General features: G+C 56.4%; 105 protein-coding genes, 9 tRNA genes, 1 riboswitch and 1 other annotated feature (1 of these 116 cut by a window edge). Of the genes, 16 read left to right on the plus strand and 98 right to left on the minus strand.

Annotated elements, in window-relative coordinates:
• Positions 1-235 precede the first annotated feature (235 nt).
• From ACZOF8_RS05105 to ACZOF8_RS05130, 6 genes are all read right to left on the minus strand, one after another.
• Positions 236-751: a hypothetical protein gene (locus tag ACZOF8_RS05105; protein ID WP_154487751.1), complete on the minus strand. Its 516-nt coding sequence runs from the start codon at positions 749-751 to the stop codon at positions 236-238.
• 68 nt (positions 752-819) lie between these two features.
• The gene (locus ACZOF8_RS05110) at positions 820-1,110 is read right to left on the minus strand and encodes a hypothetical protein (protein ID WP_154487750.1); all 291 of its coding nucleotides are present in this window, start codon (positions 1,108-1,110) and stop codon (positions 820-822) included.
• A gap of 105 nt (positions 1,111-1,215) precedes the next feature.
• Positions 1,216-1,434: a hypothetical protein gene (locus ACZOF8_RS05115; protein ID WP_022487014.1), complete on the minus strand. Its 219-nt coding sequence runs from the start codon at positions 1,432-1,434 to the stop codon at positions 1,216-1,218.
• A 163-nt stretch (positions 1,435-1,597) separates the two neighbouring features.
• Positions 1,598-1,870 carry a hypothetical protein gene (locus tag ACZOF8_RS05120; protein WP_022487015.1) on the minus strand — a complete coding sequence of 91 codons (273 nt, stop codon included), beginning with the start codon at positions 1,868-1,870 and terminating at the stop codon, positions 1,598-1,600.
• Positions 1,871-1,875: 5 nt separating this feature from the next.
• Positions 1,876-2,076 (minus strand): helix-turn-helix domain-containing protein, encoded by a 201-nt coding sequence (locus ACZOF8_RS05125; RefSeq protein ID WP_022487016.1) that lies wholly within the window; start codon positions 2,074-2,076, stop codon positions 1,876-1,878.
• 70 nt (positions 2,077-2,146) lie between these two features.
• The gene (locus tag ACZOF8_RS05130) at positions 2,147-2,347 is read right to left on the minus strand and encodes a helix-turn-helix domain-containing protein (protein ID WP_022487017.1); all 201 of its coding nucleotides are present in this window, start codon (positions 2,345-2,347) and stop codon (positions 2,147-2,149) included.
• Between the two features lie 186 nt (positions 2,348-2,533).
• Here ACZOF8_RS05130 and ACZOF8_RS05135 point away from each other — a divergent pair, with 186 nt between their 5' ends.
• The 3 genes from ACZOF8_RS05135 to thiC all read left to right on the plus strand — a co-directional run bounded on the left by ACZOF8_RS05135 (position 2,534) and on the right by thiC (position 6,153).
• Entirely contained in the window at positions 2,534-3,214 is a 681-nt protein-coding gene (locus ACZOF8_RS05135; RefSeq protein WP_022487018.1) for a helix-turn-helix transcriptional regulator, read from the plus strand.
• An 84-nt stretch (positions 3,215-3,298) separates the two neighbouring features.
• A complete protein-coding gene (locus tag ACZOF8_RS05140) occupies positions 3,299-4,459 on the plus strand; it encodes a tyrosine-type recombinase/integrase (RefSeq protein ID WP_022487019.1) in 1,161 nt (386 codons plus the stop codon).
• Between the two features lie 223 nt (positions 4,460-4,682).
• Positions 4,683-4,779, plus strand: a riboswitch (TPP riboswitch).
• Between the two features lie 66 nt (positions 4,780-4,845).
• The gene (gene thiC, locus ACZOF8_RS05145; protein WP_154487748.1) at positions 4,846-6,153 is read left to right on the plus strand and encodes a phosphomethylpyrimidine synthase ThiC; all 1,308 of its coding nucleotides are present in this window, start codon (positions 4,846-4,848) and stop codon (positions 6,151-6,153) included.
• A gap of 158 nt (positions 6,154-6,311) precedes the next feature.
• Here thiC and rpsI read toward each other — a convergent pair whose 3' ends face one another.
• From rpsI to recG, 31 genes are all read right to left on the minus strand, one after another.
• Positions 6,312-6,704: a 30S ribosomal protein S9 gene (gene rpsI / locus ACZOF8_RS05150; protein ID WP_012937880.1), complete on the minus strand. Its 393-nt coding sequence runs from the start codon at positions 6,702-6,704 to the stop codon at positions 6,312-6,314.
• Positions 6,705-6,724: 20 nt separating this feature from the next.
• Positions 6,725-7,162, minus strand: a complete 438-nt coding sequence (gene rplM, locus ACZOF8_RS05155; RefSeq protein ID WP_022487021.1) for a 50S ribosomal protein L13 — start codon at positions 7,160-7,162, stop codon at positions 6,725-6,727.
• Between the two features lie 127 nt (positions 7,163-7,289).
• The gene (locus tag ACZOF8_RS05160) at positions 7,290-8,189 is read right to left on the minus strand and encodes an ROK family protein (protein ID WP_487426645.1); all 900 of its coding nucleotides are present in this window, start codon (positions 8,187-8,189) and stop codon (positions 7,290-7,292) included.
• Between the two features lie 4 nt (positions 8,190-8,193).
• Entirely contained in the window at positions 8,194-9,660 is a 1,467-nt protein-coding gene (gene gltX, locus ACZOF8_RS05165) for a glutamate--tRNA ligase (protein WP_154487746.1), read from the minus strand.
• Positions 9,661-9,689: 29 nt separating this feature from the next.
• Entirely contained in the window at positions 9,690-10,943 is a 1,254-nt protein-coding gene (locus ACZOF8_RS05170; RefSeq protein WP_022487024.1) for a DEAD/DEAH box helicase, read from the minus strand.
• Between the two features lie 434 nt (positions 10,944-11,377).
• Positions 11,378-12,568, minus strand: a complete 1,191-nt coding sequence (locus ACZOF8_RS05175) for a pyridoxal phosphate-dependent aminotransferase (RefSeq protein ID WP_441373790.1) — start codon at positions 12,566-12,568, stop codon at positions 11,378-11,380.
• Between the two features lie 15 nt (positions 12,569-12,583).
• Positions 12,584-14,242, minus strand: coding sequence for a nucleoside kinase (locus ACZOF8_RS05180; protein WP_022487026.1), 1,659 nt, complete (start codon positions 14,240-14,242; stop codon positions 12,584-12,586).
• A gap of 79 nt (positions 14,243-14,321) precedes the next feature.
• Positions 14,322-15,578 carry a pyridoxal phosphate-dependent aminotransferase gene (locus ACZOF8_RS05185; protein WP_279126932.1) on the minus strand — a complete coding sequence of 419 codons (1,257 nt, stop codon included), beginning with the start codon at positions 15,576-15,578 and terminating at the stop codon, positions 14,322-14,324.
• Positions 15,579-15,669: 91 nt separating this feature from the next.
• The gene (locus ACZOF8_RS05190; RefSeq protein ID WP_487426646.1) at positions 15,670-16,233 is read right to left on the minus strand and encodes a hypothetical protein; all 564 of its coding nucleotides are present in this window, start codon (positions 16,231-16,233) and stop codon (positions 15,670-15,672) included.
• The gene (locus ACZOF8_RS05195) at positions 16,226-18,544 is read right to left on the minus strand and encodes a prepilin peptidase (RefSeq protein WP_487426647.1); all 2,319 of its coding nucleotides are present in this window, start codon (positions 18,542-18,544) and stop codon (positions 16,226-16,228) included. Before ACZOF8_RS05195 ends, ACZOF8_RS05190 begins: the two co-directional genes overlap by 8 nt.
• Before the next feature lie 12 nt (positions 18,545-18,556).
• A complete protein-coding gene (locus tag ACZOF8_RS05200; RefSeq protein ID WP_441373792.1) occupies positions 18,557-20,080 on the minus strand; it encodes a YifB family Mg chelatase-like AAA ATPase in 1,524 nt (507 codons plus the stop codon).
• Between the two features lie 137 nt (positions 20,081-20,217).
• Entirely contained in the window at positions 20,218-20,574 is a 357-nt protein-coding gene (locus ACZOF8_RS05205) for a YraN family protein (RefSeq protein WP_288311100.1), read from the minus strand.
• A gap of 98 nt (positions 20,575-20,672) precedes the next feature.
• Positions 20,673-21,485 carry a ribonuclease HII gene (rnhB, locus tag ACZOF8_RS05210; RefSeq protein WP_487426648.1) on the minus strand — a complete coding sequence of 271 codons (813 nt, stop codon included), beginning with the start codon at positions 21,483-21,485 and terminating at the stop codon, positions 20,673-20,675.
• Position 21,486: 1 nt separating this feature from the next.
• The gene (gene ylqF, locus ACZOF8_RS05215; protein WP_279126925.1) at positions 21,487-22,374 is read right to left on the minus strand and encodes a ribosome biogenesis GTPase YlqF; all 888 of its coding nucleotides are present in this window, start codon (positions 22,372-22,374) and stop codon (positions 21,487-21,489) included.
• Between the two features lie 173 nt (positions 22,375-22,547).
• Positions 22,548-23,087, minus strand: a complete 540-nt coding sequence (lepB, locus tag ACZOF8_RS05220) for a signal peptidase I (protein ID WP_487426649.1) — start codon at positions 23,085-23,087, stop codon at positions 22,548-22,550.
• Between the two features lie 57 nt (positions 23,088-23,144).
• On the minus strand, positions 23,145-23,486 hold the full coding sequence (rplS, locus tag ACZOF8_RS05225) for a 50S ribosomal protein L19 (protein ID WP_012937865.1): 342 nt from the start codon (positions 23,484-23,486) through the stop codon (positions 23,145-23,147).
• A gap of 120 nt (positions 23,487-23,606) precedes the next feature.
• Positions 23,607-24,377 (minus strand): tRNA (guanosine(37)-N1)-methyltransferase TrmD, encoded by a 771-nt coding sequence (gene trmD / locus ACZOF8_RS05230; RefSeq protein WP_279126921.1) that lies wholly within the window; start codon positions 24,375-24,377, stop codon positions 23,607-23,609.
• A 1-nt stretch (position 24,378) separates the two neighbouring features.
• The gene (rimM, locus tag ACZOF8_RS05235; RefSeq protein WP_022487036.1) at positions 24,379-24,873 is read right to left on the minus strand and encodes a ribosome maturation factor RimM; all 495 of its coding nucleotides are present in this window, start codon (positions 24,871-24,873) and stop codon (positions 24,379-24,381) included.
• Between the two features lie 4 nt (positions 24,874-24,877).
• On the minus strand, positions 24,878-25,285 hold the full coding sequence (locus tag ACZOF8_RS05240) for a YlqD family protein (protein WP_487426650.1): 408 nt from the start codon (positions 25,283-25,285) through the stop codon (positions 24,878-24,880).
• A gap of 11 nt (positions 25,286-25,296) precedes the next feature.
• Positions 25,297-25,524 (minus strand): KH domain-containing protein, encoded by a 228-nt coding sequence (locus tag ACZOF8_RS05245; protein WP_012937861.1) that lies wholly within the window; start codon positions 25,522-25,524, stop codon positions 25,297-25,299.
• Between the two features lie 11 nt (positions 25,525-25,535).
• Positions 25,536-25,808 (minus strand): 30S ribosomal protein S16, encoded by a 273-nt coding sequence (rpsP, locus tag ACZOF8_RS05250; protein WP_012937860.1) that lies wholly within the window; start codon positions 25,806-25,808, stop codon positions 25,536-25,538.
• A gap of 27 nt (positions 25,809-25,835) precedes the next feature.
• The gene (ffh, locus tag ACZOF8_RS05255; protein ID WP_022487038.1) at positions 25,836-27,182 is read right to left on the minus strand and encodes a signal recognition particle protein; all 1,347 of its coding nucleotides are present in this window, start codon (positions 27,180-27,182) and stop codon (positions 25,836-25,838) included.
• A gap of 2 nt (positions 27,183-27,184) precedes the next feature.
• A complete protein-coding gene (gene ylxM, locus ACZOF8_RS05260) occupies positions 27,185-27,550 on the minus strand; it encodes a YlxM family DNA-binding protein (RefSeq protein ID WP_022487039.1) in 366 nt (121 codons plus the stop codon).
• A gap of 77 nt (positions 27,551-27,627) precedes the next feature.
• Positions 27,628-28,032 carry a hypothetical protein gene (locus ACZOF8_RS05265; RefSeq protein ID WP_022487040.1) on the minus strand — a complete coding sequence of 135 codons (405 nt, stop codon included), beginning with the start codon at positions 28,030-28,032 and terminating at the stop codon, positions 27,628-27,630.
• Between the two features lie 12 nt (positions 28,033-28,044).
• Positions 28,045-28,677: a thiamine phosphate synthase gene (thiE, locus tag ACZOF8_RS05270; protein WP_370833781.1), complete on the minus strand. Its 633-nt coding sequence runs from the start codon at positions 28,675-28,677 to the stop codon at positions 28,045-28,047.
• 6 nt (positions 28,678-28,683) lie between these two features.
• Complete coding sequence (gene thiD, locus ACZOF8_RS05275) at positions 28,684-29,499, minus strand: bifunctional hydroxymethylpyrimidine kinase/phosphomethylpyrimidine kinase (RefSeq protein ID WP_154487743.1); 816 nt, start codon at positions 29,497-29,499, stop codon at positions 28,684-28,686.
• Positions 29,500-29,556: 57 nt separating this feature from the next.
• A complete protein-coding gene (tkt, locus tag ACZOF8_RS05280; protein ID WP_441368965.1) occupies positions 29,557-31,545 on the minus strand; it encodes a transketolase in 1,989 nt (662 codons plus the stop codon).
• 145 nt (positions 31,546-31,690) lie between these two features.
• Positions 31,691-32,542, minus strand: coding sequence for a DMT family transporter (locus ACZOF8_RS05285; protein WP_487426651.1), 852 nt, complete (start codon positions 32,540-32,542; stop codon positions 31,691-31,693).
• A 90-nt stretch (positions 32,543-32,632) separates the two neighbouring features.
• Positions 32,633-34,711: an elongation factor G gene (fusA, locus tag ACZOF8_RS05290; protein WP_308664570.1), complete on the minus strand. Its 2,079-nt coding sequence runs from the start codon at positions 34,709-34,711 to the stop codon at positions 32,633-32,635.
• 190 nt (positions 34,712-34,901) lie between these two features.
• Positions 34,902-35,630, minus strand: coding sequence for a TVP38/TMEM64 family protein (locus ACZOF8_RS05295; RefSeq protein ID WP_022488101.1), 729 nt, complete (start codon positions 35,628-35,630; stop codon positions 34,902-34,904).
• A 157-nt stretch (positions 35,631-35,787) separates the two neighbouring features.
• Entirely contained in the window at positions 35,788-37,851 is a 2,064-nt protein-coding gene (recG, locus tag ACZOF8_RS05300) for an ATP-dependent DNA helicase RecG (RefSeq protein ID WP_487426652.1), read from the minus strand.
• A 119-nt stretch (positions 37,852-37,970) separates the two neighbouring features.
• Here recG and rpmB point away from each other — a divergent pair, with 119 nt between their 5' ends.
• Positions 37,971-38,162, plus strand: coding sequence for a 50S ribosomal protein L28 (gene rpmB / locus ACZOF8_RS05305; RefSeq protein WP_012937850.1), 192 nt, complete (start codon positions 37,971-37,973; stop codon positions 38,160-38,162).
• Between the two features lie 59 nt (positions 38,163-38,221).
• Here the strand turns inward: rpmB and ACZOF8_RS05310 are convergent, their stop codons facing one another.
• The 9 genes from ACZOF8_RS05310 to ACZOF8_RS05350 all read right to left on the minus strand — a co-directional run bounded on the left by ACZOF8_RS05310 (position 38,222) and on the right by ACZOF8_RS05350 (position 48,389).
• Positions 38,222-38,653, minus strand: coding sequence for a zinc-ribbon domain-containing protein (locus tag ACZOF8_RS05310; RefSeq protein WP_487426653.1), 432 nt, complete (start codon positions 38,651-38,653; stop codon positions 38,222-38,224).
• 13 nt (positions 38,654-38,666) lie between these two features.
• Positions 38,667-39,149 (minus strand): PTS sugar transporter subunit IIA, encoded by a 483-nt coding sequence (locus ACZOF8_RS05315; protein ID WP_022488098.1) that lies wholly within the window; start codon positions 39,147-39,149, stop codon positions 38,667-38,669.
• Positions 39,150-39,230: 81 nt separating this feature from the next.
• Positions 39,231-41,303 (minus strand): polyribonucleotide nucleotidyltransferase, encoded by a 2,073-nt coding sequence (locus tag ACZOF8_RS05320; RefSeq protein WP_022488097.1) that lies wholly within the window; start codon positions 41,301-41,303, stop codon positions 39,231-39,233.
• 302 nt (positions 41,304-41,605) lie between these two features.
• A complete protein-coding gene (sufU, locus tag ACZOF8_RS05325) occupies positions 41,606-42,046 on the minus strand; it encodes a Fe-S cluster assembly sulfur transfer protein SufU (protein WP_022488096.1) in 441 nt (146 codons plus the stop codon).
• Between the two features lie 19 nt (positions 42,047-42,065).
• A complete protein-coding gene (locus tag ACZOF8_RS05330) occupies positions 42,066-43,286 on the minus strand; it encodes an aminotransferase class V-fold PLP-dependent enzyme (protein ID WP_022488095.1) in 1,221 nt (406 codons plus the stop codon).
• Positions 43,249-44,373 carry a SufD family Fe-S cluster assembly protein gene (locus tag ACZOF8_RS05335; RefSeq protein ID WP_487426654.1) on the minus strand — a complete coding sequence of 375 codons (1,125 nt, stop codon included), beginning with the start codon at positions 44,371-44,373 and terminating at the stop codon, positions 43,249-43,251. The genes ACZOF8_RS05330 and ACZOF8_RS05335 overlap by 38 nt, the downstream gene beginning before the upstream one ends.
• 16 nt (positions 44,374-44,389) lie before the next feature.
• Positions 44,390-45,751 carry a Fe-S cluster assembly protein SufB gene (sufB, locus tag ACZOF8_RS05340; protein ID WP_195839602.1) on the minus strand — a complete coding sequence of 454 codons (1,362 nt, stop codon included), beginning with the start codon at positions 45,749-45,751 and terminating at the stop codon, positions 44,390-44,392.
• A 121-nt stretch (positions 45,752-45,872) separates the two neighbouring features.
• Positions 45,873-46,610, minus strand: a complete 738-nt coding sequence (gene sufC / locus ACZOF8_RS05345; RefSeq protein WP_329777995.1) for a Fe-S cluster assembly ATPase SufC — start codon at positions 46,608-46,610, stop codon at positions 45,873-45,875.
• Positions 46,611-46,988: 378 nt separating this feature from the next.
• Positions 46,989-48,389, minus strand: coding sequence for a GntP family permease (locus ACZOF8_RS05350; protein ID WP_302575542.1), 1,401 nt, complete (start codon positions 48,387-48,389; stop codon positions 46,989-46,991).
• Between the two features lie 179 nt (positions 48,390-48,568).
• Here ACZOF8_RS05350 and ACZOF8_RS05355 point away from each other — a divergent pair, with 179 nt between their 5' ends.
• The gene (locus ACZOF8_RS05355) at positions 48,569-49,561 is read left to right on the plus strand and encodes a helix-turn-helix transcriptional regulator (protein WP_487426655.1); all 993 of its coding nucleotides are present in this window, start codon (positions 48,569-48,571) and stop codon (positions 49,559-49,561) included.
• Positions 49,562-49,722: 161 nt separating this feature from the next.
• Here the strand turns inward: ACZOF8_RS05355 and ACZOF8_RS05360 are convergent.
• The 7 genes from ACZOF8_RS05360 to polA form a co-directional block, all read right to left on the minus strand.
• A tRNA-Leu gene (locus ACZOF8_RS05360) sits at positions 49,723-49,809 on the minus strand.
• 51 nt (positions 49,810-49,860) lie between these two features.
• Positions 49,861-49,946, minus strand: a tRNA-Leu gene (locus tag ACZOF8_RS05365).
• A gap of 30 nt (positions 49,947-49,976) precedes the next feature.
• Positions 49,977-50,063 (minus strand) — tRNA-Leu (locus tag ACZOF8_RS05370).
• A gap of 54 nt (positions 50,064-50,117) precedes the next feature.
• The gene (locus ACZOF8_RS05375; protein ID WP_022486911.1) at positions 50,118-50,717 is read right to left on the minus strand and encodes a lytic transglycosylase domain-containing protein; all 600 of its coding nucleotides are present in this window, start codon (positions 50,715-50,717) and stop codon (positions 50,118-50,120) included.
• 143 nt (positions 50,718-50,860) lie between these two features.
• Positions 50,861-51,448: a dephospho-CoA kinase gene (coaE, locus tag ACZOF8_RS05380; protein ID WP_329777991.1), complete on the minus strand. Its 588-nt coding sequence runs from the start codon at positions 51,446-51,448 to the stop codon at positions 50,861-50,863.
• Between the two features lie 9 nt (positions 51,449-51,457).
• On the minus strand, positions 51,458-52,279 hold the full coding sequence (mutM, locus tag ACZOF8_RS05385) for a bifunctional DNA-formamidopyrimidine glycosylase/DNA-(apurinic or apyrimidinic site) lyase (protein WP_317423557.1): 822 nt from the start codon (positions 52,277-52,279) through the stop codon (positions 51,458-51,460).
• Between the two features lie 9 nt (positions 52,280-52,288).
• Positions 52,289-54,907, minus strand: coding sequence for a DNA polymerase I (gene polA / locus ACZOF8_RS05390; protein ID WP_487426656.1), 2,619 nt, complete (start codon positions 54,905-54,907; stop codon positions 52,289-52,291).
• 320 nt (positions 54,908-55,227) lie between these two features.
• Here polA and ACZOF8_RS05395 point away from each other — a divergent pair, with 320 nt between their 5' ends.
• Positions 55,228-56,421, plus strand: a complete 1,194-nt coding sequence (locus ACZOF8_RS05395; protein ID WP_487426657.1) for an aminotransferase-like domain-containing protein — start codon at positions 55,228-55,230, stop codon at positions 56,419-56,421.
• Between the two features lie 67 nt (positions 56,422-56,488).
• On the opposite strand, the gene ACZOF8_RS05400 is transcribed toward ACZOF8_RS05395, so the two are convergent.
• Positions 56,489-58,015: an alanine/glycine:cation symporter family protein gene (locus tag ACZOF8_RS05400; protein ID WP_487426658.1), complete on the minus strand. Its 1,527-nt coding sequence runs from the start codon at positions 58,013-58,015 to the stop codon at positions 56,489-56,491.
• 160 nt (positions 58,016-58,175) lie between these two features.
• Between ACZOF8_RS05400 and ACZOF8_RS05405 the strand changes: the two genes are divergently transcribed.
• Positions 58,176-59,723: a Na+/H+ antiporter NhaC family protein gene (locus ACZOF8_RS05405; protein WP_487426659.1), complete on the plus strand. Its 1,548-nt coding sequence runs from the start codon at positions 58,176-58,178 to the stop codon at positions 59,721-59,723.
• Between the two features lie 92 nt (positions 59,724-59,815).
• Here ACZOF8_RS05405 and ACZOF8_RS05410 read toward each other — a convergent pair whose 3' ends face one another.
• From ACZOF8_RS05410 to ACZOF8_RS05450, 9 genes are all read right to left on the minus strand, one after another.
• Positions 59,816-60,250, minus strand: a complete 435-nt coding sequence (locus ACZOF8_RS05410; protein ID WP_154487735.1) for a universal stress protein — start codon at positions 60,248-60,250, stop codon at positions 59,816-59,818.
• A 33-nt stretch (positions 60,251-60,283) separates the two neighbouring features.
• Positions 60,284-60,721, minus strand: a complete 438-nt coding sequence (locus ACZOF8_RS05415; RefSeq protein ID WP_022486918.1) for a universal stress protein — start codon at positions 60,719-60,721, stop codon at positions 60,284-60,286.
• A gap of 127 nt (positions 60,722-60,848) precedes the next feature.
• The gene (locus ACZOF8_RS05420; RefSeq protein WP_022486919.1) at positions 60,849-61,286 is read right to left on the minus strand and encodes a universal stress protein; all 438 of its coding nucleotides are present in this window, start codon (positions 61,284-61,286) and stop codon (positions 60,849-60,851) included.
• A 13-nt stretch (positions 61,287-61,299) separates the two neighbouring features.
• Positions 61,300-61,743, minus strand: coding sequence for a universal stress protein (locus ACZOF8_RS05425; protein WP_154487734.1), 444 nt, complete (start codon positions 61,741-61,743; stop codon positions 61,300-61,302).
• A gap of 62 nt (positions 61,744-61,805) precedes the next feature.
• Positions 61,806-62,156, minus strand: a complete 351-nt coding sequence (locus ACZOF8_RS05430; protein ID WP_022486921.1) for a hypothetical protein — start codon at positions 62,154-62,156, stop codon at positions 61,806-61,808.
• A 35-nt stretch (positions 62,157-62,191) separates the two neighbouring features.
• Positions 62,192-63,004, minus strand: a complete 813-nt coding sequence (locus ACZOF8_RS05435) for a zinc ribbon domain-containing protein (RefSeq protein ID WP_487426660.1) — start codon at positions 63,002-63,004, stop codon at positions 62,192-62,194.
• A 161-nt stretch (positions 63,005-63,165) separates the two neighbouring features.
• The gene (locus ACZOF8_RS05440; protein WP_302574617.1) at positions 63,166-64,623 is read right to left on the minus strand and encodes an SLC13 family permease; all 1,458 of its coding nucleotides are present in this window, start codon (positions 64,621-64,623) and stop codon (positions 63,166-63,168) included.
• Between the two features lie 9 nt (positions 64,624-64,632).
• Positions 64,633-65,199: a chorismate mutase gene (locus tag ACZOF8_RS05445; protein ID WP_302574619.1), complete on the minus strand. Its 567-nt coding sequence runs from the start codon at positions 65,197-65,199 to the stop codon at positions 64,633-64,635.
• 80 nt (positions 65,200-65,279) lie between these two features.
• Positions 65,280-66,260 (minus strand): 4Fe-4S cluster-binding domain-containing protein, encoded by a 981-nt coding sequence (locus ACZOF8_RS05450; RefSeq protein ID WP_022486925.1) that lies wholly within the window; start codon positions 66,258-66,260, stop codon positions 65,280-65,282.
• 160 nt (positions 66,261-66,420) lie between these two features.
• Here ACZOF8_RS05450 and fliB point away from each other — a divergent pair, with 160 nt between their 5' ends.
• Complete coding sequence (gene fliB / locus ACZOF8_RS05455) at positions 66,421-67,290, plus strand: flagellin lysine-N-methylase (protein ID WP_487426661.1); 870 nt, start codon at positions 66,421-66,423, stop codon at positions 67,288-67,290.
• Between the two features lie 43 nt (positions 67,291-67,333).
• On the opposite strand, the gene ACZOF8_RS05460 is transcribed toward fliB, so the two are convergent.
• From ACZOF8_RS05460 to ACZOF8_RS05510, 11 genes are all read right to left on the minus strand, one after another.
• Positions 67,334-67,786, minus strand: a complete 453-nt coding sequence (locus ACZOF8_RS05460) for a deoxycytidylate deaminase (protein WP_154487731.1) — start codon at positions 67,784-67,786, stop codon at positions 67,334-67,336.
• 3 nt (positions 67,787-67,789) lie between these two features.
• Positions 67,790-68,416, minus strand: a complete 627-nt coding sequence (gene upp, locus ACZOF8_RS05465; protein WP_022486928.1) for a uracil phosphoribosyltransferase — start codon at positions 68,414-68,416, stop codon at positions 67,790-67,792.
• Positions 68,417-68,437: 21 nt separating this feature from the next.
• Positions 68,438-69,685, minus strand: a complete 1,248-nt coding sequence (gene glyA / locus ACZOF8_RS05470; RefSeq protein WP_022486929.1) for a serine hydroxymethyltransferase — start codon at positions 69,683-69,685, stop codon at positions 68,438-68,440.
• 54 nt (positions 69,686-69,739) lie between these two features.
• Complete coding sequence (locus tag ACZOF8_RS05475; RefSeq protein ID WP_022486930.1) at positions 69,740-70,282, minus strand: TIGR01440 family protein; 543 nt, start codon at positions 70,280-70,282, stop codon at positions 69,740-69,742.
• A 9-nt stretch (positions 70,283-70,291) separates the two neighbouring features.
• A complete protein-coding gene (gene rpiB, locus ACZOF8_RS05480; RefSeq protein WP_022486931.1) occupies positions 70,292-70,729 on the minus strand; it encodes a ribose 5-phosphate isomerase B in 438 nt (145 codons plus the stop codon).
• A gap of 67 nt (positions 70,730-70,796) precedes the next feature.
• Positions 70,797-71,903, minus strand: a complete 1,107-nt coding sequence (locus tag ACZOF8_RS05485; protein WP_308664307.1) for an L-threonylcarbamoyladenylate synthase — start codon at positions 71,901-71,903, stop codon at positions 70,797-70,799.
• Positions 71,869-72,777 carry a peptide chain release factor N(5)-glutamine methyltransferase gene (prmC, locus tag ACZOF8_RS05490; RefSeq protein WP_308664308.1) on the minus strand — a complete coding sequence of 303 codons (909 nt, stop codon included), beginning with the start codon at positions 72,775-72,777 and terminating at the stop codon, positions 71,869-71,871. The genes ACZOF8_RS05485 and prmC overlap by 35 nt, the downstream gene beginning before the upstream one ends.
• 1 nt (position 72,778) lies before the next feature.
• Entirely contained in the window at positions 72,779-73,855 is a 1,077-nt protein-coding gene (prfA, locus tag ACZOF8_RS05495) for a peptide chain release factor 1 (RefSeq protein ID WP_022486934.1), read from the minus strand.
• 12 nt (positions 73,856-73,867) lie between these two features.
• Entirely contained in the window at positions 73,868-74,752 is an 885-nt protein-coding gene (locus tag ACZOF8_RS05500; RefSeq protein WP_308664309.1) for a DUF1385 domain-containing protein, read from the minus strand.
• Between the two features lie 72 nt (positions 74,753-74,824).
• Positions 74,825-75,031 carry a 50S ribosomal protein L31 gene (rpmE, locus tag ACZOF8_RS05505; protein ID WP_012937812.1) on the minus strand — a complete coding sequence of 69 codons (207 nt, stop codon included), beginning with the start codon at positions 75,029-75,031 and terminating at the stop codon, positions 74,825-74,827.
• A 57-nt stretch (positions 75,032-75,088) separates the two neighbouring features.
• The gene (locus ACZOF8_RS05510; protein ID WP_288310870.1) at positions 75,089-76,048 is read right to left on the minus strand and encodes a LysR family transcriptional regulator; all 960 of its coding nucleotides are present in this window, start codon (positions 76,046-76,048) and stop codon (positions 75,089-75,091) included.
• A gap of 166 nt (positions 76,049-76,214) precedes the next feature.
• Here ACZOF8_RS05510 and ACZOF8_RS05515 point away from each other — a divergent pair, with 166 nt between their 5' ends.
• From ACZOF8_RS05515 to sdaAA, 3 genes are all read left to right on the plus strand, one after another.
• Positions 76,215-77,405, plus strand: a complete 1,191-nt coding sequence (locus tag ACZOF8_RS05515) for a dicarboxylate/amino acid:cation symporter (protein ID WP_487426662.1) — start codon at positions 76,215-76,217, stop codon at positions 77,403-77,405.
• A gap of 208 nt (positions 77,406-77,613) precedes the next feature.
• Positions 77,614-78,279 carry an L-serine ammonia-lyase, iron-sulfur-dependent subunit beta gene (gene sdaAB, locus ACZOF8_RS05520; protein ID WP_022486938.1) on the plus strand — a complete coding sequence of 222 codons (666 nt, stop codon included), beginning with the start codon at positions 77,614-77,616 and terminating at the stop codon, positions 78,277-78,279.
• Between the two features lie 10 nt (positions 78,280-78,289).
• Positions 78,290-79,174: an L-serine ammonia-lyase, iron-sulfur-dependent, subunit alpha gene (gene sdaAA / locus ACZOF8_RS05525; RefSeq protein ID WP_022486939.1), complete on the plus strand. Its 885-nt coding sequence runs from the start codon at positions 78,290-78,292 to the stop codon at positions 79,172-79,174.
• Between the two features lie 34 nt (positions 79,175-79,208).
• On the opposite strand, the gene ACZOF8_RS05530 is transcribed toward sdaAA, so the two are convergent.
• The 4 genes from ACZOF8_RS05530 to ACZOF8_RS05545 all read right to left on the minus strand — a co-directional run bounded on the left by ACZOF8_RS05530 (position 79,209) and on the right by ACZOF8_RS05545 (position 83,666).
• A complete protein-coding gene (locus ACZOF8_RS05530; RefSeq protein WP_022486940.1) occupies positions 79,209-79,430 on the minus strand; it encodes a hypothetical protein in 222 nt (73 codons plus the stop codon).
• A gap of 30 nt (positions 79,431-79,460) precedes the next feature.
• Complete coding sequence (locus ACZOF8_RS05535) at positions 79,461-80,939, minus strand: putative sulfate exporter family transporter (protein ID WP_308664310.1); 1,479 nt, start codon at positions 80,937-80,939, stop codon at positions 79,461-79,463.
• 422 nt (positions 80,940-81,361) lie between these two features.
• A complete protein-coding gene (gene citG, locus ACZOF8_RS05540) occupies positions 81,362-82,747 on the minus strand; it encodes a triphosphoribosyl-dephospho-CoA synthase CitG (protein ID WP_022486942.1) in 1,386 nt (461 codons plus the stop codon).
• 4 nt (positions 82,748-82,751) lie between these two features.
• On the minus strand, positions 82,752-83,666 hold the full coding sequence (locus tag ACZOF8_RS05545) for a LysR family transcriptional regulator (protein ID WP_022486943.1): 915 nt from the start codon (positions 83,664-83,666) through the stop codon (positions 82,752-82,754).
• 244 nt (positions 83,667-83,910) lie between these two features.
• Here ACZOF8_RS05545 and citD point away from each other — a divergent pair, with 244 nt between their 5' ends.
• From citD to ACZOF8_RS05570, 5 genes are all read left to right on the plus strand, one after another.
• Complete coding sequence (gene citD / locus ACZOF8_RS05550; RefSeq protein ID WP_022486944.1) at positions 83,911-84,210, plus strand: citrate lyase acyl carrier protein; 300 nt, start codon at positions 83,911-83,913, stop codon at positions 84,208-84,210.
• A gap of 1 nt (position 84,211) precedes the next feature.
• Entirely contained in the window at positions 84,212-85,123 is a 912-nt protein-coding gene (locus tag ACZOF8_RS05555; RefSeq protein ID WP_022486945.1) for an aldolase/citrate lyase family protein, read from the plus strand.
• Between the two features lies 1 nt (position 85,124).
• Positions 85,125-86,687, plus strand: a complete 1,563-nt coding sequence (gene citF, locus ACZOF8_RS05560) for a citrate lyase subunit alpha (protein ID WP_022486946.1) — start codon at positions 85,125-85,127, stop codon at positions 86,685-86,687.
• 318 nt (positions 86,688-87,005) lie between these two features.
• A complete protein-coding gene (locus tag ACZOF8_RS05565) occupies positions 87,006-88,340 on the plus strand; it encodes a CitMHS family transporter (RefSeq protein ID WP_308664311.1) in 1,335 nt (444 codons plus the stop codon).
• A 303-nt stretch (positions 88,341-88,643) separates the two neighbouring features.
• Positions 88,644-89,978, plus strand: a complete 1,335-nt coding sequence (locus ACZOF8_RS05570) for a CitMHS family transporter (protein ID WP_279126841.1) — start codon at positions 88,644-88,646, stop codon at positions 89,976-89,978.
• 72 nt (positions 89,979-90,050) lie between these two features.
• On the opposite strand, the gene malQ is transcribed toward ACZOF8_RS05570, so the two are convergent.
• The 20 genes from malQ to ACZOF8_RS05670 form a co-directional block, all read right to left on the minus strand.
• Positions 90,051-93,344: a 4-alpha-glucanotransferase gene (gene malQ / locus ACZOF8_RS05575; RefSeq protein WP_487426663.1), complete on the minus strand. Its 3,294-nt coding sequence runs from the start codon at positions 93,342-93,344 to the stop codon at positions 90,051-90,053.
• A gap of 120 nt (positions 93,345-93,464) precedes the next feature.
• Complete coding sequence (gene glgA / locus ACZOF8_RS05580) at positions 93,465-95,102, minus strand: glycogen synthase GlgA (RefSeq protein ID WP_487426664.1); 1,638 nt, start codon at positions 95,100-95,102, stop codon at positions 93,465-93,467.
• 5 nt (positions 95,103-95,107) lie between these two features.
• Positions 95,108-97,075 (minus strand): 1,4-alpha-glucan branching protein GlgB, encoded by a 1,968-nt coding sequence (gene glgB / locus ACZOF8_RS05585; protein ID WP_022486964.1) that lies wholly within the window; start codon positions 97,073-97,075, stop codon positions 95,108-95,110.
• A gap of 19 nt (positions 97,076-97,094) precedes the next feature.
• Positions 97,095-99,548 (minus strand): glycogen/starch/alpha-glucan phosphorylase, encoded by a 2,454-nt coding sequence (locus ACZOF8_RS05590; protein WP_308664315.1) that lies wholly within the window; start codon positions 99,546-99,548, stop codon positions 97,095-97,097.
• The gene (gene glgD / locus ACZOF8_RS05595) at positions 99,545-100,657 is read right to left on the minus strand and encodes a glucose-1-phosphate adenylyltransferase subunit GlgD (RefSeq protein ID WP_022486966.1); all 1,113 of its coding nucleotides are present in this window, start codon (positions 100,655-100,657) and stop codon (positions 99,545-99,547) included. The genes ACZOF8_RS05590 and glgD overlap by 4 nt, the downstream gene beginning before the upstream one ends.
• Entirely contained in the window at positions 100,650-101,867 is a 1,218-nt protein-coding gene (locus ACZOF8_RS05600; protein ID WP_022486967.1) for a glucose-1-phosphate adenylyltransferase, read from the minus strand. The genes glgD and ACZOF8_RS05600 overlap by 8 nt, the downstream gene beginning before the upstream one ends.
• A 634-nt stretch (positions 101,868-102,501) precedes the next feature.
• The gene (locus ACZOF8_RS05605) at positions 102,502-103,800 is read right to left on the minus strand and encodes an O-antigen ligase family protein (RefSeq protein WP_154487722.1); all 1,299 of its coding nucleotides are present in this window, start codon (positions 103,798-103,800) and stop codon (positions 102,502-102,504) included.
• 4 nt (positions 103,801-103,804) lie between these two features.
• Positions 103,805-105,085 (minus strand): bifunctional folylpolyglutamate synthase/dihydrofolate synthase, encoded by a 1,281-nt coding sequence (locus tag ACZOF8_RS05610; RefSeq protein ID WP_022487200.1) that lies wholly within the window; start codon positions 105,083-105,085, stop codon positions 103,805-103,807.
• 18 nt (positions 105,086-105,103) lie between these two features.
• Positions 105,104-107,758, minus strand: a complete 2,655-nt coding sequence (locus ACZOF8_RS05615; RefSeq protein ID WP_487426665.1) for a valine--tRNA ligase — start codon at positions 107,756-107,758, stop codon at positions 105,104-105,106.
• Positions 107,759-107,794: 36 nt separating this feature from the next.
• Positions 107,795-107,995, minus strand: a binding site (T-box leader).
• 143 nt (positions 107,996-108,138) lie between these two features.
• Complete coding sequence (locus ACZOF8_RS05620) at positions 108,139-109,863, minus strand: VWA domain-containing protein (RefSeq protein WP_022487198.1); 1,725 nt, start codon at positions 109,861-109,863, stop codon at positions 108,139-108,141.
• Positions 109,864-109,869: 6 nt separating this feature from the next.
• Positions 109,870-110,787 carry an AAA family ATPase gene (locus ACZOF8_RS05625; RefSeq protein ID WP_022487197.1) on the minus strand — a complete coding sequence of 306 codons (918 nt, stop codon included), beginning with the start codon at positions 110,785-110,787 and terminating at the stop codon, positions 109,870-109,872.
• Positions 110,788-110,922: 135 nt separating this feature from the next.
• On the minus strand, positions 110,923-111,393 hold the full coding sequence (locus tag ACZOF8_RS05630) for a DUF805 domain-containing protein (protein WP_022487196.1): 471 nt from the start codon (positions 111,391-111,393) through the stop codon (positions 110,923-110,925).
• 142 nt (positions 111,394-111,535) lie between these two features.
• The gene (locus ACZOF8_RS05635) at positions 111,536-112,069 is read right to left on the minus strand and encodes a transcription repressor NadR (protein WP_022487195.1); all 534 of its coding nucleotides are present in this window, start codon (positions 112,067-112,069) and stop codon (positions 111,536-111,538) included.
• A gap of 369 nt (positions 112,070-112,438) precedes the next feature.
• Positions 112,439-112,515 (minus strand) — tRNA-Arg (locus ACZOF8_RS05640).
• A gap of 8 nt (positions 112,516-112,523) precedes the next feature.
• Positions 112,524-112,597: transfer RNA gene (locus ACZOF8_RS05645), tRNA-Gly, on the minus strand.
• Positions 112,598-112,608: 11 nt separating this feature from the next.
• Positions 112,609-112,685 (minus strand) — tRNA-Pro (locus tag ACZOF8_RS05650).
• A 50-nt stretch (positions 112,686-112,735) separates the two neighbouring features.
• Positions 112,736-112,811 (minus strand) — tRNA-Val (locus ACZOF8_RS05655).
• Between the two features lie 8 nt (positions 112,812-112,819).
• Positions 112,820-112,894 (minus strand) — tRNA-Glu (locus ACZOF8_RS05660).
• 3 nt (positions 112,895-112,897) lie between these two features.
• A tRNA-Asn gene (locus ACZOF8_RS05665) sits at positions 112,898-112,972 on the minus strand.
• Positions 112,973-113,254: 282 nt separating this feature from the next.
• A protein-coding gene (locus ACZOF8_RS05670; RefSeq protein WP_022487194.1) for a TonB-dependent receptor plug domain-containing protein crosses the window boundary here: on the minus strand, positions 113,255-114,232 show its 3' portion. It continues 1,005 nt past the right edge of the window; only the last 978 of its 1,983 coding nucleotides appear in the window; the start codon falls outside the window, past its right edge — the gene reads right to left on this strand; it ends in the stop codon at positions 113,255-113,257.

Below are 114,232 nucleotides of genomic sequence, written 5' to 3' on the forward strand. Positions count from 1 at the left end.
CCCACAATGCTTATCTTTTGGTCTTTGGTTCGGAATAGTGTAGTGCTGGCGGTCTATCTCTTGTTTTCGGTTGCTTGCTTCCTTACCGTACATGAGCATTTCAACAGGGTGACAAACATACAACCACTAAATAAGCCCCTAGCCATGGTTATATTATTATAATATCTGTCTGAATTCGGTACACCCCTTGTCTAAAATTGGTACGGCACAAGAAACAGCCTACAATCCCAAAAAGCTAGGTTTCATGCGGGGTTTCATCATTTCCGGAAATTGTAATATCCATTTTAGGAAGGGGCTGACACTCAACATCGGGTGCGCCAACGTTGTTAGCCGTACCATTTTTAGACAGCAGCCGCCCCCATTTCAGACAGCCGTTTAAAGGATTCCACTCTTTCCACCAATTCACCATCTTGTATTTTGATTCAACTCGTTGATTTTTTCCGCAAAACGTGCAGACTATAAAGCCGTGGCTTATTAGTTGTTCTTTCGCTTTTTGGAACGTGCTTCTGGTTATTCCATATTTACTAAACACAGACTGAGGGAAAACGAATTCTGATAGACCATTATTTTTAGCATAGTTCGCCGCACGGCACATCTGTTCATATGTAAACTTTGCTGAGTATGATAAATCTTTAAAAGCGGGATGAGTTGCAAGGCTTACACCAACTTGTATGAAGGAATCTTTCTGCTCTGGTCGGTTTGCTGTCAACCACGGGTTCAGATTATTTTTCTTATTTCGCTTCTTGCCCAAATTTATCACTTCCTTGTAGAGTTGATTAGAATGGAAGAGGGGCCGCACAACGGCAGCCCCCACGGGTTTCAGTTCCCCCAACGCTTCAAGAACTTTCTGGACATCCTCATGGTAATAGCCGTTTGGGCAATCCTGTATTCACGGATTTTGTTGTACTTCGCCACATCCGCCCTTGTACGGGGTCGGTAGTAGCCGCCGCCGTCTTTCGTAATACTATTGATGAAGTGATGTTCACGCTCTTTCTTGACCTGTTCAACAACCTGTCGTTTGCTGAGTCCAGTCGCTTCAATCAGTTCATCTGTAGTGACAGCCGTTTCGGGGCTGTCAGCATGACGGGATTTTAAAATTTGATATATCATCAAATTCTCCTTTCACTTGTAAAATGTAACAAATCGTGTTACAATAGAAAAAACAGATACTTCTTTCCCGTTGTACTGTTCCAATCCGCTTCGTGTTTTTGTCCTTCACAGAGCGGATTTTTTTATTACGTCATTGCCTTGACTGGCAAATCTCTTTGCCGCCGTTGCGGGGCGCACCCCGAACCGAAACGCATACAGGGGACAGCGTTCCAGAGCGCACAATTTCACTTCTACGTTGCTCCCCCCGCTACACTCTAGGCAATATTCACGAATGGCCCGTATCGGCGTTTTTTTCGATTCAGTAACAATGATTTTCTTCTTCATGAAAAATCGTCCTTTCCATCAGCCGTGGTATTTCCGTGTCATCTATTTGGTGCATGGAATCTATCACGGCTGATTTTTTATTTTGAAAATCTGGCCCCTTGCTCGCTGTTTTTGGGCCTTTTCCGTCCATGTTCTTCCGTGATACCCTTGCCGCCGTCTGTCTTCACCCCCTCATGTAGTTTCGGTTACGGTCTTGCAGGTATGCGAGGAAATCCCGCCCCTTGATGAGCGTGGCACGGGGGCTGACATGAAGAATGCTGTTCTTGTACCGTGGTTCGGTTTCCATGATTCCCACGAACTTCCAAATCGTGCTACGTGTCAGAGAGAACATCTTTGCAAGTTGGGTCGTCCGTAACCATTGGTTCCCATCAAAATCGATGGGGGCGAACTGACGGAACAGCTTGCCGCCGATTTTGACCATCTCGTTCTCCTTCATGGAAATCATCTCCTTTCCATTAGACAGATTTTGTCGGGTTCAACCCCATAGAGTTTGCAGAGTTTCCAAAACCCTTCAAGGGTCGGGGTTGATTCACCCCGTTCCCAACGCCGCAAGGTGGTGGAAGTCACCCCGATGATAAATGCGGCCATGTCTTGTGGAAGGCCCAACTGTTCCCGTGCCTTCTTCAATGTGTACTTTTCCATACAAATATCTCCTTCCCGATTCGTTGAACTGTCCAGGCTGACGGCTTACAGGGGCAGCGTAGTCAGCATTTTATTTTTGGATGAGTTCGAGGGGCGGAACATCGAGTGCGGCGGCAAGTTTGCCAATCGTGTCGATACGCACACCCCTCTTCTGTCCTTTCAGCACGTTGTTTATGGCTTGCCTTGTCACGCCCGATTTTTTGGCGAGGGCGGTTTGGTTGACTTCCTTCTTTGCCATTGCGTCCAACACGGCGTAAACGTTGATTCTCATGAGGAACACTTCCTTTCTCTAGTGTCTGAACATTTGGAACAGCATTTATTTTTACTATTCCATTTGATTACATTTATACAGTAGCACACTTTTTCTAAAATTACAAGGGGCGACCATAATAGAAATTACGATTCAGTTGTTGACTAGAGTTAAACGCAACTGTATAATTGAGATGAGGTGATAAGAATGGTCGCAACCGCTAAAGATGATTCATTTGCAGGTAAATTGGGAAAGGCAATCCAGTTCTACAGAGAACGTGCCGAACTGACACAAGAAGAACTTGCACACGGGGCCAATATTTCTAGGCAAGCCCTCATAAATTACGAGGGTGGAAGAAGAACACCGTCCATTGAAATCTGTTGGAAAATCGCAAGGGTGTTGGGATTATCGCTTGACAGGCTCATAGATTACGAACCAGAAAGCGAGAAAGAAAAACTTGTAAACTTTTTGGAATCCTATGGGTATCGTTTGCAATTTCTCGAAAGAGATGGTTCCACGACCGTTGAACTTCTTTCTACTGAAAGCGTTGAGGGGTTTCCGTTCAGAATGTCGGATTCTAAAGACCGTTCTACCAAACTGTATGCGCCGCCCGTGCAATCCTACTATTTACCATATGAAAGAGTTGTTGAAATCGTCAGTCTTTTACAGTCAAAGGGCAACCATGTTGAACGGCGGCAACTGGATAACGCCTTCCGTCTTCTACAGGAAGAATCACTCTACCCCGCTATGATGGAGTTAGATAAAGACCCAAAATACAAGGAACTGAGAGCGAAATTCACTTCACTGAACCCGAACTTTTTCGATGTTTGCGAATATCTGGAAGAGCGGTATCACCCGTTCGACCTGTCCACAGTTCCCAAAAAATAACCCCCGTCCATGCGGGGGCTGATACCTTTATCCCATGTCTGGCGGCTTACAGGGGCAGCGTGGAACGGGAAAGAGGTATTGTATATGTGGATAACTGAAACGAAAAATTCGAAAGGTACACGGTATGTCTACCGTGAACGGTTCACCGATGAGAATGGGAAGACCTATTCCATTGCCGTCACCCTTGCCAAACACACGAAACAGGCTGAGGGCCAGGCACGGCGGATGTTGTTGAAGAAGTACAACGTCAAGAGGATGGCCAAACCGAAAAGGGCTGAAACGATAGCCAAAACGTTGACCATGCGGCAACTGTTGGGCGAATGGCTCGACTCTGTGAAAAGCGAGGTAAAGCCGCAGACACAACAAAATCACATCAATCAAGTTCGCAAGATTCTCTCCTTGCTTCCCGATGGGATTTTGTTCCGTGACGTTACCCCCGCCCTTGTGGAAAGGGCCATAAAATCCATGAACGCAAATTCACGAGGGTACTGTAATGCAGTGTTGGGAATCATCAAGAATTCCATGCGCTATGCGAAAAAGGCCCACTATATCGACAATATCAACGAATTTCTGGAAATCCGACTTCCCCGCCGTCCCATGACGATGGAAGAAGAAGGCAAGACCGCCAACAAGTTTTTGGAACGGGATGAATTGAAGGATTGTCTTCACCAACTTGTAGCGATAAACGAGAGAATCGGATACGCTATGGAGTTCATCAGCTTGACGGGGCTGAGGATTGGGGAACTTCTGGCCTTGCGGCGGGAAGATATCGACCTTAAAAAGAAGGAAATCCATGTCAATGGGACAATAACTCGTGTAGAATACGAGGAATTGCCCACCCGCCGTAGCACTCCTAAAAATGCGACTTCCTGTCGCACCGTGGCAATCAACTCCCGTGCCGTCAGTATCCTTGAATGGTTCATCACGGATGATAAAAGGAAATCTCTGTGGACGGACGGTTACAAGGACAAAGGTTACATTTTTACGGGTCGCTCTGGTTCTCCCTATGACTATAATACCATTGAATCGACTCTCAAAAAGGTTCGGGTCAATGGCAAGCACATCACTTCTCATATTTTTCGTCACACCCATATCAGTATGTTGGTAGAAGAAAACTTCCCCCTCAAAACCATTATGGCAAGGGTCGGACATTCCAACCCGCAAACCACGATGAAGATTTACACCCATGTCACCAGTAAAATGAAGGAAAAAGAACGGGAAGCCCTTGAAAAACTGACCATCTAAAAATGTGCAGAAATTGTGCAGAGCATTGTTATTTTTACGGATTTCATCGAACATAAAGAAGGTGACGAAAAAGCCGAAAACCCGCATGGGTTCTACGTTTACGGTCTGTTGCGAACATAAACGCAATTAGGCCGCCTAGATTTATTGTGAATTGTCTAACTACTCAGAAGTTAGCAATTTGAATTTTTCCTGTTGCATTCTTTTCTATTTTTTGTTAAAGTTGAAGCATCACTAGGGGCGCTATCGCTGAGAGACCTGACGGTCGACCCTTTGAACCTGATGCGGTTAATACCGCCGAAGGAAAGTGGTGAGGCTGTTTTGTCGGGCCGCTTTCCTTTATGTCAGGAAAGCGGCCCTTTTTGTATCCATGAAGGAGGATTTGTTTTATGCTGACCCAAAGACAAGCTGCACTGCAGGGTAAAATCACTGACCAGATGGCGGAAGTGGCCCGCCAGGAAGGAGTCACCCCGGAATTCATCCGGGACGGAGTGGCCAAAGGCACCATCTGCATCCCCGCCAACATCAACCACAAGAACCTGGTCCCCCGGGGTGTGGGCGAAGGCCTTTCCACCAAGGTGAACGCCAACATCGGGACTTCTTCCGCTTTTCCGGATCCCGCTCCGGAACTGGACAAACTGAAAGCAGCCATCGACGCCGGAGCTGATGCGGTGATGGATCTGTCCACCGGCAACAACATCGACGCCTCCCGGAAGGCCATCATTGAACATTCCACCGCCATGGTGGGCACCGTACCCATTTATCAGGCCACGGTCCAGGCCATCAAGGCCCATGGCAAAGTGACGGAAATGGACAAGAACGACATTTTCACCGTAGTGGAACAGCAGGCCAAGGACGGGGCTGACTTCATGACCATGCACTGTGGCCTCACCCGCCAGTGCCTCCACAACCTGATCAACGAAGGCCGGGAAATGGACATTGTCAGCCGGGGCGGTTCTTTCCTGTCCGGCTGGATGCTCCACAACGGGAAGGAAAATCCCTTCTACGAATTCTACGACGAAATCCTGGACATCTGTGCCAAATATGATGTAACCATCAGCCTGGGCGACGGCTGCCGGCCCGGCTGCCTGGCAGACGCCACCGACCGGACCCAGATCCAGGAACTGCTGAACCTGGGCGAACTGACCCAGCGTGCCTGGGCCAAAGGGGTACAGGTGATGGTGGAAGGCCCGGGACATGTTCCCTACAACCAGATTGCCACCAACATGCAGCTCCAGAAACGGATCTGCCACGGTGCTCCCTTCTATGTGCTGGGGCCCCTGGTCACCGATATCGCTCCCGGCTACGACCACATCACTTCCGCCATCGGCGGTACCCTGGCCGCCTTTACCGGCGCCAACTTCCTGTGCTATGTGACTCCGGCCGAACACCTGGGCCTGCCGGACATCAATGACGTCCGGGAAGGGGTGGTAGCCGCCCGGATCGCCGGCCATGCCGCCGACGTGGCCAAAGGCCTGCCCTCTGCGGTAGCCCAGGATCTGGCCATGGCCAAAGCCCGGAAAGTCCTGGATTGGGACAAACAGCTGAGCCTGGCCATCGATCCGGAAAAAGCCAGAGCCATCCGGTCTGCCAAGAACAAGAGCAGCGAAGAATACTGCTCCATGTGCGGAGACTACTGCGCCGTGAAGATCATGAACGAATACATGGACGAAGTCAAGGCGAAGAAGAGCAAATAAAAAACAGGGGCCATCCAGGCCCCTGTTTTTTATGTCAATGGTCAATTGTCAATGGTCAATGGCTGAAGAAAAGGATTCGTTGGATATGCAAAAAACGAGGGTATTGCACAGAATGTGCAATACCCTCGTTTGAGGTTTCCATGAACCGGAACGGAAAATTACCGTTTGGAGAACTGGGAAGCCTTTCTTGCTTTTTTCAGACCGTACTTGCGGCGTTCCTTTTCCCGAGGATCGCGGGTCAGGAGACCGGCTTTCTTCAGCAGAGGACGGAAATCAGCGTCAACTTTCAGCAGGGCGCGGGCAATACCATGACGGATTGCGCCAGCCTGGCCGGAGATGCCGCCGCCAACAACGTTGGCCAGTACATCATATTTGCCCAGGGTTTCGGTGGTGTCCAGCGGCTGCCGAACAACCAGTTCCAGGGTCTTCAGGCCGAAGTATTCACTCAGTTCACGGCCGTTTACAACGATTTTGCCTTCGCCCGGAACAAGGCGAACACGGGCAACGGAGCTTTTGCGGCTGCCAGTTGCATCATACGTAACTTTTGCCATTTTCTAGTTCTCCTCTCCTCTTAGCGAATATCGATGGTCAGAACTTCAGGCTTTTGTGCAGCATGAGGATGTTCAGAACCAGCGTATACATGCAGTTTCTTGATGATCTGATTGCCCAGACGGTTGTGGGGAACCATACCCCGAACAGCCAGTTCCACCATTCTTACAGGGTTGTTCTTCAGCATATCCCCTGCTTTGGTGTATTTGTCGCCGCCCAGATACCCGGAATGACGGAAGTAAACCTTCTGCACCAGTTTTTTGCCGGTCAGTTTCACCTGAGCAGCGTTGATGATGATCACGTGATCACCGGTATCCATATGCGGGGTAAAAGTCGGTTTATTTTTACCGCGGAGCACTTTGGCAACTTCTGCAGCCAGACGGCCCAGAGTCTTGTCAGCGGCATCCACTACATACCATTTGCGTTCAATGGTAGCCGGGGTGGCCATGTATGTTTTCATCCTTATTCCTCCTAATAAAAACTCAATCTTGAACTGTATCCAGTGATGAGTCTTTGGGTACGGGCCGGGGCTAACGGCGCATGCTCAAAGTGATACCGTAATATTGTACAGTATATTACAGCTAATGTCAACTTCTTTTCTTTTCTCTGGCCAGGAAGTTGTACAGGGCGCCGATCAGCCCTGCATCATTGCCCAGGCCCGCAAAGGCCACGGTGGTCTTGTCCAGTACCACCGGCAGCAGTTCCTTTTTCAGGCTGTCCTGGAGCATGGGTTCCAGCAGGTCCTGCTGGGCCATGATGCCGCCCCCCAGGATCACCCGCTGGGGATTCATCATGTAGCAGATGGCCGCAATTCCTGTGGCCCACTGGTGGACGGTTTCCCGGAGCAGCCGGTGGAGAGGTTTGTCCCCGTGGCGGACCATTTCACAGAGGATCTTCCCGTTGAGGGTTTCCGGATCCACTCCTTTCAGCCGGGCGGCTTTCTGGACCAGAGCAGTGACGGAAGCGGCGTCCTCCCAGTGGTTCCGGCCACCCAGTTTGGCCTGTCCCACTTCCCCGGCAGTGAAGGAATTCCCGAGCCAGAGTTTGCCGTCCAGTACAAAGGCGCCCCCGATGCCGGTGCCGATGGTGATGCAGAACAGGCTTTTGGCTCCCCGGCCGTTCCCCAGCCAGTATTCCCCCAGGGCTGCAGAGTTCACGTCATTTTCCACCCGGCAGGGCAGCTGGAGCTTCCGGGATACCAGCTGGACCAGATTGGTGCCGGTGAGCCCGGGAAAATGCGGAGCCGCATGGAGCACTTCCCCGGTCTGGGGATTGATCATGCCAGCCATGGAAATGGCGGCCCCCTGGATCTTGAAGTATTTCTGGTAGGAGCCGATCAGCCCCAGCACCTGGTCCAGGAAGGCGTCCACTCCGTCTTTGGCAATAACATTGGGGAGACTGTCCTTGTTGAACAGTCTCCCTCTGCTGTCTGCCAGGCCGTATTTGATGGCGGTGCCCCCAATATCCAGGCAGATGTATTTATCCATGGGTTCAGCCCTGTGTCTTGATGAAGGCAATGGCTTTTTCCAGCCGTTCCAGGGTCTTTTCCCGGCCCAGGAGCACCATCACGTCGAACATGCCCGGGCTGAAGGTCCGGCCGGTCAGGGCCAGCCGGGTGGGATGGATCACTTTGCCCAGGGACAGGCCCAGTTCTTCCGCCAGCTTGTTGTAGCATTCCTCCGTAGTCTTCAGATCGAACACCGGCAGGGCTGCCAGGGCATCATGGGCTTTCTGGAGCAGGTCAGCGGCTTCCGGCTTGAAGGACTTGGCCACGCCTTTGGGATCGTAGCTGTCAAAATCCTTGAAGAAATAGCTGGCACCATCCGCCAGTTCTTCCAGGGTCTTTACCCGCACCCGGACCACATCCACCAGGTGGTCGAAGTATTCCTGATGAGCCGGCAGATAGCTGTCATCGATGAGTCCGGCTTTCTTGAAGAAAGGCACGGCGGCATCGGCGATTTTCCGCAGAGGCAGGTCGGACAGATACTGTCCGTTGAGCCAGGTGAGCTTTTTCACATCGTATACGGCAGCCTTTTTGGACATTTTGCTGAAGTCAAAAGCTTTCACCGTGTCTTCCAAGGTGAAGATTTCCTGGTCATTGCCGGGTGCCCAGCCCAGCAGGGTCAAGTAGTTGATAATGGCTTCCGGCAGGTACCCTTTGTCCCGGAATTCTTCCACAGAGGTGGCTCCATGCCGTTTGCTCAGTTTGCTCCGGTCCGGTGCCAGGATCATGGGCATATGGCCGAATTCCGGTGCTTTCCAGCCCAGGGCATCGTAGATCACCAGCTGTTTCGGGGTATTGGTCAGGTGTTCTTCCGCCCGGAGCACATGGGTCATGCCCATGAGATGGTCGTCCACCACTACGGCAAAGTTGTAGGTGGGGATCCCGTTGGTCTTCATAATGACGAAATCATCGAACTGGTTCCAGTTGAAGGTCACGTCCCCGTGGATCATGTCATGGACGGTGATGGTGCCTTCTTTGGGCAGTTTGATCCGGATGGAATGGGCTTCTCCCGCTTCCACCCGTTTCTTGGCTTCCGCCGGATCCAGGTCCCGGCAGGTGCCTGCATAATGGAAAGGCTGCTTTTTCTTCCGCTGTTCTTCCCGCTGGGCTTCCAGATCGGCGGCGGAGCAGAAGCAGTAGTAGGCCTTGCCCTCATCCACCAGCTGCTGGCAGTATTTCCGGTACAGGTCCAGCCGTTCAGACTGGTAGTAGGGGCCATGGTCCCCGCCCACTTCCGGTCCTTCATCCCAGTCCAGGCCCAGCCATTTCAGGCTGGTAATGATCTGGGAGACGGAATCTTCCTTCAGCCGGTCCCGGTCGGTATCTTCGATCCGCAGGACCATCTTCCCCCCCTGGCTCCGGGCAAACAGCCAGTTGAACAGAGCCGTCCGGGCCCCGCCGATGTGCAGATACCCAGTGGGACTGGGAGCAAAACGTACACGTACTTCACTCATGGTTAGCACCTCTCCATTTCAATGATTGATTATTTTTCTTTGGGTTTCTGTTTCCGGGACGCTTCCGCATATTTGGTTCCCCGTTTGTTGGGACCTACAGCGCTTTTGCCCCGTTTGGGCACCCGTTTCTTCTTGGGACGCACCGGCTTCACCGTCCGGCGGACCTTCTCCCCGGCCAGATTCTGCCGTTCCAGGGTGATGTTCAGTTTCTTCTCCAGGTTCTGGAGCCAGCGGGTCTCATCCGCCGTATAGAAGGTGATGGCCGTGCCTTCGCTGCCGGCCCGGCCCGTCCGTCCGATCCGGTGGACATACCAGTCCGGATCGTGGGGAATGTCGTAGTTCACCACCTGGGTGATACCTTCCACATCCAGGCCCCGGGCGGCAATGTCGCTGGCCACCAGGATCTGGAGCTTGGCCTTCCGGAAGTTTTCCATCACCTGGCGCCGCTTGGTCTGGGACATGTCCCCGTGGAGCACATCCACATTGAAACCTTCCCCATAGAGCCAGTCGCTGAGTTCGATGGCCCGTTCCTTGCTGCAGCAGAACACCAGCATCAGGAAGGGGTTGTACCGGCGGATCAGGGAAGCCAGGGCCTCTGCCTTGTGGTCTTCGCTGACCTTGATGCAGATCTGATGGATAGTGGAAGCAGTGGCTTCCCTGGGGGCAATGTCGATGACCAGGGGATTGGTGGTCAGCTGCCGGCCCAGTTTCCGGACTTCCTCATCCAATGTGGCAGAACACATCATGGTCTGGTGGGGCTGGGGCATCAGGCTCAGGAGGGTTTCGATATCCTCCCCGAAGCCCTGGCGGAGCATTTCATCCACTTCGTCCAGCACCAGGTATTTCACCCCGCCCAGGCTGGTATTCCCCTTCCGCAGGTGATCCAGCAGCCGGCCGGGAGTTCCCACCAGCACCTGGGCCCTGTGGCCGATTTTCCGTTTTTCCTCTTCAAAATCCCGTCCGCCGCTGACTGTCAGGGTATGGATTCCCGTATCCCCGTCCAGTTTCCGGATTTCCCCGGCCGTCTGCTGGGCCAGCTCCCGGGTGGGGGAAAGGATCAGGGCCTGGACAAATTCCTTCTTCGGGTCCACTTTATCAAACAGGGGGATCACAAAGGACAGTGTCTTCCCTACCCCGGTCTGGGCACGGGCGATTACGTCCCGGCCGTTCAGAAGGGCCGGGATGGCACGCTCCTGTACAGGGGTGGGGATGTCCTTCCCCGTCCGATGGAGCTTCTCCACCATCGCCTCGTCCACTTTCAGCTGGGCAAAACCTGCCGCCATGGAATCATCTCCTCTCATTTTTCAATCGTACCCTTTATTATAGCGTAAAAACCGGAGGAAGGGAAGGAAAAAGGGGGATGGGGCGGCGAGTAAGAAGAAATCAGACCGTATCTTGTGGGTCTATCAGAAGTCAGCTATCAGCTTGGCCCGCAATAAGCAAATCTGGCCTGCTGCTGTATCGAACAACGCTGACATCTCAAAGCCCGGCAGGTTTCCTACTATGCCTGGCGGGATCTGGTGTATGTATCCCATCCCAAAAATGCAGACTATGAAAAGATGAACATTTTCATTCCTTCCGCCTATCTGGAGGGAAAATCCGTCAACCGCCTGGGGCAAAGGCCATGCGGGAGACTACGATCTGGAAGAATTGTTTGCCTGGATCGATTCCATTTGCAAATAAAAAAAAGAACCGCTGCCTGAGCAGCGGTCTTTTTTTATTTCCTCCCCGGATACTGCTTCAATCCTTCTGCCAGGATGTGCATGGCTTTTTCCAGGTCTTTTACGTTCAGTACGTAGGCCAGACGGGCTTCGTCCTGTCCTCTGGTTACATCAGAAGCATAGAACCCGTTGCCGGGGGTGATCATCACAGTTTCCCCGTCGATGTCAAAGTCTTCCAACAGCCACTTGGCAAATTTTTCCGTATCGTCGATGGGCATTTTCACCATGACATAGAAGGCCCCTTTGGGATCAGAGGCAATCACCCCGGGCATCTGGGCCAGGAATCCTTTGATGGTATCCCTGCGTTTGGTATATTCTTTCTTCACATCTTCCCAGTAAGATTTGGGGGTGGTGTACAGAGCCGCAGCTCCCAGCTGCACAATCTCCGGACAGGAAAGCCGGGCCTGGCAGCATTTCAGCAGTTCCTGCTGGAGAGCCTTGTTCCGGGTGATCACGCAGCCGCTCCGGGCGCCGCAGGCGCTGTACCGTTTGGAGACGGAATCGATGAGCACCAGGTTGTCATCCAGTTCCCGGAGCCGTCCGAAGCTGGTGTATTGTCCATCATAGACGAATTCCCGGTACACTTCATCGGCAATGAGGGCCAGATCATATTTCCGGACGATCCGGGACAGCATGTCCATTTCTTCCCGGGTGTAGATTACCCCGGTGGGATTCCCCGGGTTGGAAATCAGGATGGCCCGGGTCTTGTCATTGATGTATTTTTCCACAGTTTCCTGATCCGGCAGATGGTAGCCGGTGTCCGGAGAGGTGGGAACCCCGTTGATTTCCACATTGTAGGCCCCGGTAAAGCTCTTGTAGTTGGCGTAGAAGGGCTCGAACATGAGCACATTGTCCCCCGGGTCACAGGTGGTCATAATGGCAAAGGAAATGGCTTCACTGCCCCCGTTGGTGACAAAAATATCGTCCAGGGCATAGTCCATATCCCAGGATTCATAATATCCCTGGATGGCTTTCAGCAGTTTGGCATCCCCCTGGGATTTTCCATAGGCCACCACTTTGGGATGGTAGGAGGCCACCCCTTCAAAGAAACTTTCCGGGGTGGGGATATCCGGCTGTCCGATATTCAGATGATAGATCTTTTTGGTCTTTTCCACCCGGTTGGCAATAGGCGCCAGTTTCCGGATGGGGGATGTGGGAATGTGCAGCGTCCGTTGGGAAATGTGCATGGTTCTTGTTCCTCCTTACAGTAAATCTCCAAAAATCGAATGGCCAATGAATTCCCGGATAATGGAGTTGTTGGGAATGGCCTTGTCGTCTATGGATTCTACGATCTGCAGCATATCCAGGAAATTGCGGGCAACCGGATATTCTGCTGCATCCCGGGGAATCTGTTCCAGCAGGGGGCAGGCATATTTTTTGAATACGGCCAGCTCATAAATGAGGGTGGTATTGAACATAATGTCCGCTTCTTCGCTGAAGGGAAAAATGTTCCGTTCTTCTCCCTGACGCACCTTGTGCCAGTTCTGGATGGTCTGGCGGGCATCATGGGAGCGGAACTGGGAATCCCGGACCATCCGGCGGAGCAGCCGCATATCGGTGGTGGGAATCCGGTTGTAATCATCAAAAGAAAGAGGCGTCAGGGCGCTGATGTAGATCTTCAGCTTGTTCCTGCGCCGGACCCGGGCGGAAAGCTTCTCGTTCATCCCATGGATGCCTTCCACTACCAGGACTCCGTCATCCCCCAGATACACCTTCTGGCCCCGATATTCCCGGTGGCCGGTCTTGAAATTGAAGTAAGGGATTTCCACGGTTTCGTCCCGGAGCAGCCGTTCCATATGCTCATTGAACAATTCTGTATCCAGGGCTTCAATGGATTCAAAATCGTAGCTGCCATCCGGCAGACGAGGGGTCTGCTCCCGCTCCTTGAAATAATTGTCCAGGGAAATGGGAATGGGCCGCAGGCCGTTCACCCGCATCTGCACTGCCAGCCGCTGGGAAAAGGTGGTCTTCCCGGAGGAAGAGGGGCCGGCGATCAGCACCAGCCGTACATTCCGTCCATCCGCGTCGATTTCATCAGCGATCCGGGCAATGGATTTTTCATGGTAGGCTTCGCACATCTGGATGATGCCCCGGCTGTTCCCTTCCCGGATGTACTGGTTCAGGGCTGCCACCGTAGGACAGTGCATCACCTGGCCCATTTTTTCCGACTGGGCATAGACTGCCGCCAGCTTTTTCCGTTCCACATAGGGTTCCAGACGGTCCAGCTGGTCCTGGCGGCCGTACCGGAGCAGGATCCCGGACCCCATCCACACCAGTTCAAAGGCCTTCAGGCAGCCCAGATTGGGCAGCAGGGGCATCACCGAATAGGCAAACCGGTCCCCCACCCCGTAAAGGTTGATCCGGTAATCCTCCGGCAGGGCATCCAGCAAAGGAGCCTCATCCTGGAAGAACTGGGGCTTCACATAGGACCGGGCTTCATCCCGGCTCAGCTGCCGGATCTGGACCGGTTCCTGATCCCGGATCATCTCTTCCATGCAGTGGGTCACATCTTCCAGATCATATTTGCTCAGGAAGATCTTGTTCTTGACCGAACAGAAAAGGCCATGACCAAAGGTGTTTTCCACTTCCAGCTGGATTTCCGGCCGTCTCCGGTTCATGGCGGCAATCAGGGCAAACTGGAAGGTGGCAATGTAGGACCGGTATCCCTGCTCACTGTCCAGGGGATAGAAGGTCACATGATCCCCGTCCTGGGGACACAGCTGCAGCGGCTGGGGCTGGCCGTTCACCACCCCCAGCGCCACGGGACTGCTGTAGAGCTGTTTGTAGGATTGGGCGATGACTCCGAGAGGCGTCCCGTCCTGAAATGCTTTTGGTTTTCCGTCTGGTCCTGTAATCTGCATCTGTTCCGCTCCCCTTTTCTGTTTTCTGGCTCTGTCAGCCCGCAGGCTGCCTGTGCTGCTTTCCGGCTCCTTTTGTTTTTTAGTCTTCTCCCACTTCGTCCATGGCTGCTTTGATTTTGGCTGCCATGCCGTAGACTTTATGCTTGGGCACTCCGCATACGGCTACCCGGACCCCGGCTGCCAGAGGCACGCAGAAAATATTGTCTTCATGGAGCCGGTTGCAGACCGCTTCCGGATCCTTGGCGGGAATGGACAGGAAGAAACCGGAAATGTAGGGCAGCATCTTCAGGCCGCACTTTTTGGCTTCCTCCGTAAAGATGTCTCCCCGTTCCTGGATCATGCTGTAGTAATGGGCCCGTTCCTTCTGGATGGTTTCCAGCAGTTCCGGATCACTGTAGATGGTGTCCAGGGTATCCATGGCGCCCCGGTTGCAGTTGGACCAACAGGCCCGGCTGGTGTATTTGTTGGCGTTGATGAATTCCAGGATCTGTTTTTCATCACTGGTGACCCCGATAAGAGCTCCGCAGCGCTGGCCGTACATGGTGAAACTCTTGGACAGGCTGTAGGCGATCAGGCCAAAGATGTTTTTGGGCAGGTTGGACAGCTTCCGGAAGATTTTCCGGACTTCTTCCCGTTCCCCGGCATAGTCGATGTAAGCCACATCCAGGCACAGAGCGGCGGTTTTGTCGGTACCGGCAATGGCATCTTCCAGCATCTTCACCACGTTTTCAATGTCTTCCGGAGTCAGGCTGAACCCGGTGGGATTGTGGGCCGGAGTATTGATGATCAGCAGGATCCGGTCCTGTTGGGCCAGGATTTCCCGGACTTTGGCTTCACAGCCGGCCAGGTTGAACTTGTGTTCCGGGGTGGTCATGGGATAAGTGGCCAGGTGACGGTCCATATCCTCGCAGATCTGGTTGTAGGCTCCCCAGTACCAGGCAGAGGTCAGAACGGTATCTCCGGCTTCCGCATAATTCCAGACAGCATGATGGATGGCCCCGGTGCCTCCGGCGGTGGCAATGGCTGCCGTAAACCCTTCCGGACGGGACTGGCTGAAGCAGGCGTTCTGAACCAGTTCCAGATATTCCGGCAGGCCCATGATGGGGGCATATTTAAAATATTCCGCGTCTTTCAGGCTCCGGTATACTTTGCTGACTGTGGGCAGCACCACAAAGTTTTCATCATTGTCCAGGATGCAGCCGATGGTGGCATTGATCACTGCATCTGCACCGATTTCGCTGATCCGTTTCTGGGCCGCTTCGCTGGCTCCAAAAATACGGTCCTTGGACGGCTTGGTCTTCTTCTGGGCATGTGGTGCAACACAGCTGTTCATCATAATAATAGGTCCTCCCCTCAGTAAAAAGCGAACGTTTTTAAAACGAGAATAATCGTTGTACATTCTATTATCTCATTATTAACGAAATCGGTCAATAAGAAGTGTGTATTTCTCCCGATTTGGAACTTTTCACAGGGCCTGTTATGAATTTTCCGTGAAACAGCACTTTTTCCCCTTTTTCCCGGGCCTCCAGCCTCCCCTCCCGGGTCCACACCCCGGGATACCGGGCTTCCCACCAGCGGAAAAAAGTCACCAGCCGGGGATAGGAGCCTTCCAGTTCCGCTTCCAGGCCAGCCGGATCCTTTTTTCCTTCCGGAGTCAGGGGAGCCAGTCGGATCACCTGGAGCCCGTTCCGGGCAGCGGCAGCTTCCAGGGCCCCCAGCCAGGCTTCCGGAGGCAGGGAGGGATTCTCCCGTTTCCCCTGTTCCAGCAGACTTTTTTCCCGGGCCTCCTGTTCCGGATCCCACCGGGCTGCAAACAGGGCCAGCTGCTCCAGTTTCTGCTTCCGGACCTCATTCTGCCTTTTCACAGTCAGCAGTTCCCGGCCCAGAGGGAACACCAGCCAGGTCCACAGGCACAGTACGCCCAAGCCCAGCAGGATTCCCTGGAACGGATCCTCCCGGAGCCGGGAAACCAGCGGTTTCTTTTCATCCATGAGTTTCCTCCTCTTTCAGACGGATCTGGAGGGTAAAACCGGTCAGATCTGATTCCCTTTCTTCCTGTTCCAGCCGGTCCAGTTTCACCTGGATCACTTCCGGCCGCTGCTGGAGGCGTTTTACCAGCTGGAGAGCCCCATTCCTTTTCAGGCTCCGGCCTTCCAGATGCAGGACCTTTCCTTTCTTCTGCTGTTCCACCCGGGTAAGCCAGCAGTCTGACGGCACCTGGTTCCCCAGGAGAGTCAGGAAATCCCCCCAGTTCACCTGCTGCCGGATCCGCTGCTTTTTTTCTTTCTGCTGCCGGGCCAGCTGTTTCCGCCGCTGCTGCTGTGCCTGCCAGAGGGTTTCCCAGCCGGAGGCCTGCTGCAGCTGCAAGATGCACCGTTCCTGTTCCTTCCGGGCCAGGAAAAGGCATCCGGCCAGCCATAGGCAAAGGATCAGGGAACCCGCCGCCATTTTCTTTCCCAGGGCCGACCAGGAGATCCGGGACAGCCTTCCCGTTCCCTGCCGGAACAGGGAAAAGCAGAAACCACTCTCCCGTCCTGCCCCCAGGATCCCTCCCAAAACACCCCACAGGCCAGCTGTAAGAACCGCCTGTTTTTTCTCTTCATAATAGGGAGCCCATTGGAAGCGGGGTTCCAGTTCCAGGACCTGAGCAGGGCATTCCCACTGCTGCCGGAAGAATTCCAGCCAGGCAGCCTGTTCCTGTTCCGTACCGCCGGCCAGATACAGACCGGACGGCCCGTCCTGGAACCGTTCCCGGACCCCGGGAGACAGATGTTCCCACAGGGTTTCCACCGCCTCGTCCCGCTGGTCCCGGAAAGGTTCTCCCCGACCGGATCCCGGCAGGTTCCGACAGGCCAGGAGACGGCCCCGGGCATACCAGGCCCCCTGGAGGCCTTCTTCTCTCAGGATCAGGAGAAATCCCGCCTCCTCTTTTTCCAGCCACCATCCCCAGGCCGCCGGAGCCCCTTCCACCTGCAGGATTTCCCAATCCAGCTGCCGGCTGATGACCCCTACGGTATCCAGCAGGGCCAGGGGCACGGCTCCCGCCAGGATTTCTTCCTTCCGGTCCGGACAGGGTTCCGTCCCCAGGGCAAAAGAACCCGGGGGATAGGGGATCTGCTGTAGGATCTCCCAGGATGCCGCCTGGATCTGTTCCTTCCGGGACAGACCGGGCAGGGACAGATTCCGGAATTCCAACAGATCCGGCCCCAGGAGCCACAGGATAGATTGGGCTGTAACCCCCCGTTTGGCACAGACTTCCTGGAGCCACAGGGCCGGTTCCTCCCCCTGCTGCCGGTACAGGGCCAGCCGGATCCGTTCCGGCCAGGCCAGTTCCTGGTACCGTTCCACTTCCCAGGCTTTCTTCTTTTTCCGGACCTGAACCAGAGTCACCCGGTCTCCGCTGATCTGAACACCCAGCAGCTGCCGGGGCCAGGGAGACAGCCGGCGCCGGAGCCACCCTGCAGCCTGGCCCAGCCGGGCTTTTCCTTCTTCCAGCCCCGGTCCTGCAAGCCCAAGGACACACAGCAGCATCCTGTCCGGTTCCATCAGCCCAAAGACAGAACGGAACCGGAGCAGCAGTCCGGCCAGGACGAAATAGGGAGCCAGGGGCACCTGTACTGGTGCCTTGTCCCATCCGTTGTTTTCCGGATTAAAGGCAAACAGACAGACGGAAACAAAAGCCAGGCCGGCAGCCAGGAAAAGGCCCTGGAGCCCTGTCCAGGGTCCCAGCCACAGACCCATCACCGCTGCCAGTTTGGGATCCCCGGCTCCCATGCCCTGGGGATACCGCCAGTGGATCAGCTGGAGCAGTCCCCCCAGCAGTCCGGCCCCTGTCAGAGGAGACAAAAAATCTCCGTCCGTCAGTCCGTGGAGAAGCAGGAACAACAGTCCCAGGGGAAGGAAAAAAACTTCGTACAGCTGCATTTCGTCCCTGTCCGTCCAGGCCATAAGGAGCAGCAGGCTCACACAAGCCAGCCTCAGAGCCAGTACCGCCGGAGGCCCGGGCATCCGGGAAAGGAGCAGGAACAGGGCTCCGGCTTCCGCTTCCCGCCAGAACAGGGATACGGTCAGTTCTTTGCCGCAGTGCCGGCATTTTCCCTTCTGGCGCAGATAGCTGACCAGAGGGATCAGTTCTCCCGGCCCCAGGATATGGCCGCAGCTGTCACAATGGGACCGGCCCCAGATAATGGATTCTTCCCGCCGGAGCCGGTTGGCACACAGATTCAGGAAGCTGCCCAGACAGGAGCCCAGGGCGAACCAGAAAAAGGAAATGAGCAAAGACAGCCATGGAAGAGAAATCATGGTTCCGCCCTCCTATCCCTGGATGCTGGTCCGCAGCTGGATGGCTTCGCCCAGATGGAGCGCCGTGATGTCCTCACTGCCGGCCAGATCCGCAATGGTCCGGGCCACTTTGATGATCCGGTCATGGCTCCGGGCACTGAGGCCCAGGCTGACGAAATATTTTTCCAGCAGGGCTTCCGCCTGAGGTGTCAGAGGACAGAAGGCCTTGACCTCCCGCCGGCCCATACTGGCGTTGCAGAACAGGTGGGTCCCTTTCAGCCGTTCCCGCTGGACCTGACGGGCTGCCACCACCCGTTCCCGGATGGCCGCGGAGCTTTCCCCCTTCTTTCTGCTTTTCATTTCCTGGTACTGGAGCCGGGGCACGTGGATCTGGATGTCGATCCGGTCCAGGAGGGGCCCGGAAATCTTCTTCTGATACCGGGCGATGTCCCCGGGCCGGCAGGTGCACTGGTGAAGGTTGTCCTCTTCTCCCCAGAACCCGCAGGGACAGGGATTCTGGGCCGCCACCAGGATGAACCGGGCGGGATAGGTGAGAGAGGCCTGGACTCGGCTGATGGTGACCATCCCGTCTTCCAGGGGCTGCCGGAGCACTTCCAGGGCGCTCCGGGAAAATTCCGGCAGCTCGTCCAGAAACAGGACTCCGTGATGGCTGAGGGTCACCTCTCCGGGATGGGGGATGCTGCCCCCTCCGATGAGTGCCGACTGGGAAACCGTGTGGTGGGGGCTCCGGAAAGGCCGTTCCACCATAATGCCGTGGTGGCCTTTCAAAAGGCCGGAGATGCTGTAGATCTTGGTCACTTCCAGGGCTTCTTCCTCGGTCATGGGCGGCAGGATGGAAGGCAGCCGCCGGGCCAGCATGGTCTTCCCGGCTCCGGGAGCCCCCACCATCAGCACATTGTGGCCTCCCGCCGCAGCGATCTCCAGGGCCCGCTTGGCCACTTTCTGGCCCTGGACATCTGCAAAGTCCACGGTATCCTCCAGGGGTTTCTCCAGTTCCAACACCTTTTTGGCCAGAGGCTCCAGAGGCTGCTTTCCCTGGAAATGGTCCACGATCTGCCCCAGGTTGTCCGCGGTATACACCTGGATCCCGTCCACCAGTTCCCCTTCGGTAGCGTTGCCGGAAGGGATGAAAATGGCCGGCAGCCCTTCGTCCCGGGCCCGTAGGATCATGGGCAGGATCCCGTTCACCGGGCGCAGGGATCCGTCCAAGGCCAGCTCTCCGGCGAACACAGGCATGGGGTCCGGCAGTTTCACATACTTCTTGGCAGCCAGCACCCCCAGGGCAATGGGCAGATCCAGTCCGGCCCCATCCTTTTTCAAGTCCGCCGGAGCCAGGTTCACAGTTATGTGGGTGTCCGGGAACCGGAAGCCGGAATTCTTCACCGCAGCCTTCACCCGCTCCCGTGCCTCCTTCACTGCCGTATCCGGCAGCCCCACCATTTCAAAGGCAGGCATGCCGTTGGTCACATCCACCTCCACTGTAACCATTTCTCCGTTGATCCCGCGGGTGGTCTCCCCCCAGGTCCGTGCGTACATGGAATCAGCTCCTTTGTCGTGTATCGTGAGTCGTTCATCGTGTGTCGTTTGCCGTGATTGGAGAAACCACCGATTTCTTCATCCAAAGCCAGCCACGCTGGCATCCATCGGCAGTTGACCATTGACAGATTTTATATTTAAAAGCAATTCTTCAAATGATTCAGAGAAATTTTCCCATACAGATCCAGGATCTCGATAATATCGAACCGGCTCCGGTACCGGAGCACCGGATTCTCCCGCAGGTAGCACCAGGCGGTTTTCCGGAGGCGGATCTGTTTGTCCCGGGTCACGGCGGCGGCAGGCCGGCCGAATTTCAGGCTGTGCCGGGTCTTTACTTCCACAAAGGCCAGCACTCCCCAGTGCCGGGCGATGATGTCGATTTCTCCCCAACTGCTCCGGTAGTTCCGGTCCAGGATCTCATATCCCTGTTTTTCCAGATAGCGGACGGCCGCCTCCTCCCCCCAGTTCCCGAACCGGCGGCGTTGGTGGACCATACTGATTCCCTCCTTTTTTGTTCCATGTCAGCTTTGCTGACTTCCTTAGGCCGTTGACTGTTGACATCTGACCGGGCTGTTGCCCTGGCAACAGCCCCCTACTTCAGTTTCAGCAGTTTGTTTTCACTGACGGCGGGTTCTTTCAGATCCATGGACTTCAGGGGTTCGAAGCTTCTCCGGTGCCAGGGGCTTGGGCCGCAGTCCAGGATGGCCTGGATGTGCCGGGCGGTACCGTATCCCTTGTGTTTGGCAAATCCGTACTGGGGATAGTCCCGGTCCAGATCTTCCATGATATGGTCCCTTGTTACCTTGGCGATGATGGAAGCGGCCGCCACCGCTGCACTTTTGCTGTCCCCCCGGACCATATCCTCCACAAAGATCCCTGGGATCTCCAAAGGCATGGCATCGGTAATGGCCCCCTGAGGGTGCACCTTCAGATGGGTCAGGCACAGGGTCATGGCGGTTTTAGCCGCCTGGTAGATGTTCAGCCGGTCGATTTCCCTGGGTCCCAGGATGCTGACGGTAACGCTAACCGCCTGTTCCAGGATCTCTCCATACAGGGTTTCCCGCCGGGCAGGAGTGACCTTTTTGGAATCGGTAAGGCCGGGCAGCCAGATTCCGTGAGGCAGGATCACTGCCGCCGTCACCAAAGGTCCGGCCAGTGGTCCCCGGCCCGCTTCGTCGCAGCCGGCCACCTGATCCATACCCCATTCCCAGAATTCCCGTTCCAGATCCTGGAGCCGTTCCAGCCGTTCCCGTTCCAGTTTCCGGGCTGCCTGTTTCCGGTCATAGGCTTCCAGCAGTTTCCGGACACCGGTCCGCCCATCCTTCCGCCAGCGTTCCAGTTCTGCTTCTTCCGGCCCCAGTTTCAGCTGTTCCCGGATTACCTGGATGCTCTCTTTTTTTTCCATGTCAGGCCTCGTCCCGGGGAGCGGCTTCCAGGGAGAAGGATCCCAGTTTCCCGGTCTTGAAGTCACGGAGAATCATCTGGATGGTTTTGTTCATATCCAGGACCCCGCCGGCCTTCAGACAGCCCCGGGCCCGGGCGATTTTTTCCTCTGCCGTTTCTACCGTGTCCTCCGGTGTCAGTTCGATCCGGTAACTGGCGGACAATTCCTGGGGATACAGCTTCATCAGCCGCTGGACCAGGATGTGTACGGCGGTTTCCTGATCAAAGACCTCTTCCCGGATGGCACCGGTCACTGCCAGACAGAATCCGGTTTCCGGATTGTCGAATTTGGGCCACAGGACACCGGGGGTATCCAGCAGTTCCAGCCCCTTCCCCAGGATCACCCACTGAGGTCCCCGGGTCACCCCCGGCTTGTTCTGGGCTGCGGCTTTGTTCTTCCCCAGCAGCCGGTTGATCAGGGTGGATTTCCCCACATTGGGGATCCCTACGATCATCACCCGGATGGACCGGTTCCGTACGCCCTTTTTCCGCCATTTTTCCAGGGTGGGTTCCCCGGCTTTCTGGATGGCATTCACCAGGGCCTTGACTCCCTTGCCTTTCTGACAGTCCACCTCCAGGGCCGTAAAGCTGTGCTTCTTGAAATAGGCCAGCCAGTCCCGGGTCCGGTCCGGATCTGCCATGTCCGTCTTGTTCAGCACCACGATTTTCTGCTTGCTGCCGATCAGCTGCTGGAGCATGGGGTTGGCACTGGACCGGGGAATCCTGGCGTCCAGCAGTTCCACCACCACATCCACCAGTTTCAGGTTGGCTTCCATCATCCGTTTGGCCTTGGTCATATGGCCGGGGAACCACTGGATATGGAATTTCTTTCCGCCGATTGTATTTTCCATGGGTACATCCTTTCTTATCCAAACAGGCAACGCCTGTCAATATGCATAGGCCCCATTATACCATGCTTCCCATTCAGAAGCGAATTGTGGAAAAAGCGGGGCATTAACGGGAATTTGGTGCAGTAAAGGGGCTGTGAAAAAATGATCTTTCATTTTTTCACAGCCCCTTTTTTTCACGGCAGCGCCCGTATCTGTCCCAGGGGCCAGAAGATCAGGCTGGCTTTGCCTTTCACCAGGCTCAGATCCACGAAGCCCACATCCCGGAACCGGCTGTCTTCGGAGTTGTTCCGGTTGTCCCCCATAACAAAGATATGGCCGGCAGGGACGGTGGTCTTGGGCAGGTTGGTGTGGAAGGGTTCCCGGATATATCTTTCATCCAGGGCTTCCCCGTTCACATAGGTCTTCCCGTCCCGGATCTCGATGGTGTCCCCGCCCACGGCGATGACCCGTTTGATGAAGTCCCGCCGGGTGTCACTGGGATACTTGAACACGATGATTTCTCCCCGTTTGGGCTGGCGGGTGTAATAAACCAGCTTGTTCACCAGCAGCCGTTCCTGGTCCTGGAGGGTGTTCATCATGGAAGGTCCGGATACCATATAGGGTTCCACCAGGAAGGTACGGATCCCAAAAGCCAGCACCACGGCCACAATGATGGAAATCAGCCAGTCACTGACCGTATCCTGCCAGGAGCCGGATTTCTTTTCTTCGCTCATGCCTTCTCCTTTGCAATAAAAAAGGCAGTTGCCGGAGCAACTGCCTCATTGATCCGATTACCGACGTTCTCTGATACGAGCGGCTTTACCGGTCAGTTTACGCAGATAGTACAGTTTTGCTCTGCGTACCACACCTCTGTGGGATACAACGATTTTTTCCAGACGCGGGGAATGGACAGGGAACATTCTTTCCACACCAACGCCGGAAGCAACGCGGCGAACAGTGAACATTTCCCGGGCACCGGAACCGCTCCGGGCAATGCATACGCCTTCAAACAGCTGAACCCGTTCACGGGTGCCTTCCACAACCTTCACATATACCTTCAGGGTATCGCCAGGACGGAATTCGGGAATGTCGGAACGCAGCTGTTCCTTTTCAATTGCTTCAATAACGTTCATTATTAATTTCCTCCTCAGAATCCAAGACGTTCATGTCTAGCCACGTGCTAACAGCGGACCGCCCGTTAATGCATACGCTGTATTATACCATACAGCCGGCTCCCGGTGCAACCGAAAAAGTCAGGATTCCCTGCTTTTCCCGGCCGTCCGGGACTTCTCTTTTTCTTCTTCTTCCATGGCCAGGAACAGTCTCCCGTCCCCCTTCTGCCACTGCATGGTCCGCAGCAGTTCCGGGCGGTGGAGGAAGGTGGCCCGCAGGCTCTCCTTCCTCCGCCACTGGCCGATTTTACCGTGGTCGCCGGAAAGCAGGACTTCCGGCACGGCTTTGCCCCTGTACTCCACCGGACGGGTGTACTGGGGGTATTCCAGCAGGCTGTCATGGAAGGAATCTTCCTCGGCGCTTACCTGCTTGCCCAGCACCCCGGGAATGAACCGGGCCACTGCATCCATGATGCACAGGGCCGGCAGTTCTCCTCCGGTCAGCACAAAATCCCCGATGGAAAGCCGGAGATCAGCTTCCTCCAGGATCCGTTCGTCAAAGCCTTCATAATGGCCGCAGAGCAGGATCAGATCCTGCCCGCTCCGGGCCAGTTCACACACCCGTTCCTGCCGGAGGGATTCTCCCACCGGGGTCAGGGCCGCCACCAGGGCTCCCGGTGCCAGCTCCCGGGCCCGTTCCAGGGCCGCCAGATAAGTCTGGGGCTTCAGCACCATCCCTGCTCCGCCGCCGCAGGTGGTATCGTCCACGCTCCGGTGCCGGTCGGTGGCATAGTCCCGGGGATCCACACAGTCCACGGACAGGAGCCCTTCCTGAGCCGCCCGGCCCAGGATGCTCCAGCTGCAGGCGCTCCGGATCATCTCCGGGAAAAGAGTGACAAATACGAATTTCATCTCAGATCCACTCCGGCAGCACCACAGTGATCTGCTTCTTTTCCCAGTCGATGTTCCGGATATTGTCCGCAATGGCCGCCACCAGGATATCTTCCCCCTGGGGCGGAGCAATGACGAACACATCGGTGGAACCGGGGCTGATCACATCCTTCAGCATCCCCACTGTTTCCCCTTCCGGAGTCACGGCGGCAAAGCCGATGATGTCCCGGACATAGAACTGGCCTTCCGGCAGAGGAGGCAGTTCTTCCGGCCGCAGGACGATGGTACGGCCCCGGAGGGTCTCCGCATCGTTCATGGTCTCAATGCCCTCCACCTTCATCAGGTACACATTCTTGTGCTGACGGAGGCTTTGGACCGTGTAGTCCCGGCCGTTGTCCAGGGTGATCTTCTTCATTTTGGCGTACCGCTCCGGATGATCCGTCTGCGGCATAATGCGAAATTCGCCCCGCACGCCATGCGGGGCGACAATTTTGCCAATCACGATATGCTGTTCCATAGGCTTATTCTCTGAAGCCGACGACTTTGCCGTCTTCCACGACGATTTCCGCCCCCATAAGGGCTTCCAGGTCGCTGCCTACAGTGATTTCTACAGAACGTTCCAGTGTACCATGACCGACTTCACTGCCGATTTCCAGGTTTTCAGCCCGTTCCAGCTTGTCTTTCAGTTCCTGGAGAGCATGGCCCCGCTGGGCCTTTTCATACTGGATCTGCTCCTGGAGCCCCCGGACAGCCTCCGGACCGGCAGCGGACTGTTCATTCAGCGCCCGCTTGGCATTGAACTGGAACTGTTCGAAATCCAGTTCTACCGCCTGGACCTGACGCTTCATATCTGCAATGATCTTGGCTTTCAGGTCTTCAGTGACCTTGGCCTTGATGACTACAGGCACCCGAACGATCATTTTATCCATGGTAACCACCTTTAGTCGATATCAACGATGACTTTCACGTTTTCGCGGGTAGCAGCTGCTTTCATCACCAGACGGATGGCCTTGGCAATGCGGCCTTGTTTGCCGATCACTTTACCCATATCTTCAGGCGCCACGTGGAGTTTCAGGATCACGGAAGATCCGGTCCTTTCTTCCTCCACCTGGACCTCGGAGGGATTATTCACGATAGCCTTAGCAATCACTTCAACTATCTCTTTCATAGTCATCCTCCTTATTTGGCTGCCTTTTCGCCAGCCAGTTTCGCCATCAGACCCTGTTTGCTGAACATGGAACGAACCGTATCAGTCGGCTGTGCGCCCTTTTTCATCCAGGACAGAGCTTTTTCTTCGTCGATGGTAACCACGGCGGGATCAACAGTGGAATCGTAGGTACCTACGGTTTCGATGAAACGGCCGTCACGGGGAGCCCGTTCGTCAGCAACGACGATACGATAGAAGGGGCTCTTTTTGGCACCCATACGTTTCAGACGGATTTTAACTGCCACAACATTCACCTCCTTACCAGATTGGTTTTATTGCATGAAAGGCAGTTTGAATCTGCCTTTCCGTGCATACTTGTTCATACCCTGCATGGTCTTCATGAGCTTTTTGCTCTCTTCGAACTGCTTCAGCAGCCGGTTCACATCCTGGACCCGCTGGCCGCAGCCGGCTGCAATGCGCTTGCGCCGGGACCCGTTGATGATCCGGGGATTCTGCCGCTCCTGGGGCGTCATGGAATAGATAATGGCTTCCAGCCGGCGGACTTCCTTGCCGTCCAGATCCACCCCTTCCAGCTGCTTGGCAAATTTACCCATGCCGGGGATCATGCTGAGAATGGATTCCAGGGACCCCAGTTTCTTGACCTGTTTCATCTGGTCCAGGAACATGTCCAGGGTGAATTCATTCTTCTTCAGGGATTCCGCCATTTTTTTGGCCGAATCCACATCGATGGCTTCCTGAGCCTTTTCGATCAGGGAGAGCACGTCCCCCATGCCCAGGATCCGGGAAGCCATACGGTCAGGATAGAAGGGCTGGAGGGCATCCAGTTTTTCTCCCATCCCTACAAACTTCACCGGGCAGTTGGTCACTGCCTTGACGCTGAGTACGGCGCCCCCACGGGCGTCACCGTCCAGCTTGGTCACAATCAGCCCCGTAATGCCCAGGGCTTTGTTGAAGGAATCGGCCACCGTAACGGCGTCCTGGCCGGTCATGGCATCCACCACCAGCAGGATTTCGTCCGGATGGACCGCGGCTTTCATGTCTTTCAGCTCATTCATCAGGGTCTCGTCCACATGGAGACGGCCGGCGGTATCGATGAGCACGGTATCGCACAGGAGGGCATTGGCCCGCTTCAGGGATTCTTTGGCGATTTCCACCGGAGAAACCTGGTCTCCCAGAGAGAACACCGGCATATCCAGCTGTTTGCCGATGACTTCCAGCTGGGTAATGGCGGCAGGACGGTACACGTCCCCGGCCACCATCAGCGGCTTCTTCCCGTTTTTCCGCAGGTAGTTGGCCAGCTTGCCCAGAGTGGTGGTCTTGCCGGCGCCCTGGAGCCCCACCAGCATGATTACCGTAGGCGGATTGGCCGCCTGGTTCAGCTTGCTCTGGGTGCCCCCCAGGAGCTCGATGAGCTCCTCATGGACGATTTTCACAATATATTGGCCTGGAGTGAGATTGGGGTCAACCTGCTGCCCCATGGCCCGCTCCTTGATCTTGGCGGTAAATTCTTTGACGACCTTGAAGTTCACATCCGCTTCCAGCAGGGCCAGCCGGACTTCCCGGAGGGTCTCTTTCAGATCCTGTTCGGAAACCGTCTTCTGTCCCCGGAGCTTCTGGATGGCTGCCGTCAGTTTGTCGGTTAGGATTTCAAAAGCCATAGTTACCTGCTTTCGTCAATGATGCTTTTCAGGATATCTTCCACCTTCCCCAAACGGGGATCGGTGCTGTCACTGATCCGGCAGGCTTCCAGGAGTTTTACCGCTCCCCGGAGCTTGAACTGCCGTTCCTGATCCTGGTGCAGCAGGTGAAGTCTGTTTTCGTACTTTTCCAGGGTCTGTTCCACACGCCGCAGCAGATCATAGACCGCCTGACGGCTGGTCTGGGTATTTTCCGCGATTTCTCCCAATGACAGGTCATCGTAGAAATACTCTTCCATGATTTTCTGCTGTTTCTCCGTGAGCAGCCCGCCATAGATGGCATAGAGCTGACCGAACCGGATCCTTTTTTCAAAGCCTTCATCCTGCATGAATATCACCGGGTGCTATTGTACTATAAAGAGAAAAACCTGTCAAGGATTTTTCCTTGACAGGCAAAGTTTTTTTCTCAGAAGAGACTTTCCTGGTCCGGTCCCTTCTTTTTGGGGGCTTTCCGTTCCTCACCGGATTTGGCCGGCTGGGGCGTAAACAGGTCCCGGTCCCCGTAAAGGACTTTTTTCTGGACTTCCAGGTCCTCCTTTTCCCACCGGACTGCATGGCGGGTGTATTTTTTCAAAAGAGGGGACTGGGGATGGGTTTCCTTGTTCAGATTCACCAGATCATAGGCTTCGGTGATCATCCGGCCCAGGACGGAATTCACACCATTGGGACTGCTGTCCCGGACCAGGGCCTGGTATTCCTCATAAAGCTCCGGGTCCTGCTGGAGGAACAGGAACACCTGGTCCGTCAGCTGCCGGGTGAACCGGGACAGGAGCTTCTTCCCCAGTTTTTCCGTTTTCAGGTCGCTTGCCATGGCTGCCTCCCGTCACTGCTGCCGGGCCTGGATTAGGGCCTTCATCCGGCTGACAGCAGCGGTGATGTCAGGAGCTCCCAGGATGGCGCTGATCATGGCACAGCCGGCGGCACCCTGGTCCAGTACTTCCTCCATCCGGTCTTCCTGGATGCCTCCGATGCCTGCAACCGGGATCCGGACCGCCTGGACGATTTTTTCCAGCATTCCGGCAGGCAGCAGAGAGGCATCTTTTTTGCTCCCGGTGGGATACAGGGCCCCCACTCCCAGGTAATCGGCCCCCTGGGCCTGGGCTTCCAGGGCTTCCTCCAGATTGTGGGCGGAAATGCCGATGATGGCGTCCGGCCCCAGAGCCGCCCGGGCCTTCTGGATGGCCTCGTCTTCCTGGCCCAGATGGACACCGTCTGCTTCCAGGATTTTGGCCGCTTCCACATTGTCGTCCACCAGGAAGGGCACCTGGTACTTCCGGCACAGGGCCTTTACCTTTTTCCCTTCCGTCACCAGGTCTTCCAGGCCCAAATGCTTTTCCCGGAGCTGGAGCAGGGTCACCCCGGCCCGGAGGGCTTCCTCCACCGCTTCATAAAAATCCCTGCCCTGGAGACAGTTCCGGTCAGTGACCAGGTACAGGCTCAGATCAAATTTTTTCATGATGCATCACTCCCAGCCGGCATGCCGGTACAGATCCACGAAATGGTGGATGGGCCCGTGGCCCTTGCCCACCGCCAGACCGTTCTGGATGCCCAGGGCCACATAGGCCTTGGCCTTTTCCACGGCTTCCGGAAGTGGCTGACCGGCGGCCAGTTCCGCGGCCAGGGCAGAAGACAGGCTGCAGCCGGTGCCATGGGTATTGGGGTTGTCGAACCGCTGGCCCGGGAACCATTTTCCCTTCAGCCAGTCCCCTTCCCCGGGATACAGAAGGTAGTCATCGGCCGTATCCGCCAGATGGCCGCCTTTCAGCAGCACGGCCCTGGCCCCTTTCTGGCAGATCACCGCCGCAGCCTTTTCCATGTCATCCTGGCTGCGGATGGAAAGGCCGGACAATACTTCTCCTTCCTGCATGTTGGGAGTGATCAGGGTGGCCAGAGGCAGCAGTTTTTCCTGAAGGTCCTTCCGGGCCTCTTTTTCCAAGAGATAGCTGCCGGAAGTGGCCACCATCACCGGATCCACCACCAGCACTTTGGGAGCGTACTCCTCCATTTTCCGGGCAATGGCCCGGATCAAAGCGGAATTGGACACCATCCCTACCTTGACCCCGTCCACCCGGATATCCTGGAATACGGCATCGATCTGGGCTTCCACCACTTCCGGGTCGATGTTCTGGATGGCGGTGACCCCGGTGGTGTTCTGGGCAGTCACGGCAGTGATCACGCTCATGCCGTAGCAGCCATGAGCGGCAAAAGTCTTCAGGTCAGCCTGGATGCCGGCTCCGCCGGAAGAATCCGACCCGGCAATGGTCAACAGATGGAACATGTTTTCTCCTTCTTTCTGAAAAAGGCTGCCGCCTGAGCGACAGCCTTTTTCATCCAATCACTTCAGTTTCTTCACCATTTCCACCACATGGTCCACGGTGAAGCCGAATTCTTTGTAGACGGTCTTGCCGGGGGCGGAAGCGCCGAACCGGTCGATGCCCAGGACTCTGTCCTCGCTGCCGGTGTACCGGGCCCAGCCGGTGCGTACTCCGGCTTCCAGTGCGATGGCAGGCACATCCTTGGGCAGGACTTTCTTCTTGTAGGCACTGCTCTGCTGTTCGAACACATCCCAGCTGGGCATGGACACCACATTGACCCCGATGCCTTTTTCTTCCAGGGCTTTCTGGGCATCCAGAGCCAGATGGACTTCACTGCCGGTGGCAATGATCACAGCCTTCACCTTGTCTTTGGCGGAGGGGCTCAGCACATAGGCCCCTTTGGCCGCACCCTTGGCAATGGTCTTTTCATACCCATGGAGCACCGGCAGACCCTGACGGGTGAGCAGCAGGCAGGTGGGCTGCTTCCGGTTTTCGCAGGCGGCTTTCCAGGCCACAGCCGTTTCCAGGGCGTCCGCCGGGCGGAACACGGATACGTTGGGGATCAGCCGCAGGCTCATGGTCTGTTCGATGGGTTCATGGGTGGGCCCGTCTTCCCCTACGAACACGCTGTCATGGGTGTAGACGAACACGCTGCCGATGCCCATGAGAGCCGCCATCCGCACAGCCGGCCGCATGAAGTCGGCGAACACCAGGAAGGTGGCCCCGAAAGGCAGGATACCGCCATGGAGGCACAGACCGTTGACGATGCAGCCCATGGCATGTTCCCGGATGCCGAAGTGGATGTTCCGACCGGTCCGGTCTTCGGCGGAGAAGAAGCCTTTGCCCTTCATTTCCGTTTTGTTGGAGGGCCCCAGGTCAGCGCTGCCCCCGGTAAGAGCAGGAATCTTGTCAGCCAGCAGCTGGAGTACGGAACCGGAGGCGGCCCGGGTGGCCACACTGTCCGTATCCTTGAAGGCAGCCATCAGGTCTTTCACATCCAGATCCATTTTCCCGTCCAGCCGGTCAGCCAGTTCCTGTGCCAGTTCCGGATAAGCCCGGCCGTAGTCTTCCAGCAGTTTGTTCCAGTCTTCTTCGTTTTTCCGGCACTGGGGCAGTTTGTCCGCAAAATGTTTCTTCACGACTTCCGGCACCACAAAGGACTGGCTGCCGTCCCAGCCGGCGGCTTCCTTGGTCTTGGCCACGTTTTCCGCCCCCAGGGGTTCCCCGTGGGCACTGGCCATATCCTGCCGGGGGCTGCCGAAGCCGATATGGGTCTTCACGATGATCAGGGACGGTTTCCGGGTTTCCTTCTTGGCGGCTTCAATGGCTTTGGCCAAAGCTTCCACATCTTCAGAAGAAGCCACCCGCAGCACCTGCCAGCCATAGGCTTTGAACCGGGCTCCCACATCTTCCCGGAAGGCAATGTCCGTGCTGCCTTCGATGGTGATCTTGTTGTCATCATAGAGGAAGATCAGTTTTCCCAGACCCAGGGTACCGGCCAGAGAAGCGGCCTCAGAAGCCACCCCTTCCATCTGGTCTCCGTCGGAGGTGATGCCGTAGGTGTAATGGTCCACCACCTTGTAGCCTTCCTTGTTGTACCGGGCGGCCATCATTTCTTCCGCCATGGCCAGTCCCACTGCCATGGCAAAGCCGTGGCCCAGAGGACCGGTGGACACATCCACCCCGGGGGTCACACCGTATTCCGGATGGCCCGGAGTCTTGCTGCCCCACTGACGGAAGTTCTTCAGATCTTCCAGGGACAGATCATAGCCGGCCACATGGAGCATGGCATAGAGCAGGGCGCTGCCGTGGCCCGGGGACAGGACGAAACGGTCCCGGTCGAACCAGTTGGGGTTTTCAGGATTGTATTTCATGAACCGGTCCCAAATGGTGTACATCAGGGGCGCGGTTCCCAGAGGAAGGCCCGGGTGACCGGAATTGGCCGCCTGCACCTCATCGATGGACAAAAAACGCAGGGTGTTGATGCTTTCAGTATCAATATTTTGCATGAAAAAAATCCCTCCATAGCGGATGTAAAAAAGTGGTATACACAGTCATTCATTCTGATTATAGGCCATTTGAGGGGGTAACGCAAGGGGTGCTGCTGCAAGGACAGCAGCACTGTCAACGGTCATCTGTCAACAGCCCTTCTTCTCACTGTCTCAGCAGCAGCACGCTCCCCAGCACAATCAGGCTGCCGCCCACCCAGGAATACCCGGTCAGGACTTCGCCCCAGAGCAGAGCTCCCGCCAGAATATGGAACAGGATGCCGGTATACATGAGAAAGTTCACCATAGTAGGATGGATGTGGGTGCACCCCCAGGTCAGGCACACCTGGCCCAGCAGGGCGGACAGGGCCATTTCCAGGATCCATCCCCATTCGGCCCCTGTCGGCAGGGTCCACCGGTCCATACCCATGAGCACCAGTCCTCCCAGAGTGCTGTACAGTTGGAAATACAGCACCAGTTCCGTCTGGGTGTGGCCTCCCCGCTCCGTCATCTTCCCGATGCACACGTAAGCGCTGGCTGCAAAGAAGGCGGACAGGATCCCAAACAGGGCATAAAGGTTGAACGAGTGGAAATTCCACACCTGAAGGACGATGGCCGCTCCCAGGGCGATCACCCCCAGCCAGGGCACCGACCGCTTCTGGAGACTGCCCCGGAGGAAAATCGGGGACAGGAGACACATGAAAAAGGCAGAGAGCTGAGTGAGGATTTCCGCGTCCCCCAGTTTCAATCCATTGAGGCAGTAAAAAAAGAACAGCAGGCAGGCACATCCGAACAGGCCCCGGAGATGGAGCAGCCCCCGGTCCTTCCCGGAAAACACCGGCAGGGTTTCCATCCGGGCCATAAAGGGCAGGAACAGCATCCCCACCAGTCCCCGGAAGAAGGTGATTTCCCCGGTGCCCAGGTGGAGCAGTTTCTTGGCTCCCACATCCATGGTGGTAAAGAACACCGCCGCCAGGATGGAAGCCAGGATGCCCTTTTTTTCAGTAGTCAGTGTCACATCCATTCCTCCTTGTACAATCGATCCCTTTCAGTTTACACAAAAACCGGACCTCCGGCAATGGCCGGCAGGTCCGGTAAACGCATATTTTTACTTTTTGGCGGCTTCTGCCTTGGCTCTGGCTTCAGCAATGATCTTGTCCGCCATCTTGGGAGGCACGTCTTCGTAATGGTCAAACTTCATTTCGAAGGTCCCGGTCCCCTGGGTCAGGGCCCGGAGATCCACAGCGTAATCCAGGATTTCCGCATAGGGCACCTGGGCCTTTACCACAGCCCGGCCGTCTTCTGCAGACTGCATCCCCAGGATCCGTCCCCGTTTGCTGTTCAGGTCGGAAATAATGTCCCCGGTCATCCGTTCGTCACAATACACATCCAGGTTGTAATAGGGTTCCATCAGCACAGGCTTGGACTGTTCCGCCGCTTTCTGGAAGGCCATGTGGGAAGCCACTTTGAAGGCCATTTCCGAAGAGTCCACCGTATGATAGGACCCATCCAGCAGGGTGATCTTCAGATCCACCACCGGATATCCGGCCAGGATCCCGTGTTCCATGGATTCCTTCATGCCCTTTTCCACCGCCGGGATGTACTGCCGGGGCACGGCACCTCCGAAAATCTTGTCCACGAACTCAAAACCGCTTCCCGGAGGCAGAGGTTCCATTTTGATGACCACATGGCCGTACTGGCCGTGGCCCCCGGTCTGTTTCTTGTATTTGCCTTCCACTTCTGCAGAACCCCGGATGGTTTCCCTGTATTCCACCATGGGCGGTTTCAAAACGGCTTCCACCCCGAATTTCCGTTTCATCCGTTCCATCAGGATGTCCAGATGCTGGTCTCCCATGCCGCTGATCAGAGTTTCCTTGGTCACCGGGTTCCGGCTGACGATAAAGGTGGGATCTTCGTCCATGAGCTTGTTCAGAGCCGCCGCAATTTTGTCCTCGTCCCCCTTCTTTTTGGGAGCGATGGCCCGGCTGTACATGGGCAGAGGGTATTCAATGGGTGCAAACTGCACCGGTGCCTCCTTGGCACTCAGGGTATCCCCGGTCATGGTGAACTGGAGACGGGAAATCACCCCGATATCCCCGGCGGTAATGGCCTTCATGGGGATCTGGTTCTTGCCCCGGAGGGTGCAGATGGCCCCCACCTTTTCCATTTCATCCCGGCTGGCGTTGTACACAGTGCTGTCGGCGTTGATAACCCCGGAGAACACCCGGATGAAGCTCATCCGTCCCACAAAGGGATCGGAGGTGGTCTTGAACACCAGAGCGGCCAGCGGTGCATTGGAATCCCGCCGTTCCACCTCTCCGGTTTTCAGGTTGGTTACATGGTATTCGTTCAGGATGGCCGGGAAGGTATAGTCCACAATGGCGGACAGGGTCCGGCCCAGGCCGATGTTCTTGAAGGCGGATCCGCAGAGCACCGGGAAGATGATTCCCTGCCGGATGCCCTTCACCAGACAGCTCATCACTTCTTCATCGGAAATGGTTTCCCCTTCCAGATACCGTTCCATGATTTCGTCATCGGCTTCGACCGCCGCTTCCACCATTTTGTCATGGGCATCCTGGACCCATTCCTTCAGATCAGCAGGGACCTCGATTTCGTCGGCCCCGTTGCCGTTGCCCCGGTAGGCCTTCTGGTTGAACACGTCGATGACCCCGCAGAAATCCGCTTCCTTGCCCAAAGGCAGTTCCAGAGGCAGGATCCGTTTCCCGATCTTGGCCCGGAGATTGTCCAGGATATTGTCGTAATCAGCGTTTTCCCGATCCATTTTGTTCACGAAGATCAGCCGGGGCAGACCTGCTTCTTCCGCCAGCTTCCAGCACTGTTCCGTCCCGATCTGGACCCCGCTGGTGGCGCTGACCACGATCAGCACGCTGTCCACCGCCCGGAAGGCCCCTTTCACTTCCGCCACGAAATCCGCAAACCCCGGGGTATCGATGAAGTTGATCTTCACATCCCGCCATTCCACCGGTGCCAGGGTGGCGCTGACAGAAACCCCTCTTTTGATTTCTTCCGGTTCAAAGTCCGTAGTGGTCTGGCCGTCTTCCACCTTGCACATCCGGCTGATGGCCCCGCTGCGGTAGAGCAGAGCTTCCGTCAGGGAAGTGGTGCCTGCGCCTCCATGACCTACGATTGCCACGTTTCTGATTTTATCACCTGTATACTCTTTCACTGTACAGCCCCCTTTGTTCCGTATGGTGCAGGAGGTACCGCTGCCGAAACAGGGTCCTCAACAAGTTTGATGGTACTCTTTTTCGGGGAAAGACAGCCTTTTTCCTGCTTTTTACAGAAAACTTTTGAAATTCTCCCAAAAGAAAAAGGAATGTGTAACGATAGATACACATTCCTTCTGCAGCTCTTTCTCAGGCCCGACGTTTCCGGTACCGGCTGTACAGCAGCGTTCCGTAGACCAGGAGCACCAGAGTCACCAGGATGGCCAGCCGGTCCATATGCTGGCGGAAATGGACGATGTCGTGGCCCACCACCACTTCCAGGGCCGTGGAGGGCAGTTTCCCGATAAAGGTGGCAATCACATAGTCCCGGAACTTCATCCGGCTGATGGCTCCCAGGCAGGTGAGGATCCCGGAAGGGAAATAGGGCAGGGTCCGTGCCAGGGCCATGGCCACCAGGCCGTTTTCACTGCTCATCTCGTCCAGTTTCTGGAGATTGTTGCTTTTGGCAATGACGGTTTCCGCTGTGGACCGGAGGAAATACCGCATAATGAGGAAACTGAGAATCACCCCCACGCTTTCCGCGGACCAGGATACCAGGATCCCCACCGGCAGCCCGAACACCACCCCATTGGCCGTAGACAGGAAAATGGAGGGAAGACAGCCGGCGGCGTTGATGAACACATCCAGCAGGAAACTGATGACTACGGCCCAGGGGCCGAAGGAGCGGAGAAAGTCCACGGTTTCCTGGATGTTCCCACCCCGGGCCAGGTGGACGATCTGGTGATAGAATCCGGGGTCCAGAAAATGGATCAGGACCAGGACCCCCAACAGCCCGGCAAAAGCCAGAAGTTTGAAAGTCCGTTCCGAACAGCGGTCTTGGGCAGGATATTGCGGTTGTGATTGTACAGGTGCTTCCATGATACGGCTCCTTATGACAAAATCAATGAAAGATCAATAGTGGATTTTCTTTATTATAGCCGGAACTTGTTACAGAAATGAAAACTGCATGTAAAGAAAGGTGAAAGAAGGGGGCCGCTGACAGCGAGGGGAGCTGCACGCAGCGTGCAGCCCCACCTTATGCATTGAATATCCTCTCGAACCGTCCGTCGAACTGGGTGGTGGCAGCGGCGCGGATCACTTCCTGGGCCGTGTCCGGGTCTCCCATGGTCCACTGGGCCGCTTTCCGGGCTTCCACCAGGGTATCCGTATCCCGGAGGATGTCCGCTATGTACAGGTCGCTGAGGCCGTGCTGGCGCAGGCCGAAGAACTGGCCGGCCCCCCGGAGTTCCAGATCCTTTTCCGCCAGCAGGAACCCGTCGCTGCAGCTGCGCATGATCTGGAGCCGTTCCAGGGTCACCGGATTGGTGGAAGCGGTAAGCAGCACGCAGTAAGACTGGGCGCTGCCCCGGCCTACCCGGCCCCGGAGCTGGTGCATCTGGGCCAGACCGAACCGGTCCGCCCCCTCGATGACCATCAGCGTGGCATTGGGCACGTTCACCCCCACTTCCACCACCGTGGTGGTGATCAGCACCTTGGTTTCGTTCCGGGCGAAACTTTCCATCACTGCATCCTTTTCTTCCGGCTTCAGACGGCCGTGGAGGAGCCCGCAGGGAATCCCCTTCAGATAGGTGGAGGTCAGTTCCTCGTAGAGTTCTTCCGCCGCCTTGGCGTCCACCCCTTCGCTTTCCTCGATCAGGGGGCACACCACATAGGCCTGGTGGCCTTCCTGGATCTGATGGACCATCCCCTGGTACACTGCCGGCCGTTTGTCCTCGGTGTAGCACAGGGTCCGGACCGGTTTCCGTCCCGGGGGCATTCCTTTCATCAGGGACACGTCCAGGTCCCCGTACACGGTGAGAGCCAGGGTCCGGGGAATGGGGGTGGCGGTCATCACCAGCACATGGGGCGCATACTGGCTCTTGGCCTGGAGTTTGGCCCGCTGGGCCACCCCGAACCGGTGCTGTTCGTCCGTAATGGCCAGGGCCAGGGAATGGAACACCACCTTGTCCTGGATCAGGGCGTAGGTCCCCACCACTGCCTGGATGGAGCCGTCTGCCAGGCCTTCCAGCACCTGACGGCGTTTTTTGGCAGTCAGGCCTCCGGTCAAAAGGGCCGTCCGGATTCCGGCCGGTTCCAGCACCTTCTGCATTTCCTGGTAATGCTGTTCCGCCAGGATCTCTGTAGGAGCCATGAGACAGCCCTGGTAGCCGTTTTCCACTGCTTTGGCCAGGGCCAGAAGGGCCAGGGCCGTCTTCCCGGAGCCTACATCCCCCTGGACCAGCCGGTTCATGGGTTCCGGGCTCTGCATGTCGTCGTCGATTTCCTGCCAGGCTTTTTTCTGGCTGTCGGTAAGCGCAAAGCCCAGACCTTCCCGTACCTTCTGCACCAGCTCTCCGGACCGGGCCATCTTGATGCCCCGGCTGTCCTTCTTGATTTCCACCCGGTGATGGAGCAGCCCGCACTGGAGAAAGAACAGCTCTTCAAAAATCAGCCGCTGCCGGGCCTTTTCCAGCAGTTCCGGACTTTTGGGAAAGTGGATGTTCTCCAGGGCTTCCAGCCGGGGCAGGAAATGCTTGGCCTGGAGGATCTTTTCCGGCAGGCACTCCGGCAGTTCCTTCCGGGCCAGGGCCAGAGCCTGGCGCACCGCCCCCCGGACCTGGTTCTGGGTCAGGCTGCCGGTCAGGGCATAAGTGGGCAGGATGCCGGGGGCCTCCGCCTTTTCATCCTTTACATGGGACAGACTGGCGCTGGTGACACTTTTGGCGGTGCGGCCCAGGTTCACCTTGCCGATGACCAGCACCTCATCTCCAGTATGGTACACCCGGGTCATGTAGGTCTGTGCCCCGAACAGGACGATTTCCGCAAAGCCCGTGCCGTCCCCCAGGGTAATGGTGGCGTATTTCATGTTCCGGGCACTCCGCCGGTTGTTCAGCCGGACGATGGTCCCCCGGAACAGCTGCATTTCCCCACCGGTGGTCAGTTCTCCGATGGTCCGGATGTGGGAATAATCCAGATAGCAGCCCTGCCGGGGAAAATGATTCAGCAGGTCGCCGATGGTCTCTACGTTGATATTTGCGAATTCCAGGGCCTTTTTGGGCCCGATGCCTTTGAGTTTGCTTACAGGTTCCTGCCACCACATGGTCATTTTCTCCTTTTCTCATGGTTTTCTACTTGCAATTATAATCCAATTTGTGTTAAAATAGCTACATTGAGTTTTAAAAATAAAGCATTGCCTTATAACTTGAAGGAGGTGGGACCATGGCATGCATCTGTGAAATCTGCAACAAAGGTGAGCTGTCCGGCAACAACGTCAGCCATTCCAATAGACATGTAAAACGTTCTTGGAAACCTAACGTTCAAAAGGTTAAAGCGGTGGTAGACGGTGAAGTGAAGAGCATCAACGTGTGCACTCGCTGCTTACGTTCCGGCAAGGTAACCCGCGCCATCTAAGCTATAGGTTACAACATAAAAAAGCTGACTGCTTCGGCAGCCAGCTTTTTTGTTTCTCTCTACAGCTTCGCCCCGCAGAAGGGGCAAAAGGCCACGTTTTTGGGCAGCGCTGCATGACACTGGGGACAAATCCGCTGATCCAGGTAAGCCTGGGCCTTTTCCTCGAACAGGGCCACAAATTTATCCGTTTCCCGGTTCTGGGGCTTCAGGCTGTACACTTCCATGCGTTTTTTGTAGATGTCCACGATTACATTGCAGCCCTGTTCCAAAGGCTGTACGGCAAAAACGATTTCCTTCCGTTTGGGTTTCCCGAACAGGAAGGATTTTTCTTCCGACACCAGGGAGCCGTTCAGCAGCATCCCGGCATCATCCTGTTTTTCGATTTCCACTTCCATTTCCCGGCATACCTGAAGCCCCAGTTCCCAGGCCACTGCCGGTGCCAGGTTGTAGACCTGTTCCACAAAACTTCCGCCGCTGCCGTTTACTTTCATGGTTCCTTCCCCCTCAGTTCAGGGTAATGGTCAGGACAATGTCCTTACCGGCCGCCACCGGTCCTGACTGTGCCTTTTCCATCTTCCCCACCTTATCCCCATTGGTGATCACCATGGGGGTAGTCAGATTGCAGCCGCAGCTTCCCAGTTTCTCCCGGTCGAATTCGATCAGAGGCTGGCCGGCCTTTACCTTGTCCCCGGTTTTAACCAGGGCCTTGAAGCCCGCCCCATTCTGGGCCACCGTATTGAGTCCCACATGGAGCAGGATTTCCAGTCCGTGGCCTTCCGTGAGGGCAATGGCATGGGCCGTATCCGGCACATAGGAAATGGTTCCGTCACAGGGGGCTGCCAGCCGTCCTTCTTCCGGCCGTACCGCCACCCCGTCTCCCAGCATTTTCTGGGCAAAAGCCTTGTCCGGCACCTGATCCAGGGACACCAGTTCCCCGGTCAAAGGAGCCAGCAAGGTCACTTTCGTCTTTCTGAAAAACAATCCCATAGTATGATCTCCTTGTTTCCTGTGTGTACCATATTATTGTAACATGAAAAAAGGGGTGCTGCACAGCAGCACCCTTTTTTCTTATTTCAAGCAGGCTTTCCGGGACAGGTTCAGCCGTCCTTTGGAGTCGATTTCCACCAGCTTCACGACGATTTCGTCGCCTACGCTGACTACATCTTCCACTTTTTCCACCCGTTCCTTGGCCAGCTGGGAAATGTGCACCAGCCCTTCCCGGCCGGGCATGAATTCCACAAAGGCCCCGAAGTTCATGATCCGGGTGACTTTGCCGGTGTACACCTTGCCCACTTCCGGTTCTGCCGTGATGTCCTGGATGGTCTTGATGGCCGCATCGGCGGATGCGCTGTCGGCGGCGGCAATGTACACGGTACCGTCATCGTTGATGTCGATCTGGGCACCGGTATCTTCCACGATCTTCTTGATCACCTTGCCCCCAGGTCCGATGATGTCTTTGATCTTCTCCGGGTTCACCTTAATGGTGGTGATCTTGGGTGCGTATTTCTTCAGCTGCTTCCGGGGTTCGGAGATGCATTCCAGCATCTTGCCCAGGATGAAGGCACGGCCTTTCTTGGCCTGGGCCAGGGCCGCCTGGAGGATGTCTTTGGTCAGGCCGTCCACCTTGATGTCCATCTGGATGGCGGTGATACCCTTGGAGGTACCAGCTACCTTGAAGTCCATATCCCCGTTGGCGTCTTCCAGGCCCTGGATATCGGTAAGGATGGTGAAGTTTTCTCCTTCCTTCACCAGGCCCATGGCCACCCCGGATACCGGAGCTTTAATGGGCACGCCGGCATCCATCAGGGACAGGGTGCTGGCACAGGTGCTGGCCATGGAGGAAGAACCGTTGGATTCCAGCACTTCAGAAACCAGCCGGATGGTATAGGGGAATTCCTCTTCCGAAGGAATCACCGGCAGGAGAGCCCGTTCCGCCAGCGCCCCGTGACCGATTTCCCGACGGCCCGGGCTGCGCAGAGGTTTGGTTTCGCCCACACTGTAAGGCGGGAAGTTGTAATGGTGGATGTACCGTTTCTGGATGTCCCCGGCCAGGGTTTCCAGGTTCTGGGCTTCCCGGAGCGGAGCCAGGGCCAGGCAGTTGAGCACCTGGGTCTGTCCCCGGGTGAACAGGCTGCAGCCGTGAGGACGGGCCAGGAGCCCCACTTCACAGCTGATGGGACGGACTTCATCCAGGGCACGGCCGTCCGGACGGATCTTGTCCACGGTGATGATGTGCCGGAACACCCGTTTCACCAGTTTGGCCACCACATGGGCAATATCGATTTCATTGTCCGGATACAGTTCCGTAAAGTGGGCCAGGATTTCCTCCTTGGCTTCGCTGACCATTTTGTCCCGGTGCAGCTTGTCCGGATCCATCAGGGCATCGTGGATCTTGGGTTCCCCATAGGCTTCGATTTCCTGGGCCAGTTCTGCGGGGGGAGTGTAGACTTCGAAGTCCATTTTGGGCTTGCCCACTTCGGCCTGGATCTTTTCCTGGAATTCCACCAGTTTCTTGATTTCGCCGTGCGCAAACCAGATGGCATCCAGCATCACTTCTTCAGAAACTTCCTTGGCGCCGGCTTCCACCATCAGGATGGCGTCTTTGGTACCGGCCACTGCCAGGTTCAGTTCGCTGACCTTGGCCTGTTCCACAGTGGGTTCCACAATGAACTGGCCATCGATGAGGCCTACCCGGACCCCGGCGATGGGGCCTTCAAAGGGGATATCAGAAATGGACAGGGCACAGGAAGCACCGATCATGGCCGGAATGTCCGGGGCATTGTCCGGATCCACGGAAACTGCCGTGCACACGATCTGTACATCGTTGTGGTAGCCGTCCGGGAACATAGGCCGAATGGGCCGGTCGATGAGCCGGGACGTGAGGATGGCCGTTTCTGCCGGCCGCCCTTCTCTCCGCAGGAACCCGCCGGGGATCTTGCCCACTGCGTACATCTTTTCTTCGAAATCCACTGTCAGCGGGAAGAAATCCACCCCTTCCCTGGGGGTATCGGTACCCGTCACAGCCACCACTACAGCCGTTTCGCCGTAGCGGACCAGAACAGCGCCATTGGCCTGTTTGGCAATCTTCCCCGTTTCAATGGTAAGGGTCCGACCTCCAAAATCCGTGCTAAAACTATGCATCCTCTGCATCCTCCTTATGTTTCACTCTTGACATTATGGGTAGATTATACTACACCAGCGGGGAAAAAGCTATAAAAAAGAGGGCTTTGCCCTCTTTTGTCAATTGTCAACAGTCAATGGCTAAATGATAAAATTTGCCAAAGCAAATTTTTGAATATGGTATACCAACCTTTTCAAAGAATACTTGTTTCCTCATCAAATATCCTATGGATTGCCAAATAAAAAAGAACCCGTCCAACAAGGCGGGTTCTTTTCTCTGGCAATTGACCATTGACAGGGCCATTGTGCTGCGAAACAGCACCTTATTTATTCTCTTCCTTCTCCAAAGCATCCTTCAGGGTATGCCAGGCCAGGACGGCGCATTTTACCCGGGCGGGCATGTTGGAGATATTTTTCAGGGCGATGGCGTCGTCCAGTTCTTCCAGTTTCCCGTCATCGGTTTCTTCCCGCTTGATCATGGCCAGGAACAGATCCACCAGACGGAGGGCTTCCTTGACGGATTTCCCCCGGATCAGGTCGATCATGATATCCGTGGAGGCCTGGCTGATGGCGCAGCCGTGGCCGGTGTAGGCGGCATCTTTGATGATCCCGTCCTGGATATCCGCCTGGAGAGTAATGTCATCCCCGCAGCTGGGGTTGTGGCCGTGTTCCTGGAGATTGTGGGGATCCAGCTCATGTTTGTTGGCCTGGTCCTGGTTGTGCTCCAGAATAATGTCAGAGTACAGTTGGTTCATGTCTTCCATTATCATTCACCTGTTTCCATCAATCTTTGAAGCCCATGACTTTCCGGACTTCCGGCAGTTTGGACAGGAAGTAATCCACTTCTTCCAGGGTATTGTAGATATAGAAGCTGACCCGGTTGGAAGCTTCCACATGAAGATGAGCTCCCAGAGGCTGGGCACAGTGGTGGCCGCTGCGGATGGCAATGCCGAAGCTGTCCAGGATGGTAGCCGCATCGTGGGGATGGACCCCGTCGATGGTAAAGGAGATCACCCCTGTCTTTTCCTTGGGATCGGTGCTGCCGATAATGTGGATGTGGGGCATTTTCAGCATCCCTGCCAGGCACCGGTCGGTCAGCTCCCGTTCGTGTTCTTCCACCTTATCCATACCGATGTCATCCAGGTAGTCGATGGCCGCATGGAGGGCCACGGCTCCTTCCACGTTCTGGGACCCGGCTTCGAACTTGTAGGGCAGTTCATTGAAGCTGGTGGTCTGTTCCTGGACGTATTCGATCATGTCCCCACCCAGCAGGAAAGGTTCCATTTCTTCCAGCAGAGCCTTTTTCCCGTACACCACACCGGTGCCGGTGGAGCCCAGCATCTTGTGGCCGGAGAATACATAAAAGTCGCAGTCCAGATCCTGGACATCGGTCTTCATGTGAGGAGTGGACTGAGCCCCGTCCACAATGGCAATGGCCCCCACTTTGTGGGCCCGTTCCACCACTTCCTTCACCGGCCGCACCATGCCCAGCACGTTGCTCACCGCAGCAAAGGAAACAATCTTGGTCCGTTCATCGATCTTGGCCAGATCCTCTTCCGTAAAGTGCCCGGTTTCATCCAGGTACATGTAAACCAGTTCCGCTCCGGTCTTCCGGCAGGCTCTCTGCCAGGGCACCAGGTTGGAATGGTGTTCGGAAATGGGGATCACCACTTTATCCCCCGGTTTCAGATGGGTTTCCCCGTAGCTCCGGGCAATCAGGTTCAGCCCTTCGGTGGAGTTCCGCACAAAGATCACTTCTTCGAAGTGCTTGGCGTTGATGAACTTCCGGACTGCTTCCCGGGCCTGATCATACAGTTCTCCGGCTTCGATGGACAGCACATGGGCCCCCCGGTGAGGGTTCCCGTTGTGATGTTCCAGCAGATCCACCATGGCGTGGATCACCTGATAGGGCTTCTGGGTGGTGGCTGCATTGTCCAGGTACACCAGAGGATGTCCATTGTGGACTTTAGTCAAGATGGGGAAATCTCTGCGTACATTTATCATGGCAATTTCCTTTCTGGTGGCAGAACTGCATCTTCGTCCGTACAGCCTGGAGCGCCTTGTTTTCCAGAGTTTCATCTCCCAGCTGGTCGATGACAGGACGGATGTTGCTTTCCACGATGATCAGCTGAGCCCCGGCTTCATTGAAGCCCCGGCTCATAAGATAGAACAGCATGTCCTGGTCGATCTGGCCGGAACTGGAAGCATGGTTTCCCACCACATCGTCTTCCTTGCACAACAGCAGAGGCACGGAAATGGAGTGGACGCCTTTGTTCAGCAGCAGGCACACGTCGGATTCATTGCCCACTGCCTTCTTGCCGCCCCGGAGGAAGTCGATGGTCCCCCGGAAGTATTTCCTGCTGGTGCCCATAAGGGCCCCGGTGGTCAGGATATCCGTATCGGTCTTGCAGCCCTTGTTGGGCACCCAGTAGGAGTAGTCGAACAGCTGAGCATCGCTGCCCAGATACATGGAAGCGCTCTTAAACTGGGCCTTGTCATGATCCAGGTCCGTGCGGACATACACCAGGTTCTGATGGCCCCCCACTTCGGCGCTGACGAACTTCACCTGGGATTCTTTCCCTTCCCGGGTCAGCCGCTGGTCGATGTGCCGGACCTTCTCCCCATGGATCTGGACCTTGCTGATGGTAACTTGGGCGCCGTCTCCGGCTTCCACAAACTGGAGCAGGTTCACCAGCCCGTTTTCTCCGTCACCGTCAAACAGTTCATACACATGGAGACGGCTGTTCTTCCCGGCCTGGATCTTCAGCTGGCCCACCAGGCGGGGTACATCCTCGGTGACTGTGTAGGTGACCCATACAGAGGCTTCTTCCCCATCGGCCACCGTAACGCTGCAGTTCACATTGCCGCCTTTTTGGGCTTCTGCCAGGGCTTCCCGGCTGGCTCCCTGGAAATCTCCCAGATCCGGCAGCCGGTTCCCCTCATAGGTTTCCACCTGGACGTTCCCTTCCTGGCGCACCGCCAGTTCCACCGGTTTCAGGTCCTGGGCCGCCAGGGGATCCAGTTCCAGATGGTTCACTTTCATCCACCGGAAGGTGGGACGCGGAAGTTCATTGAATTGTTCTTTGGTCATAATCTCCGCCTCCCTTTTACATGGAACCTTTCAGTTCCAGATTGATCAGATTGTTCATTTCTACAGCATATTCCAGAGGCAGGGCCTTGGAAACAGGGTCCACAAAGCCCCGTACCAGCATGGCCCGGGCTTCGTCCTCACTGAGGCCCCGGCTCATCAGGTAGAAGATGGCTTCGTCAGAGATCCGGCCGATCTTGGCTTCATGGCCCAGGTCCACATTGTCGTTCTTGATCACAATGGCCGGAATGGTATCGGACTGGGACTGTTCATCCAGCATCAGGGATTCGCAGCTTACGTTGGATTTGGACCCTTCGGCACATTCGTTGATCACCACGCTGCCCCGGTAGATGCACACCCCGCCGTCCTTGGAAATGGACTTGGAGTTAATGTTGCTGGTGGTGTGGGGAGCATTGTGGACCACCTTGGACCCGGTGTCCAGGTACTGACCCTTGCCGGCAAAGGTGACCCCGGTGAATTCACAGTGGGCCCCTTCCCCGTTGAGGATGCTCATGGGGTACAGGCAGGAGGTGTGGGACCCGAAGGACCCGGTGACCCAGTTGATGGTACCGTTTTTCCCTACAATGGCCCGTTTGGTGTTCATGTTGTACATGTTCTTGGACCAGTTTTCAATGGTGGAATAGGTCAGGGTGGCGTCATCCCCGATGAACAGTTCCACCGCCCCGGCGTGGAGGTTGGCCACGTTGTACTTGGGGGCGGAGCAGCCTTCGATGAAATGGACTTTGGCGCCCTTTTCCACAATGATCATGGTATGTTCGAACTGACCGGCTCCCGGTGCGTTCAGCCGGAAATAGCTCTGGAGGGGAATGGACACGTCCACCCCTTCCGGCACGTACACAAAGGATCCGCCGGACCATACTGCCCCGTGGAGGGCGGCGAACTTGTGGTCCGTGGGAGGGATCAGCTTCATAAAATGCTTCCGGACAATGTCTTCATATTTTTTCACAGCCGTATCGAAGTCGGTGTAGATGACACCCTGCTTTACCAGTTCGTCCTGGATGCTGTGGTACACCACTTCGGAGTCATACTGGGCTCCCACCCCGGCCAGAGAGGTCTTTTCCGCTTCCGGGATTCCCAGACGGTCAAAGGTGTCCTTGATGTCTTCCGGCAGATCGTTCCAGTTGGCGCTCATCCGGGCATTGGGGCGCACGTAAGTGACGATGTTGGCCATATCCAGGCCGCTGATATCCGGACCCCATTCCGGGTAGGGGATCTGATAGTACAGATCCAGGGATTTCAAACGGGCATCCAGCATCCACTTGGGTTCATTCTTCTTGGAAGAAATCTCCCGGACCACATCAGGAGTCAGGCCGGCTTCCGTCTTGTATTCGTGGTTGGAGTCCTTCTTGAAATCATACATATTGCTGAAATCCGTCAGGGCGTCAATGGTCTTCCGTTCCTTCTGTAGTTTCTGTTCGTCAGCCGCGGTTTCCCGGGCCAGCGTATCTTTTTTCTCTTCCGTCATTCTGCTCACCCGCCCGTTATTTCTTGTAAGCGTCGTAGCCGTTGGCTTCGATTTCCCCGATCAGGGAAGCATCACCGGTCTTGACGATCCGGCCGTTGATCAGCACATGGACCACATCCGGATGGAGCTTCTGGAGGATTTCGCTGTGGTGGGTGATGATCAACAGGGAGTTGTTTTCGTCATGATACTTGTTTACAGCCTGGGAAACGATTCGTACCGCATCCACGTCCAGACCGGAGTCGATTTCATCCAGCAGAGTCAGTTTCGGTTCCAGCATGCACATCTGGAGAATTTCATTTTTCTTCCGTTCCCCGCCGGAAAAGCCGTCATTCACATACCGGTCCGCATAGCTCCGGTCCATGGACAGAGCGTCCATTTCCTGATGGAGTTTTTTCCGGAAGGGCATGATCCGCTGTTTTTCCCCGGAAATGGTACCCTTGGCATTGCGGATGAAGTTTTCCACAGTGATCCCCTGGACGGAGATGGGAGCCTGGAAGGCCATGAAGATCCCGGCCTTGGCTCTTTCATTCACCGGTTCGTGGGTGATTTCCTTGCCTTCAAAATAAATGTGGCCTTCGGTCACAACGTATTTGGGGTTGCCCATAATGGTGTTGAACAGGGTGGATTTGCCGGCACCGTTGGAGCCCATGATCACATGAGTTTCGCCTTTGTTGATGACCAGATCCAGGCCTTTCAGGATTTCCTTACCTTCAACGGCAACTTTCAATCCTTCCACGCGTAATAATTCACTCATACTAACCTCTCCTACCCACAGGCCCTTCAACGCCTGTGTACTGAATTTGTATCTTGCTGTATCTTACCGCTCCGGATCCCTGCCCTGCGCATGGGAACGGGTCCGGGGGAAATAAGAATAGGGATCGGATTTCCGGTTCTACTGTAATCAAAAAATATTCACCTGAAATCCTTTCCCTATTATAAATGATTTTCTCCAGTTCCACAATATATCATAGTGCAAACAGGGGAATTTTTTTGTGATTTTTGAAAAGGTTTTTGTTACGGGTGAAACAGAAAAAAAGACTGTCGCATGCGCAACAGCCTTTTAGTCGGAAGTCAGGAGTCTGAAGTCGGAAGCCTCAGGATAGGATCCGTCTGGCTGGACGGATCCTTTTGCTTACCCCAGAATCAGATACAGAATATACACATTGATCATGGCGGCAATGCCGGTTACCAGGGTTCCCATGGTCTGGGCCCGGTAGCCGTCCTGGACTTCCATGTCCCCGAAGTTGGTGACCACCCAGAAATAGGAGTCATTGGCATGGGACACGGTCATGGCACCGGCGCCGATGGCGATAACCGTAATGGCAGCCAGCATGGGAGTCCCCAGTCCCAGGGTCCCCATCAAGGGCGCCATGATCCCGGCCGTGGTGGTAATGGCCACAGTGGAGGATCCCTGAGCCGTCTTCAGGATGGCGGACAGCAGGAAGGGGAAGAAAATCCCCAGGTTGGCCAGGGTGCTGGAATTGGCTTTGATGAAGGCCACCATGCTGGTGGAGGCAATGACCTTGCCCAGGACCCCGCCGGCGGCGGTGATGAACAGGATGGGCCCTACCACTTTCAGGGTATCGTCGGTGATTTCATAGAAGGCTTTCATCTTGTCCGGTAGGGCACTCTGCATCAGCACCAGGATCCCCAGGATCACCCCTACGCTGATGGCGATAATGGGAGTCCCCAGGAAGGTGATGATGTCCGTCTTGGTGCCAGCCATGGCCATGGCACTGGACAGCCCCATGAGGATGATAGGAACGATGATGGGAGCAAAGCTCATGAACGCACTGGGCAGCTTGCCGTAGCTTTTGATCAGTTCTTCGTAGGTTTGCTGGGTCTCAGCCGGGTCGGCACTTTCCGCCCGTTCTTCCTTGGATTTCACTTTGGTGCCGATGTAGTTGGCATAGAAGTACGCGGCGATCATGGGCAGGATGGAGGACGCGGTGCCCAGCCCGATAATCAGGATCAGGTTGGGTTCCAGGCCCATCCCTTCATAAATGGTGTTGGCGGCTGCAATGGGCCCCGGTGTGGGCGGAATGAAGCAGTGGGAAATATACAGCCCCATGGACATGGCCACGGCGGTGGCTACGGCAGAGCAGTGGGTCCGGCGGACCAGCGCCTTCCGGATGGGGTTCAGGATGACGAACCCGCTGTCACAGAACACGGGAATGGACACGATCCATCCCATGATCAGCACCGCCAGGCTGGTGTTGTTCTTCCCTACCAGACGGACCACGCAGTCGGCCATTTTCAGGGCCGCCCCGGTCTTTTCCAGCAGGGTGCCGATCAGAGCCCCCATAATGATTACGATGCCGATGCTGGTAAAGGTACCGGCAAACCCGGCACTGACCACATCAGCAATCCCCAGCACTTTCCCATGCTTCACCAGAGGAATCCCGCCGATCAGGCCGAAGATCACGGAAACTCCCAGGATAGCCAGGAAAGGATGGATGCGGAACTTGGAAATGGCTACAATCATAACGATGATGGCAATCACAAAAGCAAAAATTAACGGTAAGCCTGTCAATTTCCTCACATCCCCTCAAAGTATTTTGAATATTTCGGCCTCTCGCCTTATAGTATACGCTGTTCGCTAAAAATGTAAACGGTATTTTTTCTAATGGCCACTCTCTTTTCTTCTTTTATCTGTTCCCTTTTCTGCCCAGAAAGGGTATGATAAAAGAAAAAGCCCAGGGAGGATGTGCCATGACCAAAGGGATCAACCAGAAACTGAAAATGCTCTATCTGGAGGAAATCTTCGAAAAGGAAACTGACGACGACCACAGTCTCACCCTCCAGGAAATCACGGAAAAGCTCCATGAAAAAGGCGTCAACGCAGACCGGAAAACCCTGTATACGGATTTTGAAGAACTGCGGAATTTCGGGATGGACATCATCTGTTCCAACGACGGACGGAACTGCGCCTATCATCTGGGGAACCGGCGGTTCCAGATCCCCGAGCTGAAGCTGCTGGTGGATTCCGTCCAGGCGGCCCGGTTCCTGTCCGACGAAAAGTCCCACAAGCTCATCGGCAAGCTGGAAGGGCTGGCCAGCCGGGAACAGGGGAAAAGTCTCCAGTGCCAAGTGGTGATCGCCGGACGGGTCAAGACCCCCAACGAGACTGTTTACCTGACCGTGGACCGGCTCAACCAGGCCATCAATGCCAATGTCCAGGTCCGGTTCCACTACAACCGGTGGAATGCCAAAAAGCAGCTGGTGCCCCGGAACAACGGGAACTGGTTCCAGGTCAGCCCCTGGCTGCTGATTCTGTCGGAAGAAAACTACTACCTGGCCGCCTACTATGCGGAAACCGGGGAAATCCGCCACTACCGGGTGGACAAGATCACGGACCTGGAACTGCTGGAAGGCCAGCCCCGGGAAGGACAGGAAGCCTATGACCAGCTGGATATCCCCAAATACACCGATGTGCATTTCGGCATGTTCAACGGAGAACAGACGGAAGTGGAGCTGAAGATCCACAATGAGAAAGTGGGGATCTTCATCGACCGGTTCGGTCAGAACATCATGCTGGTCCCGGATGGACCGGATCAGGTACGGCTCACGGTAAAAGTGGACGTAAGTGCCCAGTTCCTGGGGTGGATCATGGCCCTGGGCCCGGGGGTGGAAATCACTCGGCCAGAATGGGTCAGGGAAAAGATGGCCCAGGAAGCGGAGCGAATTTTGGGAGTGTATAAGTAGAGGAGGGGCGCCAGGCGCCCCTCTTTGTCAATGGTCAGCGGCCGAAGGAAGGCAAATACGCTCCATTTGCCTTTGAACAGAAAGAGCGGGCCGGGGCACGCCCGTCCCGGTATGCAACAACAAAAAAGCACACTGTTTCCACAGTGTGCTCATTCTTTGAATGGTGCGGGCAAGAGGAATTGAACCTCCACGGGGTTGCCCCCACTAGCTCCTGAAGCTAGCGCGTCTGCCAGTTCCGCCATGCCCGCATATGAAATTTGTTGTCGAGCCCTCTCGCTTTTCCCCCGGTATTGGAAAGTTGGTGCGGTTGGCGGGACTTGAACCCGCATGAGGTTTCCCTCACCAGCCCCTCAAGCTGACGCGTCTGCCTTTCCGCCACAACCGCAAAGTTGTGTGATTGCTGAGGTGAAAAGTTTGGTGCGGGCAAGAGGAATTGAACCTCCACGGGGTTGCCCCCACTAGCTCCTGAAGCTAGCGCGTCTGCCAGTTCCGCCATGCCCGCTTGTTTATTTCTCAATCGGCAACAAAGAAATAATACCACAATCAGGAATCTTCGTCAATAGTTTTTTAATGTTTTTTTATATAAATTTTGGTAGTTGTCCCTGTCGTTCAAAACCTTCTGCACATAGGCCCTGGTATCACTGAAGGGGATCTGGGCAGGATTGTTGAAATCATAATCCCATCCATAATCCTTCATCCATTCCTTCACCGTGCCCCGGCCGGCGTTGTAGGCGGCCAGCATCAGCACCTCATTGCCGTGGAATTCGCTTTCCAGTTCCGCCAGGTACCAGCAGCCGAATTTGATGTTCAGCTCCGGCTTCAGCAGCATGGAATCCCGGAAATTGGGAAAATCCGTGCATTTGGCGATCCAGGCCCCGGTTTCCGGGGTGATCTGCATAAGTCCCATGGCTCCGGCTTTGGACTGGGCCTCCGGTTTGAAGTTGCTTTCGTTTTTGATCACAGCCACCGCCAGGAAGGGATCCACCCGGTACTGGGCGCTGTACAGATGGATTTCCCGGGCATAAGGCCAGTTGTAGACGAACTTCCGCTGGGCAGTATCCGTCTTCCAGCCAAAATACCCGGCCACCATCAGCAGCAGGAACACCAGCACCACCGGCAGACACCCGGGCCGCTTTGTCTTTCTCTTCCGTTCCAAAACAATCCCTCACAATAAATCTATCTTCCGCGCTCTTCCAGAAAAGTCCCTGTTCTTCCGGAAGGCGTCCATTTCTTTTTTCCTACTATCATATCAAATCTGCCGGCGGTGTTTCAACTGTTCTTTGCAACATTACGGCAAACTCAGAGAGAGAGCCGGTCCAGTTCCCGGTCCACCTGCCGGTACAAATCTTCCAGGGTACCCTGGTTGTCCAGCACCACCTGGGCCTGTTTCCGTTTTTCTTCCAGGGACAGCTGCTTCCGGATCCGGTCTTTTACCTCTTCCCGGGTCATGCCGGACCGAGCCATGGCCCGGCGGATCTGCTCCTCTTCCGGAATATACACCAGCCATACGGTATCCGTCACCTTTTCCCAGCCGCATTCCAGGAGGAGAGGGGCATCCAAAATCACCACAGGGTCCTGCCGGTGGGCAGCCAGAAAAGCATCCCGTTTTTCCTCCACGGCCCGATGGACAATGGCATTCAGCTGCCGGAGCACCGCCGGGTCATGGAAGGCCAGCCGGGCCATTTCCTTCCGGTCCAGTTCCCCCTTCTCCGTCAGGATGGCCGGCCCGAAAACCTCCACCAGTTGCCGGAGACAGGGGGATCCGGCCTTTTCCACTTCCCAAGCGGCCGCATCCGCGTCGAACACCGGGATTCCCTTTTCTTTCAGATAGGCACTGACCGTGCTCTTCCCGGAGGCAATGCCTCCGGTGAGTCCGATTACCTTCATGGTTCCTCCTTATTTCTGGCACCGGGGACAGTAAACACTGCCCCGGCCGGCCACTTTGATCTGCTTCAGCAGGGTGCCGCAGTGTTTGCAGGGCAGGCCCTTCCGATGGTACACCTGGAGATACAGGCTGTTGTCCCCCATATGCCCGTCCGCATCCTGGTAGTTCCGGAAGGTGGTGCCATGGTGTTCCAGCCCCTGGCGGATCACCCCTTTGATGGCCAGAGCCAGAGCTTCCCAGTCCTTCCGGGTCATCCGGTTCACCCGGCGGGTAGGGCGGATCCCGGCAGCAAACAGGGCCTCATCGGCATAGATGTTTCCCAGGCCGGCAATAATGGTCTGGTCCAGGATGAAGGCTTTCACTACGGCGGTCTTTCCCCGTGCCTTTTCCCGGAGATACTCCGGAGTCAGAACCGGATCCAGAGGCTCCGGTCCCAGGCTTTCGTACCCTTTGTCCTTCCATTCATCTTCCCCCACCAGGGCTGCCACTCCGAAGGTACGGATGTCACTGAAGTACAGGTTTTCGTCTCCGGACAGATAAAAAACCATCCGGGTATGGGGCGGTTCCGGAGCGGTTTTGGGCAGGGCCAGCAAAGCTCCGGTCATCCGGAGATGGATCAGCAGCCAGTCCCCTTTTTCCAGGTCCAGCCGCAGGTATTTTCCCCGGCGCTCCACTCCGGTGAACCGGGCTCCCTGGAGCTTTTGGACAAAAGTTCCCGGATCCGGATGGAGGATCATTTTGGGCAGATCCACCCGGACCTTTTCGATGGTTTTTCCTGTTATATGAGGAAGCAGGCTGATCCGTACCTGTTCCACTTCCGGCAGTTCCGGCATGATTCCTCCTTACTTGGCCTGAGCCCAGTTTTTCCCGGTGTCCACATCCGCCACCAGGGGTACCGCCAGTTCCACCGCGTGTTCCATGGTGTCCTTGACGATTTGGGCCACCTGGTCCTTTTCTTCTTCCGTGACTTCCAACACCAGTTCGTCGTGGACCTGGAGCAGCACCCGGCTTTTCACCTGGGCTTTCTTCAGGTTTTCCGCTACTTTCAGCATGGCCACCTTGATGATGTCCGCCGCCGTTCCCTGGATGGGAGTGTTGATGGCAGTCCGTTCCGCAAAGCTCCGGCGGTTGAAATTCTTGGCGTTGATGTCCGGCAGGTACCGGCGGCGTCCGAACAGGGTCTCCACATAGCCCATTTCCCGAGCCTTCTGTTTTTCCCGTTCCATATAATCCTTCACCCCGGTGTACCGGGCAAAATAGCTTTCAATATACTGGGCCGCCTCTCCCCGGGGCACCCCCAGCTGCCGGGCCAGGCCGAAATCGCTGATCCCGTAGATGATCCCGAAATTCACAGTCTTGGCCTTGCTCCGCATGTAGGGTGTCACCTGGTCCAGAGGCACCCCGAAGATTTCCGAAGCGGTCCGGGCATGGACATCCTGGCCGTGACGGAAGGAATCCAGCAGCAGTTCATCCTGGGCAATGCTGGCCATCACCCGGAGTTCCACCTGGGAATAATCGCAGCTCATGAGCAGATCGTACCCTTTTCCAGGCACGAACATTTCCCGCATCCGTTTCCCCACTTCTGTCCGGGTAGGGATGTTCTGAAGGTTGGGTTCCGTGCTGGACAGCCGGCCGGTCACTGTGGCCATCTGGTTGAAATGGGTGTGGATCCGGCCGGTGGCCGGGTTGATCAGGGGATGGAGACCCAGGAGATAAGTAGACAGGAGTTTGGACAGCTGCCGATATCTGATCAGAGTCTCGATGATGGGATGTTCCCCCTGGAGGGCTTCCAGTACCGACACATCGGTAGAATAGCCGGTCTTGGTCTTTTTGATAACGGGCAGCCCCAGTTTTTCAAAGAGCAGGGCCCCCAGCTGTTTGGGAGAATTCAGGTTGAACTGTTCCCCTGCCTGGTCAAAAGCCTGCTGTTCCAGAGCCTGGACCTTTTTGGTCATTTCTTCGGTGACTTCGTCCAGCATGGCCTGGTCGATGGTGATCCCGTTCCATTCCATTTCCGCCAGGTTTTCCGTAAGGGGCAGTTCGATGGTTTCATAGAGCCGGGTAAGTCCCCGTTCCTGGAGCCTGTCCCGGAGCACCGGCACCAGGGCCGCTGTATCCTGGGCGGCTTCTCCGCTGGCCGCCGGAAGGAATTCTTCTCCCAAACCCTGGATCCCGTAGCTGCTGGCTCCCGGTTCATAAAGATAGCCGGCCAGGGAGGGATCGTCGGTGACTCCCTGAAGGGCTTTCCCTTGTCCCATCATATATTTGTACAGCTCCTTGGGATCTGCTACCGCCTTGGGCAGATCCGGGTTCTCAAGAAGTGCCAGCACCGCCTGTTTCCCCGCCTGTTCCGGGTGGAAGACATAATGCTTTCCGGCAAAGACCAGGTCCAGCTGTTCCAGCCGCTGGCTGGGCAGATTGCCCTGGAGAACATAGGCCAGGGCCACCTGGTCCCCTTTGGCCCGGATTTCTTCCACCAGCCTGTCTCCCTGGGCATCGTCACTGATTTCCATCCTTTCCAGGGTATCTGCAGCCACCGGCTGGCCGAACAGGGACAGAGGATCATCGCTGGCCCCTTCCGTGCCTGCTGCGCAGCCCAGTACTGGTACGAACCGGTCCCACAGGTTCTTGAACTGGAGTTCCTGCATCAGTTTCCGGCTTTCTTCCGTCAGACCTGTGAGAGGATAGGCCGCCGGATCCTTTTCAATGGGTACCTGGAGACAGATGGTGGCCAGGTCTTTGGACAAAAGGGCCTGATCCCGGTTGTTCCGGAGCTTCTCCTGAAGGGCTTTTCCCTTCACTTCTTCCGCATGGTCCAGGGTGTTTTCCACGGTGCCGTACTGGGTAATCAGCTTCAGGGCCGTTTTGGGGCCCACTCCCGGTACCCCGGGGATGTTGTCGCTGGTATCCCCCATGAGCCCTTTCAGGTCGATGATCTGCCGGGGTTCCAGTCCCTGGTATTCTTCCCCGAAGGCCTTTTCGTCATAGACGGCAATATTGGAAATCCCTTTTTTAGTGAACAGCACCTGGACATTGTTTTTAATCAGCTGGAATTCATCCCGATCCCCGGTGACGATCCGGACCTGGACACTGTCCGGAGCCCCGCTGGACAGGGTGCCGATAATATCATCCGCTTCGTAGTTGTCCACTTCCAGGGTGGGGATCCCCATGGCCTGGAGCAGCCGGATGGACAGAGGGAACTGTTCCTTCAGTTCCGGGGGCGTAGCCTTCCGCTGGCCCTTATAGTCCGGGAATTTTTCCGTTCGGAAGGTTTTCCGGGATTTGTCGAAAGCCACCAGCATGTAGCTGGGTTTGATCTCCTGGAGCAGCTTCAGGATCATATTGCACAGGCCGTACACCGCCCCGGTGTTGACCCCTTTTTTATTGGTCAACGGCGGCAGAGCAAAGAAAGCCCGGTGGATCAGACTGCTGCCGTCGATAAGAAGGAATTTTTCGTCCATTGCGCACCATCCTCAGTGTTATTCTAATCGTATCATTATACCATATTTGAAAGGGACAGGGGGAGCTGTTGCGGGGGCAGCAGTTCCCGTCAACGGTCAGCGGCCGTTGACGGCTGATAAATCCATACTATATTACTGTATTTTTTCTATTCTTCTGTTTTTGTATAGAACTGTACAGAAATAACTCTTTAAGACTTTTGTATACAATATATTAAATGCATTTTCTTGACGGTAAAAATCAATAGTGATAGCATTTTCTAGGATACAATGAAATTGGTACTGTCCTGAAAAGACAGCTGATTTTAGGGGAGGTTTTTATTATGGAATACAAATTTGCCAAACGGATGGCCGGGATGCAGGCTTCTGCGGTCCGGGAAATCCTGAAAGTGACCCAGCGTCCGGAAGTGATTTCTTTTGCCGGGGGACTGCCGGCACCGGAACTGTTCCCGGTGGAGGAAATCGGCAAGGTGTGTCAGGAAGTCTGCGCCGCTGAAGGCCGCAAGGTACTCCAGTACGCCACCACAGAAGGCCGTCCCACCCTCCGGGCCAAGATTGCCGACCGGATGAACCGGAAATACAAATCCCATCTGAAAGCGGAAAACATCCTGATCACCACCGGCTCCCAGCAGAACCTGGACATGGCCGGGAAGATTTTCTTTGACGAAGGGGATGTGGTGCTGATGGAAAGCCCCACCTACCTAGCTGCCATCAATGCCTTCAAGGCCTACCAGCCGGTGTTCAAGGAAGTCCCCACTGACGAAAAGGGCATGATCCCGGAAGAACTGGACAAGATCCTGGCGGAAACGCCCCGGGCCAAACTGATCTATGTGATCCCGGATTTCCAGAACCCCACCGGCATCTGCTGGAGCCTGGAACGGCGGCAGAAATTCATGGAAATCGTCAACAAATACAATATCCCGGTGCTGGAAGACAATCCCTACGGGGAACTGCGGTATGAAGGAGAAACCCTCCCCTCCCTCCAGAGCATGGACACCAAAGACCTGGTGATGGCCATGGGGACCTTCTCCAAGACCTTCTGCCCGGGGCTGCGGATTGGCTGGCTGGCCGCTCCCACCACCCTGATGAAGGAATTCGTCAAGGTAAAACAGAGTGCCGACCTGCACACCTCAGCCTTCGACCAGGCCATCATCGACCGGTACATGGATGAATACAGCCTGGATGACCATGTGGCGGAAATCAACAAGCTGTACAAGCACCGCCGTGACCTGCTGCTGAAGACCATGGAAGAAACCTTCACCGACGGCACCACCTGGACCCATCCGGAAGGGGGCCTGTTCCTGTGGCTGACCTTCCCGGAAGGGGTCAGTGCCCGGAAGGTGTTCGACAAGTGCATCGAAAAGAACGTGGCCGGTGTACTGGGCGAATTCTTCTACCCCAACAACAAGAACGACCGGCACATGCGGATCAACTACTCCAACATGCCTGATGACCGGATTGTGGAAGGGGTAAAACGGATGGCTGAAGCATTGAAGGAGATCAAAGAAGGGAAGTAAAAAATGGGGCTGTTGCATAAGCAACAGCCCCATTTTTGGGTCGCAGGTCGCGAACCTTTCACCCCCCTTATTTTCTCAGCCAGCAGGGGGTATCGATGCCCAGGATCTTTTTCCCGTCGAAGGGTTCAGGGCTTTCGCTGACAAAGTGGCGCTGGGCTTTCAGCACGTACTGGAATCCTTTGTACAAAAGGGGCACGTTGCAGTAGACCATGATGATGTTGGCCAGGTCGGAGAAGGCCCACAGGTTGCTCAGGTCATAGCCGGCAATGTTCACCAGGATGCCGAAGGCGGCCACCAGCAGGCACAGGCACCGGACAGTGACGATCACCTGGGGATTTTTGCTCAGACGGGCAGCGGCGATTTCCGAAAAGGACACCATTCCGATGAGACAGGTGTAGGCAAACAGGCAGAAGCACAGGGTTAGGGCCAGGTTCACCGCCGTGTTGATCCCGGCAGTGGGCGTCAGCTGGGTCACGGAAAGGAGATATTTGGGCAGCTTCCCGGCAGCTTTCCAGGCGGCAGGATCCTGGGTCCAGGCATGGGCCATGATCACAATGAACCCGGTCATGGTGCAGATGATGTGAGTGTCCAGGAACACCCCGGCAGCGGACAGAAGCCCCTGTTCGCAGGGATGTTCGTCATCGGCGGATGCGGCGGACATGGTAATGGTCCCCTGGCCCGCTTCGTTGCTCATCAGCCCCCGTTTCACTCCCTGGACCAGGACGGTACCGAACACTCCGCCGAAAAAGGCTTCCGGCCGGAAGGCTCCCGCAAACACCGCTTCAAAAAAGTAAGGAACGGACCGTACATTGCCCACAATCAGCAGCACCGTAGTGGCCACGTATACCACCGCCATCACCGGAACCATGGCATTGGTGGCCTTTGTCACCTTTTTGATGCCCCCGAAGGCCAGCAGGGCAGTAAAGACCAGCACCACAGCTGCTGTGCCGTAATAGAAGAGGGAGTTGGTGGGAATCTCCGTGCCGCTGACCATGGACCCGATGGCCCCTACAGAAGAAACCACATTGTATCCCTGGGCCGGCAGACATCCCAGGGCATAGAAGATGTACAGGAGAGAAAGGAAGATGCCCACACCCTGGCTGCCTCCGAAAAGAGCCCGTCCGTAAAAGGGCAGTCCCCCTACAAACTGTCCCTGACGTTTTTCCTTGAACAGCTGGGCCATAGTCCCTTCCACAAAGGCTGTAGCCATGCCGAAGAACGCAGATACCCACATCCAGAACAGGGCTCCCGGTCCCCCTACGGAAATGGCCCCGGTGACCCCCAGGATGTTCCCGGGGCCCACCCGCATGGCGGAACTGAGCATAAAGGCCGCCAGCGGCGAGATCCCGGTGGCGGCACTGCGCCGGTGGACCAGCAGCCGGATGGCCGTTCCCATATGGGTCAGCTGGATACAGTGGAGCCGGCAGGTGAAATAGATGCCGGACCCTACCAGCACAATAATGGCGAACGAAAAGCTTCCCAACAGGGGCAGGTTTTTGTACCAGGCAAACTGGGTAGGAATGTCCCAGAAGAAGTCGGACAGGGGGCCGACGAACTTCAGGACAGAGTTGATCCATGCAAACAAATTCTCCATAAGCATCTCCCTCATTCATATTTTTATTCTTTTACTATAACATAGTCTGAAAGTTTTTCAACAAATTTCGTCGTCTTTGTGAAATGACGGTAGAAATATGATAAAATAAAACATATTTTTTCCAAAATCAATCTATACCCTGTAAGAAAAGGAGTCAATTATGGAACCTGTAGATGTGGGGATCCTGTCCCTGCTGCCCCCGATTATTGCCATTTCTCTTGCGCTCATCACCAAAGAAGTGATTTCCTCCCTGATGCTGGGGATCCTGTCCGGCGGTCTGATTTATGCGGCCGCTTCCGGCGGAGGCCTGGTGGACATGAGCTCCGCCGCCTTTGAGATCATGTCCAAAACCGTCGGTACCCCGGACAAGTTCAACATCATCCTGTTCCTGGCCCTGCTGGGCTCCCTGGTGGCTGTGGTGAACAAGGCCGGCGGTTCCCAGGCCTACGGCCAGTGGGCCACCAAAAAGATCACCAGCCGCCGGGCTGCAGAACTGGCCACCAGCATCCTGGGGATCCTGATTTTCATCGATGACTATTTCAACTGCCTCACCGTAGGTACGGTCATGAAGCCGGTAACGGACAAGTACCGGATTTCCCGGGCCAAGCTGGCCTACATCATCGATACCACCGCCGCCCCCGTGTGCATCATCGCCCCCATTTCCAGCTGGGCTGCTGCCGTAGGGTCCACCCTGTACGAAACCGGCGCCTTCCCCAATGAAATGTCCGCTTTCTTCGCCACCATCCCCTACAACATGTACGCCATCCTGTCCATCCTGATGGTCACCGTCCTGTCCGTTACGGACCTGGAATTCGGGCCCATGGCCACAGTGGAAGACCTGGCGGAAACCAAAGGAGAACTGGGCGCCATTGATCAGAAAGCCCGGGAACAGCAGCAGCCGGTGACTGCCAAAGGCACCGTGTATGACCTGCTGATCCCCATTGCCGCTCTCATCGTCTTTACCATCCTGGCCATGCTGTACAACGGAGGCTACTGGTCCAAAGGGCTCTCCTTCCAGGCCGCCATCGGCAACAGCAATTCTTCCGCCGCGCTGGTGCTGGGCGGGTTCTGGGCCCTGGTGGTGGCCTTTGTCCAGTTCGTTCCCCGCAGGCTCCTGAGCTTCCGGCAGTTTATGGACAGCATCGGTGCCGGGATCAACACCATGGTCCCTGCCTACATCATCCTGACCCTGGCCTGGACCATCGGCACCCTGTGCCATAACTACCTGGGCACCGGGAAATACATCGGCATGCTGGTCCAGACCAGCCATCTGCCCATGGAACTGCTGCCGGCCATTGTATTCCTGGTGGCAGCCGGGCTTTCCTTCTCCATCGGTACTGCCTGGGGCACCTTCGGGCTGTTCATCCCCATTGTGGTGTTCATCTGCCAGTCCGCCACTCCCACCATCATGACCGTGACCCTGTCCGCCACCCTGGCCGGCTCCGTGTTCGGGGACCACTGCTCCCCCATTTCTGACACCACCATCCTCTCCTCTTCCGGGGCCGGATGCAGCCACATCCAGCATGTGGGGACCCAGATCCCCTACGCCTGCCTGGTGGCCGCCTGCTGTTTCATGGCCTACCTGGCCGCCGGTTTCTCCGGGGGCAGCGTGGTCCTGACCCTCATCACCGGCATCGGTCTTCTGCTGCTGGCCCTGTTCCTGCTCCACAGACGGGCCAGAATGAGATTGAAGAAAAAAGGGGTGTGAAAAAATTCACACCGGTAACCAAAGGGGGTGTTGCACCTTATGTGCAACACCCCCTTTTTATTCCCGCGTTTGGAGTTGTGGCCGGTTCCTTCTTACTTTACGATGGTCACCGGGCAATGAGCGCTCTGGGATACCTTGGTACTGACACTGCCCAGGAAGAACCCTGCCAGTACACCCATACCCCGGTTGCCCATGATGATCATGTCCACATCATCCTTCTCGGCTTCCCCACAAATCCGTTCTGCCGGATCGATGTCCACCACTTTCTTGAAGGTGATGGTGCTGTAGGAAACTTTCTTGGCTTCCCGTTCTGCTTCTTCCAGCGGAGTGGGAGCAGCCGCTTCCAGCGGGATGATATTGCCGTTTTTGTCCTTCCGGGGAGGTTTGATCCGGCTCAGGTCATAAGGCACGTCAATATTGATCACAATGATCTGGGATCCGAATTTGCTGCCAAGTTCCATGGCAAAATCCAGAGCCCGGAGGGCAATTTTCGAACCGTCTACAGGAACCAGGATTTTGTTGATCATAAGATATTCCCCCTTTTCCGGAACAATCTTGGGTTATTTCACAATGAGCACCGGCACATCGGCATACTGAGACACCTTGCTGCTGACGCTGCCCAGGAAGAATTCCGCAATGCCGCTGAGGCCTCGGCTGCCGATGACGATGGCGGAACATTTCTTGTCCTTGCATACGGCCAGCACCCGTTCAGACGGATGGCCCACTTCCAGGTCGAATTCTGCCTTGCCCTTGAAGTCCTTCAGCTTTTCTTTGGCTGTATCCAGGACACTGTTGCCGATTTTCGTCAGTTCTTCATTTCCCTGACTGATGGTTGCCTGATCCAGAGGCACCACCAGCATGGCCGAATTGTTGTAGGGCTGGATTACGTTCACCACCAGCAGTTCTCCCTTGAAGGCTTCCGCCAGTTCCCGGGCTTCCGCCAGGGCTCTCCAGGACGTTTCAGACCCATCCACCGGAACCAAGATTTTTTCAAACATACAACCACCTCCAACGCATTTTTCGTTACAATTTTTTCTTTCTTATAGAGTATATTCACCGAAAGATTGTAAATTCCTGCTTTTTCCGAAAAAAAATTGCTGCCGAAGCAGCAATTTTTTTGTCAGGTTATTTCACTACCATAACAGGGACTTTGGCATACTGGGACACCTTGCTGCTGACACTGCCCAGCAGGAATTCCTCCACCCCGCTGAGGCCCCGGCTGCCGATGACGATGGTATCGCAGCCCTTGCTCTTGCAGGCGTCCAGGATCAGTTCCGCCGGGTTCCCGGTTTCTTCCACATATTCCACTTCACCCTTATAGCCGCTGAGTTTTTCCTTGGCCAGTTCCAGGGTGGCAAAACCGGCTTTTTTCATAGCTGCATTGTTCTGATCGATCAGGGTCTGGTCCAGGGACATCTGGAGCAGGCCGCCGGCCCCGTAGGGCAGCATCACCGTAATGACCACCAGGACGCCGTCATATTTTTCCGCCAGGGATTTCCCCGTTTCCAGAGCCTTCCAGGAAGTCTGGGAACCATCCACCGGCACCAGGATTTTTTTGAACATAGAATCTCCCCCTTTATTTCACTACGAATACAGGTACTTCCGCATACTGGGACACTTTGGAGCTGACACTGCCCAACAGGAATTCCGTGATCCCGCTGAGGCCCCGGCTGCCGATGACCACCGAGTCACAGCCGTCTTCCCGGGACTTCTCCAGGATCAGTTCAGCCGGATTTCCTTCACCGTCTTCATAGGAAACCTTGCCATGGAAGCCATATTCCGTGAGTTTTTCTTTGGCCGTATCCAGGACCGCCAGACTGGCTTTTTTCATTTCCCGGTTGCTGCGGTCCATGAGGTTTTGATCCAGGGTAATCTGGAACAGGCTGAGGCTGTTGTACGGTTCCATAACAGTGAATACCCGGATTTCTCCCTGAAATCTGGACGCCAGCGCTGCCGCTGTTTTCAGGGCCTTCCACGCCGTATCCGATCCATCTACCGGCACCAAGATTTTTTGGAACATATACATTCATCCCCTTCCTTGCTCTTTATGGATATTATTCGCCTTTTTGCGAAAAATCCCTTTTATTTTTTGCTTTTTTTCTGATTTCTTTTCTGGTACCGGCGCATTTTCCGGTCCGGGGTAAAGCCGTTCTGTCTCCGGGCCAGTTCCAGCGGTTCCGGATCCTCCGCATACTTTTTCCGGGCGTAGAGGAAAAGGGCCGCCAGGGCAGCAATGGGCAGAAGCCCCAAAACCCACCGCATGGTCTGGTCCTGGATTACCACCAGGAAGTCCCACCCCACCACTGCCAAAGGAGTCAGAATGTACCGGGCCAGTTTGGATCCGTTGAAAAACCGCATGGTCAGTCCATAGCAGAGCACAGCCATGGAAAAAGAAACCAGGGTCAGAAGCAGTACAAAAAGAAAAAATTCCATAGGGTCAAAACCTCTTTCTTGAAAATTTGCAGGGATTACAGCTGCACATGATTGGCATCGGCGTTTTCGTGGAGGGCCTGCATTTCTGTAAGGACCAGATTGGCCAGATCCACATGGCGCTGTTCTTTGAGATAGTCATGGTAATGGGACGGTCTGGCACCAGCTCCCGTATTCAGCATCCCCGGGACCACTTTTCCCTCCCCATCGAAGGAATATTGGGCATAAACGGGAATTACATGGCTGGTTCCATCCCAATACCCGGCTTTTTCATCGTCGCCTGGCTGCTCGCTGAGGACCCGCATCTGAAAGGTGACAGGAGGCAGGTTCCCGGTACGATGATTGATGAACTGGTACAGCCTGGACGTGGCATCCACAAAAGCCTTCTGATGATTTTTTTCATCAATGACCAGCAGCCGGCGTCCCTTGCCCCCGATCAGGCTCAGACTGCCGTTGGGATCATGACCATAGGAGGTGGCCATCACCTTTCCGGAAAGGCCTTCCTGATCCAGGATTTTCTGGACGGTCCCGACAGGGTCTTTGGTTCCCTGTGGCTCCGCCGTCTTTTCCGTTTTGGCTTCCTGAGCCGCCATAGTTGCTGCCTGGGACGCTTCCTGGGATTTCTGATGCTGGAAGTAAAAGGCTCCTCCGCCCAGGAGCAGCAGGACGACAAGCCCTCCTGCCAGGATCCTGTTCCTGTTGGCAGAGGCAGGGTTCCCTCCCGCCGGTGCAGACGGCCGGGTGCCCTCTGCTCCCTGGCTCTGTATTTCCGGAACCGCTTTCCCGCAGGAAGGGCAGAACCGTACCCCGGGCTCCAGTTCCTTCCCGCATTGAGGACAAAATCTGATCATCTTTTCCAACCTCCTGTCTTATCCATACTGTTTATTATAGCAAAAAGAAGGGGCTGTGAAAAAATGAGAAATCATTTTTTCACAGCCCCTTTCTGTCACTGGTCAGCGGTCGCTGGTCACTGGCCGAGTGACCGGGGGTGTGAATTTCTTCACACCCCCTCTTACCCCAGAACCACACTCCCGATGGGATATCCCACAAAGGTCATCACCAGAATGGCCAGGAGGGCGAAGATGCCTCCCCAGATGAACATATCCCGGGCGGTGGTCCAGCCGGACCCGATGGCCACGGTATTAATGGTGGACTGGCCTGCCGGGGTCATGTTGCAGATCCCGGCCCCGAAACCGATGAGACACACTACCGCCCCTACGGAAATCACTCCCGCCGGCAGAGCCTGGCACACAGAAAGGGCCACGGCGCTGACTACAGTGGTAGTAACGATATTGGAGGAAAAGTTGGTCTCCAGTACGCACCATGCAAAGAAGAACAAAATCAGCCCCAGGACCGGCAGTCCGCTGGCTACCGGCGCCAGCATGCCGCTGAGCCAGGCCTTGATGCCCATTTCGTTGTGGGTCAGGGCGGACCCCAGCATGGTGGCGGCCCCGGTCATGACGATGGAAGCCCACAGCACCCCTTTGGTCATCACTTCTTTGAAGTTCATGATGGGTTTCCCCTCATGGCGGGCAATGAACAGGATGATGCACCCCAGAAGCGGCGGCATGGCAGTGGTCCAGCTGCTGATTATTTTATACAGGCCCGGATTCCAGCCTTTTACCAGGCTGGGCCCCACCCACAGGAGCACCGTCAGGGCCATGGTGGCCAGGATGATCTTTTCCCGGCTGTCCGCCCGGGGTACAGTGCCCCGGAGTCCCATGGCCTTCTGAGGGTCGATGGACTGGATATCCGCCGGCCGGTACAGGAACTTGAACACCAGCAGCAGCAAAATCACCAGCAGCACCCCGGTGGGGATCCCCATGGCCATGTACTGGAACTGGTTCACATCCCGTCCGGTGGCTGCCGTATAGTACCCCATGGCCATGGTGGGCCACACATGGCCGATGGCGGTCATCCCGGAGGACAGGCTGATGCAGAAGGCCGTCCCCAGCATGATCATATTGGCAGAAGGGCTCCCTTTCTTCAGCTCCAGCACCTGGAAAATGTCTTCCAGAAAAGGCATGAAGGCCACAAACAGCACGGAAGGAGAAATGAACAGCCCCATGAAAGTCACCGCAAAGAACAGGAAGGTGACAAAAGACCAGGGGCCCCGCCGGGCAATGGCGTTGGTGATGAAGGTCACCGTGCAGCGCCGGACGAAATGGGTCTGGGACAGGGGATACACCAGCATGAAGGTGAACAGCAGGAAGGCCACGGTGGTGTTCCCGAAGGTTCCCTTCAGGGTGTTCCCGAACCCGAAATGGGGCAAAAAGCCCAGAAGGAACACGGTGATCAGACTGGGCCAGTCAATGGAAATGGTGATCCACATCATGAGGGAGGTGAGGAAGATGCCCAGCACCGCCAGCCCCTCCTGGGTCAGGGGAGCCGGTGCCGGCAACAGTCTTACGGCAAAGCCGGCGGCCAGGGAAGCCGCCAGCCAGAACAGATCTTTTTGGGATTTAGTCATGATTCCCTCTTATTCGTTTTTCAGGATCCGGAAATCCTGGCTTTCCTTGGACAGCTGGAACATAAGCTTCTGCATGTTGGTTTCGCTGAGATCCCCCAGGATGGTCAGGTCGAAAGTGACGGTTTGTTCCGGTTTATTGAAATGGAGCAGTTCCATGTACTGCATGTTGTAGCCGTAATCCCCCACCATGTTCAGGATGCTGCTCATGGCATTGGGCTGATCCGGACGGGTGAGCCGGACCACCACCCGGGTGCCTCCGGAGTGGATGTCAATGTCTTTGGCCAGCTGGGCAAACAGCTGGGGATTCCAGTCAAAGAGCATGCCGTACTGGTACATCCGGCTGGTTTCCATGATCTTCCGGACCACCGCCAGGTATTCCGGCAGCCGGTCTTCCGGCACGCCCTGGGAGAGTTTTTCCAGAATGGCCTGTTCCCGGTCCGCCCGGTAAATGTTGGTCTCCCCTGCTTCCTGTTTGGCTTCCGCCACCAGTTTGGAACAGTCCAGCCGCTCCATGAGAAGAGCCCGGATCTGAGGATCGATGGCATCGATTTTGGCACGCACTTGGTCAAGTTTCATAACAATCTTCCTTTCCTACCATGCTTCTTGGATTTTTCCCCATTATAGCAAAGGGGTGTTGCCTGCGCAACACCCCTCTTTCACACTGCCGTACAGGGCTGGGCCCCCAACAGTTCTTCTTTCTCTTCTTCCACCTGACGGGCGGGCACCCGTTCCAGCCATTTCAGATCGTAGGGCTCGAACTTGCACCGGGCGTAGGCGTCCAAATCCATTACCGTGCCATCCCAGTCCGAATCGATCCGTCCATTCTGCTTGATCAGGATATCGTACAGGATGGCATAGGTTTCCCCGTCTGCCGGATCCTTTTCCACAATGGTGCTGTAGGGCAGGGTCTTGTGGTACACCAGCTCCAGATCCTTGTATTTGAAATGGAACCCGCAGCGCATCCGGCAGCCGTCCAGACCGGTGTAACAGGCCACCTGCTTCAGGTCCCGGAGAATCTGGTCATGAGGTTCGTCATACAGGTTTTCCGGGGTGGTCTCCGTATAGTCGAACCGGAACTGGATGGAAGGGGCGTGGACCTTCCGGAACCGTTCCATAAAGGGAATCAGCTGATCCTTGGGATACTTCTTGTACAGGACGCAGTTGATCCGGAACCGGACCGGCAGCCGGGCCAGGAGTCCGTCATTGGATTCCTCCACATAGTGCTGCATGTGCCGGCTGATATTGAGGCAGGTGATCTTCCCGGCATTCTTCTCCAGGAAAGCCAGCACTTCCTCTTCGCTCTGTTCCCGGCTCACCGGCAGGGTGGTGTTGATGTACACTTTATGGGTATCGGACACCTGGTCCAGCATCACCTGGAGACTTTTCAGGTTGGCCAGAGGCTCCCCTCCGGTAAAGACAAAGTCGCAGTAAGGAGTCAGGGCATCCATTTTCCGGATGCTTTCACAGATGGCCTCCAGGGAAAATCCCGTCATATCGGCATACTCTTCTTTATTCACACAGAACGGGCAGTGGTTCCGGCAGTCATAAGGCACAAAAACAGTGACCGTGGCCCCGCCGTTGCGGGTCTTGTACGGGTGTCTGGCTGCTTCCACTGCGGTTTTTTCTCTCTTGATCATGGTCAATCCCCTCGAACTTCTTTTGCGGCTCTCCCAGGAGCCGCACACTAAAATCACACACGAATCTAGCTTATATTTTACCATAAACTGTGAAAGTGTTCCAATTTTTTCAGCAAAACTTCCGTGTTATAATGATGTCATGTCAAAAGGAGGGGTTTCCATGATTTTCATCATCCCGGAAGGGTTCAACGATTTTGCCTGCAAAGGAGGGTCCTGCCGCCATACCTGCTGCCAGGTGTGGGAAATCGACATCGATGAAGACACGGCGGAATACTACCGGCAACTGCCCGGAAAGCTGGGGGACGACCTGCGCCGGTCCATGGTCCGGGAAGACGGCACCTGGCATTTCCGGCTGAATCCCCAGGGATACTGCCATCTGCTGGATCCGGACGGACTGTGCCGGGTGATCAAGGAACTGGGGGAAGACGCCCTTTGCGATATCTGCACCGTCCATCCCCGGTTCTTCACCTATGTGTATGAATACATTCTCTGCGGCACCGGCCTGTGCTGTGAGAAGACCTGCGAGGTCATGGCGGCGCTGCCGGGGCCCCTCCACTTTACCCAGGAAGAAACCGGAGATGTTTTCACCTTTCCGGAACTGCTGGAAGAAATGGGGCTGGAGGACCTGCCGGAAGCAAAGCTCCATTTTTCTCCGGATCTGACCCGGAAAGAGCTGGAAGTAATGATCCGGGAACTTTCCGCCACAGAGCCCTTCGACCAAGCCTGGACCCGGGACCTCCAGAAAATTGAAAGGAACCTGGAGGGAGCCCTGGACCGGTACCATACTTTTGCGGAGAATGCTCCTCTGCTCTTCTTCGACCGTCTGTACCAGTACATTTTCTATCGGCAGCTGGACAAGGAAGCCTCTTACGGCATGGAGATCCTGGCCCGTTACGCCCAAAAGAGCACCCAGTTTATCATGCTCCAGGCCGCCCGCACCGGAGACCTGCTGGAAGCCCCCCGCCGCTGGTCCGAGCAAATCGAGTATGATACGGAAAATGTCGATCTGCTGCTGTCCCAGCAGATCTGACAACAAAAGGGACTGTTGCGCATGCACCAGCCCCTTTTTTGCATCACTTCTTATGAAACTCTTCCAGCTCCAGGGAAGTATCCGCGTGGAGCATTTCCTGTGCCAGTTTGTCCGGGTAGGGATTGGCGTAGACGATCCGCTTGATCCCGGCGTTGATCAGGATCTTGGAACACACCACACAGGGCTGATGGGTGCAGTACAAGGTGGCGCCCAGGGTGGATACCCCGTTCACCGCCGCCTGGATCACCGCGTTCTGCTCTGCATGGATGCCCCGGCACAGCTCATGGTTCTGACCGCTGGGCACATGGAGCTTTTCCCGGAGGCATCCCACCACTTCACAGTGGGGCAGCCCCTTTGGAGTCCCGTTGTACCCGGTGGCCAGGATCTGCCGGTCCTTCACCAGCACGGCCCCCACCTTTCTCCGCAGGCAGGTGGACCGTTTGGAAACCACTTCCGCGATTTCCATGAAATAACTGTCCCAGTCAGGTCTGTCCATACCTTATTCCACCGTCCCGAACACCCGGTCCCCGGCATCCCCCAGCCCGGGCACAATGTACCCGTGCTCATTGAGATGATCATCCAGGGCCGCTGTATAGATGGGCACATCCGGGTGCAGTTTGTTCACCAGTTCCACCCCTTCCGGAGCGGCCACCAGGCACATGAACCGGAAGTGCTTGTAGCCATCGGCCTTCAGCATGGACAGGGCTGCAGCGGCACTGCCGCCGGTAGCCAGCATGGGGTCGATGAGGATGATTTCCGCATCCTTGTCCTTGGGGATCTTGCAGTAATATTTAATGGGTTCCAGAGTCTTTTCATCCCGGGTCAGGCCGATATGCCCCACCCGCGCTTCCGGGATCAGGTCCAGCACTGCATCCAGGAATCCCAGCCCCGCCCGGAGGATGGGCACCACGGTGATACCGGTGATGTCCAGGGCATACCCGGTGGTTTCCGCAATGGGAGTGGTCACCGGCACTTCCCGGATAGGCAGGTCCCGGGTCACTTCGAACAGCAACAGCTGGGCGATTTCATCCAGCAGCCGGCGGAAATTCCGGGGAGCCGTCTTTTTGTCACGCAAGTGGGTCATTTTTTCTTTGATCAGAGGATGGTTCACAACATGGATTTGCATGGTTTCAGGTTCCTTTCCCAATTACAGATTCGGATAGAGAGGGTATTTTTCACACAGGGCAGCCACCCGGGCAGCGGCTTCTTTCTGAGCTTCTTCTTTCCCGGGATTGCTGAGCACCAGGCCGATGATCCGGGCCACTTCCCGGAAGTCTTCTTCCAGGAATCCCCGGGTGGTGGCAGCCGGCGCACCCAGACGGATGCCGCTGGTCACAAAGGGGCTGGCCGGGTCGTTGGGGATGGTGTTCTTGTTGCAGGTGATGCCGATGGCATCCAGCATGTGTTCCGCGTCCTTGCCGGTAAGGCCTTTGGACCGGGTATCCACCAGTACCAGATGGTTGTCCGTACCGCCGGAAACCAGCCGCAGACCCTGTTTGGTCAGTTCTTCCGCCAGGGCAGCGGCGTTTTTGATGATCTGTTTCTGGTAATCCTTGAATTCCGGTTTCAGGGCTTCGCCCAGAGCCACTGCCTTGGCGGCGATGATGTGCATGAGAGGGCCGCCCTGGGTGCCGGGGAACACCGCCTTGTCGATCTGTTTGGCGTATTTTTCCGGGCACAGGATCATGCCGCCCCGGGGTCCCCGAAGCGTCTTGTGGGTGGTAGTGGTCACCACATCCGCATAGGGCACCGGGCTGGGATGGAGTCCTGCCGCCACCAGACCGGCAATGTGTGCCATGTCGATCATCAGGAAGGCCCCCACCTTGTGGGCGATGGCCGCCATCCGTTCGAAATCGATGATCCGGGGATAGGCACTGGCCCCGCCAATGATCATTTTGGGTCGGCATTCTTCCGCGATTTTTTCCAACTTGTCATAGTCGATCCGTTCTGTTTCAGGATCCACTCCGTAAGGGACGATGTGAAAATACTTCCCGGAGATGTTCACCGGGGATCCGTGGGACAGATGGCCCCCTTCGGACAGATTCATGCCCATCACCGTGTCTCCCGGCTGGACAAAGGCAAAGAAGGCGGCCAGGTTGGCATTGGCCCCGCAGTGAGGCTGCACATTGGCGTGTTCCGCCCCGAACAGCTCACAGGCTCTCTGACGGGCCAGTTCTTCCACCTTGTCCACGTATTCACAGCCCCCGTAATACCGGTGGCCGGGATACCCTTCCGCGTACTTGTTGGTGAGGACGGTCCCCATGGCTTCCATTACCGCCGGGGACACAAAGTTTTCCGAAGCAATCAGTTCGATTTTGTGACGCTGCCGGCCCAGTTCCTCCCCGATGGCCGCCGCCACCTGAGGATCTGCCAGGCCAAGTTTCTGGTTGTTCATCTCGTTTTCTCCTCGCTGGATTGATACGGATCGGCTCTTTTCAGGGTCTTCCGCTTATTTGTACACAGCCCGTTCCCCACCGATGAGAGGCGGCCGGGTCCGTGCTGCCGTCAGTACCGCATTCCCCAGTTTTTTCCGGGACAGACGCACCGGCACCGCCACCCGTTTCAGGTGCATGCCGATCAGGGTCTGGCCGATATCCAGCCCCATGTCCGCCTGGATTTCTTCCACCACCACCGGGTTCTTCAGTTCATTGTAGGCCGTGGCTGCAAAAGCCCCGCCGGCATGTTCGATGGGACGGACCGTCACCTGCTGCCAGCCGAATTTCTCCATGGCCTTCTGGTCCACCACCAGGGCCCGGTTCAGATGTTCGCAGCACTGGGCGGCCAGGATCATCTTGTGTTTCCGGCACACTTTCCGGAGGGTGGTGTAGAGCACCTTGGCCACTTTCATGGAACCGCCGGTGCCGATTTTGTTTCCCAGCACCTCGCTGCTGCTGCAGCCCACCACCAGTACCTGACCGGCTCTGCCCTTGGCCACACCGATCAGTTCTTCCGCATCTTCCTCGATTTCCTGTGCAAGTGCCTCCAGATTCATGGTCTCACCTTATTTCTCCAGGTCCATGATCTTCTGTACCCGCTGGGTATGATAGCTGCCCAGGAAGGAAGCCCCCAGATAGGCATCCACGATCTGTTCCGCCAGGCCGGTGCCCAGCACCCGGGCCCCCAGGCAGAGGATATTGGCATTGTTGTGTTCCCGGGCCTTTTCCGCGCTGTAGCAGTCTCCGCACACCGCGGCCCGGATGCCGTGGATCTTGTTGGCGGCAATGGACATGCCCAGGCCGGTGCCGCAGATCAGGATGCCCTGGTCCGCCTTGCCGGCAGCCACCCCTTCGCCCACCTTTTTGGCGTAGTCCGGATAGTCCACCCGGTCCGGGGTGTAAGCCCCTGCATCTTCCACTTCATAGCCCTTGTCCGCCAGATATTTCTTCAAAACTTCCTTCAATTCAAAACCGCCGTGGTCACAGCCGATCATGATTTTCATAAGTTTTGCCTCCCTAATCCAAAGTAAAATGCGTTCGCCGCACATCATATTTATTGTAACACACCTGTTATTCTATTACCATTCCCTGCAAAAACTCCGGCACCTGGCCGCTCTGTTTTTTGTACAGCCCCCGGTCGTAGACCAGGATGTTGTGACCGGCGCTTTTCCGCATCCGGTTCATGATGGCAAGGCCCAGTCCCTGGGTGGAGACCCCTTCTCCCAGGATGATGTCCACCTGCTGCCGGTCGAATTCCCGAAGTTCCGTGTACAGGTTCTCTGCCAGATCCTTCAGATCCTTTCCGGCATCACAGATCACCAGATGGGGCGTATGGGGCAGGTGTTGGACCGTTTCGTCCAGGGCCAGTACTCCCACTTTCAGTCCCCAGGCTTCCCCCATAATGGCCGCCCGGATCACCCCGGCTCCCGCATCCGGTCCTTCGATGAGCACCATCGGGGCCTTGGGCGCATAATGGCGGTACTTCATTCCCGGAGCCTTGGGCTTCTGGTCCGGGCTCACCAGTCCCGGGTCCAGTTCCACGGCCCCCATCACCTGCTGGATCATCTCTTCGGTGATGCCCCCGGGACGGAGGATCACTGGTTCTTTCCCGGTAGTGTCGATGATGGTGCTTTCCACCCCGATGTCACAGGGGCCTCCATCCACCACTCCTCCGATGATGCCCTCCATGTCCTGGAGCACATCCTGGGCGTTGGTGGGGCTGGGCTTCCCGGATTTGTTGGCGGAAGGAGCCGCCAGAGGCCGTCCGGTAAGCCGAATCAGGGCCCGGGCCACCGGATTGCTGGGGAACCGGACCGCCACCGTCTCCTGACCGGCAGTGACCACATCCGGGATGATCTCCGACTTGGGCACAATGAGGGTCATGGGTCCGGGCCAGAAGGCAGCCATGAGTTTTTCCGCCATGAGGGAAAGCCCGGACGTAAGGGGCCGGATCTCTTCCATTTCGCTGATGTGGAGGATCAGGGGATTGTCCGCCGGACGTCCCTTGGCGGCAAAGATTTTCCGGCAGGCCTCTCCGTTCAGCCCGTCCGCCCCCAGGCCGTACACGGTTTCCGTGGGAAAGGCCACCACTTCTCCCTGCCGGAGCAGGGCAGCCGCCGGTTCCAGCTGGGAATCCAGCGGTTCATCGTTCTTTAATTTCCAGCACTGCGTTTCCATAGACAGAACCCCCTTTGGCGGCAAAGACCATCCGGTCCTTGTCCCCGTAATCTTTCCGTACTTTCACACAATCCAGGCCCGCTTCCCGGCACAGCCGGGCCACGTCCTCTCCCTGGTCCTGGCCGATCTCGAAGGCCGCCAGGCCCTGGGGATCCAGATACTCCCAGATATCCTTCAGGATCCGCCGGTAAAAGTCCAGGCCATCCCGGCCCCCATCCAGGGCCCGCCGGGGTTCCCGGTGGACTTCCGCCTGGAGCCCGGCCAGATCCCCTTCCGGGATGTAGGGCGGGTTGGAGACCAGTACCTGGAACTTCGGTTCCTTCGGAACCTTTTCATACAGGTTGGACACTACCGTATCCAGCCGGTCCTCCACCCCCAGGCTCCGGGCGTTTTCCCGGGTCATTTCCACGGCTCCCGAGCTGATGTCCACCCCGGTGCCGTGAGCCTCCGGCAGTTCCGCCAGCAGGGAATCGACAATGGCCCCGCTGCCGCAGCCCAGATCCAGGATCCGTAACGGACCCCGGTCTTTGGTCAGGCTCACCAGCTGTTCCACCAGAAGCTCCGTTTCCGGACGGGGAATCAGGGTGTCCTGGGTCACCTTGAAATCATACTGGAGGAACCCTTTGTGTCCCAGGATATAGGCCACCGGCTCCCGGGCCGCCCGCCGGGCCACATAGCCCCGGTACTGTTTCAGTTCCTGTTCTTCCAGGGGCTCATCGAAATTGGTGTACAGCTGGATCCGGCTTTTGTCCAGCACAGCACAAAGCAGCACTTCCGCATCCAGGCGCGGATTTTCCACGCCTTTGGAGCTGAAGTACTGCTGAGTCCACTGAAGGATTTTCAATATGGTCCAAACGGTTCTTTGTGCCTGCATCTTATTTCACCTGCTGGAGTTTCTTGGCCTGTTCCGCCATCATCAGGGCATCCAGGAGTTCATCCAGGTCCCCGTTGATGATGTCCGGCAGCTTGTGGAGGGTGAGCCCGATCCGGTGGTCGGTGACCCGGCCCTGGGGATAGTTGTAGGTCCGGATCCGTTCACTCCGGTCTCCGGTGCCCACCTGACTTTTCCGTTCTGCCGCGGTGGCCGCCCGCTGTTTTTCCTGTTCCGCTTCCAGGATCCGGGACCGGAGCACCCGCAGGCACTTTTCCCGGTTCTTGGCCTGGGATTTTTCGTCCTGGCACTGGGCCACGATCCCGGTGGGGATGTGGGTCATCCGGACGGCGGATTCGGTTTTGTTCACGTACTGGCCCCCGGCCCCTCCGGCCCGATAGGTATCCACCCGGATATCCGCCGGGTTCAGTTCGATATCCACTTCCTGGGCTTCCGGCATCACCGCCACGGTCACCGTAGACGTGTGGACCCGTCCCTGGGATTCCGTATCCGGCACCCGTTGGACCCGATGGACTCCGCTTTCAAACTTCATGTGGCTGTACACATCGGTGCCGGATACCATGAACACCACTTCCTTGAAGCCCCCCAGGCCAGTGGGACTGGAATCCATCAGTTCCACCTTCCAGCCTTTCTGTTCCGCATACCGGGTGTACATCCGGAACAGGTCCCCGGCAAACAGGGCCGCTTCGTCTCCCCCGGCTCCCGCCCGGATCTCCATGATGATGTTCTTTTCATCGTTGGGATCCTTGGGCAAAAGCAGCAGGGTCAGTTTTTCCTCATAGGCTTCCAGCTGAGGCTGGAGTTCCTTCATTTCCTCTTCCGCCATGGCGGTGAGTTCCTGGTCTTCTCTGGCTTTGACAATGGCTTCATCGTCCTTCCAGGTGTCCACCAGCTTTTTGTAGTCCCGGTACACCGTGACGATTTCCGTCAGTTTGGAATGGGCCTTGGTGTATTTCAGCCACTCCTCCTGCCGGGCGATCACTTCCGGATCGCTGATCTTGGCTTCCAGGTCCAGGTACCGGTCTTCCAGGTCCTGGAGTTTGTCCAAATTCTCAAACATAGGCGTTCCCCGTCATTCAATGATTTCTTCCGGCGGCAGCACCGCTTTCAGGGAAGCGATGGCCACTTCGATCTGGTCGTCGTCCGGCTGCCGGGTGGTCAGTTTCTGGAGGGCCAGCCCCGGCAGGATGGCGGCCCGTACCCAGGCCTTGTCCATATGCTTTCCTGCAAACCGGATGATTTCGTAGCTGATCCCGGCCACCACCGGCATCAGCAGGATCCGGGACAGGATCCGCTCCCACAGGCTGGGCCAGCCCAGAAAGGCAAAGATGAAGATCCCGATGAGCATGACAATCATCAGGAAATTGGTGCCGCACCGGGGATGGAGAGTGGAAAAGGGCCGTACGTTCTCCACCCGCAGAGGCAGCCCGTGTTCATAGGTATAGATGGTCTTGTGTTCCGCCCCATGGTACTGGAACACCCGCTGGATGTCTTTCTGCCGGGAAATCCCCCAGATGTACAGGAGGAAAATGGCCAGCCGCATAAGCCCTTCGCACAGGTTCAGGACCATGGGCCCCACTCCCTGGTTCTGGAGCAGCTTCATGGCCCCGGTGGGCAGCACCACGAACAGCAGCACCGCCAGTCCGATGGAAACCGCCATAGTCCCTGCCATTTCCAGGCTGCTCATGGAGTCTTCCCCGTCCTCTTCGTCCCCGGATACCTGGGCGGAAAAAGACAGAGCCTTCATGCCGTACCCCAGGGATTCCACCAGGGAAACCACCCCCCGGAGGAAGGGCTTCTTCAGGATGGGATACCGGTCGCTGATGCTTCCTGCAGGCTTCAGGTCCACGGTAATCTCTCCGTTGGGTTTGCGCACCGCTACGGCAATCTTCCCCGGTCCCCGCATCATCACTCCCTCGATGACCGCCTGGCCACCGACACTTAATTTTTTGGTCATACCATGACTCCCTGGATACAAGAAAAGGAGTGCTGCAATGTCTGCAAGTCACTCCCTGTTCAAGCGCATTTTTTATTTTGCGTCTTTGCCGTACCGTTTGTTGAATTTTTCGATCCGGCCTCTGGCAGACATATCACGCTGTTTACCAGTGAAGAAAGGATGGCATTTGGAGCAAACGTCCACCCGCAGTTCCTTTTTCACACTGCCAGTCTTGAATGTATTCCCACAGCCACAAATCACGGTGCATTCACCGTAGTTAGGATGGATACCCTTTTTCATTCTGAAACACCTCTTTCTGAAATTGCATTAATATATCCCGACATTAACGCTTGACAATTATATCATACTCCCCTTGTCCGTGCAAGAGTCCTTCTCCCTATTCCAGGAAAAATCCGGGGGTTCCTCCCCTTTGTCCGGAGGATTCTCCCGGAGTGCCAGCCGGAGGAACACTTTCATGGCCTGGGTCAGCCATTTGTCCTTGTGGTAGAATAGCTGCCGGTACATGTGCATGTGGAAATCCTTCACCTGGAGGATCTGCAGCCGGTCCCGGTAGGGGCTGTTTTCCACCACGTACTGGGGCAGGAAGGACAGGCCCAGTCCCCGCTGGACCATATCCAGGATGAATCCGGTATCGCTGACTTCCAATATAGGGTTCAGGGCCAGCTGCCGGGCCGCCAGCTGCTGGTCCAAGCTCAGCCGGTAGTTGTCCGCCTTTTCCGTCAGGAAAAAGGGCTGGCGGATCACCTGGTCCAGTTCCAGGTCCTTTTCCCGGGCCAGCGGAGAATCCACAGAACACACAAACACAATATTCTCCCGTTTCTGGAAAACCTTTTCCCATTTTCCATCATATAAAGGCTTGTCCAGTACATACACCAGATCCACCTTGTTGTGGTTCAGGGCGTCCAGCAGCACACTGGGCGAATCGATGGTGATGGTGATATGGAGCTGGGGCAGGTTCCGGCATACGTAATCCATCACCTGGGGCATGTGGGCCTTGCACAGGCTTTCAATCATACCGATCCGCAGGGCTTCTGCCGGCGGCCGGTTGTGCATCACATTCTCCAGTTCCTCCACCTCCTGGAGAATGGGCAGCACCCGTCGGGCCAGCTGCCGTCCCGGGGGTGTCAGGGCCACCTGCTTGCCCATCCGGTCAAAGAGACGGACCCCCAGTTCATTTTCCAGAGAATGGATTTGTACACTGAGAGCGGACTGTGAGTATCCCAGTTCCTTCGCCGCCCGGGAAAAACTTTCCAGTTCCATAATTTTCAGAAAGCTTTTCAATTCTCTTAGTTCCATTTTGTCAACCACCCTTTGTAAGTATGAAAAATTTTCATCGATTGTATCAAGTTTATTAATTTGATTTATGAATATAAACATAGTACACTGAATAAACAGAAAAGTCAAACGCGAGCTTCCCAGCCGGCGGGAAGCGGTTTGTCAAGTTCAGGGGAGGTTAGTTTTCATGAAACTCGGTCTTGTACCAAAAATCATCATCGCCATTATCATTGGTATCCTTATTGGACAGTATCTGCCGGAAGATGTCTGCCGTACCGTCGTTACTCTTTCCGGCATCTTCAGCAATTTCCTGAAATTCGTCATTCCTTTGATGATTCTGGCCTATGTGACCATGGGCATCGCAGATCTGAGCCAAGGCGCAGGCAAGCTGCTCCTGATTACCGCCATTATCGCCTACGGTTCCACCCTGATCGGCGGGACCTTCTCCTTTACCGTAGCAGACACCCTGTTCCCGTCCTTCATCAGCGCCGGGGTGCTGGAAGAACTGGCCAAGACCGCCGGCAAGAGCCTGCCGCCCTTCTTCTCCATTTCCATTCCGCCCATCCTGGACACCATCTCCGCTGTGGTACTGGCCTTCATTGTGGGCCTGTGCCTGTCCTCCCTCCGGGGCAAGGAAATCGGGGATACCCTGTACAACTGCTTTAAAGATTTCTCCAAGATCATCGACCAGGTCCTGACCCATGCCATCGTTCCCTTCCTGCCGCTGTACATCTGCGGTACCTTTGTGGACATGACCCGTTCCGGCAAGACCTTCGTAATCCTGAGCGTTCTCTGGAAAGTTTTCCTGGTGGTCATCGCCATGCATCTGATCCTGTTGTTCGTACAGTTCATGGTTGCCGGTTCCTTCAGCGGGAAAAACCCCTTCACCCTGATGAAGAACCAGATCCCGGGCTATACCACCGCCCTGGGGACCCAATCTTCCGCAGCCACCATCCCGGTCAACCTGGAATGCTCCAAGGCTGACGGCGTCTGCGAACAGATCCGCAACTTCGTGATTCCTCTGTGCGCCAACATCCATATGTGCGGTTCCATGATCACCATTACTGCTTGTGCCACGGCGGTCAGCCTTATGTACCAGATCCCCATCCACCTGGGCACGGTCATTCCCTTCATCATGACCCTGGGGGTTGCCATGGTGGCTTCTCCGGGTGCTCCCGGCGGTTCCATCATGACGGCCCTGCCCTTCCTGTGGATGATCTTCGGGAAAGAACAGGGAGACCCCAACGGCCCCATCTGCGCTCTGATGGTTGCCCTGTACATTACCCAGGATTCCTTCGGGACTGCCTGCAACGTATCCGGGGACAACGCCATCGCCGTAGTGGTGGACAAGATCTACAAAACCTGGATCAAAAAATAATTTCCGTCAAAAGCGTTCCATCTCCATCTGATCCCCTTCTGCAGCTGTCTGCTTGACAAGATTCAGGCACCATGGGTATGCTGTCAGGGAAACATCCGACAATCCTTCCTGTTTTACCGGATTTCCCTGACCGCCTGCTCCCTGCGTCCGGTTCCGGTCAGACAGAGAGAATGGAACGTTTTTTTATTCCAATTTCAGGAGGTTCATCATGAACATTTTCGATATTATCGGACCGGTGATGATCGGTCCTTCCAGTTCCCACACTGCCGGTGCCGTCCGTCTGGGACGGGTGGCCAACAAGCTGCTCCAGAGCGAGCCCAAGGACATTAAAATCGAACTGTCCGGTTCCTTTGCCAAAACCTACAAAGGCCACGGCACGGACAAGGCCCTGCTGGCCGGGATCCTGGGGTACCACAGCTATTCTGAAGAGATCCGCAGCATCTTCTCCATTGCGGACAAAAAAGGCATCCATTACACCTACATCCCCACGGAGATCCCCAATTCCCATCCCAACACCGCCCGGATCCAGGTGACCTGTGCTGACGGCAGCCAGCACACGGTCCAGGGAGCCAGCATCGGCGGCGGCAACATCCGGGTGGACTATGTGGACGGCATGAAGGTGGACTTCACCGGGGAACGGAACACCATCCTGGTGCCCCACTACGACCGTCCGGGGGTCATTGCGGCTGTAACCAACATTATGTGGCAGAAACACAAGGACATCAACATCGGCAGCTTCCGGCTCACCCGTCCCGTCAAGGGCGGCATTGCCATGATGACCATCGAAGTGGACGGGATGCCCCCGGCGGATGTAATCGACGCCATCCGTTCCGTCCAGTACGTCACCAACGTAATCCTGATCCGTGCCATTTAAGGAGGAAACCATGTTTACCTATACATCCATTGCTGAACTGGTGGAAGCCGCAGAAAAAAGCGGCAAAAAAATCAGCGAACTGGTCCTGGCTGACCAGGCGGAATCCATGGAACAAAGCCAGGCAGAACTATTCGACCGGATGTCCACCGATCTGGACGTAATGATCGATGCGGTGAAATTCGGTGAAAAGAAAGACCAGAAGTCCACTTCCGGACTCACCGGCGGGGAAGGCTGGAAAATGAACGACTACACCGCCCGGACCAACGGCGGCCTCTCCGGCACCATCATCGACCACGCCATTGCCCGGGCCCTGTCCGTGGCAGGCTGCAACGCCTCCATGGGCCGGATCGTGGCCACCCCCACCGCCGGCAGCTGCGGCATCCTCCCTGGCTGTCTCCTGACCATGATGGAAGAAAAGGGCATGGACCGGAAGAATGTGATCATGTCTATCTTCACCGCCGGCGCTTTCGGTATGGTCATCGCCCAGAACGCCTGCATCGCCGGGGCCCAGGGAGGCTGCCAGGCAGAATGCGGCAGTGCTTCCGGCATGGCAGCGGCAGCCCTGGTGGAACTGGCCGGGGGCACTCCCCAGATGGCGGCGGACGCCTGTGCCATGGCCATTGCCAACCAGCTGGGCCTGGTCTGTGACCCGGTGGCCGGACTGGTGGAAATCCCCTGCATCAAGCGGAACGCCAGCGGGGTGGTCATCGCCTTCTCTGCAGCGGACATGGCCCTGGCCGGGATCCGTTCCTGCATCCCGGTGGATGAATGTGTGGAAGCCATGCGGGCTGTGGGCAGCGCTCTCCCCGCCTCCCTGAGAGAAACTGCCGGCGGCGGCCTGGCCGTCACCAAGACAGGGAAGAGATTGAAAGAGCAGGTGTTTGGGAAGGAATGAAAAAGGAGCTGTTGCGCATGCAACAGCTCTTTTTTTATATTCTCTCAAACACCCCGATGAACACGGCCATCAACGTCAGTCCCACTCCCAGGGACCAGGCGCAGAGTTTTTTCTCTATGGGCTGGAGGGGGAAGTATTCTTCTTCGTCAGCCTCCAGTTGGGCGGCATGGACTTTGGCCCCGGTGGGACGGACCACCTGTCTTTCATAATACTGATCGGCGGTGGAATGGACGTTGGTAAGGATTTCGCTTTCCATATTATATCCCTTCTTTCTCACAAAAAGATCTTACAGGGTAGGCGGCAGGATGCCGTGATAGAAAATGTAGGAGATGCCCAGGCCCACCCAGATGATGAACCCGGCCAGGGCTACGGAATAGACCCCGATCACCCGGCCCAGGCCGGCTTTCCACAGCTTCCGCACATTGGTCACCAGGCCGATGGAGAAGAAGCACAGGCCGAAGAACACCGCCCGGAGCAGGTTGGCCTGACCGGCACCGGCTTTGGCCCCGGCCACAATGGAGGGATGGGCCCAGCCCGCCAGGAAGATCCCCACCAGAGCCAGGACGAAGCCCAGGATGAATTTGGGGAACCGGTTCCAGATTTCCTTTTTGGATACCTTTCCGCCGCCGGCAGCAGCCTTGGGATCATTCAGATGGTACACGGACCAGACCACCGCCAGGATAAAGGACCAGACTCCGATGAAAATGTCGATGAACACTTTGGAAGTGGTGGCCGCCATGAGGATCCATCCTTCCTGGTACCGGACCCCGAACAGTTCCAGGGCCCGGCTGCGGATCAGGCTGTCCGCAATGGCCCCGGAAGCTACGGCGCCTCCGTCACTTTTCACCACAAGACCCAGCCAGGAGCCGGCCACCATGGGATCCCCGGGCAGGAAATAGGCAGCGGCAAAGGGCAGGATCAAAAGTTCCACTGCCACGAACACAATGATTACGGAAGCCAGGATGGTGGGGATGATCTGCCGGGCTTTGATGGCGCTGCCGGTGGCAATGGCGGCGGCCACCCCGCAGATGGAGATCCCGGAAGCCATGGGAGCGGCCCATTCCGGAGTAAACTTGAAGAATTTCCGGGCCACAAAATACACCACCGGCCAGTAAATCAGGTAGGCTTCCACCACGGCGCACAAACCCCGGAGGATTACGGTGCTGGCCAGACCCAGGGCACTGATGGCCTGGATCCCGATGTTGGCTCCCAGGATCACGATGCCGGTCTTGATGTACCATTCCGGTTTGCCTGCATGGGAGAGATATTTGGCCAGGCCGGGAAAGAAGTTCCCGATTACCAGTCCGGCCAGCAGGGCGAACACAAAGCCCAGTTCTCCCAGGCTCAGGGACCAGCCGATGTGGAAGGCTTCCCGTTTGTTGGGCGTGGCGGCCAGGTAGGCGTAGTTCCCCAGGATGTTGGACAGGATGGTGATCCAGTAGATCACCGAAAAGCCCCCGGCGAATTTTTTCACATCCGCCTTCATGAAATGAGCCCCCAGGGAGGTGACTGCCAGGGTGAACACCCAGGTGGCTGCCAGAGCCCCGGCACTGCCCAGCCAGGCATAGGCCTTGGATCCGGTGCCCACCGCTTTGGCAGGATCGATCCACACTCCAAAGGTGGCCGCCCATCCCAAAAGGTCAAAGCCCCAGATCTTTCCCAGACCCAGGAGCGTAATGAACAGGCCCAGCCATACGGCCCACCAGTCTTCGCTGCCCAGCAGCCCTGTGGGACGGACTGCCGGGATTTTCGTTTCGTTTGCCATGATAACCACCTCATCTGTATTTTGCTCCGGTGGCCGCAAAAAAGCGCCACCTGTCCGACAGATGGCGCGCAATAGAAAAACCATGGGTCTGCACTGACTCATCTGCCGGGATCTTTCCCGCTGACCAAGCATCCGGGATATTTCCCGCCGCTGCAGCTTCCCAGGGGCCAGTCCCTCCGCTGCTGATGATGTTCCGTGCAGAGCTGTTCATTTGTCCAAAGACCGGTTATACAGTCTCCGTCCCGCCGCTGCTGCACATTCGGCAACAACAGCAACACATCGTGTACGTTCCCATGATTCTTCTCCCCGTTTCAGATTTAGAATTCATATAATTTCACTATGCATTAAATGCATGAGGAAAGTATAGCTAATTAGTGGGAATTTGTCAAGAAAAAAAATGGAGCAGCACGCCCCATTTTTTTTCAGCGGTCAGCCGTCAATCCCTCCATCTTCTCCAAAAAAATGGCCAGGATCAAGAGATCCGCACAGCCTCCCGGGCTGATGTTCTTTTTTACGAAGCTTTCGTTCAGGTCCCAGACGGCCTGGAGCCCTTCCCGGGTGAAGGCGCCCCCTTTGTCCAGCACGGCCCCGGCCTCTTTCTGGGCCTGTTCCAGGGTAGCCTGGTCGGACCGGCTGAGGATGTTGGTGTCTTCCACTTGGCTCAGGAGCAGCAGCAGGGTCTGGATATAGGCCTCGTTGTCCGGTCTCCCTTCCTGCCGAAACTTCCGCAGAGCCGGCAGGGCGATTTTTGCCACCGCCGGGAACCCGTCCATGGCTTCCCCCCGGATTCCCCGGCACCCCTGTTCCACATAGAGCACTTCTCCGTGGGTGTGGGGATGGTACCGGTCGATTTTGGCAAAATCCCGTTCCAGAAGAGGTGTCACCGCCGCTCCGATTTCCCGGAGCACCGCCTCGCTTTCCACCTTTCCGGTCCGGGCCAGGTGACGGAGGGTGAAGCTGGTCACAAGGCCCAGGGAAAAGATGATTCCCTTGTGGGTGTTCACATTCCCGGTAGCCCGGAACATGGCCTTTTCCGCCGCCGCCCCCATGGGCCGGAGGGCGGCAAACAGGGCTTCGTCCTCCCCTTCCCAGTTCCAGCCTTTTTCAGCCATCTGCCGGAGATGGGGCACAATGGCGTCAGTACTCCGGGCAAAGGTGTGCCAGTCCATGTCCCGGTGAGCGCCCGGATTGTCCCGGTCCACCAGCCCCGGTTTGGGAGTGGCATCCACTTCTCCCTGGAGTCCCTGGCGCAGTGCCTGTTCCACCCGGTCCATGAGAAAATTTTCCAATATCCGGTGGATGTTCCGCACCAGCACCGGCACACTGTGCTTCCGGCTCCGGGCGCAGGCCTGGGCCGGCTGGGAGCACACCAGGCACAGCCGGCCGGGGAGCCCGATGTCCGTCCGGGAAATCTTGTGCCCGTCTTCTGCCAGCACATCCATGTCATAGAGCCGGCCCAGCCGGTCCTGTCCTTCCATGGTGCAGGCGATTTTCTTGATACGGAGGGCATCCCCGTCCAGTACATAGTATTTTTCATAGCCGGTTTTCCAGTCAATGACCTTCTGGAACAGGATGGGGATCCCGGCTTCTGCCAGGGCCTTTTCCAACCGGCGGATTCCCTCCAGGAACCCCAGATGGATCAGGACAGAAGTCTTCACCGGCCCCGGGATGTTCTGGGTGAAGAACAGCAGCGGCTTGTGATACCGCTCCAGCAGTTTTTTCTGGGCGGCAGCACGGCCGTCCCGGGCCAGGAGCATATCCGGCACTTCCACAGCCGGGCCGGCCAGATGGATTACAGGTTCTTTCATAGAGTCATGGTTCCTTCCTTGTTTTCCCCAGGGTCCGGATCAGTTCGATGAAGGCCCGGGCATAGGGGCTGAGATAGGCGTCCTTCCGGCAGCATACATAGCAGTACCGTTTGTTGGCCACGCCCAGTAAAGGATACAACACACACTTGTCCTGTGACAAGAAGTAATTGTCCAGATACACATCCGGGCAGATGAACACTGCCTCCATGGCGGATACCAGCCGTTTCCCCACTTCGATGCTGGAGGTTTCCAAGATCACATTGGGTTTGATTTCATAGACGCTGAACAGGGTATCCTGGACCCGGCGTACATTGTGGCCTTCGGTAATGGAGACGAATTCCTCGTTCTTGGCTTCGGTGATGTGGATGGGGGTCCCGGGCTTCACCCGCTGGGCCAGGGTGGTCATTTTGTTGGCTACCAGCACCACGTCTTCCGTTTCCACCAGTTCATACTTCAGTTCGTCGTTGGTGGGCGTGGTGGTGAGCACCGCCAGGTCCACGCCCCCGTTGAGGACTTCGTTTTCCGTAATGTTGCTGCCCGCTTCATGGATCTGGAGCTTGATATGGGGATACCGCTGACGGAACACCGGCATCACTGCGGGCAGCATCTGCATGGCCCGCTGGACCGGGATTCCCAGCCGCAGGGTGCCGTACCCTTCATATTGGATATCCGCCACCTCATGGAGCAGATTGGAGCTGATGGTGATCACCTGTTTCACCGCTGCAATGTATTTTTTCCCCGCTTCCGTCAGCACAATGGGATTGGTGTTCCGCAGGAAGATGGGAGCCCCCAGGTATTTTTCCACCGCCTTGATGGTCTGGCTCAGGGCCGGCTGGGATACGTGCATGGTCTTGGAAGCATTGGTGATGCTCCCTTCCTTGATGATTTCCATAATATACTGCGCATGTTTCAGGTTCATAACACCCTCCGTTTCCTTTTTTTTCCCAAAAATTCCCCTATTTCCAAAGAAGTTTTAATTTCTTATATTTTGACACAATTGCACAAATCCCCGTACCCCGCATGGAGTGGGAGTTTCTGCCGTTTGATAAGGAATGACTTATACAGATTATATCATTATTTATATTCGATTTCCAATTTTTCCTGTGATACTATCAAAGTGCATCATAATGTACAATGTACGATTTTCAGAAGGAGTGATTTTAATGGAATTGAAGAAGGCAGCCATGGCTGGCACTGTTGAGTCTTCCGATGCCCAGATCACGGTAGAACCCGGGACCAACGGCATTGAGCTCACCATTGAAAGCAGCGTCATCCATCAGTATGGACGGCAGATCAAGGCTGTTGTCCTGGATACCCTGAAGAAACTGGACGTAACCAATGCAAAGGTTTCTGTTGTGGACAAGGGCGCTCTGGACTGCACTTTAAAAGCACGCGTGGAAGGCGCAGTGTTCCGTTCTGTCAACGAGGATCCTGATACGCCGAATCCCTGGGAGGTGCTGTAAGATGGTTATCAATACGAATCCGAACTTCAAGCGTCTGAGAAGATCCATGATGTTCCTGAACGCTCAAAAACCGAGCCTGGTCAAAGACCCGTATGTATACAAACCCGATTCCATTATGCTGGACCTGGAAGATGCCGTTGCAGAAAACCAGAAGGATGCTGCCCGGTACTCCCTGTTCCATGCCCTGAAAGAAATCGATTATCATGGCTGTGAAAGAGTGGTCCGGATCAACGGTCTGGAAACTCCTCACTGGAAAGAAGATATCCGTGTTTCCGTTGCCGGCGGCTGCGACGCCATCCGTCTGGCCAAGACTGAATCCGGCAAGGACATCAAGACTGTGGAAGAACACATCCTGGCCGCTGAAAAGGAATTCCACCGTCCCATCGGCAGCACCCTGATCATGGCTGCCATCGAATCCACCAAAGGGATGCTGAACCTGTATGACATCTGCACCTCTTCCGACCGTCTGTTCGGGATTGCTCTGTCCGGCGGGGACTACACCCGTGACCTGCAGACCAGCATTTCCAAGAGCGGTGTGGAACTGATGGGCGCCCGTCAGCAGATGGTAATCACCGCCCGTGCCACCGGCCGTATGTGCTTCGATACGGTGTACACCGACCTGGACGACATGGAAGGCTTCCGCAAGGATGTGGAAATGATCAAACAAATGGGCTTCGATGGGAAATCCATCATCAACCCCCGTCAGATCCCTGTCTGCCATGACGTGTTCACCCCGACTGAAAAACAGATCCGCTGGGCGGAAGCTGTGGTACGGGAAATCGATACCAAGAAAGCCATGGGTATCGGTGTATTCCAGCTGAACGGCAAGATGCTGGATATCGCCTTCTATGACGGCGCCAAGAGAACCATTTCCATGGCCAAGGCTGCCGGTGTGTACAAGGGGGATTTATAAGATGAAGAACGCAGTAGGTAGAGAGATTCCTGAAGAAATCCTGAAGCTGACCGGGAAAGACGCTTTTGCCGGCAGCTATGCCAAACATCAGAAAGTATACCAGGCCGCAACCCACAAAGTTGCCCCTGTGATTGACCCCAACTACAGCAAAGTAGTGGATTCCATTGAAGAAGTCCTGAAGAAATGCGGCATCAAAGACGGCATGACCCTGGGCTTCCACCATCATTTCCGTGAAGGGGACTATGTGGTGAACATGGTTATGGAAGCTGTCCACAAAATGGGCATCAAAGACCTGACCATCTGCGCCACCTCTCTGGGCAAGGCTCAGAACGCCATCGTTCCCATGATCGAAGACGGCACCATCACCAACATCCAGGCTTCCGGCGTACGGGGCAAGATCGGTGAAGCCATCTCCAACGGCAAACTGAAAGGCCTGGCCATCATGCGCAGCCACGGCGGCCGTGTCCGTGCCATCGAATCCGGCGAAACCCACATCGACATTTCCTTCATCGGTGCTCCCAGCGCTGATGACATGGGGAACTGCCGTGCAGTAGGCAGCCAGAACGGCGCTGACTGCGGCGTGCTGGGCTATGCTGCCGTAGACGCCCAGTATGCGGACAAAGTGGTTGTGGTTACCGATACCCTGGTACCCTTCCCCAACGTGCCTGCTTCCATCGACATGACCAACGTGGACTATGTGGTCAAAGTGGACGCCATCGGCGACCCCACCAAGATTGCCACCGGTGCTGCCAAACCCACCACCGACCAGAGAAAGCTCCTGATGGCCAAGTATGCCGCTGACTTCATGGTGCACACTCCCTGGTACAAAGATGGGTTCATCTACCAGACCGGCGTAGGCGGTGCTTCCATTGCCTCCACCAAATTCCTGGCAGAACATCTGCGGAAAGACAACATCCACATCGGGGTTGCCATGGGCGGTATTGCCCAGGCCATCTGCGAACTCCAGCATGAAGGCCTGATCGACAAGATTGCCGACACCCAGGATTTTGACATGGCTTCCATCGAAGACATCAAAACCAACCCCAACCATTACGAAATCACCACCTCCCAGTATGCCGATCCCTTCAACAAGGGCGCTTATGTGAACAAGCTGGATTATGTAATCCTGGGCGCACTGGAAGTGGATACCCACTTCAACGTCAACGTTGTGGTAGGTTCTGACGGCGTGATCACCGGGGCTCAGGGCGGCCATCCGGATACCGCTGCCGGTGCCAAATGCACCATCGTCATTGCTCCGCTGCTCCAGGGCCGTATCCCGGCTATCTGCACCGAATGCACCACGGTCACCACTCCTGGTGAAACCGTTGACGTGGTTGTCACCGACTACGGCATTGCCATCAACCCCCGCCGTCAGGATATCATCGATGCTGTAAAAGACACCGATCTGCCCATCTGCACCATCGAAGAACTGCGGGATACCGCATACAAGATGGTAGGCACTCCTGACCCTGTACAGTTCGGCGACCGGATCGTGGGCATCATCGAAGCCCGTGACGGTTCCGTTATGGACGTAGTCCGTCAGGTTAAGAAAGCGGAATTCTAATTCCATAAGTGAAAAAGCCATCCTTTCGGGGATGGCTTTTTTTATTCTCCGATCCCTCACCCCCTTTTTTAAAATATTCTTAAATTATCTCTATTTATGTTTAAATGAAACAATTTCGCTTTTCTTCTGAAACCCGCATACAGCCTAGGGTTGCACCGTTTCTATAAGTATATGCTTATGAGATTTATTCCGATTTTTATATTCGTTTTCAATATGTTCATATGTTACTATGTATGAGTGTTATGCACTATTTTCCGGTTCCCGGACTTGCCCGTCCAGGGAACACCCCATTTTATTTCCAAAGGAGGAAATTGCACTATGTTTTTGGGCGTTGTTGGTTTCTTGATGGTTGTCATCATTGTGGCAGCTCTGATCCGTGGTAAATCCAACCCGGTTCCTCTGTTCGTGATGGTTCCCGTCATCGCTGCTCTGATCTGCGGGTTCACTCCTGTACAGATCTTCGATTTCGTAAAGGCCGGTGTTTCCAAGACCTGGTCCACCGCAGTACTGTTCATCTTCTCCATCGTTTACTTCTCCATGATGGGTGATATGGGCCTGTTCGATCCTATGGTAAACTGGCTGGTGAAAAAAGCCGGTTCCAACATCGTAATGGTTACCATTGCCACCGCCTGCATCGCCGTTATCTCCCACCTGGACGGCGCTCTGGCTTCCACCCTGCTGATCACCATCCCTGCCATGCTGCCGATTTACAAGAAACTGCACATGCGTCCTGTGGTGCTGGTGTGCATCATCGGTGCAGCCATGTCCATCATGAACCTGCTGCCCTGGGGCGGCCCTGTGGCCCGTACCGGCGTGGTGCTGAATGCTGACGTAAACGCTCTGTGGCAGCAGCTGCTGCCCCTGCAGGGCGTTGGTCTGATCATCCTGCTGGTATTCGCCGCTTACATGGGCGTTATGGAAAAACGCCGTGGAGCTGGTCTGAACCCTACCGGCAAAGCCGCTCAGCTGTCTGACGACGACGAAGACAAATCCGCTGACGATGATCTGTCCGCTGAAGATGCTGAATTCATGCGCCGTCCCAAGATGATCTGGTTCAACGGGATCCTGACCCTGTTCGTCATCGGCCTGCTGTGCTTCACCAAGATTCCTCTGTATGGTGCCTTCATGTTCGGTCTGGCTGTGGCCCTGGTTGCCAACTTCCATTCCGCCAAAGACCAGGCCCGTGCCATTAAGATGCACGCTGCCACCGCTCTGACCATGCCCATGATCCTGCTGGCTTCCGGCGTATTCCTGGGTGTGCTGTCCAAGACCGGTATGATGAAGGCTATGGCTCAGATGCTGATTGCCATCGTTCCTACCGCTCTGGGGCCCCATCTGCAGGATGTATTCGGGTTCTTCGCCGTGCCTATCGGCATGATGCTGGGTACCGACTCTTACTTCTTCGGCCTGCTGCCTCTGGCCATCGGTGTTGGTCAGCAGTTCGGCGTTGATCCTCACAACATGGCTATGGCCATGCTGATCGGGAAGAACTACGGCGTTATGGTTACTCCTCACGCTGCCACCACCTTCCTGGCCTGCGGCCTGGCTGGCATCTCCATCAAAGAACTGCTCACCTTCTGCGCACCGCGCCTGTGGGTCCTGTCCTGGATCTCTCTGGCCTGCGGCCTGATGCTGGGTCTGTTCCATCTGTAAGATTCATAAAAAAAAGCCACCCCTTCGGGGGTGGTTTTTTTGTTACTGGTCCGCGTTTTCCCAAGAAGTTTTTATTGCTGTGAAAGTCTGAAAATTATATCCATTCCCCGAGCCCCGCATGGCACCTTGTTTCTGGCCTGTTTTATAAGAATTTTCTTATATATCGCATATTCATATTTATATTAGTTTTCAGAAAGTTCATATGTTACCATGGTGGCGTAAGGAAAAGGATTCATCTTTCATCCGCTCCCGGATGCCTGCCCGCTCCGGAGGCAAAAATCCATTCAAAGGAGGAAATGCATTATGTTCTTGGGCATTGTTGGTTTCCTGATGGTTGTGATTATCGTGGCCGCTCTGATCCGCGGTAAATCCAACCCGGTACCTCTGTTTGTGATGGTACCTGTGATTGCGGCTCTCATCTGCGGGTTCTCCCCTGCGGAAATCTTTGGCTTTGTAAAAGCCGGGGTGAGCAAGACCTGGTCTACGGCTGTACTGTTCATCTTCTCCATCGTTTACTTCTCCATGATGGGTGATATGGGTCTGTTCGATCCCATGGTGAACTGGCTGGTGAAAAAAGCCGGTTCCAACATTGTGATGGTTACGGTGGCCACCGCCTGCATCGCTGTTATTTCCCACCTGGACGGCGCTCTGGCTTCCACCCTGCTGATCACCATCCCTGCCATGCTCCCCATCTACAAAAAGCTCCACATGCGTCCTGTGGTACTGGTGTGCATCATCGGTGCGGCCATGTCCATCATGAACCTGCTGCCCTGGGGCGGTCCTGTAGCCCGTACCGGCGTGGTGCTGAATGCTGACGTAAACGCTCTGTGGCAGGAACTGATTCCCCTTCAGGGGGTCGGCCTGGTGATCCTGATGTTCTTCGCAGCCTATATGGGCGTTATGGAAAAACGCCGTGGAGCTGGTCTGAATCCTACCGGCAAAGCCGCTCAGCTGTCTGACGACGACGAAGACAAATCCGCTGATGATGACCTGTCCGCTGAAGATGCTGAATTCATGAAGCGGCCCAAGATGATTTGGTTCAACGGCATCCTGACCCTGTTCGTTATCGGCCTCTTGTGCTTCACCAAGATTCCTCTGTACGGTGCTTTCATGTTCGGTCTGGCTGTGGCCCTGGTTGCCAACTTCCATTCCGCCAAAGACCAGGCTCGTGCCATTAAGATGCACGCTGCCACCGCTCTGACCATGCCCATGATCCTCTTGGCATCCGGCGTATTCCTGGGGGTTCTCTCCAAGACCGGCATGATGAAGGCTATGGCCCAGATGCTGATTGCCATCGTCCCGGCAGCTCTGGGGCCCCATCTGCAGGATGTGTTCGGATTCTTCGCCGTACCTATCGGCATGATGCTGGGTACCGACTCCTACTTCTTCGGCCTGCTGCCTCTGGCCATCGGCGTTGGCCAGCAGTTCGGCGTTGATCCTCACAACATGGCCATGGCCATGCTGATCGGGAAAAACTACGGCGTTATGGTTACTCCTCACGCTGCCACCACCTTCCTGGCCTGCGGCCTGGCTGGCATCTCCATCAAAGAACTGCTCACCTTCTGCGCACCGCGCCTGTGGGTCCTGTCCTGGATTTCCCTGGCCTGCGGCCTGATGCTGGGTCTGTTCCATCTGTAAGATTCATAAAAAAAAGCCACCCCTTCGGGGGTGGTTTTTTTGTCAGCTGTCTGTTGACAGAATGGGCCCGCCTCAGCGGGCCCATTCCTTTACCATCTTCCTCAGCCGCTCTGCCAGTTTCTCTGTCAGCTGGCCTTTTTCCAGCTTCCACTGCCAGTTCCCGGTAGGGGTGCCCGGGGTGTTCATCCGGTATTTTCCCGGAAGGGCCAGCAGGTCCTGGGCAGGGACGATGGTCCAGCGGGCGTTCCGGCTGTACAGATACCGGATCAGGGGCTCCACCAGTTCTGCAGCCCGCTTCCGGTCCGGCACTCCGGCTTCCTGGGGCATTGCCATGGCCCAGATTTTCTGGAAGTCATCCTCCTCCAGGTCTTCCTGGAGCCACCCCACCAGGGTGTTGTTGTCATGGGTTCCGGTATAGGCCAGGCACCCGGGTTCCGTGGCAAAATCCCTGATTCCGTCCTCACGGGTCCGGCTGTGGAACTGGAGGATCCGCATTCCCGGCAACCCCAGTTTTTCCCGGAGCTCTGTCACATCCCGGGTGATGATCCCCAGGTCTTCCGCCACAAAGCCCAGGTCCGGCACGGCCTGCTCCACGGCTTCAAAAAGAGCCGCTCCCGGCCCCGGGATCCACCGGCCTTCCCGGGCATCCTGCGCTCCGGCTTTCACCCCCCAAACCGCTGCAAACCCCCGGAAATGGTCGATCCGGACCCAGTCTGCCTCTGTGGCCAGCACCTGGAACCGTTCCTGCCACCAGCGCCAGTTTTCCTTTTCCATAGCCTGCCAGTTGTACAAAGGGTTCCCCCACACCTGGCCCGTCCGGCTGAAATAATCCGGGGGTACTCCGGCCACTTCCGTGGGATATCCGTCCCCGTCCAGCTGGAACAGTTCCCGGTGAGCCCACACATCAGCACTGTCTGGTGCCACAAAGAGAGGCATATCCCCCAGGAGGGTGATGCCCCGGTCCCGGGCGGCCCGGCGGATCTGCTGCCAGGCTTTCCAGAACACGAACTGCCCTCCGGCGGCCCTGGTCATCTGGTCTGCCAGCTCCCGGCGGGCTTTCTCCAGGGCCTCCGGCTCCCGGTTTTTCAGTTCTTCCGGCCAGGTCTGCCAAGGCTGCCCGGGAAACCTGCCCTGGAGAGCCCGGAACAGGGCATAATCCTCCAGCCAGTACCGATTCTTCCGGCAGTATACGGCAAATTCCGGGTCCTCTTTCCGAGGCAGCGGGAAGGCCCCGGCAAACAGAGCTTCCTGACCTCCGAAAGCAGACTGGGACAAATAGGGAGAATCTCCCAGCCCTGGCGGATTGAGGGGCAGGATCTGCCAGATCTTCTGGCCGGCAGCCTGGAGGAAATCCAGGAACCCAAGAGCAGAAGCCAGGATCTCCCGGCCGTTTTCCCCGGGCAGGGAAGTGGAATGGAGGAGCACCCCGGCGCCCCGTTCCAGGAGCCTGCCAGGGGCCTTCTCCGGGGCTTTTTCCCGGCACCGGTACACTACAGCGCTCCGAGGCGGCAGATCCAGTACAAAGGAACCTCCCGTAACCGGCACCGGCTTTCTTTCCGTCTGCGTTGCTTCCAGCCAGTCCCCCAGGTTCCATACCGGTTCCAGTTCTCCGTACGCCAGGCCTTCCGTATCCACTTCCGCCTGGAGAGGCTGGTCTCCCCGGTTCAGGGCGATTACAAAGACTCCGTTTTCACCCGGCTGGCCGAACACGTCCCGGCCCCCTTCCAGGAACCTTCCATATACATACCCGTCTCCCCGGGCCCAGAAAGTCTGGAACCGTCCGGTAGACAGGGCAGTATGAGACCGGCGGAGCTGGATCAGGCTCCGGCAGCAGCCTTCCAGCTGTTTGTCCTCCTTCCCCCAGGGGAAGGGCTTCCGGTTCTCCGGGTCCCTGCCCCCGGTGAGCCCGGCTTCATCTCCGTAATACACTGCCGGAGCCCCGGGAAGGGTCATCTGCCAGGCCCGGAGGAGTCCGTTGAGCGCCCGGGCCTTTTTCGGTTCATACCGGGCTTCCAACAGAGTCCGGAGCCGCTCCACGTCATGGCTCCCCAAAAGGTTCAGCATGGCGTACAGATTCTCCCGGGGATAGTTCTCCACCTGCTGCCAGTACCGGCGGTCCGCTCCCTGGGCGTCCGTTTTCCCCAGGGCAAAATCCAGCATCAGGTTCCGGAGCACATAGTTCATCACGCTGTCCAGTTTCCCCCCGGACAGGTACTGGCGCTGGATTCCGTAGCTCTCCTTGTTGGAGGCGTCTTCCCACACTTCCCCGATAAGGGCCGCATCCGGCTCCTTTGCCTTCAGTTCCTGGTAGAAACAGGTAAGGAACCCGTCGGGCAGTTCGTCGGCCACATCCAGCCGCCAGCCGCTTATTCCGGCATCCAGCCAGTGATGGAGCACGCTGTCTTTGTCCCGGATGATGAAATCCAGGTAGGAAGGCTCCGTTTCCGTCACTTCCGGCAGGGATCGGTCCCCCCACCAGCAGCCATAGTCTTCCGGATATTTCCGGAAATGGTACCACTTGTAATAGGGAGAAGCGGGTCCCTGCCAGGCGCCCAGGCCCTTATAGGTCCCGGCCCGGTTGAAGTACCGGCTGTCGGCCCCGGTGTGGCTGAACACCCCGTCCAGGAGGATCCGCATCCCATGGCGCCGTGCTTCCCGGCACAGGATCCGGAAGGTTTCTTCAGAACCCAGGAAGGGATCGATGGCCTTGTAGTCCCCAGTATCGTACCGGTGGTTGCTCCGGGCCTGGAAAATGGGGTTCAGGTACAGACAGTTCACGCCCAGTTCTTCCAGATAGGGAAGCTTTTCCAGGATTCCCTCCAGGGTGCCTCCGTAGAAGTCGTAGTAGGCCACCTGGCCCTCTTTGTCCTTTACATAGCAGGGATCCCCTTCCCAGGCGCTGTGGATCAGGGCTCCCGGCTTTCCCTGGAACCGGTCCGCCGGCACCTTTCCCCGGCAGAACCGGTCCGGAAAAATCTGGTACACCACCGCCTGTTTCAGCCAGGCCGGCGTCACCGAGTCCCGGTCGTAGACGGTAATCTGGAAGGAAGGGGGCTCCCGGTCCCACAGCTGGCCCATTCCTCCCTGTTGGGCCTCATTGTTGCCGTACCAGCAGGTTTCCTCTCCCTGTCGGATCAGAAAATAATACCACACCAGGCAGCCCCGGTCCGGCACGGTGAAGGTGATTCCGTACCGGCGGGACCTGACTTCCGGTTCCTCCCCCGGCTGCCGGGCTTCCGCCCTCTCCGGGGCTTCCTGTTCTTTCTCCGTACACTCCATAGGCAGGAGGATCTCCCGGTCATCCTCCCAGAGACGCAGAAAGACAGCCTCCGTCCCCCGACCCTGCACCACCAGATGCAGGGTCACGGCAGTCCCTCCCGGGACCGCCCCGAAGGGGAAACGGCAGGCTGTCTGACGAGAATCATGATACGCTGTAATTTCCACGATGCTTATCCTTTTCTATTCCAGCCGGATCCCCGGAGTCCCTTACCGGAACTCCGGTTTTTTCCGGACGGCTTTCCGGACCGGCGTCTTCCGGGCCGTCTTCTTGTGGGCGGCGGTTTTACGGAGGGCCCGCTTCCGGGTGCCGGCAGCTTTGGTCCGCAGTCCTTCCCCCGGTGCCTCTTCCGGCAGTTTTACCGCCACATCTTCCAGTGTCAGCTTCACAGCCGGTGTCGGCGCTTCCCCCGGCCCGGCGATTTTTTCATACAGAGCCTTGTAGGCCCGGGCGGACTTGTCCCAGCTGTTGTCACTGTGCATGGCATTGAGCACCAGCTTTTCCCACACCGTGTCCTCCTCATAGTCGCTGAGCCCCCGTTTGATGGTGAACAGCAGCTCATGGGCGTTGAAGTGGGCAAAGGACAGGCCGTTCCCTTCCCCGGAGAACTTTTCGAAGTTCTGGACCGAATCCCGCAGGCCTCCGGTGGCATGGACTACAGGAATGGTGCCGTATTTCATGGAGATCATCTGGCTCAGGCCGCAGGCTTCGTACCGGGAGGGCATCAGGAAGAAATCCGCCCCGGCATACACCCGATGTGCCAGATCCTCGCTGAACAGGATGTTCACGGACACCTTGTCCGGATACCGGGAGGCCAGGTCCGTAAGGGCCTGTTCATAGGCTTTGTCCCCGGTGCCCACGATCACCAGCTGGATGTCCTCCTGGAGCAGTTCGTCCATGATGCAGGTCAGAAGATCCAGCCCCTTGGCTTCCACCAGACGGGAGATCATGGCAAACACCGGCACCCGCCGGCTCACCGGCAGTCCCAGTTCCTTCTGGAGGGCTTCCTTGTCCAGGGGCTTCCGGATGAACACGTCTTTGTCCGTATAGCCATAGGGGATCCGGGGATCCTCCGCCGGGTCATAGGCCTTTTCATCCATGCCGTTGAGGATCCCGGTGATCTTCCCCTGGCACAGCCGCACATAGCCGTCCATTCCTTCCCCGAAATAGGGATACCGGATCTCTTCCGCATAGGAGGGACTTACGGTGGTCACAGCGTCCGCATATTCCATCCCGGCCTTCAGGTAGTTGACGCAGCCGCCGTTTTCGATTTTCCCACTGTCGAACAGGCTCCGGGACAGCCCCAGTACATCCTCCACGATTTCCGGCCCGTAGATGCCCTGGTATTTCATGTTGTGGATGGTGAACAGGCTTTTGATGCCCTGGTAGAAGGGATCCTTCTGGAAGTCCTCCTTCAGGTACACTCCCATAAGCCCCGTATGCCAGTCGTTGCTGTGGATGATATCCGGCCGGAACCCGATATGGGGCAGCATGGCCAGCACCGCCCGGCAGAAATAGGCGAACCGCTCCCCGTCGTCGAAGAACCCGTACAGGCCCTCCCGTTTGAAATAATATTCGTTGTCGATGAAGAACACCGGCACCCCGTCTTCCAGGGTAATCTTTTCCACCCCTACGTACTGCCGGCGCCAGGCCAGTTCCACGGTTCCCTGCCACACCTGTTCCATCCGGCCACCGTATTTTTCCGCCACCTGGGCGTATTTGGGGATCACCAGAGCTGTTTCCACCCCTTCCCGGCGGAGTTTGGCCGGCAGGGCCCCCATTACATCCGCCAGGCCCCCGGTTTTGATGAAGGGCACGGCTTCTGAAGCTACCAATAACACTTTCATGGGAATCACCTTCTTCTTTCTTTACCCGGGAGATTGACTTTCTTGGTTCCGTCCCCTTCGGTTTTCCTGATTTTTTTCAAATAAAGCACACCCAGAGGCGGCAGGGTCAGCACCAGGGACTGTTCCCGGCCGTGGAAAGGCACCTTTTCCGTTTCCACCAGCACCCGGCCGTCCTCCCGGAGCGTCCCGCACCGGACTCCGCTGCCGCCGAACTCTTCGGCGTCACTGTTGAACACTTCTTCCCAGGCCCCCGGTTCCGGGGCCCCGATCCGATACTCCCGGCGTACCACCGGGGTGAAATTGCACACCACAACGGTTTCCGCATCCGGATCCTGTCCCTTCCGGACAAAGGCAATGACGCTGTTGTCCCGGTCGTCGCAGCTGATCCACTCAAAGCCGGTCCAGTCGTAATCCACCTGCCAGAATTCCGGGTGGTCCAGGTAGAAATGATTCAGCGCCCGGCTGTAAGCCTGCAGTTCCTGATGCTTGGGATAATCCAGCAGCAGCCAGTCCAGCTGCTCCGCATACCGCCATTCGATGAACTGGCCGAATTCCCCGCCCATGAACAGCAGCTTCTTCCCGGGATGGCTCATCCAATACCCGTAAAAGGCCCGGAGCCCGGCAAATTTCTGCCAGTAGTCCCCTGGCATCCGGTCGATGAGAGATTTTTTCCCATGGACCACTTCGTCGTGGGACAGGGGCAGGATGAAGTTTTCCGAAAAAGCATAGTACAGGGAAAAGGTGATCAGGTCCTGGCACCCTTTCCGGTACAGGGGATCCGTGCTCATGTACTGGAGCATGTCGTTCATCCAGCCCATGTTCCATTTGTAGTTGAAGCCCAGGCCTCCCTGATCCACCGGCCGGGACACCAGAGGCCAGGTGGTGGATTCTTCCGCCACCATAAGGGCCTGGGGCTTTTCCCGGAACACCGCCGTGTTCAGCTGCCGGAGGAATTCCACTGCTTCCAGGTTCTCCCTTCCCCCGTATTTGTTGGCCTGCCACTGGCCGTCCTTTTTCCCGTAGTCCAGGTACAGCATGCTGGCCACCGCGTCGATCCGGAGACCGTCGAAATGGTATTCCTCCAGCCAGAACAGGGCACTGGATATGAGGAAGCTCCGTACTTCCGGCCGGCCGTAGTCGAAGTTCATGGTGTCCCAGTCCTTGTTTTCCGCCAGCAGGGGATTCCCGGATTCGTATAAAGGCTCCCCGTCAAAGAACCGGAGCCCGTGGGCATCCCGGCAGAAATGGCCGGGGACCCAATCCAGGATCACCCCGATGCCGTTCCGGTGGAACTGGTCCACCAGATACATGAGATCTTCCGGCTTCCCATACCGGCTGGTGGGAGCAAAATACCCGGTGGCCTGATATCCCCAGGACCCGTCAAAGGGATATTCGCACAGGGGCATGAATTCCACATGGGTATAACCCATGTCCTTCACATAGGGCACCAGGGCGTCCGCCAGTTCCCGGTAGCTCAGGAAGCTGCCGTCTTCATGACGCCGCCAGCTGCCGGCGTGGACTTCGTAGATGTTCATGGGCCCATGGTAGGAATCGTATTTTGCCCGGCTCTTCTGCCAGGCTCCGTCCCGCCACCGGTAGTTCAGGGAAGCCACCACCGAAGCGGTGTCCGGCCGCAGCTGGGCCCGGAATCCATAGGGATCCGCCTTCAGGATGGTTTCCCCGGAAGCGGTGATGATGGCATATTTGTACAGGGTCCCTTCCGGCAGATCGGGAACAAAGGTTTTCCAGATTTCCCCGTCTTCTGCCCGTTCCATAGGGTTGGCTTCCGGATCCCAGTGATTGAAATCCCCCACCACACTGACCTTTTGGGCATGGGGAGCCCAGAGGGAAAAACGGACACAGGGTTTCCTGTGCCATACGGTCCGGTGGGCTCCCAGGAGACGGCAGCTGTTTCCGTTGGTCCCGTTGTGGAACAGGTACATACTGTATGAATCAATGGCACTCAGACGCATAAGGGCTCCTTTCCATGGTTCAGACCCGTACGGGCTTCACCTTCCAGATGTCCCGGGCATACTGGGACACGGTCCGGTCGCTGGAGAAATGGCCGGACTGGGCAATGTTCACCGCCGAAGCCCGGAGCCAGCCCGGCCGGTCCTGATACCGGCGGAGGATTTCCTGATGGGCTTTCCGATAGGCATCGAAATCCTTCAGGACGAAGTATTCATCGTTCCGCCGGAGCAGGTCTTCATACAGCTGACTGAACAGGGGATTGGCCTGGAAGATTTCCAGTACCCGGCGGATTTCCTCATCCTGCCGGTACAGTTCCCAGGAGGAATAGCCCCCCTCCCGGTAGAACTTCTGGACTTCTTCTGCCCGGAGGCCGAAGATCACGCAGTTGGCGTCCCCCACCAGCCGGCAGATTTCCACATTGGCTCCATCCAGGGTCCCCAGGGTAATGGCCCCGTTCATCATGAACTTCATATTGCCGGTTCCAGAAGCTTCCTTGCTGGCAGTGGAAATCTGCTCGCTTACATCCGCTGCCGGGAACAGCCGCTGGCCCAGGGACACATTGTAGTTTTCCAGGAACAGCACCTTCAGTTTTTCCCGCACCCGGGGCTCCCGGTCGATGAGCTGGGAAACAGTATGGATCAGCTTGATCACCACCTTGGCCTCCCCGTAGGAAGCTGCCGCCTTGCCGCCAAAAATAAAGGTCTGGGGCAGAGGCACCGCTTCCGGGTCCTCCAACAGACGGAGATACAGGGAATACACATGGAGGATGTTCAGCAGCTGCCGCTTGTACATGTGGAACCGCTTGATCTGGATGTCAAAGACGGAATGGGGATCGAGGGTGATCCCCTTGGTCTCCTGGACCCACCGGGCCAGGGCATCCTTACGGTCCTGCTTCACCTGTTCCAGTTTTTCCTGGAAGGCCGGGTCGTCCCGGTAGGCCATCAGGTCCTTGAGTTTTTTCGGGTGCCGGATCCACTCCGTACCGATGGTGTCAGAAATGAGAGAAGCCAGAGGTGGATTGGATTCCAGCAGCCACCGGCGGTGGGTCACCCCGTTGGTCTTGTTGTTGAACCGGTCCGGGAACACCTCATAGAAGGGGTGCAGAGTGCTTTCCTTCAGGATTTTCGTGTGGAGCTCCGCCACCCCGTTGACACTGTGGCTGCCCACCACTGCCAGATTGGCCATGCGCACCTGGCCGCCCCAGAGGATGGCCACCTGTTCCGCCTTGTCTTCCCGTCCCGGAAATTTCTTCCGGTAGGCGGCCAGCCACCGGCGGTTCAGTTCTTCCACAATGAGATACACCCGGGGCAGCAGGCTCTGGAACAGGGGAATGGACCACCGTTCCAGGGCCTCCGGCATAATGGTGTGGTTGGTATAGGATATGCTGGATACCGTAAGGTTCCAGGCTTCCTCCCACCCCAATCCCTCTTCGTCCAGAAGGATCCGCATCAGTTCCGGGATTAAAAGGGCAGGATGGGTGTCGTTGATGTGAAGGGCCACATGCCGGGGGAATTCCCGGATGTCCCGGTGGAGCCCCCGGTAGTGGCGGACAATGCTCTGAAGCCCGGCGGATACGAAGAAATATTCCTGCATCAGCCGCAGCTTCCGGCCTTCTTCCGTGGAATCATCCGGATACAGGAACCGGGAGATCTGCTGGGTGGTGTCCTGGTACTGGAGGATCTTCCGAAAGTCCCCGCCCTGGCTGGGGCTCAGGATCCCGTCCGGGGCATATTCTGCCTGCCACAGCCGGAGGGTGTTCACCGTATGGTTCCGGTACCCGGGCACCGGCACGTCATAGGGGATGGCCAGCACCGAGCTGTATCCCTCATGGACGCATTCCAGCCCCCCCTTGCCGTCCGGGCGCATGTAGCAGTTCCCCCCGAACCGGACATGGACCGCCTTGTCCGACCGTTTGGTTTCCCATGGGAACCCGTCCTGGAGCCAGGTATCCGGCAGTTCCACCTGCTGACCGTCCACAATATGCTGTTCAAAAAGACCGTACTGGTACCGGATGCTGCACCCGTGGCCCGGCAGCTGGAGCGCTGCCATGGAATCGATGAAGCAGGCCGCCAGACGGCCCAGGCCTCCGTTCCCCAGCCCCGGATCCGCCTCCTGGGGCAGGATGGCATCCAGATCGAACCCCAGTTCCCGGAGTCCTTCCCGGGCCAGGTCCTCCATGCCGCAGTTCATCAGGTTGGCATCCAGCAGCCGGCCCAGCAGGAACTCGATGCTGAAATAATACACCTGCTTGGCCTGCCGGGAATCGTACCGCTGTTCCGTAGCCAGCCAGTCATCATAGATCAGGTCCTTCACCAGGTTGGCCAGCACCAGGTACACCTTTTTGGGACTCAGGGCTTCCGGTTCCTCATTGAACAGGACCTTGGCCTTCTGGGTGAAGAGACTGACAAATTGTTTTGGATTTTTCCAGGTTTTCGTAATGACCCCGCCTTCCTTTTCCGCAGCCGGACAGGTCAGAGGATATCATACTGGATCACGCACAGGGGCGCATCCGGCTTTCCGTTGAGAAACGCTTCCGGCTGGACTTCCTGGTTCTTGTCGCAGATTACCCGGTCCACCCGGGCTTCTTCGCCGATCACCGTGTTCTGCATGATGATGGAATTCTTCACCACCGCATTCCGTCCCACCCGCACCCGGCGGAACAGGATGGAGTTTTCCACGGTGCCTTCGATGACACATCCGTCCCCCACCAGGGAGTTGGTGACTTTGGCATCCGCCATGTATTTGGCCGGAGCCTCATCCTTCACCTTGGTGTAGATTTTCCGGTCCGGCCGGTACACGGCCTTCCAGTTGTCCAGGTTCAGCATGTCCATATTGGCTTCGTAATAGCTTTTAAGAGAATGGATCCGTTTGGCATAACCCCGGTATTCATAGCCGTAGATTCCGGGATGGGACACGTTCCGGGCCATCACGTCCATAAGATACTGGTTGGGATCCTGGGCAAAGGCCCTGCGGACCATGGCCACGAACAGCCCCCCGTCCAGGAGCATGCTCCCCAGGTATATTTTGTCCCCCTTCTTCAGGGTTTCTGATTTCACCAGTTTGGTCACATGGCCGCTTTCGTTGACGGATACCACATATCCGTCCCCTTCACAGTCCGCTTCCAGGGTCTTGTACACCAATGTCACATCCGCATTCCGGTTCCGGTGATAGTGGAGCAGCTGGTTGTAGTCGATGTTGTGGACCACATCGCAGCCGGAAAGGAGCAGGTAGTGGTTCCGTTCCCGTTCCACGAACCTCAGATTCTTGTAATAAGTCCGGATGTCCCCGGTCTGAGGATTGGTCACTTCCCGGGCCTCGTCCACCGGCAGGTAGAACAGACCGTGCTGTTTCCGGGCCAGGCTCCAGTCCTTACCGGACCGGACATGGTCCAGTACGGAACGGCTGTGGAAGGGCAGCAGCAGCCCCACCGTGTCCACCCCGGCGTTGACCATGGTGGACAGGGCAAAATCGATGAGCCGGTATTTCCCGGCAAAAGGTTCAGAAGCCATGGGCCGTTTCCTGCTCAGTTCCGCCATGTAATTGGGCCCCTGAAGATTGATGAGCCCGATGATGTTGTTATCCATTGACCACCGCTCCTTTCCCGTCCTTCTTTCTGCTGGGGCCTGCCGGCTGGACCTGTGCTTCCAGTCCTTCGCTGCCGGTGACCACATGGTCGTTGCCGAACACTTTGATGCTGCCGGCGGCGCCCCGGATCACTGCGCCAGCCCGTACCCGGCACCGTTCACCCAGGATGGCATGGTCCACCACCGCGCCTTTTTCCACCACCGTACCGGGCATCAGCACCGAATCGGTGACCGTGGCCCCTTCTTCCACCGTTACATTGTAGAAAATCACGGAATGGAACACGTTCCCCAGGATTACCGCCCCTTCCCCGGTGAGAGAACTGATCACCGAGGCATTGGGTCCCACATAGTGGGCGGGCAGGGACTGGTTCCCGGAATAGATCCGCCAGTCGGGGTCGTTGAGGCTGATGGGCGGGTTGTCGGACAACAGGTCCATATTGGCCTGCCACAGGCTTTCAAATGTCCCCACATCCTTCCAGTACCCTTCGAAAGGATAGGCGAAGGTGGGCACTTTGTCTTCCAGCAACCGGGGGATGATGTTCTTCCCGAAATCATGGTCCGAATCCTCCCGAGCCGCATCTTCCATCAGGTACTGTTTCAGCACATCCTTGTCGAAAATGTAGATGCCCATGGACGCCAGGTTGCTTTTGGGCTGGGCGGGTTTTTCCTCGAATTCCCGGATGCTCATATCCTCATTGGCGTTCATGATCCCGAACCGGGACGCTTCGGAAAGGGGTACCCGGAAGGTGCTGACGGTGACCTTGGCCCGGTGCTTTTTGTGGAAAGCCAGCATGGTGCTGTAATCCATGGAATAGATATGGTCCCCGGACAGAATCAGTACATACTGGGGATCGATCATGTCCAGGAAATTCAGGTTCTGGTAGATGGCATCCGCCGTGCCTTGGTACCAGTTGGAGGAATCCTTGTCGTTCATGTAGGGAGGCAGCACAAAGGTGCCCCCGCTGTCCCCGCTGTCCAGGTCCCAGCTGCTTCCGTTGCCGATGTACCAGTTCAGTTCCAGAGGCTGGTACTGGGTCAGGATCCCCACGGTACCGATCCCGGAATTCCGGCAGTTGCTGAGGGTAAAGTCAATGATCCGGTATTTGGCGCCGAAAAGCACCGCCGGTTTGGCCACGTTTTTGGTCAGGACTCCCAGACGGCTGCCCTTGCCGCCGGCCAGGATCATAGCCAGACATTCTATTTTCCTCAAAATCATCGCCTCCTGTAAAGATAGGTGCTGCATGTTTTTCGTATACAACTGTCTGCAAGCTGGTAAGAACAGGAAAATATACCCCTGCAGTCGCTGTCTCTTTGTCTATTTTACCATATTTATGAAAAAAAGGGGCTGTTGCATGAGCAACAGCCCCTTTTTAAGGTCTCAAGTCGTAAGGCTCGGACCACTGGCTAAAACCTGTCCTTTGGCCAGATTCATTTGAAGAAAAACGCAGCCAGTGGGCTGCTAACCCACCACCATTGCGCAAGCGCAACGGTCCCCCGCCCTTGTAAAGGGCGGATACTATCACACAGGCTGCTCTCTCGTGTCACAAAAGCATTGGGCCGAAGGCCCAAGCGTATATCCGCCCTTTTCAAGGGCGGATACTATCACGCAGGCTGCTCTCCCGTGTCACAAAAGCATTGGGCCGAAGGCCCAAGCGTATATCCGCCCTTTTCAAGGGCGGATACTATCACGCAGGCTGCTCTCTCGTGCCACAAAAGCATTGGGCCGAAGGCCCAAGCATATATCCGCCCTTTTCAAGGGCGGGGGACCAGCCGCAAGGCTGGTGGTGGGTTAGCAGCGTCAGCTGCGTTTCCCATCCCGGCCAAAGGCTAACTGCGTTTGGCTTCTACTTGTTCCGTACTTCAGACGCCACACAGGAAGATGCGGTGCCTGATGGGCCGCCTCTTCCGCCGCTCAGCCGGTCCGCAATGAGCAGGATGGCGTTCCCTGCCCAGAACAGCATGCCCAGCTGACTGTTGAACAGGGTATGGTCAGTAAGGCCGCTGATAAAGATTCCCACCAGGGAAGCCATGTACCCGCAGGCCACCCCCCTCAGCCAGGGCAGGGTCCGGTTCCGGTGCCGGATTTCCCGGGCCAGCAGGAACAGCCGGACCATCACACAGAGAAACAGCAGCAGCCCTGGTATCCCCAGTTCTGCCGTTACGTTCAGCAACAGGTTATGGCTGTGGTACATGAACACATCTTCCGAAATGAAGAAGTTGTAATCCGGGAAGGCATAGCCATATCCATACCAGCCCACTCCGAAAGGATGGTCCCGGATCATGTCCAGGGAGCTTTCCAGGTAGAAGAACCGCAGTTCCGCGGACGTGTCATGGACGGAAAAAATGGACATGAGCCGTTCCGCCAGCTGGTTCCAGAACAGGTACAGCACCCCCAGGCCCCCTCCGATGAAGGGCAGGAAAGCCTTGTGATAGAAGGCTCCGGCAAAGATGAACAGCACCCAGAAATAGGCCACCCAGTTGCCCCGGGAAAAGGTCAAAATCAGGCAGGCGGTGGAGAGAAGGAAGATCCCCACCAGGGCCCACCGGGTCTTTCCTCCCTTCAGAGGAGCGAAAAGCCCTTCACAGTAAGCCACCGTGGACACCAGGAAGGTGCCCAGGATGTTGGGATTCACCAGGGTGGAAATGGCCCGCCGGGACAGATGCTTGAAAGCCTGGTGGTCGATCCATTCCATATTCTGGAGACTGGTGCCGAAGAAATACTGCCAGATGCCGAAGGCCGCCACGATCCCGGCAGAGATCATGAAGATCTTGGTCAGGAACAGGGTCCGGCGGCCGGTACTGGCGTACCGGAGCACCAGGTAGAAGATCCCCGCCTCCTGGCCCACCACCCACAGCCAGTTCAGGGCGCAGGCGGCCGGGTTTTCCGACCACAGGGTGCTGACCCCGCTCAGGATGAACAGGGCCCACAGGGGCCGGCTGATGGTCCGGGGAATCTGGATGGCCGGCCAGAACTGCCCGGTCTTCCAGATGTTCACCAGGTTCAGCAGGAAACAGATGCTGAACACGATTCCCGCCCCCAGCTGATGCAGGGGCAGGATGAAAAACAGCAGAGAAAGGACCCCGAAAATAATCTGATTCAGGTTCCAGGATGCGGGGAGACCCCAGCCTTGCGGTCTTCCCATGGCCTTACCGGTCCAATCCCAGTTCCTTGAATGTGCCGATGAGATACAGGGAACCACAGACGATCACCACGTCCTCCGGCCCCGCTTCCGACACCGCCCGTTGGTAGGCAGCGGTGAGATCCTCCATGGGAACCGCATTCTTGTGGAGCCGCTGGGCCAGTTTTTCCGGTTTCTCCGACCGGTCTCCCTCATGAGCCAGCACCGTATAGATGGTGTCTTCCGGACGGAACAGGATGTCCGATACCTGGCTCACGTCCTTGTCCGCCATCATGCCGAACACGTAGATCCGCCGGGCTTTGGGATAATACTCATCCAGAGCCTTTCGGAGCACCGTCACCCCGGAGGGATTGTGGGCCCCGTCCAGGATAATGTCCGGGTTCCGGTGGATCCGCTCCAGCCGTCCCGGCCACCGGGCTGCCTCCATCCCCCGGAGCATGGCCGCCTCATCAGGCACCCCGTGCTTGTCCCGGAGGATCTCCGCTGCCGTAAGGGCCGCCGCCCCGTTGAGGATCTGGTGTTCCCCGGGCAGGTGGATGGCCACTTCCAGTTCCTTTTCTCCCAGCCGGTACAAAAAGGTCTGGGTGTCCATGGAACTGGTGAGTTCTTCGGTGGAAAAATCATCCCCATATACATACAGAGGGGCATGGTTGGCTTCCGCCGCACCCCGGATCACTTCCAGAGCCTTCCCTTCCGCCTCCGTCACCACCGGCACCCCCGGTTTGATGATTCCCGCCTTCTGGGCGGCAATGGCTTCGATGGTCTTCCCCAGCCGTTCCGTGTGTTCCAGGGTCACATTGGTGATCACGGACACCTCCGGGGTAATGATGTTGGTAGAATCCCACAGGCCGCCCATGCCCACTTCGATCACGGCACAGTCCACCTGCTTTTCCGCAAAATACAGGAAGGCCATGGCGGTGATGAATTCAAACTGGGTGGGCTGTTCTCCTCCCTGGGCCAGGAACCGGTCCAGAGCAGCTTTGGTCTTTTCCGTTACCGCGGCAAAGTCTTCATTGGAAATCTCTTCCCCGTTGAGGCAGATCCGCTCGTTGTACCGGACAAAGTGGGGGGAGGTGTAGCTCCCCACCTTCAGCCCCGCCTGCTGGAGCATGTTGGCCAGAAATGTGGTGACACTGCCTTTGCCGTTGGTCCCGGTCACATGGACGGTCCGGATCTTCCGTTCCGGATGGTCCAAAAGGGCTGTAAGCCCCTGGATCCGTTCCATGCCCAGATGGATGCCGAACTTGCCCAGGCTTTCTACATAGTCTACTGCGTCCGCATATTCCATAGTCTGCTCCTTTCCCTTTTACAGGCTGCGCAGGGTTGCCATCCGTTCCTTCAGGCCGTCGATCCGCGCCAGGATCTCCGTCTGTTTGGTCTTTTCCTTTTCCACCACTTCAGCAGGTGCTTTGGCCAGGAAGTTCTGGTTGCTCAGTTTCCCGGCAGCCCGTTTGGCTTCCTTTTCGGCTCCGTCCAGTTCCTTCTGGAGACGGGCCAGTTCCTTGTCCACATCGATAAGGCCCTTGAGAGGCAGGTACACCTTGGCTCCGTTCACCACGGCCGCCATGGCGTTTTCCGGAGCGGCGTCATCCATGGCCCCCAGGGTCAGGACATCCACCGTACCCAGCTGCCGGATGTAATCCCCGTTGGCGGCAAACACATCCCGGAGGTCGGCATCCACCAGCACCGTGGCCGGAGCCTTGTGGCCGGGAGCCGCGTTCACTTCCGCCCGCATGTTCCGGATGGCCTTGATCACATCCATCACCGCAGTCATCTGTTTTTCCACGGTGTCGTCCATCAGCCCTTCATCCGCCACCGGCCAGGGAGCGATCATGATGCTCTGGCCTTCATGAGGCAGGTGCTGCCAGATTTCTTCCGTAATGAAAGGCATGTAGGGATGGAGCAGCTTCATGGCGTCGCCCAGTACCCGGCACAGTACCGTCTGGGCCGTAGCCCGGGCAGCGGCGTTTTCCCGATCGTAGAGACGGGGTTTGGCCAGTTCGATGTACCAGTCGCACACTTCTCCCCAGATGAAGTCATAAATCAGCCGGCCCGCTTCGCCCAGTTCGAATTTTTCCAGGTAGTTGGATACATCCCGGATGGTGTGCTGGAGCCGGGACAGGATCCATTTGTCCGCCAGGGTGAGCGGTGCTTTTTCCGCATCCTTGTCATAACCGTCCAGGTTCATGAGAGCGAACCGGGAGGCGTTCCAGATTTTGTTGGCAAAATTCCGGGTGCTTTCGATCCGGTTCCAATAGAACCGCATGTCGTTCCCCGGAGTATTGCCGGTGATCAGCATGAACCGCAGGGTATCCGCCCCGTACTTGTTCACCACTTCCACCGGGTCGATGCCGTTGCCCAGGGATTTGCTCATCTTCCGTCCCTGTTCGTCCCGGACCAGTCCGTGGATGAACACGTGCTTGAAGGGTTCCTTCCCCATGAATTCCTCACCCATGGTGATCATCCGGGCCACCCAGAAGAAGATGATGTCATAGCCGGTGACCAGCACGCTGGTGGGATACCAGTGTTCCAGTTCTTCCGTCTTTTGCGGCCAGCCGAAAGTGGAGAAGGGCCACAGGCCGGAGCTGAACCAGGTGTCCAGGCAGTCTTCTTCCTGATGGATATGGGTGCTGCCGCATTTGGGGCAGGCGGTGAGATCCGTCCGGGAAGCAGACACTTCCCCGCAGTCGTCGCAGTACCATACCGGGATCCGGTGCCCCCACCAGATCTGCCGGGAAATGCACCAGTCATGGATGTTTTCCAGCCATTGGAGATAGGTTTTGGTGAACCGGCTGGGAACAAATTCCGTATGGCCTTCGGTGACGCATTTAATGGCTGCTTCCGCCAGGGGTTTCATCTTCACGAACCACTGGGTGGACACCATGGGTTCCACCACATGGTGGCAGCGCTGGCAGTGGCCAACGGAGTGGGGAGCATCTTCGATTTTCACCAGAAGGCCCATGTCCTTCAGATCCTGGACAATGTGCTTCCGGCATTCATACCGGTCTTCCCCTTCGTATTTGCCGGCCTCTTTGGTCATTTTCCCGTCCAGGCCGATGACCACGATCTGTTCCAGGTTGTGCCGCTGGCCCACTTCATAGTCGTTGGGGTCGTGGGCCGGGGTGATTTTCACCGCGCCGGTACCGAATTCCAGGTCCACATATTCATCGGCGATAATGGGGATTTCCCGGTTGGTGGTGGGCAGGGCGATTTTCTTCCCCACCAGTTTCCCGTACCGTTCATCCTTGGGGTTCACGGCCACGGCAGTATCTCCGGGGATGGTTTCCGGACGGCTGGTGGCGATGGTCAGGTACTGGTCCTTTTCGCCCACAATGGGATAGTTGATGTACCACAGGGCACCAGCATCGTCCTGGTGTTCCACTTCCACATCGGACAAAGCCGTACGGCAGTTGACGCACCAGTTGATCATCCGGGTACCCTTGTAGATCAGGCCCTTTTCATAAAGGCTCACAAAGGCTTCCCGGACCGCCTGGCTCAGGCCTTCGTCCATGGTGAACCGCTGCCGGTCCCAGTCGCAGGAAATCCCCAGGCTCTTCAGCTGCCGGACGATTTCGTCCCCGTAGGCTTCCTTCCATTTCCACACCCGTTTGATGAATTCTTCCCGGCCCAGATCATACCGGGTCAGACCTTCCTTCTTCTTCAGTTCCTCTTCCACCTTGATCTGGGTGGCCAGTCCTGCATGGTCATAGCCCGGCAGCCAGCAGGTGTTGTCCCCCATCATCCGGTGCCAGCGCACCAGGATGTCCTGGAGGGTATTGTCCAGGGCATGGCCCATGTGGAGCTTGCCGGTAATGTTGGGAGGCGGGATCACCACACTGAAGGGTTTCCGGCTCTTGTCCACCGGCTGATGGAAAAAGCCGTGATCGATCCAGTATGCATACCATTTCTTCTCCACCGCAGCCGGATCATAGACCTTGGGGATGTTGTTTTCTTCTGCCATAACTCTGCCTCCTTAAAAAAATAAACCCGTCCTGCTGTATAGGACGAGTTGTTCGCGGTACCACCTACATTCTCAATTGCTTGAGCACCTTAAAGCGGCGTAACGTGCCGTGACGGACAGGGCTTTCCTCCTGCCGGCTCCAGGACGACTTCCAGCGCATTGCCCGGATGCTTCCACCACCCGCATCCTCTCTGCCGGTGCAAGGGGCGCTGTACTCCTTCCCATCATCGCCTTTGGCTGTATGGTTGTATGGAGTCATTGTAACAAGGGGGCGCGGGATTGTCAATGGGGTGGACCCTTTCAAATCCCCGTCAACGGTCAGCGGCCGTTGAGTACCGACAGAAAAGGGGTGCTGCACAAAACGTGCAACACCCCCTTTTTCACAGCGCCTCGATCTGCCGGCACAGCATCTTGCCTACGCTGTCGGCCATTTTATCCAGATCCCGGACTTCCACACAGTCTTCCCCGAAGATCTTCCGGGCATCTTTCATGATGTGCTGATTCTCTCCGTTGATGAGCCCGATAATCCGGATCCCTTCCCGGCGGAGGCTGGCGGCTTCGTCAGCGGTGTTGGCCACGGCTTTTTCATCCCGGTATTCCGAAGAGCTGAACAGCCCGTCTCCCACCAGAGGCTTGTCGTCGTTGGGCTCCGCATCCGTGAGCATGATGAGGATCTTTTTGGTCTGGGTAAAGTCCCCCATCAGCTGCCGGGCTCCCCGGAGGGCCAGCCCGTCCCGGTTCCACCCGGTGGCCACATAGTTGAAGATATTGGTGCACCGCTTCTTGTCCGCATAGTCCTTGAACAGGGTGAGTACCGTATAGTTCCGCAGAGTGCAGAAGGAATACACCTGGTAGGGAATCCCGCACTGGCGGAGACTTTCGGCGATCACATAGGCCTGGGAGGCGATTACCTGCTGATACTCCCCCCGGGAGGCGGAAGCATCCAGCATCAGATCCACGGTGAAATCCGGGCTGGAGACGGTCTCCCGTTCGAAGAACACCCGGCTGTCATTCACCTTCAGGGCCCGCCACACCAGGCCGGGTACCAGTTCCCCTTCCTTGGCGGGCACCGGCAGCCGGGTCTGGGCCATGCGCATGACGCTCCGGAGCTGGCTGGTGAGCCGGGCAATGCTCTTCCGGCACTGTTCCCCGTGATCCTTGTAGTAGGCCAGGTTCTTCACCCGCTGGGCGTGAGCTCCCTCAAGCCAGCGGGAAGCTTCCCCGGTGGCCCCTTTGCTCCCCAGCCGGCCCCGGGTAAAGTGGAGATGGCACCCCTGATGAGGCCCGTTGCACCAGGCCTGGTCAATATCCAGCATTTTCCGGGGCGGGTAGATGCTGGCGCCGAAACAGTCGATGATATAGTTGTAGTTTTCCGACGCCGTCTGGCCGGTGATAATGGCCATGAGCCCGTTGTGGGCGTTTTTCCCGGCCAGGATGTCCATGGCCTGCTTCTTGGAATAGAGAAAATTGAACACGCTTTCCTGCTTCCGGAACACATGGGGCAGCAGCCAGTCGATAAAGTCCCCCAGGCCTTTGCTGATGATGACTTTTTCCAGGCTTTCCCGGACCAGGAAATGGGAGACGAAGTACTTTTTGGTGATCTTCCGGAAATGGTCGCACAGCTGCTTGGTATCCCAGGCCGGATCGAAGCAAAGATTGGCATAGAGCCCCTTGGCCCAGGGGTCATGGAGATCCAGTCCCTCCCCCAGCACCTCGTGCCACCGTGCCGCCTGCATTTCGTGGGCCACTCCGGTTTTGTCCAGTTTGGTGCCGTCAAAATAGGCCCTGGCATGCTGCTGCCGGAGATAGGGCAGCACCGGCCGCACCGGAGCCTCCTTGGCGTAGGTGGCGTATTCCAGTCCCAGCCAGAACAGGTCCGTAAAGGTATCCCGGAGAGCGCTGTCTTCCATTTCCTCGAACATCTGGTGGATCAGCTTCACATCATAATATTTCCGGGTGAAGCCCACCACCGCGTTCAGATACAGATCCGGGGTACCCTGTTCCGTATAGGCCAGGAAATCGGGATCAAACCGGTAGTCCCAGGACACGTCCCATACGATATTCAAAGCCCGGCGGCGTTTGGCATCGTACTTGAGTTTTCCCATGGTTCCTCAGTCCTCGAAAATGTCCTTTTTGGTATAGTTCCCGGGAATGTGGAGATTGATCACGTCCCGGATCAGCCCCGGTTCATATTCATCGAAGGATTTGTTCACGATTCCCAGATCCAGGGCCTTGTGGGCTTCCAGCCCGGCTTCCATCAGGTGGATGGCATCCAGCATCCCCCGCAGGTCCAGGGCCTTTTCAGAGATTTCGCTTTCCTGGCATTTCTTTTCCAGGTCCTTGAAGATCTGACAGAAGGCCTTCCGGGGTTCCTTCCGCAGTCTGGGGAATTCGTCCTGGAGCAGCCGGTCCAGGGATTCCATGGAAATGGGCGGCAGCTGGATCACCGCAAACCGGGAAGCCAGGGCTTCGTTCAGTTCCCGGGTACCGGAATAGCCGTAGTTCATGGTGGCGATGAACCGGCAGGCCTTGTGGGCATGGAGCAGGTCATAACCGGGAATATCCACCGTATGCCGGAAGTCCAGCAGAGAATGGAGCACAGCCATGGCTTCGTTCCGGGCCATGTTGATTTCATCGAAGACCCCGAATCCCCCTTTCACCGCGCACTGGTACACCGGTCCGGGACGGAATTCCACTTCCCCGTTTTTGAAGGTATCAGTGCCCAGCATCCCGGTGGCATCCATGTTGATGTGGAAGGACACGTTCCACATGGGACGGCCGAACACCGCTGCCAGGTTCTCCGCCAGCACGTTCTTCCCGGTGGCCTTGGGTCCGGCCAGCAGCAGATTCTGGCCGCACAGAAGGGCCGCAATGGCCTCTTCCCACACATCCTTTCCATAATAATGGAAATGGGGCACAGGGACACGGGCCGTCAGGTCTTCCGGGGTGGGAAATTCCTTCCGGTACGCCCGGATCCCCTGGATCAGTTCCGGGTTGATTTGTTCACTCTCTAAAAATTCCAGCATCATAAGGGCTCCCCTCGCTTGACATTTGCATCAGTAATTATTATAGCACAAAAGGGGGCATTGCACGTTACGTGCAATGCCCCCTGATCGTCAGCGGTCAGCTGCCGTTGACAGTTCTGCTGCTCCTGCTGCAGAACCTTATTCCGGCACTCCTCCGAACCGGTTGGCTCCGCTGTCACCTTTTTTCACCATCAGGTAAATATACGTGGCCAGGTTCAGGATGGGCACCAGGAACAGCAGGGTCCACCAGCCGCTCATGTCCATATCGTGGAACCGGCGGGCCAACAGAGACAGGCCGCACAGGAACATCACCAGATAGGTGAGCATCCACAGGCCCATGAGAGCAATGGCCCCCACCCCGCTTTCAAACAGGGTGAAGATGAACACGCAGCCCATGAGGAAAAAGGTCAGGCAGCTGGCCCCACCCAACAGGAGAGCCCCCCGGAGGGCCAGCTCCACCCGGCCCAGACGGCCGTGGAAATTCAGATACAAATCCAGGAGAGACGCCCAGTCCCGGGGAATCTGCCGGGCAAAAAAGTGCCGTTCCATCCACTGATAGGGGGAAAGTTTTTCATTTTTTATCGCAGAAGTTTCAACATGCAAATCCATACAGCCTCCTTGCCATCAGCGATTCCTATGTTTTCAGTCGAAAGATATTATATCTATTTTTGGCGAGAAAAGAAAGAGGCCAGGACACAAAAAAAACGCATTTCACGACAAAAACCTTTTCCGTCCTGAAATGCGCCTCTTTTTATTTGCTTTCTTCCGGCCCTTCCGCAATCAGGAAACCGCCTTCCTTCAGGCTGTCCCGGATGGCTTCCAGTTCATCCTGGGAATCCGCGGCCACGGTCAGGGTATGGACCCCCTGGGAAAGGGTAGCGATCAGAGGGATGTTGTATTTTCGGAAATTGTCCAGATACTGCTTCACATCCCGCCGGTTCTTCAGGTTCAGGAACGCCTGGATGGGCCCGCAGAAATCCGGCACCAGGGTAATGCTGGCAATCATGCCCCCGTTGTCCACCACAATGTTCAGTTCATCCCGGGCGCTGTCCGTATCCATGGCTTTGTATCTGCATTCAAAGTCCATGCTCAGGCTCCGGCCGTTGATCTGATACCCCCGCCGGGTGGAAACAATGGCCGTACCGGCGCTCCGCAGGAGAGCCATATCCAGAACAATCACCTGTCGGGATACGTTCAGGTCCTTGGCCAGCTGATCCCCAGTCACCGGGCCATTGCTGCTGCGCAAAATTTCCAGGATTTTCTTTCTGCGTTCTTGATTCTTCATAATACCCCTCCCGTTTAGATTCTTTCTTTCGGATTCCCTGGACCGGTTCAGTTGCATAATCCATCTGGCAGGGCGTCAATCCTAAAGCAATTCAGCTGTATTGTATCATATTTAGTTATGATTGTCTAAATAAAATTCGTTTTAAGTTGTTTTTTCCAAACTTGCTTCCATCAGGAAAATCCGGGGTATAAGTTTATTATTTGTTTATGAATATTTTATGAAAATCTTTTATTTTCATTTGGAAAAGGGAGGTGCCTGAGAGGTACTCGTTCAAAATCAATTTGCAAAAATTGATTTCCTTCGGCCGTTGACCGCTGACAAAAAAAGAGGATACTGCATGATTTCTGCAATATCCTCTGCACTTTCACTTGGTGACCCTGGAGTGATTCGAACACTCGACACACGGCTTAGAAGGCCGTTGCTCTATCCAGCTGAGCTACAGGGCCAAATAAAATGGAGCGGGTGATGGGAATCGAACCCACGTAACTAGCTTGGAAGGCTAGGGCTCTACCATTGAGCTACACCCGCATGAGAAAAATTGGTCGGAGCGACAGGATTTGAACCTACGACCCCCTGCTCCCAAGGCAGGTGCTCTACCAAACTGAGCTACGCCCCGTCGCACGTACAGGCCAACTTGGTTATAAACAAAAAAAGGTAAAAAAAATATGGTGGGCGCTAACAGGATCGAACTGCTGACATTCTGCTTGTAAGGCAGACGCTCTCCCAGCTGAGCTAAGCGCCCAAAAGAAGTGGTGACCGGAGGGGGAATCGAACCCCCGATACCGCCGTGAAAGGGCGGTGTCTTAACCGCTTGACCATCCGGCCACTTGGCTCCCCGAGTAAGACTCGAACTTACAACAACTCGATTAACAGTCGAGTGCTCTACCATTGAGCTATCGGGGAATTCTTGCGACGCTCATGCGCTGCGAGTGTTATTATATAAAAGATGGTACAAAATGTCAACAGGTTTTTTAATTTTTTTTGGAGAAAAAGAAAAAACAGTCAACGGTCAATGGTCAGCTGCCGAAGGAAGCCAAATACCAGGCACTTGGCTTCGAACAAGGGACGGGCGAACCAGGCGGCGTTTTCCAGATCCCGGCAGGGCGGCGGCTATGGTTTCCGCCACCTTCCGGTTGTTGCCGGTACGGCTGGAATACAGTACGATGGTTTTTATGGGCATCCTCCTTAGAATTTCCATTCAGCGCCGGCTCTCCAGACCCGTCCGTCGGTCCAGATGCTGTCGCTGCTGTCGAATTTTTTGTTGAACAGGTTGTCAATCCCTGCGTACAGGGACAGGCTGCCGATGTCCTTGGTCACCACGAAATTGGTAAGGCTGTAGGAATAGGACTTGTTGTCGGCGCTGGTGAGATAGTTCTGGTACCACTGGTTGTACAGGGTGGCAGTCCAGGGAGCCTTTTTGGCATCGGTCCAGGACAGTTCCACAGTGCCGGTATTCAGGGCCCGGCCGGTGAGCCGCTTGTTGGTGTTCCCATCCCGGGCATCCAGGTAGGTGTAGTTGGCCCGGGCGCTCCAGTGTTTGTCGAACTTATACCGGGTTTCCGCTTCCACCCCGTTAAAGGTGGCCTTGTCCACGTTCCGGTACTTGTACAGGAAGTTCCGGATCCCGCCGCTGAAGCTCAGGGACACTCTTTCCGAATCAATCAGGTTGGAGATCTTGTTGCGGAAGTAGGTGAGTTTCCCGGTGGCCTTGCCCTTTTCCCCTTCCAGGCTGATGTCGAAGTTGGTGGATTTTTCCGGCTGCAGATCCGGGTTCCCTTCCACGATCACCCGCATGGAGGCAATGGGGGAATGGATCATCTGGGAGTACAGTTCGAAGATGGTGGGAGCCCGGAAGGCCTTGCCGTAGTTCACTTTCAGCCGGCTGGCCTTGCTGAAGCTGTAGGTGAGCCCGGCCCGGGGGGACCATTCGCTGCCAAAGCTGTCATGATGATCGAACCGGACAGAGGGAACGAACAGCAGCTTGTCTCCCAGCTTCATTTCGTCTTCCAGATAGAAGGCATAGGAATTCTGGCTGGCAGACCCGTAGGGACTGGTCATGCCCAGATACCGTTCGATCCGGGTGCCCCCGCCCGAGTTGGCGAACCGGGTGCCCCCGGCTTTCTGGTTCTTCACTTCCATGCCGTAGGTAAGGGTGTTGTTTTT

Source organism: Acidaminococcus sp., from assembly GCF_057597765.1.

Bases quoted from the DNA above. Each gene is read 5' to 3' on its own strand.
- ACZOF8_RS05110 (WP_154487750.1), bottom strand. From the start codon at position 1,110: ATGATATATCAAATTTTAAAATCCCGTCATGCTGACAGCCCCGAAACG.
- ACZOF8_RS05115 (WP_022487014.1), bottom strand. From the start codon at position 1,434: ATGAAGAAGAAAATCATTGTTACTGAATCGAAAAAAACGCCGATACGG.
- ACZOF8_RS05120 (WP_022487015.1), bottom strand. From the start codon at position 1,870: ATGAAGGAGAACGAGATGGTCAAAATCGGCGGCAAGCTGTTCCGTCAG.
- ACZOF8_RS05125 (WP_022487016.1), bottom strand. From the start codon at position 2,076: ATGGAAAAGTACACATTGAAGAAGGCACGGGAACAGTTGGGCCTTCCA.
- ACZOF8_RS05130 (WP_022487017.1), bottom strand. From the start codon at position 2,347: ATGAGAATCAACGTTTACGCCGTGTTGGACGCAATGGCAAAGAAGGAA.
- ACZOF8_RS05135 (WP_022487018.1), top strand. From the start codon at position 2,534: ATGGTCGCAACCGCTAAAGATGATTCATTTGCAGGTAAATTGGGAAAG.
- ACZOF8_RS05140 (WP_022487019.1), top strand. From the start codon at position 3,299: ATGTGGATAACTGAAACGAAAAATTCGAAAGGTACACGGTATGTCTAC.
- thiC (WP_154487748.1), top strand. From the start codon at position 4,846: ATGCTGACCCAAAGACAAGCTGCACTGCAGGGTAAAATCACTGACCAG.
- rpsI (WP_012937880.1), bottom strand. From the start codon at position 6,704: ATGGCAAAAGTTACGTATGATGCAACTGGCAGCCGCAAAAGCTCCGTT.
- rplM (WP_022487021.1), bottom strand. From the start codon at position 7,162: ATGAAAACATACATGGCCACCCCGGCTACCATTGAACGCAAATGGTAT.
- ACZOF8_RS05160 (WP_487426645.1), bottom strand. From the start codon at position 8,189: ATGGATAAATACATCTGCCTGGATATTGGGGGCACCGCCATCAAATAC.
- gltX (WP_154487746.1), bottom strand. From the start codon at position 9,660: ATGAGTGAAGTACGTGTACGTTTTGCTCCCAGTCCCACTGGGTATCTG.
- ACZOF8_RS05170 (WP_022487024.1), bottom strand. From the start codon at position 10,943: ATGGCGGCAGGTTTTGCCCAGCTGAAAGTGGACGAGGCGATGGTGGAG.
- ACZOF8_RS05175 (WP_441373790.1), bottom strand. From the start codon at position 12,568: ATGCACATTTCCCAACGGACGCTGCACATTCCCACATCCCCCATCCGG.
- ACZOF8_RS05180 (WP_022487026.1), bottom strand. From the start codon at position 14,242: ATGCAGATTACAGGACCAGACGGAAAACCAAAAGCATTTCAGGACGGG.
- ACZOF8_RS05185 (WP_279126932.1), bottom strand. From the start codon at position 15,578: ATGATGAACAGCTGTGTTGCACCACATGCCCAGAAGAAGACCAAGCCG.
- ACZOF8_RS05190 (WP_487426646.1), bottom strand. From the start codon at position 16,233: ATGGATGAAAAGAAACCGCTGGTTTCCCGGCTCCGGGAGGATCCGTTC.
- ACZOF8_RS05195 (WP_487426647.1), bottom strand. From the start codon at position 18,544: ATGATTTCTCTTCCATGGCTGTCTTTGCTCATTTCCTTTTTCTGGTTC.
- ACZOF8_RS05200 (WP_441373792.1), bottom strand. From the start codon at position 20,080: ATGTACGCACGGACCTGGGGGGAGACCACCCGCGGGATCAACGGAGAA.
- ACZOF8_RS05205 (WP_288311100.1), bottom strand. From the start codon at position 20,574: ATGGTCCACCAACGCCGCCGGTTCGGGAACTGGGGGGAGGAGGCGGCC.
- rnhB (WP_487426648.1), bottom strand. From the start codon at position 21,485: ATGGAAAAAAAAGAGAGCATCCAGGTAATCCGGGAACAGCTGAAACTG.
- ylqF (WP_279126925.1), bottom strand. From the start codon at position 22,374: ATGGAAAATACAATCGGCGGAAAGAAATTCCATATCCAGTGGTTCCCC.
- lepB (WP_487426649.1), bottom strand. From the start codon at position 23,087: ATGAGCGAAGAAAAGAAATCCGGCTCCTGGCAGGATACGGTCAGTGAC.
- rplS (WP_012937865.1), bottom strand. From the start codon at position 23,486: ATGAACGTTATTGAAGCAATTGAAAAGGAACAGCTGCGTTCCGACATT.
- trmD (WP_279126921.1), bottom strand. From the start codon at position 24,377: ATGAAATTCGTATTTGTCACTCTTTTCCCGGAGATGATCCGGAGCGCC.
- rimM (WP_022487036.1), bottom strand. From the start codon at position 24,873: ATGGAACAGCATATCGTGATTGGCAAAATTGTCGCCCCGCATGGCGTG.
- ACZOF8_RS05240 (WP_487426650.1), bottom strand. From the start codon at position 25,285: ATGGATAAAATGATCGTTCGGGTGCCTGTAGTCATCAAGGCCAAGGTC.
- ACZOF8_RS05245 (WP_012937861.1), bottom strand. From the start codon at position 25,524: ATGAAAGAGATAGTTGAAGTGATTGCTAAGGCTATCGTGAATAATCCC.
- ffh (WP_022487038.1), bottom strand. From the start codon at position 27,182: ATGGCTTTTGAAATCCTAACCGACAAACTGACGGCAGCCATCCAGAAG.
- ylxM (WP_022487039.1), bottom strand. From the start codon at position 27,550: ATGCAGGATGAAGGCTTTGAAAAAAGGATCCGGTTCGGTCAGCTCTAT.
- ACZOF8_RS05265 (WP_022487040.1), bottom strand. From the start codon at position 28,032: ATGGCAAGCGACCTGAAAACGGAAAAACTGGGGAAGAAGCTCCTGTCC.
- thiE (WP_370833781.1), bottom strand. From the start codon at position 28,677: ATGAAAAAATTTGATCTGAGCCTGTACCTGGTCACTGACCGGAACTGT.
- thiD (WP_154487743.1), bottom strand. From the start codon at position 29,499: ATGTTCCATCTGTTGACCATTGCCGGGTCGGATTCTTCCGGCGGAGCC.
- tkt (WP_441368965.1), bottom strand. From the start codon at position 31,545: ATGCAAAATATTGATACTGAAAGCATCAACACCCTGCGTTTTTTGTCC.
- ACZOF8_RS05295 (WP_022488101.1), bottom strand. From the start codon at position 35,630: ATGGAAGCACCTGTACAATCACAACCGCAATATCCTGCCCAAGACCGC.
- recG (WP_487426652.1), bottom strand. From the start codon at position 37,851: ATGTGGTGGCAGGAACCTGTAAGCAAACTCAAAGGCATCGGGCCCAAA.
- rpmB (WP_012937850.1), top strand. From the start codon at position 37,971: ATGGCATGCATCTGTGAAATCTGCAACAAAGGTGAGCTGTCCGGCAAC.
- ACZOF8_RS05310 (WP_487426653.1), bottom strand. From the start codon at position 38,653: ATGAAAGTAAACGGCAGCGGCGGAAGTTTTGTGGAACAGGTCTACAAC.
- ACZOF8_RS05315 (WP_022488098.1), bottom strand. From the start codon at position 39,149: ATGGGATTGTTTTTCAGAAAGACGAAAGTGACCTTGCTGGCTCCTTTG.
- ACZOF8_RS05320 (WP_022488097.1), bottom strand. From the start codon at position 41,303: ATGCATAGTTTTAGCACGGATTTTGGAGGTCGGACCCTTACCATTGAA.
- sufU (WP_022488096.1), bottom strand. From the start codon at position 42,046: ATGGAAGACATGAACCAACTGTACTCTGACATTATTCTGGAGCACAAC.
- ACZOF8_RS05330 (WP_022488095.1), bottom strand. From the start codon at position 43,286: ATGATAAATGTACGCAGAGATTTCCCCATCTTGACTAAAGTCCACAAT.
- ACZOF8_RS05335 (WP_487426654.1), bottom strand. From the start codon at position 44,373: ATGACCAAAGAACAATTCAATGAACTTCCGCGTCCCACCTTCCGGTGG.
- sufB (WP_195839602.1), bottom strand. From the start codon at position 45,751: ATGTATGATTTCAAGAAGGACTCCAACCACGAATACAAGACGGAAGCC.
- sufC (WP_329777995.1), bottom strand. From the start codon at position 46,610: ATGAGTGAATTATTACGCGTGGAAGGATTGAAAGTTGCCGTTGAAGGT.
- ACZOF8_RS05355 (WP_487426655.1), top strand. From the start codon at position 48,569: ATGACCAAAGGGATCAACCAGAAACTGAAAATGCTCTATCTGGAGGAA.
- coaE (WP_329777991.1), bottom strand. From the start codon at position 51,448: ATGAAGGTAATCGGACTCACCGGAGGCATTGCCTCCGGGAAGAGCACG.
- mutM (WP_317423557.1), bottom strand. From the start codon at position 52,279: ATGCCGGAACTGCCGGAAGTGGAACAGGTACGGATCAGCCTGCTTCCT.
- polA (WP_487426656.1), bottom strand. From the start codon at position 54,907: ATGGACGAAAAATTCCTTCTTATCGACGGCAGCAGTCTGATCCACCGG.
- ACZOF8_RS05395 (WP_487426657.1), top strand. From the start codon at position 55,228: ATGGAATACAAATTTGCCAAACGGATGGCCGGGATGCAGGCTTCTGCG.
- ACZOF8_RS05400 (WP_487426658.1), bottom strand. From the start codon at position 58,015: ATGGAGAATTTGTTTGCATGGATCAACTCTGTCCTGAAGTTCGTCGGC.
- ACZOF8_RS05405 (WP_487426659.1), top strand. From the start codon at position 58,176: ATGGAACCTGTAGATGTGGGGATCCTGTCCCTGCTGCCCCCGATTATT.
- ACZOF8_RS05410 (WP_154487735.1), bottom strand. From the start codon at position 60,250: ATGATCAACAAAATCCTGGTTCCTGTAGACGGTTCGAAAATTGCCCTC.
- ACZOF8_RS05415 (WP_022486918.1), bottom strand. From the start codon at position 60,721: ATGTTTGAAAAAATCTTGGTTCCGGTGGATGGGTCTGAAACGTCCTGG.
- ACZOF8_RS05420 (WP_022486919.1), bottom strand. From the start codon at position 61,286: ATGTTCAAAAAAATCCTGGTGCCGGTGGATGGTTCCCAGACTTCCTGG.
- ACZOF8_RS05425 (WP_154487734.1), bottom strand. From the start codon at position 61,743: ATGTTCCAAAAAATCTTGGTGCCGGTAGATGGATCGGATACGGCGTGG.
- ACZOF8_RS05430 (WP_022486921.1), bottom strand. From the start codon at position 62,156: ATGGAATTTTTTCTTTTTGTACTGCTTCTGACCCTGGTTTCTTTTTCC.
- ACZOF8_RS05435 (WP_487426660.1), bottom strand. From the start codon at position 63,004: ATGATCAGATTTTGTCCTCAATGCGGGAAGGAACTGGAGCCCGGGGTA.
- ACZOF8_RS05440 (WP_302574617.1), bottom strand. From the start codon at position 64,623: ATGACTAAATCCCAAAAAGATCTGTTCTGGCTGGCGGCTTCCCTGGCC.
- ACZOF8_RS05445 (WP_302574619.1), bottom strand. From the start codon at position 65,199: ATGAAACTTGACCAAGTGCGTGCCAAAATCGATGCCATCGATCCTCAG.
- ACZOF8_RS05450 (WP_022486925.1), bottom strand. From the start codon at position 66,260: ATGATCAAGAGAGAAAAAACCGCAGTGGAAGCAGCCAGACACCCGTAC.
- fliB (WP_487426661.1), top strand. From the start codon at position 66,421: ATGATTTTCATCATCCCGGAAGGGTTCAACGATTTTGCCTGCAAAGGA.
- ACZOF8_RS05460 (WP_154487731.1), bottom strand. From the start codon at position 67,786: ATGGACAGACCTGACTGGGACAGTTATTTCATGGAAATCGCGGAAGTG.
- upp (WP_022486928.1), bottom strand. From the start codon at position 68,416: ATGCAAATCCATGTTGTGAACCATCCTCTGATCAAAGAAAAAATGACC.
- glyA (WP_022486929.1), bottom strand. From the start codon at position 69,685: ATGAACAACCAGAAACTTGGCCTGGCAGATCCTCAGGTGGCGGCGGCC.
- ACZOF8_RS05475 (WP_022486930.1), bottom strand. From the start codon at position 70,282: ATGAATCTGGAGGCACTTGCACAGGAAATCGAGGAAGATGCGGAAGAA.
- rpiB (WP_022486931.1), bottom strand. From the start codon at position 70,729: ATGAAAATCATGATCGGCTGTGACCACGGCGGTTTTGAATTGAAGGAA.
- ACZOF8_RS05485 (WP_308664307.1), bottom strand. From the start codon at position 71,903: ATGGAAACGCAGTGCTGGAAATTAAAGAACGATGAACCGCTGGATTCC.
- prmC (WP_308664308.1), bottom strand. From the start codon at position 72,777: ATGCAGGCACAAAGAACCGTTTGGACCATATTGAAAATCCTTCAGTGG.
- prfA (WP_022486934.1), bottom strand. From the start codon at position 73,855: ATGTTTGAGAATTTGGACAAACTCCAGGACCTGGAAGACCGGTACCTG.
- ACZOF8_RS05500 (WP_308664309.1), bottom strand. From the start codon at position 74,752: ATGACCAAAAAATTAAGTGTCGGTGGCCAGGCGGTCATCGAGGGAGTG.
- rpmE (WP_012937812.1), bottom strand. From the start codon at position 75,031: ATGAAAAAGGGTATCCATCCTAACTACGGTGAATGCACCGTGATTTGT.
- ACZOF8_RS05510 (WP_288310870.1), bottom strand. From the start codon at position 76,048: ATGGAACTAAGAGAATTGAAAAGCTTTCTGAAAATTATGGAACTGGAA.
- ACZOF8_RS05515 (WP_487426662.1), top strand. From the start codon at position 76,215: ATGAAACTCGGTCTTGTACCAAAAATCATCATCGCCATTATCATTGGT.
- sdaAB (WP_022486938.1), top strand. From the start codon at position 77,614: ATGAACATTTTCGATATTATCGGACCGGTGATGATCGGTCCTTCCAGT.
- sdaAA (WP_022486939.1), top strand. From the start codon at position 78,290: ATGTTTACCTATACATCCATTGCTGAACTGGTGGAAGCCGCAGAAAAA.
- ACZOF8_RS05530 (WP_022486940.1), bottom strand. From the start codon at position 79,430: ATGGAAAGCGAAATCCTTACCAACGTCCATTCCACCGCCGATCAGTAT.
- ACZOF8_RS05535 (WP_308664310.1), bottom strand. From the start codon at position 80,939: ATGGCAAACGAAACGAAAATCCCGGCAGTCCGTCCCACAGGGCTGCTG.
- citG (WP_022486942.1), bottom strand. From the start codon at position 82,747: ATGAAAGAACCTGTAATCCATCTGGCCGGCCCGGCTGTGGAAGTGCCG.
- ACZOF8_RS05545 (WP_022486943.1), bottom strand. From the start codon at position 83,666: ATGAACCTGAAACATGCGCAGTATATTATGGAAATCATCAAGGAAGGG.
- citD (WP_022486944.1), top strand. From the start codon at position 83,911: ATGGAATTGAAGAAGGCAGCCATGGCTGGCACTGTTGAGTCTTCCGAT.
- ACZOF8_RS05555 (WP_022486945.1), top strand. From the start codon at position 84,212: ATGGTTATCAATACGAATCCGAACTTCAAGCGTCTGAGAAGATCCATG.
- citF (WP_022486946.1), top strand. From the start codon at position 85,125: ATGAAGAACGCAGTAGGTAGAGAGATTCCTGAAGAAATCCTGAAGCTG.
- ACZOF8_RS05565 (WP_308664311.1), top strand. From the start codon at position 87,006: ATGTTTTTGGGCGTTGTTGGTTTCTTGATGGTTGTCATCATTGTGGCA.
- ACZOF8_RS05570 (WP_279126841.1), top strand. From the start codon at position 88,644: ATGTTCTTGGGCATTGTTGGTTTCCTGATGGTTGTGATTATCGTGGCC.
- glgA (WP_487426664.1), bottom strand. From the start codon at position 95,102: ATGAAAGTGTTATTGGTAGCTTCAGAAGCCGTGCCCTTCATCAAAACC.
- glgB (WP_022486964.1), bottom strand. From the start codon at position 97,075: ATGCGTCTGAGTGCCATTGATTCATACAGTATGTACCTGTTCCACAAC.
- glgD (WP_022486966.1), bottom strand. From the start codon at position 100,657: ATGGATAACAACATCATCGGGCTCATCAATCTTCAGGGGCCCAATTAC.
- ACZOF8_RS05605 (WP_154487722.1), bottom strand. From the start codon at position 103,800: ATGGGAAGACCGCAAGGCTGGGGTCTCCCCGCATCCTGGAACCTGAAT.
- ACZOF8_RS05610 (WP_022487200.1), bottom strand. From the start codon at position 105,085: ATGGAATATGCGGACGCAGTAGACTATGTAGAAAGCCTGGGCAAGTTC.
- ACZOF8_RS05615 (WP_487426665.1), bottom strand. From the start codon at position 107,758: ATGGCAGAAGAAAACAACATCCCCAAGGTCTATGATCCGGCTGCGGTG.
- ACZOF8_RS05620 (WP_022487198.1), bottom strand. From the start codon at position 109,863: ATGGGAAAACTCAAGTACGATGCCAAACGCCGCCGGGCTTTGAATATC.
- ACZOF8_RS05625 (WP_022487197.1), bottom strand. From the start codon at position 110,787: ATGATGCTGGAATTTTTAGAGAGTGAACAAATCAACCCGGAACTGATC.
- ACZOF8_RS05630 (WP_022487196.1), bottom strand. From the start codon at position 111,393: ATGGATTTGCATGTTGAAACTTCTGCGATAAAAAATGAAAAACTTTCC.
- ACZOF8_RS05635 (WP_022487195.1), bottom strand. From the start codon at position 112,069: ATGAAGAATCAAGAACGCAGAAAGAAAATCCTGGAAATTTTGCGCAGC.